Here is a 111,342-nt window from a genome sequence, read left to right as displayed (position 1 = left end):
GATCAGCGAAAGGAACACCAACCGGACCGCGACCGACGCCGGCTTGCCGCCGAGAAAGCGCTCGAACCCGCCCGGGTCGGGGCGATTCGCGTCGGCTATGTCGGCGGGGCGGGGCTCGAAGGGATGGCGCGCCGGGGTGTCTTGTTCGGTCATGGTCCAACTCCTCGTCGCCCAAGGCCTCGCTGTTCAAGTCCTCGTCGCAGGCGGGACGGCGCGGCGCTGGAGACCGCCGCCGCGCCCTCAAAATAAGCGGGGCCAGCCGCGGCGCCAGACCATGACCGAAAATTAATCGCCGAGCGCGCTCGCCGAGAGATCGCTCATCGCCTCGATCCGCGCCGCCGCGATCACGGCCTGGGTCCGGCTTTCGACCCCGAGCTTCTGCAGAATGGCCGAGACATGGGCCTTGACGGTCGCCTCGGACACCGAAAGCTCATAGGCGATCTGCTTGTTGAGCAGCCCCTCGGACAGCATCATCAGAACCCGCACCTGCTGCGGGGTGAGCGAGGCGAGCCGGCGCACGCTCTCGGCGGTCTCGCGATCGATCGGGCCATTGAGATCGACCTCCGGCGGCGCCCAGACGTCGCCGGCGAGCACGGAGCGGATCGCGGCCTGCATCGTCTCTATGTCGGTGCTTTTCGGAATGAAGCCGGAGGCGCCGAAATCGATGCACAGGCGGATGACATTGCGGTCCTCGCGGCCGGAGACGACCACCACCGGCGCGCCAGGATATTGCGCGCGCAGCATGATCAGCCCCGAATAACCGCGCACGTCGGGCATGGCGAGATCGAGCAGGATGAGATCGATTTCGGAATTGGCTTCGAGCGCTTTGGTCACGTCATCCAGGCTGCCGCATTCCACGATTTCCGCGCCGGCGACCGCATTGGCGACGGCTTGCCGCAAAGCTCCGCGAACAAGCGGGTGGTCATCGGCGATCAAAATGCGGGATTTCTGATGTTCCACTCTCTCCACCCCGGGGCCTAGACATGAAGACCAACCAACGCGGCAGGCGTCGGTCGCAGAAAACTTGTCAATCCTACTTCTTTCTGTCACATACTCAAGTCGAATAGCTAAGACAAGCGGCATTTGTAGCGGTGCAACATGCGGAGTTATTCGCTGTTGCAGCAATCGTGCGGCGCCGCAAAATGACCATCGCGGCGGAATCCGTCATGATCTCGCGGCGCGGCGGGGCTGACGAAAGGCTAGAGAGCCCCGCAGGTCCGCTTCCCGCTCGGCGATATAGTCGCGGGTGATGGGAAGGACGTTGGGCTTTTTCGTCAGCTGGAGTTGGAAGACGACAAAGCCGAGATGGCGGAACGCGGATTGCGAGGCCGCGAGATAGAATTCCCAGATTCGGCAAAAACGTTCGCCGTAAATCGCTTTGGCTTCGTCGCGCCGCGCGGCGAAACGCGCCCGCCAATGCTCCAGCGTCAGAGCATAATGCTCGCGCAGGATTTCGAGGTCGGCCACCAGTAGCCCCGCGCGGGCGACCGCCCGCGCGATTTCGGCCAGCGAGGGAATATAGCCGTCCGGGAAAATATATTTGCGCATCCACGGGCTCGTCGGGACGGGCAGGCCGCAATGGCCTATGGTGTGGATCAGCGCCACGCCATCCTCCGCGAGCAGGTCGGCGACGGCTTTGAAGAAGGCGTCGTATTTGCGCGGGCCGACATGTTCGAACATGGCGACGGACACGATTCGGTCGAAGCGTCCGTGCGTCTCGCGATAATCTTCCAGGGCGAACTCCACCCGGCCGGCGAGTCCCGCCGCCGCCGCGCGCCGCCTGGCGACGCCGAGTTGCTCGTCCGCCAATGTGACGCCTTTCACCGCGACGCCGCACCGCGAGGCCAGATAGAGCGCCAGGCCGCCCCAGCCGCAGCCGATCTCGAGCGCCGTCATGCCGGGCGACACTGCGAGCTTGGCGGCGATGTGGCGCTTTTTCGCCAGTTGCGCGGCCTCCAGGCTGTCGGACGGCGTCTCGAAAAAGGCGCAGGAATATTGGAGGTCGTCATCGAGAAAGAGGCGGTAAAGCCCCGTGTCCAGGTCATAATGATACGCGGCGTTGGCGCGGGCGCGCCGGGGAGCGACGGCCGCCGCGCGCTGCCGCAACCGCCGTACCGCCTGCCACGCGGCGATCGGGCGCGCCTTTCCGGGCGCGGCGACGTTCCGCGCGCCGATCGCGAGCAGGTCGGCGAGGCCGCCGCGCGTCAATTCCATACGTCCTGCGGCGTAAAGTTCGCCAAGCGCCATTTCCGGGTCGAACAGCAGCTCAAGCTCGGCGCGGACGTCGGCGAGGCGGATGCCGCAGGACGGCGGGCTCCCGTCGCCGACAATGAAACTTTCGCCGTTCGATGTCTGAATCTCGAGCGATCCTTCGCGCACGAAACGGCGCATGGAATGGCGAAACAGAACCATGAAACAACCCGGTGGTCCGCGCCCCCGTCAAACCATATGGGGTGGCGGGCGGCGTTGCGCGAGACGCCTCCCGTATGGCGCTTTTTTGAGCGCGGGCTGGCAGGGCTGCGCGCGCGGTCGCCGCGCTTTTGATCTTAATGTCTTGCAAATGCCGAAAAACGCGCCAACAATGATTTGGCTCAAGGAAAAGCGCCCCTTCCTGTGATGTCGTGACCAAATCCCGGACCCGGGGCGCGCGCATGCGACAGCATGCGACAACTAACCGCTCGCGGCAGCTTGAAAAAGGCTGTATAGCTGGCGGCCTCGGGGGGAAACGGTCGGGCCGCAGCAGAACAAATCGCGCGGCGCGAGGGGCCAAAGGACGGAAAAAATGCAGTATCGGCAGATTTTCGAGGACGCAATCGGCAATCTCAAGACCGAAAAACGTTACCGCGTCTTCGCCGATGTCGAACGCAACGCCGAACGCTTTCCGCATGCGGTATGGCGCGACGAGCAGGGGACCGAGCACGACATTACGATCTGGTGTTCGAACGATTATCTCGGCATGGGCGTGAACCCGGAGGTGATCGCGGCGATGAAAAGCGCGGCGGCCCGGCACGGCGCCGGGGCAGGCGGCACCCGCAACATTTCCGGCACCAGCCATCCTTTGGTGAAGCTCGAAGCCGAACTGGCCGACCTTCACGCCAAGGAATCCGCCCTCGTCTTCACTTCGGGCTGGATTTCAAATCTCGCGGCGATCTCGACCGTCGCCGACCTCCTGCCCAATTGCCTGATCCTGTCCGACGCCCTCAACCACAATTCGATGATCGAGGGCATTCGCCGCTCCAAGGCCGAGCGCCAGATCTGGCGCCACAATGACGTCGCCCATCTGGAAGAACTGCTCGCCGCCCAGCCGCGCGAACGCGCCAAGCTGATCGTCTTCGAGAGCCTCTATTCGATGGACGGCGACATTTCCCCGATCAAGGAAATCTGCGACCTCGCCGAAAAATACAATGCCATGACCTATATCGACGAGGTCCATGCGGTCGCCATGTATGGCGCGCGCGGCGGCGGCGTCGCCGAGCGCGAAGGCCAGATGCACCGCCTCGACATCATCGAAGGCACTCTGGCGAAGGGCTTTGGGGTCATCGGCGGTTATATCGCCGCCAGCGCCGCGATCTGCGACGCGGTGCGCTCCTATGCGCCGTCTTTCATCTTCACCACCGCGCTGCCGCCGGCCGTCGCCGACGCCGCGGCCCAGTCCGTTCGCCTCGCCAAGAGCCGCCCGGACCTGCGCATGGCCCATCAGCGCCAGGCCTGGCTCACCAAGCACGCCTTGATGAAGGCCGGCCTGCCGGTCCTGCCCAATCCGTCGCATATCGTGCCGGTGATGGTCCGCGACGCCCAATTGTGCAAGGCCGCCAGCGACATGCTGATGACCCGCCACGGGATCTATATCCAGCCGATCAATTATCCGACCGTGTCGCGCGGCGCGGAGCGTCTGCGCATCACCCCGACCCCCTATCACGGCGACGCCCATATCGCCCATCTGGTCGAATCTTTGGTCGATGTCTGGACGACCCTGGGCATTCCCTTCGTCGAACAGCAGGACGTCGAGGCGCCCTTCGCCAATGACGCGCAGTGCACCTATCCCGCCCTCGCCACGAGGCGCGCCGCCGAATAGAGGCGTCGCATCCGGCGATCAAACGCGCGGCCCCTCCTAGGCATGAATTCGCCGACTCGCCAGCGAATTCATGCCTAGGAGGGGCCGCGTTTTCATTGCGCTTTCAACAAAGCCAGAACCGCGCGCGACGGATAGCCGTCGGCTTTGGCCACGCCTGCCTTCCTTTGCAGGGCGTGGATGGCCAGGCGCGTCACCGGCCCGAAACGGCCGTCGATCTTGCCGTCGTAAAGGCCTCGGGCCGCAAGGCCGCGTTGAATCGCCTCGCGATCGGAGAGCGTCAGCGGATGCGTCTCCTTCGGCCATTTCTCGCGCAAAATCGGGCGCCCGGCGATGCGATCGGCCAGGACCGAGGCTGCGAAGGCGTAAGAATCGGAAAAATTATAGGCCTTGAGCACGAAGAAATTTCCCGACAGCAGGAAAGCGGGGCTTGGCGCGCCCGCGGGGAAAAACAGCATGGCCTCACCGCCCCGGGGCAGGGCGCCGCCCTCGCGGGGCGCGACGCCGGCGCGGGCGAAATCCGCGAAATCGCCGCGCAGGCTCGCATAGCCGAAATTGGGTGGAATTCTTGCCTCGATCAGCGGCGGCAGGCCCGGAGTCCAGCCTGACTGTTTCAGGAAATTGCCGATCGAGGCGAGCGAATCGGGCGCGCTGGTCCAGATGTCCGGGGCGCCGGCGCGATCGAAGCTGCGGGCGTATTTGATATAGGCCGAGGGCATGAATTGTGGATCGCCCATTGCCCCCGCCCAGGAGCCGCGCAGCTTTTCGCGTGGAATTCCGCGTTGCAGCAGGACCAGTCCGGCAACGAATTCTTGCCCATAGACGGGATTGTCGGGGTTGAGAAAGGCAAGGGTGGCGAGCGAGCGGAAAATGTCGCGGTCGCCGCGCGCCGCGCCATAATCGCTCTCCATGCCCCAGAGCGCGACGATCATCGCGGGCGGCGCGCCGTAGCGGGCGGAAATTTCGCGCAAAGGAGCGGCGTATCTTGCGGCCATCGCCCGGCCCTTGGCCACGCGCGCCGGGGAGGCGGCGGCCTCGACATAGGATTTCAGCGGCCGCGCGAACTCGCCTTGCGCCGCGCGTTTTCCCGTCAGCGACGGATCGAGGGCCAATCCGGAGGCGACGGCGTCGAAAGTCGCCGCCGACACGCCCGCCGCTAGCGCGGGCGCGCGAAAAGTCTGGACGAAGGCGGGAAATTGGCCGGCGTCCCGCGCAAGGACGGGGGACGCCACAAGAAATGCCGCGGCGGCGAGCAATTCACGACGGTTCATGCGGGGGCGATCCTTTGCCGTTTGGCGGATTCCGCCAGGGCGATGCCGACAAGGCCCAGCGCCATGGCGCCGGCATGATAGAGGTGAAAGGGCTCGCCGAGCAAAAGAATCGCGAAAAGAGCGCCGAACAGGGGGGTGAGATTGGTGAAGATCCCAGCGCGGCCGGGACCGATCAACTCCACCGCGCGCATGAAGAAAAGCTGGCTCGTCAGCGAAGGCGCGACCGCGACGAAGACCACCAAGGCGAAACCCTTGGTCGAAGGCCAGAAGAAATGGCCAAGCGCGACCTCCGCCGCGAAAAAGGGCAGAGAGGCGACGAGCGCGGCGACGGCCATGCCGGCGAAGAACACCAGAGGCGGCAGACGAGGCCGTCCGCGCAAGGCGATCGTATAGCCGGCGTAAAGCGCGCAGGCGGCCAGCATCAGCATGTCGCCGAAATTGACGGAAAGGCCGGCGATATGGGTGAGATCGCCGCGCGTGGCGATCAGGCCGACGCCGAGAAAGGAAACAGCCATGCCCAGGATCTGGCGCAAAAAGACCTTTTCGCCTTTGAACAGGGCCGCGCCGGCGAGCACCATTGGCGGGATGGCGCCCTGCAAAAGGGTGATGTTCACCGCCGTGGTCCAATGGCCGGCGAGATAGAACAGCACGTTGAAGCCGGTATAGCCGCAAAGCGCCATGGCGGCGAGAAAGCGCCAATGGCGCCGCAATTCCGGGAGATGGCGGACGAATGGTTCGCGGACGAGCGGCAGCAGAATGGCGCAGACGATCAGCCAGCGCAAAGCGACCAGGGTCATAGGCGGGATGGCGCCGACCGCCGCGCGGCTGACGACGCCATTCGCGCCCCACATGGCTGAGGTCAGAATCAGCAGAAGGCCCGCGCGCTCGTTGAGGCTCCGCGTGGCGCGTCCGAAATAAGCGCGCAAATCGCAAACTCTTGGGAAGGGATTGGCGCGAACCTTGGCCAAGATTTGCGTTCCGGTCCAGCGAAAGCGCCTTGCATTCGCGGAAACGCGAATTGGCGCCGAAAAAAATTCGCTTTTCCGCGTCCTTATAGCGCCTCCTTTCCGTTCGCCCGAGGCCTCATGCGCCAAATCTTGCCGTTCGCTCTGTCCCTTTCCGCCCTTTGCGCCGCCGTCCCGGCGATGGCGGCCGAGGTTGACGTCGCTTCGCATTTAGACGCCGTGACCCTTTATCCCGACGGGGCGAGCGTCACCCGCGTCGCGGAAATCGACCTGCCGGCGGGCGACAGCCGGCTGATCTTTCGAAATCTTCCGGCGGGGATCGATCCCGCGGCTTTGCGCGTGCGGGGGCAGGGCGACACGCGCTTCACGCTCGGCGCGGTCGATTTGCGCAAGGCCCCGGCGGCGCGCGGCGAAAGCGATTTCGACAAGGAGATGAAAAGCCTGCGCAACGAGCGCGCGGCGGCTCAGGTCAAGATCGACGCGCTCGCCGCCAAGCTCGACATGATCCGGCTCTATGGCCAGACCGGCCCGGACAAGATCGGCGACGAAGGCCTGAAGCCCGAGAACTGGAGCGCGGCCTGGGACGCTCTTGGCGCGGCGATGGCCAAAACCGGCGAGGACCTGCGCGCGGAGCGCGCGGCCGCCGAGGCGGTCGACCTGAAGATCGAGGCGCTCGCGGCCGCGCGGCCCGCCCCCGCGCCGGGCGGCGCCGCCCGCGACGTCGCTGTCGGACTGACCGCGGGTTCGGCGGGCAAAGTCCGCCTGGCCGTGACCTATCGCGTCGCCAGCGCGCGCTGGACGCCGGCCTATGAGGCTCGTCTCACCACCGCCGGCAAGGATGGCGGCCCGCGCCTCGAACTCACCCGCCGCGCGATCGTGTCGCAAGCCACCGGCGAGGATTGGAACGGCGTGACCCTGACAATCGCCGCGTTCCGGGCGACCGGCGCGGCGTCGGCGCCCGAGGTGGTTCCCCGGATCATCGCCTTTTATGAGCCGCCGGTACCAGTCGCCGCCATGGCCAAGGCCAGAGACGCCATGCGTCAGGCGCCGACGGCGCCGGCGCCGATGCGCGTCGAGGCCGAAACCGCCCAGGCGCGAATGAACGCCGGGGCCTATCAGACGACGTTCGTCGCGCCCGGCCGGGTGACGGTTCCGTCCGGCGTCTCAACCGCCAATATCGCGCTTTCGACGGCGACGCCGCAGGCGGATCTGTCGTGGCGGATATCGCCGGCGCTCGACCCGCGCGCCTTTCTCTCGGTCCATTATGTGAATGGCGAGGAGGCGCCTTTGCTGCCCGGTTCCGCCGCGCTTTACCGCGATGGCGAACTGATCGGGCAGGCGCGCCTGCCGCTCGTCGCGCCGCATGAGGGCGGCGATCTCGGCTTCGGCGTGGATGAGCGCGTCACGGTGCGGCGCCAGCCCGTCAATCGCAAGGAGAACGAGCCGAGTTGGTTCGGCCGGACCAAGACCGAAACCCGCGAGTTCAGGACCGTCCTGCGCAATCTCCACGATTTTCCCGTTCACGCCATCGTCACCGACCAGACGCCTTATTCGGAAGACGCCGCGATCAGCGTCGAAACCCTGGCCCGGACCACGCCGCCGAGCGAGAAGGATCCGGATGGCAAGCGCGGCCTGCTGCGTTGGCGGATCGACCTCGCGCCGGGCCAGGACAAGGACATCGTCCTCGCCTATCGCATGAAATGGCCGGCCGACCGCGAGGTGATCGTCCCGGGGCCATGAAACAAAAACCCCGCCGGCGATGGGCCGGCGGGGTTCGAAGCGTCCGGAATGTCGGGCTCAGACTTCCGTCATCACCTTGGCGATGCATTCGCTGACATAATCGATGTTGTTTTCATTCAGCGCCGCGACGCAGATGCGGCCGCTGTCCAAGGCGTAGACCGCGTATTTTTCGCGCAGCGCAATGGCTTGCGGCTTGGTCAGGCGCGAATAGGAAAACATGCCGTTCTGGCGCACGATATAGGAGAAGTCGCGGTCCTGAAGACGCTGCGACAGCTTGTCGGCCAGAAGCTTGCGCATTTTCTTGATGCGCTCGCGCATGGCGCCCAGTTCGTCGTCCCATTGCTGGCGCAGGGCCGGGTCGGTCAGCACCATGGCCGCCGCCGCGCCGCCGTGGCCGGGCGGCGAGGAATAGGTGACGCGGGCGATGCGCTTGATCTGGCTCAGCACCCGGGCGCGTTCTTCGGCGCTCGCGGTGAGCACGCAAAGGGCGCCGACGCGCTCGCCATAGAGCGACAGCGACTTGGAGAACGAGAAGGACACGAACAAAGGCCCGCCGTCGGCGGCGAACAGTCGCACGGAAAAAGCGTCGGCCTCCAGCCCTTCGGCAAAGCCCATATAGGCGGTGTCGAGGAAGGGGACGAGGCCGCGCGCCCGCACGATCTTCGCGATTTCGCGCCATTGGTCGTGGGTGAGATCGAGCCCGGTCGGATTGTGGCAGCAGGCGTGAAGCAGCACGACGTCGCCGGCGGGGATCGACGACAGGGTTTCGATCAGCCCGGCGTAATCCAGCTCGCCGTCGGCGCCGTAATAGGGATAGGTTTCGACCGTGAAACCGGCGGCGCTGAAGAGGGCGCGATGGTTTTCCCAGCTCGGGTCGCTGATCCACACTTTGGCTTGCGGCGAGATGACGCGAATGAGCTCCGCGCCGAGCTTGAGAGCGCCGGTGCCGCCGAGCGCCTGGACCGCCGCGACCTTGGCGAGGTCCGCCGTATCGGCGAACACCATCCGCGCGACCGCCGAATCATAGGCCGCGAGACCGTCGATCGGCACGTAGCTGTGCGGCGCGCCTTTGGCGAGCAGGGCCTCCTCGGCCTTCTTCACGCAGGCGAGCAAGGGCGTCTTGCCGGTTTCGTCCTGATAGACGCCGACGCCGAGATTGACGCGGTCGGGCGAGGCGTCGGCGAGGAAGGCCTCGGTCAGGCCCAGGATCGGATCGCGGGGAAGCTCATCGACACCGGCGAAAAGGCTGCTTTGCATGAATGCGCTCGATTTGGTTTGATATCGCGCGTTTGTTAGCGCATTTTTCCTGTCGGGCGCCAGTTGGAATCGCGCCGCGGCAGCGACGGAACCAGAGGGCCCGCCCCGGGTTACTCTATTGTTCCGGGTTACTCGATTATGCCGGGTTACTCAATTGTAATTGAGCGTTAAGGGCTCCGCCCTCTTTCGGCCATTGTTTATGGTCCCTATATGTTCACGTTGGCGGCCGGCTAATGCGGCCGTTTCGGGCGCGCCGCTCACGGGCGTCCGGTTCAAGGAGGGTATGATGGCTGCTGCGCTTCCCATTCTCGCAGGCGATAACGGCCTGACGCGCTACCTCGAGGAAATCCGTCGTTTCCCGATGCTCCAGCCCAATGAGGAATATGTCCTCGCCAAAAGGTGGCGCGAACATTCCGACACCGACGCCGCGCATCGGCTGGTCACCTCCCACCTCCGGCTCGTGGCGAAGATCGCCATGGGATATCGCGGTTACGGCCTGCCCATCGGCGAAGTGATCTCCGAGGGCAACATCGGCCTCATGCAGGCGGTGAAGCGGTTCGAACCGGAAAAAGGGTTCCGCCTGGCTACTTACGCCATGTGGTGGATCCGCGCGTCGATTCAAGAGTATATCTTGCGCTCGTGGAGCCTGGTGAAGCTCGGCACCACCGCCAATCAGAAGAAATTGTTCTTCAACCTGCGCAAGGCCAAGAGCCAGATCTCGGCTTTCGAGGAGGGCGACCTCAGACCTGAGAACGTCGCCGCCATCGCCACCAAGCTCGGCGTGAGCCAGCAGGAGGTGGTCGATATGAACCGACGGCTCTCCGGCGACGCCTCGCTGAACGCGCCCCTGCGCGAGGAAGGCGACGGCGAATGGCAGGACTGGCTGGTGGACGACGCTACGGACCAGGAAACCATCCTGGCGGAAAGCGAGGAATCCAACAACCGCCGCGCGGCTCTGGCCCAGGCGCTCGACGTGCTCAACGAGCGCGAGCGCCGGATTTTCGAGGCTCGCCGCCTGGCCGAAGACCCGATGACGCTGGAGGATCTTTCCACGGAATTCGGGATTTCGCGCGAGCGCGTGCGCCAGATCGAGGTGCGCGCCTTCGAAAAGGTCCAGCAGGCGGCCAAGGAGCGGGTCGTCCGGGTCGAGGCGGCGGCGCGGCCGTTGCGGCTCGCAGCCTCGGACCACGCGCGGGTCTGACCCCCGACGCCATCAAAAAAGCCGCCGTTTCCGGCGGCTTTTTCATGTCCTATTGCTGACTCTGGGCGGCAGGCGGGTTCTGCCAATCCTTGAAGACGTCGTTGATGATCTGCGAGCCAACGGCGCCCTTTTCGAACGTCACTTTGGCGATCTTGTCATTGGCGAGACTCATCGGAATGTCGAACCAGTTCAGGTTCCTGATCATGTCGACATTCTGGGCCTCGGCCGAGGAATAAAGGCCGACGAGGAAGACGTTCGGCGCGACATCGACCTGCATGCCCTGGAGCGGCGCGCCGCGCGGCGCGTCGTCGCGGCGCATTTCTGGAACATTGATCGCGCGGACGTCGCCCACCGCGGAATCCTTCGCCGGTTCGAACCGTATCGTCAGCGTGTGGCTCGCCGAGAGCGTCGGCTCATAATTCTTTTCGATGGTCATCGACGCCTTGAGTCCGGCGTCGGGGACATCGATCTCGGCGCGGATGGCGCTCGACAATTGCTGATTCGGTCCGCGATTGACCGAATCGCGCCGCCAAACGACGGTTCCGACATAGGTCTTCACGCCGCCCGGCTCGGAGGGCGCCTGGATCAGGACGGCCGCGCGATAGGCGATCGGGACATTCTGTTCCGGCGGCTGGGGCGCCGGTTTGGCCGGCGCGGACGACGGCGTCGGCGTGGGCTGCGGCGAGGGGGCGGCGGCGCCGACCCGCTGCTCGATCTTGCCGCCGACTTTCTGTTCTGTCGCCTGCGGCGCCGGGGTGCGCTTGGCGAGATCCTCGGGCCGGTCGCGCAGCTTCCAGGCGGCGACGGCGACCAGCGCGACCACCGCCGCCAGCGCGCCGGCGAGGATCGCGAAACGGCGCAGTCCGCCGCGCGAGCTTTGCTTCGGCGTCGGCGCCGCGGGCCGGAGATTTTCGCGCGCAACGGCGGCGTCCCTGGCCTCGTCCGCTTGCGTCTCGTCGGTTTGGGGCGCCTCCGTTTGAGGAACGTCGGCTGTTTTAGGAACGTCGACCATTTCAGGAATGTCGACTTGGGCCTCGGCCGGTTCGGCTGGGGCGGCGTCGGGCTGTTCCTCGCGCGCGGGCGAAGGGTCGGCTGCGGGCTCAGGCGGCGTCGGCCCGGGAGCGGCGGGCTTTTCCTCCAGCGCCTGAGCGCCGGCGAATTCCAGTTCGAGCCGCGCGATCGCCTCGTCCAGCGCGCGGGCCTCGCGCTCGATCGCGTTTTCGGGCGCGGGCGGCTGCATGTTGCGCAACTGGCCAAGGAGCGCCTTGCGCGCGCGCTCGTAGATCGCGGCGCGCGATTCCGACGTCGAGGTCTTGAGGCCGGATACGGCCTTGGCCAGCAGCGGATAATAATCAGCCATGTCGCGCCTTTTTCCCTGTCGTCAGGACGCGGGCCCGCGTCAGTCCTGAAACGGATTATGCATCAAAATAGTGTCTTCGCGCTCGGGACTTGTCGAGAGCAAGGCGACGGGCGCGCCGATCAATTCCTCGACGCGGCGCACATATTTGATCGCCTGCGCCGGCAATTGCGCCCAGGAGCGCGCGCCGCCGGTCGGTTCGCGCCAGCCTTCGATGGTCTCATAGATCGGCTCGACCCGCGCCTGCGCCGCCTGCGCGGCGGGAAGATAGTCGATGGTTTCGCCGTCGAGGCGGTAGCCTACACAGACTTTCACCGCATCGAAACCGTCGAGAATGTCGAGCTTGGTCAGAGCGATCCCGTCGATGCCGGAGGTTTTCACGGTCTGGCGCACCAGAACGGCGTCGAACCAGCCGCAGCGCCGCGCGCGCCCGGTGACGGTGCCGAACTCCCGGCCTCTTTCGCCGATCGTCCGTCCGGTTTCGTCAAGCAGTTCGGTCGGGAAGGGGCCTTCGCCCACCCGCGTCGTATACGCTTTGGCGATGCCCAGCACATAGCCGATCGCCTTGGGTCCAAGGCCCGCGCCGGTCGGGGCGTTGGCGGCGACGGTGTTGGACGAGGTGACATAGGGATAGGTGCCGTGATCGATGTCGAGCAGCGCGCCCTGGGCGCCCTCGAACAATATACGCTTGCCCTGGCGTCGCAGATCGTCGAGCAGGGACCAGGTCCGGTCCATGAAGGGGAGGATATGCGGCGCGACTTCCTCGAGCTCGGCGCGGATCGCTTCCGGCTTGATCTCTTCGAGGCCGAGGCCCCGCCGCAGGGCGTTGTGATGGGTGAGCAGGCGCGCGATCTTGGCGTCGAGGGTCGAGAGGTCGGCGAGATCCATGACGCGGATGGCGCGGCGCCCGACCTTGTCCTCGTAAGCCGGGCCGATGCCGCGCTTGGTGGTGCCGATTCGCGCGCCTTCGGCGGCGGAATTTTCGCGCAGGGCGTCGAGTTCGCCGTGAAGCGACAGAATGAGGGGGGCGTTTTCGGCGATGCGCAAATTGTCGCGGCTCACCGCCACGCCCTTGGCGCGCAGGTCGGCGATCTCCTTGATCAGGTGGCGCGGATCGACCACGACGCCATTGCCGATGATGGAAAGCTTGCCGGGACGCACAATGCCGGAGGGCAGCAGCGATAATTTATAGGTGACGCCGTCGATGACCAAAGTATGGCCGGCGTTGTGCCCGCCCTGATAGCGCACCACGACATCCGCCGAGACCGAGAGCCAATCGACGATCTTGCCCTTGCCTTCGTCGCCCCATTGGGCGCCGACCACCACCACATTCGCCATCGTTCGGCTCTTCGACTTTCTGAACGCTTCGTCGCGGATCGCGCCTTCGGCGCGGCGCAACGCAAAAACCCCGGCTCGCGCCGGGGGGGTACCAGGATCGCGTAACGGATCGAGACGATGAAGTAAAGCGGCAACGGCCGGAGCGGGCTCCAAATCAGGCCGCAACGATTAAAATTCGCGGTAAAATGTTAGGGTTAAGACCTATTTAAGCCTTTGCTGCCAAAAATCGCTGCGTGAAAACGAATTCGGGCCATGCGCGCCCCGCACACGAAGGGATTTTGTCATGGGCAGCTTGAAAGCCCTTACTGTCGCCAGCGCCGTCGCCATGTTCGCCTTGCCGGCGGCCATCGTCCCCGCCGCCCATGCGGCCGATCTGCTGCCGCCCCCGCCCCAATTGGAGCCGCCTCCGCTGCGCGGGCCGATCGAGGAAAGCGGCTTCTATTTGCGCGGCGACGTCGGCGTCGGAATCAACGAGGCGTCAAGCCTGAACTCGACTTTCGGCACGGGCGCGACCCTGGCGAGCCTGGGCGCCTGGGATGGGCCGGTCAATGTCGGCGACAGCGGCGTGATCGATTTCGGCGTCGGCTATCAGTTCAATCCGTGGTTCCGCGCCGATCTGACCGCATCCTATATTTCAGGAGCGAGCTATAATTCGAAGGTCTTCTATCAATATACCGGCGGCGGCAGCAATTGCCCGGTCGGGGGGGCGACCACTTGCGGCGACAATTACAATGGCCAGGTCCGCACCGCTTTGTTCCTGGCCAATGGCTATCTCGATGTCGGCACCTGGATGGGAGTCACGCCCTATGTCGGCGGCGGCATCGGTTTTGCCGCTTACGGCATGAACGGCGTGACGGACATCAGCATGAGCCAGCCCAATGGCTACGGACTGGCGCCGAACTACAGCGGGACCAATTTCGCCTGGGACCTGACCGCCGGCCTCGGCTTCCATGTCACGCCCAATATGCTGGTCGACATGAGCTACCGCTACGTCAATATGGGTAAGTACAGCACCGGCGCCATCGCCTGCAACGGCGGCGCGTCGACCGGCTGCGCTTACGAAACACAGCATTACAACATGGTCTCGAACCAGTTGCTGCTCGGCTTCCGCTATCTGCTCGTCGCGCCGGCCGCTCCGCCCATCGTGACCGCGAAATATTGAGCGGATCTTTCAGCCGCACGCTTGTCACGGGGGCGAAAGCGCAAGGCTTTCGCCCCTTTTTATTTTCGTAAAGTCATTTTGCGCCCGCGATAATCGCTTTCCATCGCACCCTTTCAGTCTAGCAAATTTTGTTGCGGTACTCATTAAGGTTAAGTCGCGATTAACCCTCTTCCTTCACACTCTTTCCATGTTCGGCGCAGCGTCGCGCCCCGGCAGGCGAAGAGGAAAGACATGCGTAAGACCATTCATGCGGCCGCCGCCGCGCTCATGGCCTGGTCAGCCGGCGGCTCGGCCGCCCGCGCAGCCGACCTGAACATGCCGCCCGCCTATCAGCAGGAGGATTCACCCCTCGTCGAACTGGGGAGCGGCTGGTATTTGCGCGCCGACGCCACTGGCTATGACATGACCTACAACACCGATGTCTTCGGTTCGCTGACCAACACCAATTTCGGCGCGACGCTCGGCGTCGGCTACCAGTTCAACAGCATGTTCCGCGTCGATCTGACGGCGGATTACATGACGCCCTTCACGAAAAACCGCTCCACTTATTATGCGGGGACGGGGACCGGCAGCAGCATCGCATGGTCGTCGATAAACCCCCTTACGCCCGTGGGAGGTTGTCCGGTCGACGCCGATACGAGCAATCCGGGCTATGTCTATACGGTGGGCTGCTCGGCCAATTCGTGGAGCAAGGTCAACGCCAGCGCCTATCTGATGAACGCTTATCTCGACCTTGGCCATTGGTACGGCGTGACGCCCTATATCGGCGCCGGCGCCGGCCTCGCCTATGTCCGCACGCAATCGAATGTCACCTTTGCCTTCTCCAACGGCCAGGCCTATGGCGACGGCAACACCTTCTGCGGCGGCTCGACCGGACTTGGCGGCGTGCCCTGCTATCATCTCGGCTACATCAACAACAGCGGCCCGCATACCACGGCCTACAATTTCGCCTATGCCTTGATGGCTGGTTTCTCCTACGACATTTCGCAGTTGCTCAAGGTCGATATCGGCTACCGCTATCTCAACCTCGGCCCCAACCTGAGCGCGCAGGAATTCCGCGCCGGCATCCGCATCACGCCCGACGGCTGATGGCGTCAGTCCTCGCCGTCGCCGCCTTCGGCTTCGGAGTCAATTTCGTCCTGGGCGTCGGCGACCCGCGCCCCAATGGCCGCCGCAAGGCGGCCTTCGCCTGATTCGCCCCGCTCCGAAAAGGTGAGCGCGGCGATGCTGGCGTTCAGCCCGGCCTCGCGGCGCCGGTAATCGGCGATTTCATCGGCGCGCGGCTTGGGCACGCGGGCGTCGTCGCAGTTGAAGGCGTCGAACCAGGCGATGTCGGCTTCGGTGAGGCCGGCCATCATCAGGCGCTCGCGCATTGCTGGCTCCATCGGTCTCCTCCTAACGCTGCCCGCCTCCCGCCGACGCCGCCTCCGCCGCGCCGGGCGCGAGCGGCAGGATGACCTCGACCAGCGTTCCCTCGTTCTTCCGGCTCTTGATCGAGAAGCCGGCGCCATTGGCCTCGGCCAAGGCCTTGGTCAGCGGCAGGCCGAGCCCGGTGCCGCCCCGTCCTGGCGCGACTTGCCGGAACGGCTCCAGCGCCGTGCGCAATTCGCTCTCGCTCATGCCGACGCCGGTGTCCTTGACGCGAAGGACGGCGTGGCCGGAATCGCCGAGCGCGGTCGAGACGATCACCTGTCCGCCCGGCTCGTTGTAGCGCACGGCGTTGGCGAGCAGATTGATGATGATCTGGCGCAGAGAGCGTTCGTCGGCATGGACGGGAGGAAGATTGGCGGCGAGCGCCAGCCGCGTGATGACCCGTTCCCGGTTGGCCTGGGGCTGCATCAGCGACACGCATTCCGAGACGACGCGATTGGCGTCCACCGCAGCGACATTTAGCTCCAGCTTGCCCGCCTCGATCTTGGACAGGTCGAGCAGATCGTTGACAAGACTCAGCACATGGGCGCCGGAGGCGTGAATGTCGCGCAAATAGTCCTTGTAGCGCTCGTTGCCGACGGGGCCGAAGCGCTCGTCCATGATGACTTCGGCGAAGCCGAGGATCGCATTCAGCGGCGTGCGGATCTCATGGCTCACCTTGGCCAGAAATTCCGACTTCGCCTGGCTGTCGCGCTCCGCCTGCTCGCGCGCCTGGTCCATCGCGCGCTCGGTCTGTTTCCAATGGCTCAGGTCGCGCAGGATCAGGCAATATTTGCCTTCGACCGCCTTGCCGAGCCTGCCGATGGTGAGATGGACCGGGATCGCCGCGCCCTGGCGCGCGCGCGCGAACGCCTCGCGTCCGTGCCGTTCCGCGCCCGCCTTGGCGCGGGTGAGATGTTCGAGCGCCGAGACCTGGGATTCGCGCGCAAACAGCAAAGTGAAATTTTCGCCGGCGATTCTGTTGCGGTCGTAATCGAGCAGAGCCTCCGCCTTGCGGTCGAGGCCGAGGATCACGCCGTCGGCGTTGATCAGGACGACGCCGTCGACGGCGGCGTCGAGCATGGACTGCATCTCGTCGCTTTCCATCTCGCGCTGACGCAGGCTCGCATCGAGCACGCCGACGCGCTGCTCCAGCGCCGCCGCGGAAGGCCGCGCGAGCGTCAAAAGCTCGGCCGGCTCGCCGCCCCAGACGAGGCGCGCGCAATGAACGTCGGTGGAGAAGGTCTCGCCGCCGGCGGGGCGCGCCAACAGGGTCTTTTTCTGGTCGGGCGCGAGATCGTCGGCCGCGAAGCGGAACGCCGCGCGCAAGCCTCCGGCTTCGGCGAGGGCGGGGAGATCGGCATAGCCGAGCCAGTCGAGCGCCAGCCGGTTGATGAAGAGCAGGTCGGCGCCGCGCTTCACGATCAGACCGATCGGGAGAGCCTCGGCGAGGCCGGAGTCGAATGCGCCGCCGCCCGCTTCGACCGGCGTCGACGGAGGGGCGTCCGCGCCGAGCCCGGCGTCCAAGGTCTTGCGCTCGGCGTCCAAGGTCTTGCGCTCGGCGTCCAAGTTTTTGCGCTCGGCGTCGAGCGCGTCGGCCTTTGGCCCGCGCGCGCCGAGCGCCCGCGCGATTTCGCGAAAGGCGGAGCGTTCATGCGGCGCCAGCGCGACCAAAGCCAAGTCGTCCTCGCCCTCCTCGCGCGCCGGATTTCCGGAATCGGGCGGCAAGTCAGGCGCCAGGTCTGATTCGGCCGGGCCCGACCGCGCCGTGTTGAGCGGGCGCAGAGGAACGACGACGCCGGAAACGCCGGGCGGCGGGGCGGGCGGCGCCGTCGCTGGCGGCGCTTCGTCCGCGGGCTCGCGGAAAGGCTCGGCGACGACGGGCGCCTCGCGCAGGCGATCGAGATGAACCACGCCGAAGCCGCGCCAGCCCTCAAAATCCCCGCGATGGTCGAAAACCGGCAGCCCGCCGACGGTCACGGGCGCAGCCGCGCCCTCCCGCTCCACCGGCCAATCGACGTCGACCCTGCTGAAGGTGATCCGCGCCCGCAAAGCCTCGGCCAATTCGCCGCGCGGGTCGAACCCGAGAACTTCCGCCGCCTCCGCAAAATCGCGGCCGACGAGATCGGCGCAACCGGGGCCGACGATTTCGGCGAGCGGCGGCGTGATCTGGATGACGACATTGCGGGAGTCGGTCCGCCAGAGGAAACGCGCCGGCGGGAGGCCGGGGAAGCGCGCGTCGAGCCGCGCCCGCAGCGCCGAAAGCGCGGAGCGGGGCCCCGGAACGAAAGCGTCCGCGTGAGGCGCGGCGGCGCGGGGCGGGGCGGCGGCGCGCGGCGGCGGCCGGCTGGCGCGCAGGCCGAGGCCGGCGATGACGAACAAGGGATTTTCGCCCGCCGTGCGACGGCACAGCAAAGTGACGGCGCCGGGCCCCCCAAATGGCGCGCGCTCCAGCCGGGCGGCGCCGGGCGGCGCGATCCGCGCCAGTTCGGCAAGGCGCCGCGCGCCGGGGGAATCGGCGTGGAAAAGCTGAACGGTCAGGTCGTCCGCCGCGTGGGCGCCGAAAAGCGCCAAAGCGGGTCCATTGGCGTGGACGACCCGCGGCGGCTCGCCTGCGGCGACGACGATAGGCGCCCCGGCGCGCGCGAGCGAGGCCAGCGCCGGTTCGGCCAGCGCCGCCGCCACATCGGCGGCAATGGCGCCGCTCTTGCGGCCTTTTTCGTTTTCGTCAGCCATGGATAGCTTCGGCCATGGAAATCTGGACTCCCCGGGACGCCGTCCCCTGGCCGCGACTCGGCGGGGCGGGGGCGGCGCGCCTTAACCAAATCTTAAACACGTCCGGGGCCGCGAATCCACATTTGATCCATTTCATTCCCTGCTACATGCGCTTATGCTTAATTGCCTGCGGCTCTCGGGCGCCAGAAAGTTTGCTGCGGCGCACAATGAACATTGCAGCGCAGCAATTTCCCCGTTATAAGGCAAATCGCAATGCTGGATGAGGCGCGGACGGGGAATTTCCATACAAACCCGCCCGCCAAAACGAGGAAAATCCTATGAGCAATCTCAATCTCGAAATTCCTGCCGAGGTCCGCGAATTCGCCGAGAAGACCGTCGATCAGGCGCGCAAAGCTTTTGACAGTTTTGTCGCCGCCGCCCAGAAGGCGACCAGCCAGTCCGAGGCCGCCGCCGAATCCATGGCCACCAACGCCAAGGAAGTCAGCTCCAAGGCCATCGGTTTCGCCGAAGCCAATGTGAAGGCGGCCTTCGACCTCGCCGACAAGCTTGTCCATGCCAAGGATCCCAAGGAAATCCTCACGATCCAGTCCGAATTTCTGAAGGCGCAGGTCGCGAGCGTCCAGGAGCAGGCCAAGGAACTGGGCGAAGCCGTGAAGAAAGTCGTCTCCTCATCGACGGAAACGAAATAATGGCGACCGGTCCGCGCAAAACCAAGACGGCGGCGCCCGCGGGTGAAACGCCTGCGGCGGAGACGCCCGTCGAGGCCGTCGCCGAGACGGTCGCGGAGGCGGCCGCTCCTTTGGCGGCCGAAACCGCCAAGGTTCAGAAGGCGGCCAAACAGGCCGCCGCGGAAACCGCCGGTGCGATGGAAAATTCCTTCCTCGCCGCGAGCAAGAGCCTGCAGGCCTTTTCCGCCAAGGCGATGGAAGCCTATCAGGCCAACACCGCCGCGTCGGTGCAATATGTCCAGGCGCTGGCCGGTGTTCGCAGCGTCAGCGAGGCGATCGCGCTGCAGAGCGAACATATGCGCAAGCAATATGAGGCCCTGACCTCTCAGGCCAAGGAACTCACCGCTCTCGCCCAGCAGGTCGCCGCCGACGCCGCAGCTCCGCTCAAGGAGCAGATGGACAAGACGTTCAAGTCGCGCTGACCGGGCCGGCGAAGCCCTTCGCTTCGCCGCCCCATTCCCGGACGCGAACTTGTCCAGGGCGAACGTCTTCAAGCGTGAAAAATGGGCGCGCGATGCTCTTGCATTCGCGCGCACGCCGCTTTAGGTTCCGCCGAAATTCCAGCCGCCATAGCTCAGTTGGTTAGAGCGCTAGATTGTGGATCTAGAGGTCCCCCGTTCGAGCCGGGGTGGCGGTACCATCTCAAATCATCCGCCCGGCCGCCCGCGTCGCTCGTCAGGGCGGCGTTTTTGCGAAAGCGCGCCGCCCGCTTTTCGGCGCGACCGCTGGGACCAAGCGACATTCATGATTCACAAATTGCTTGAGCGGCGCCTCATATCGATCCGGATTTTATGATTCGGGTCCGCGCGCTGATCAAGGATCAGGACAACCAATATCTGATGCTCGACAGCGCTATCGTGTGCGCCCACCGCAGGCGGCGACCGGAAAAAGGGGGCGTCAGAACCAGGCTCCGGGGCGTTCCCGAGACGGACTGATCACCAGGATCACATGCTCGCCGACAATGTCCGTGGCAGTAACGCCTTGCGCGAACAGATCGCTGGCATGGGCGCGGAAGCGGTCATCTCCGCCAGCAGTCGTCGAAAGGTCCTGATCCCTCATGACGCAACCGATTACAAACACCGAAACCGGATCGAGCGGCGCTTCAATCGAACGAAGCACTTTCGACGCTTCGCAACACGCTTCGACCGTCCTACCGTCCGCTTCGCGCGATTCGTCCGTTTCGCCGCAGCCATGATCTGGCTCGGATGAATGTCGGCCGGTCCGGGGACGATCGGCTGAAACGTTTCCAAAGGCGCGGATTCATTGGACGAGAAGGTTCGGCTGAGCCTATAAATATTGCATCAAGCTTTGCGCAACCCATAGTTTCAGAACCAAGCTCATGGATTCGGAAGTCAAGTCCCCCCTCTCGCCGAATTCCGCGCAGCCGACGGGGGATGCCGGGCTGACGGGTCTGGCGCTGATTTCGGGCTATTACCGCATCGCCGCCGAGCCTGCGCAATTGCGCCATCAGCTTGCGCTGACGGGCCGCCTGGCCGAGGCCGACGATCTTGTGCGCGCCGCTCATATCCTGGGGCTGAAATCCCGCGTGGTGCGCAACGCGAAGGCGGAGCGTTTCGCGGCCCTGCCGCTGCCGGCGATCATCGGCCTCAAGGACGGCGGCTTCGCCGTGCTCGCGGCAGGCTCCAGCAAGGAGCGGCTGCGGCTGATCGACCCGATCGATCACAAGGCGCGCGAGGGAAGCGCGGAAGAGATCGCGGCGCTTTCGTCCGGCGAGATCGTCCTCGTCACCCGCCGCCTCGGCGGCGCCGGCGTCGATCCCAGCACCTTCGGCTTCAAATGGTTCCTGCCGTCAATCCTGCGCTATCGCCGGCCTTTGGCGCAGGTGGTGGCGGCCTCGCTGTTTGTGCAGCTCTTCGCTCTGGCGACGCCGATCTTCTTCCAGCTCGTCGTCGACAAGGTGCTGGTGCACAAGGGCCTGTCCACCCTGATCGTCCTCATCGTCGGCATGGTCACGCTCGGCCTGTTCGAGTCGATCCTGCAATTCCTGCGCGCCTATACCCTGAGCCACACCACCAACCGGATAGATGTGGAGCTGGGGCGGCGCCTCTTCCATCATTTGTTCCGGCTGCCGCTCGCCTATTTCGAGACCCGCGCCGCCGGCCAGACGGTGGCGCGCGTGCGCGAGCTCGAAACCGTGCGCGCTTTTCTCACAGGGCAGGGCCTGACCTCGCTGCTCGACCTCGTGTTCACGGTGATCTTCTTCGTCGTGATGTTCATCTATTCGGTCGAGCTTTCGCTGGTCGTCCTGGCGACGATCCCGATCTATCTGATCATCGCGACTGTCCTGCGGCCCTTCCTGCGCGAGCAGATCAACGAGAAATTCAATCGCGGCGCGCGGTCGCAGCAATTTCTGGTCGAATCGATCGTCGGCGCCCAGACCCTGAAGGCGGCGAGCGTCGAGCCGATGATGCAGGCGCAATGGGAGGAGCGCCTCGCGGCCTATGTCCGCACCTCCTTCGACGTCGGCGTGCTCGGCTCGCTCGGGCAGAACATGATCCAATATGTCAGCAAGGTCACGACCGCGCTGATCCTGTTCTTCGGCGCCAAGGCGGTGATCGCCGGCTCCCTGACCGTCGGCGAACTGATCGCCTTCAACATGATCGCAAGCCAGGTGGTGCAGCCGATCCTGCGCCTCTCGCAATTGTGGCAGGATTTCCAGCAGGTCCAGGTTTCCGTGGCGCGGCTCGGCGACATTCTCAACGCCCCGCCGGAGCCGACGCCGCAGAGCTTCCTCACTCTGCCGCCTTTGCGCGGCGCGGTGGAATTTCGCGGCGTGACCATGCGCTACCGGCCGGACGCGCCGGAAGCCCTGCGCAATGTCAGCCTGTCGATCGCGCCGGGCGAGGTCATCGGCGTCGTCGGCCAGTCGGGCTCGGGAAAATCGACCCTGACCAAGCTGGTCCAGCGCCTCTACAGTCCGCAGGTCGGCCAGGTCATGATCGACGGCGTCGACGCCGCCCAGCTCGATCCGGGCTGGCTGCGCCGCCAGATTGGCGTCGTGCTTCAGGAAAATTTGCTGTTCAACCGCACCATCCACGAGAATATCGCGCTCGGCGATCCGGCCATGCCCCGCGCTCTGGTGATGCAGGCCGCCCGCCTCGCCGGCGCCGACGCATTCATCGCCCAGCTTCCGCAGGGCTATGACACCATCATCGAGGAGCGCGGCGCCAATCTCTCGGGCGGCCAGCGGCAGCGCGTCGCCATCGCCCGCGCCCTCGTCACCAACCCGCGCATTCTCATTCTGGACGAGGCGACCTCGGCGCTCGATTACGAGAGCGAGCGCACCATCCAGAACAATATGAGCGCCATCACCCGAGGCCGCACCACCATCATCATCGCCCACCGGCTCGCCGCCTTGCGCCCCTGCACCCGGATCGTCGGCATGGCCGCCGGCGAGATCGTCGAAATCGGCGCGCATGCCGAGCTTCTGGCCCGTGGCGGCCTCTATGCCAAGCTCTGGCAATTGCAGTCTGACCAGTCGAGGGTTGGCGTATGAACGAGCGAGCCGAGCCACCGAAAACGCCGGAAGAGCCGCGCTCCGGGAAGGGCAAGCCCGCGCCGTTGCCGACCTCCGGCGTTCGGGGGCCGGACCGCGAGTTTCTGCCCGCCGCGCTGGAAATTTTGGAGACGCCGCCGCCGCCCGCGCCGGTCGCCTTCATGCTGACGATCTGCGCCGTCTTCTTGCTGGCGCTGGCATGGTCCTTTTTCGGGCGGCTCGACGTTTACGCCGTCGCGCCGGGCAAGGTCGAGGTGGTCGGCCACGCCAAGGTGATCGAGCCGCTCGATGCCGGCCGCGTGATCGCCATCCATGTCGCGGAGGGCGCGCGGGTCAAGGCCGGCGAACTTTTGATCGAGCTCGATCCGACTGAGGCGCTGGCCGATGAAAAGGCGGCGAGCGACGCCATGTACGCCAATCTGGCGGAGGTCGAGCGCCGCCATTTCGCCGTCGCCGCCGTGCGCTCCGTCAAGCAGAAGCTCGACGCGAAACCGGAGGAAGACGCGACGGCGAGCGAAATTTCGGCGCTTGAGTCGATCGCCGCCGACGCCGACGAGACCATCCACTGGGCCGCTTCGATTCCGGAATTCATCCGGGGACGCGAACTCGCGGTGCTGCGCGCCGATCTCGACCAGCTCTCCGACAATCTCGCCGATCTCGACAAGCAGATGGCGCAGAAACGGGCGACGCGGAAGCGCCTCGACATGAGCATCGGCTTCCAGGAATCGCTGATCCAGACCTTGACCCAGCTGGTCAAGACGCGCCAGGACGCGATCAACCTGCACGTCGGGACCAAGATCAATCTTTACGACGCCACCGAGCAATTGCAGAGATCGCAATCGACGCTCGCCTCCGACCAGGGCCAGCTGATCGAGACCGCCGCCGCGCTTAGCGAGCTGCAGGGCCAGAAGTCCAAGGTCGTGGCCCAATTCATCGCCGACAACATGAACAGGGCCCTGGAAGCGGCGCGCAAGGCCGACGAGGCGCGCCAGAGCGGCGCCAAGGCGGCGGCGCGGCTGGCGCGAACGAAGCTTTACGCGCCGATCGACGGCGTCGTCCAGCAATTGGCGGTCACGACCGTCGGGCAGGTCGTCACCACCGGCCAGCAGCTCATGACCATCTCGCCCCGCGGCGGACATCTTCAGGTCGAAGCTTTGGTTCCCAATATCGACATCGGCTTCGTCAGGCTTGGCCAGGAGGCGTCGGTGAAGGTGGACGCCTTCCCCTTCACCCGCTTCGGCGTCCTTCACGGCAAGGTGTCGGCGATCGCGCCGCAAGCCGTGGACGAACAGGCGGCCAAGCGCGCTTTGGCCAATGTGACCGCCGACGCCAATGCCGCCAATGCGCCGGCGTCAAGCGCGCCGGGCCAGCCCGACGTCTTCGTCTTTCCCGTCACCATTGCGCTCGACGAAACCACGATCAAGATCGGCGACGCCCATATCCCGATCGCGCCGGGCATGACCGCGACCGTCGAGATCAAGACGCAACAGCGCCGGGTGATCGATTATCTGCTGTCGCCTTTGGCGAAGCTCTCCTCCGAGGCCTTCCGCGAACGCTGACCGCGCGCCGCCAGAGAAGGCCCCTACGGCTTGAGAAAGCGGCGCGCGAAGCGCGCGAGGGCCGGCGTGAGCGTGGGGCGCAGGAGCCGTTTGTCGTAGCCCGCCATGCGGCGGTCGTTCTCGGCGAGGCAGAGATCGATCAATTCCGCCGGCGACAGGTCCACGCCGATCGCGCTCGATCCCTGCATGGCGAAATTGGCGTCCTGCATCTCGCCCGCCTCGTCGAGGCCGCGCGCAATGCCGATCCGTTCATAGATGAGAAAAGCCCAGACCGCGATTTCGGTGAGGCGGAAGGTCAGGCGCCTCCACACGGGCAGGTTGCGCCGCCGCCACGCCACCCAATTGACGAAGAACAGGATATGGCGCGCCTCCTCCTGGATCACCGGCTCGAAGGTCTCGATCAGTTCTTCGGGGAAAAAACCCGAGCGGCGCGCGGTCTCGAACAGGCCGAAGGCGAAGAAACTATCGATGCATTCGCTGTAGCCGGTCACGAGCCAGGCCCAAACGGCATGTTTAGGCGCGGGATAGTCGGGCTCCGGAGCGAGCTTGACGCCATAGGCCTCGACCAGCTTGGACAGGACGACCTTGTGGCGCGCCTCCTCGTCGGCGTCGAGCTCCAGCGCCTGGCGCAGCAGCGGCTCCTCGACGCTCGCGGCGAAGGTCTTGACCCGGATCGAGGCGCGGCCCTCGGTCTGGACCGCAATGTCCCAGATCGGCAGCGAGGTCACCCGCGCCAGCGCGTCCGGCTCGAGCTTCGGCCAGTCGATGACCGCGGGCTTGTATGGATTATGGGTGTCGAGCAGCATTTGCGCGAACATGCGCAAATGTTCGGGCGAGCCGATCCGGACCGGGCCGGTTTCGCCCGCCGTCCAGTTACGCATGACGAAATCGCTGGCCTCGATCGCCGCAACGGTCCCGGTCATCTGGTCAGGTCTCCAAAGCGAGCCATTCGCTCGCGCTTCGGGATCATCCATAAACCAGGACGATGCGGGCGTCAGCCCTCGCGTATCAGGCGGTCGCGCGTGGCGCCTTGACCGGACCGATATCGACGCGAATCTCGTCGTCCGCGACCTCCAGTTCGTAAGCATGAAGGGCGTTGCGGACCATATGGGTCACGCATTTGCCGTCGGCGGCGTCGAACCCCCATTGATGGATGGGGCAGGTGACCTTCTTGCCATCGAAAACGGCGTCGGTCAGGGGCATGTCGGCGTGCGGGCAGCGGCCGCGATAGGCCTTGAGTGCGCCACCCTCGGGCCAGACCAGCAGCACGCTCTTCTTGCCGACCTGGAATAGGCCCATGCCGCCTTCGGGAACGGCGTTCGTGTTGCAGACGAAGGTGAAAGCCATCGGAATCGCCTCGCGAGATGAAAGACCGTCGCGAGGCTCGCAAATTGCGGGCCATGAAAACGGGCGGCGAATGTCGCGAAGCCGACGCCCGCTCAGCGAGGATGATCCGCGCGCCACTGGCGCACGACCGCCAGCGTGTTGGAAATATGCTTGTGGGGCGAGGAATCCTGAAAAGCGTAGATGATCCGGTCGTCCGGCGCGATCACATAGGAGACGCGGCTCGCCATCATTGGGCCCAGGCCGCCGAGCTTCAGCATCTGCGAATCATAGGCGCGGATGACCTTGCCGTCGGCATCGGCGCCGACGGGGAATTTGTCGCGACATTCGCGCGAGGAAAATTCGATCTGGGTCGCGATCGTATCGTTCGAGACGCCGATCAAAGTCGCGCCGACGGCGGCGAAACTCGCGGCGTTCTCGGCGAATTCATGCGCCTCGATGGTGCAGCCGGGGGTGAAGGATTTCGGGTAGAAATAGAGGACGACAGGGCCTTTCTTGAGCGCTTCGGCCAGATTGAAGGTGAAGGTCTTGCCGCCGAGTGCCGCCTCAAGGGTGAAAACCGGCGCAATATCGCCGACCTTCATCGCCGCCCAGCTCGCGGTCGAACAGATGAAGACGAAAAGTATTCCCGCGGCCAGCCGTTTCATCGCGCTCCCTCCGAACCGATACGCTCTTGCGGAATCGTCGGTTCATCTCAAAAGGGGAGGCGGCGTTTCAAGCCGACTTGAAACGCCGCCCCTTTGGCAAAGATGTTTCGTCCGCTCAGGCGGCGAGGTCGAAGCGGTCGGCGTTCATCACCTTGGCCCAGGCCGCCGCGAAGTCACGGACGAGCTTTCCGGCCCCGTCCTTCGAGGCGTAGACCTCCGCGATCGCACGCAATTGCGCGTTCGAGCCGAAGATCAGATCGACGCGGGTCGCGGTCCATTTCACCGCCCCGGTCTTGCGGTCGCGGCCCTCGAAAACATCCTCGGCGACGGACATGGCCTTCCATACCGTGCCCATGTCGAGGAGATTGACGAAGAAGTCGTTCGTCAGGGTCCCCGGACGCGTGGTGAAGACGCCGTGCCGGGATGGGTCGGCATTGGCGTTCAGGGCGCGCATGCCGCCGACCAGGACCGTCATTTCGGGCGCGGTCAGGTTCAGCAATTGCGCCTTGTCGACCAGCAGCTCTTCGGCCGCGACATTGTAGTTGCTGTTGAGATAGTTGCGGAAGCCGTCGGCGATCGGCTCCAGCACCGCGAAGGAATCGACATCCGTCTGCTCCTGCGAGGCGTCGGTGCGGCCGGGCGCGAAGGGAACCTCTATCGGGTGTCCGGCGTCCTTCGCCGCCTTTTCGATCGCGGCGCAGCCGCCAAGCACGATCACGTCGGCGAGCGACACTCTCTTCTTGCCGGATTGCGCCGAATTGAACGCCTTCTGGACGCCTTCAAGGGCTTGAAGCGCCTTGGCGAGCTGGGCGGGCTGGTTGACTTCCCAGTCCTTCTGGGGAGCAAGACGAATGCGCGCGCCATTGGCGCCGCCGCGCTTGTCGGAGCCGCGGAAGGTGAAGGCCGAGGCCCAGGCGGTCGTCACCAGTTCGGGGATGGTGAGGCCCGAGGCCAGGATTTTCGCCTTGAGGTCGGCGATGTCGGCGGCGCCGATCAATTCGTGATCGACGGCGGGGACCGGATCCTGCCAGATCAGCTCCTCGGCCGGAACTTCCGGGCCGAGATAGCGCGCGCGCGGTCCCATGTCGCGGTGGACGAGCTTGAACCAGGCGCGGGCGAAGGCGTCGGCGAACTGATCCGGATTCTCGTAGAAGCGCCGCGAGATTTTCTCATAGGCCGGGTCGAGCCGCAGCGAGAGATCCGTCGTCAGCATGGTCGGCTTGTGTTTCTTCGCCGGGTCGAACGCATCCGGAATGCTGGCGTCGGCGTTTTTCGCCACCCATTGATAGGCGCCGGCCGGGCTCTTGGTCAGCTCCCATTCGTTTTCGAACAGGTTCTGGAAGAAATGATTGCTCCATTTGGTCGGCGTCTGGGTCCAGGTCACTTCCGGGCCGCCGGTGATGGCGTCGGGGCCCTTGCCTGTGCCGTAACGGCTCTGCCACCCGAACCCCTGCTCCTCAAGCCCGGCGGCTTCCGGCGCGGGACCGACCAAAGCGGCGTCGCCGGCGCCATGGGTCTTGCCGAAACTGTGGCCGCCGGCGATGAGGGCGACGGTTTCCTCGTCGTTCATGGCCATGCGGGCGAAGGTCTCGCGGATGTCCACGGCCGCGGCGACCGGATCGGGATTGCCGTTCGGACCTTCCGGATTCACATAGATCAAGCCCATTTGCACCGCGGCGAGCGGGTTTTCGAGGTCACGCGCGCCGGAATAGCGCTTGTCCCCGAGCCAGGTGTCCTCCTTGCCCCAATAGGTGTCGTCCGGCTCCCACGCGTCCACGCGGCCGCCGCCGAAGCCGAAGGTCTTGAAGCCCATCGATTCCAGCGCGCAATTGCCAGCCAGGATCATCAGGTCGCCCCAGGAGATCGCGTCACCATATTTCTGCTTGATCGGCCACAGCAGGCGGCGGGCCTTGTCGAGATTTGCGTTGTCCGGCCAGCTGCTGAGAGGCGCGAAGCGCTGCTGGGCGGAGCCGGCGCCGCCCCGCCCGTCATGGATGCGATAGGTGCCCGCGGCGTGCCAGGCCATGCGGATGAACAGGCCGCCGTAATGGCCGAAATCGGCCGGCCACCATTCCTGCGAATCGGTCATCAGGGCGAAGAGGTCGTTCTTCACCGCCTGCAGGTCGAGCTTTTCGAACTCCTTGGCGTAGTTGAAGTCCCTGGCCATCGGGCTGGACAGGGGCGAATTCTGGTTGAGGATCTTGAGATTAAGCTGGCTCGGCCACCAGTCGCGGTTGGATCGGCCCTCGAAAGTCGCATTGGGACGGATGCCGTGCATCACCGGACATTTGCTGATGTCGTCCATAACTTGCCTCCGTTCGTGGCTTGGTTTCGCCATTTGCGCACGCGAAGGCACGGTATCCGACCCGCCAGACCGGGTGAAATTGATTTTCGCTATGTCTCTGACAAGAAAAATTGATCGAGGCGAAGCGGTTCGGCCGGGTTTTCGGCCTTGAAGCGCAAGCGCGACAATCGGCCGCGCCGTTGCGCAATGTGGCGCTGCGCGCGCCCTGTTTTCACAGCGGCGCCACGCTGACCGGCCAGGAAGAGCGCGCCGCCACGCCGCCGGCCAAATGAGGCCACGCGGTGCGACCGGTTGATTCCCGGTGCGGAAAGGGCCAGATTCGTCCCGGCCTCGCGGCGCATGGCGCCGCGAGGCCGGGAGCGGGCGAGGCGCGGCGGCTCCCATTGAAGACCTTCATCGCCGGGAGTTTGTCATGGCCGCCAGTCCAACCGACATTGTTCTCGATCTTCCCGCGCCGGATTTTTCCCTGCCCGGCGTCGACGGCCGGACTTATTCCTTCGCCGATATCGCCGGCGCGAAGGGGACAGTCCTCGTCTTCATCTGCAATCATTGCCCCTATGTCCTCGCCGTCATCGACCGGCTCGCGGCTGACGCACGGAAGCTGATGGCCGAGGGAATCGGCTTCGCCGCGATCTGCTCCAATGACGCGGCGACCTATCCAGACGATTCCTTCCCCAAAATGAAGGTCTTCGCCAAGGATCACGATCTGCCCTTCCCCTATCTCCACGACGAATCGCAGGCGGTCGCGCGGGCCTATGGCGCGGTCTGCACGCCGGACTTTTTCGGCTATGGCGCCGACGGCAAGCTGAAATATCGCGGCCGCCTGGACGAGGGCCGCACCAGCCCGCCGCCGCCAGGGGCGCGGCGCGAATTGCTCGAAGCCATGCGCGCCATCGCCGCGACCAACGAAATTCCTGCCGACCAGACGCCCTCGATCGGCTGCTCGATCAAATGGAAGGCGACGCGGACAGCCTGACACAAGTCACGGGCGTTTTTCTGCCGTTCAGGGACGGCCCATCCATCGCGGCGCGTCGCGATGGAAACGGCGGCCATGATACTCACGGCGTCTCAAGCGAATGCGCAATGCGGCGCGCCGGGCGTGGGCGGCGCCGGTCTTGCCGCCGCCCTGCTTTCCGGCGGCGACGAGCGCATCGCCGTCGATCCCATGAGCGGGCGCAATCGCTATGGGCTGACCGCCCGGCCTGCGCCGGACGAGATTTTTTTCTCCTCTTCGACCGCTTCGGCGATCAGCCCACTCGGCTGGGCGGCCGCCGTGACGGCCTGGCGCCGCCTGGCTTGCGAAACGGCGGGCGAAAGGCTCGCCCTCCCGGCCTGGTTCGACGCCATCCGCCGCCGCATCGCGGCTCATGCCGGCGGCGGCGAAGCGATATTGGCCGCCTCCGGCACGGACGCCGAGCTTCTCGCGCTCGCGCTCGCGGCGCATATCGTCAAACGGCCGATCACCAATATCGTGGTCGGCCCGGGCGAGACCGGGCGCGGCGTCGCCTTGGCCGCGGCCGGGCTCCATTTCCAGCCTTCGGCCCGGCGCCGCCGCGTCGCCGGCTGGGAGAGCCTGGACGTCGCGGTCGAAACCGTCGAAATCCGCGCGCCGGACGGTTCTCCGCGCCCGCCGGGCGAAGTGGACGCCGAGGTCCTCGCCAAGGCCGAGGCCGCGCTGGCCAGGGGGCGCGGGGTGATCGCCCATCTGCTCGACGTCTCCAAGACCGGCCTTGCCGGCTTCAGCCGCGCCGCCGCGCTGGCATTGCGCGCCCGCGCGCCGGAGCGGGTCGTCGTGCTGGCGGATTGCTGCCAGATGCGGGGTGCGGCGCCGCTCCTGCGCGACCTGCTCGACTGCGGCTTTCTCGTCTCGGCGACCGGCTCCAAATTCTTTGGTGGGCCGCCCTTTTCCGGCGCTTTGCTCGTGCCCGACGCGCTGCATGCCCGGTTGCGCGATCTGCGCCTTCCCGAGGGACTGGCGGCGCATTCGGCGCTCTATGACTGGCCGGCGCCTTTGCGCGGGGCGGCGGCGGGGTTCGGAAGCCACGCCAATATCGGGCTCGGCCTGCGCTGGGAGGCGGCGCTCGCGGAAATGGACCGTTTTCGCGCCGTTCCTCCGGGACTCGCCCAGGCGATCACGGCAGGATTTCGCGACCTCGTCGAGGCGGATGCGCGCGAGGCCGGCCTGACGGTCCTGGGCGAGGCGGGCGAAAGCATGGATTGGGCGCGCACGATCGTTCCCATCGCCGCGCGCCGCGCCGACGGCCTGCCCCTGTCGCCGGAACAAGCGGAGGCGCTTCAGCGCGCCCTGCGGCGGCCGGCCGAAGCGCGGGGATATGCGGCAAAAGTCTTCCATCTCGGCCAGGCCGTGGCGGTCGGGTCCGATCAGGCCCTGCGCGTCTGTCTCGGCGCGCCGATGCTCAGCGACATCGCGCAACGATGCGCGACAGGCGTGCGGCTCGACCGCGCCCTCGCGCCGCTTGCCGAAGACATCGCCGCCCTGTTCGCGAAATGGCGGCGCCTGTTGAGATAAAGCCATATCAAAGGAGAGCTCCTTGCGTTTTTCGATCTCAAACGCCCGCGCCGGGACGGCGGCGACGCCCCTCATCGGGCTCGCGACCATCACCCGCCTCGCCATGCAAGGCGCCGATCTTGCACCCCTGATGTCCGACCTCATTGCGCGTATCGAACGCGACGGCGGCGACGCGGCGGCGTGGCTCGATCTTTCGACCATCCAACAGGTCATGGGCCATCGCGCCAATCGCATGGCGCTGCAGGCGGACGCATTGAGACGGGCGCGCCATTTCACCCATGCGCCATCCGGAGCTGCGCCTTTGCGGCTTCTGGCCTTGATGGCGCCGGGTGATTTCATGGCCAATACCCCGCTCGAATTCCTGCTCGAAGGCGGCGCCGTCGCGCTCGACGCGCTTTATCTCGCGCCTGACGGCTCCCTGCCTGAGGCGCTGCCCGACCATGACGTCGCTTTCGTCGCGGCAGCGGAGGCCGACGGCAATCTCCCCATTCTGGAGAGGCTCGCGGCGGCGGAAAGGTTCTGGCCGCGTCCGATCGTCAATCCGCCGGCGCGGATCGCCGCCGTGACCCGCGACGGCTTCGCCAAGCTGATGCAGGATGCGCCCGGCGTCGTCGTCCCGCCGGCGCGGCGCATGAATCGCGCGGCGCTCGGCGCAGGCGGCGGCCTGGAACATCCCTTCATCGTCCGTCCGGTCGGCTCCCACGCCGGGGAGGGATTGCGCAAGATCGAAAGCCGCCAGGACCTCGACGCCTATCTGGCCGAAACGGCGGACACGGATCATTATATCGCGCCCTTCGTCGATTATCGTGGCGCCGACGGTCTGTTCCGGAAATATCGCATCGCCCTGATCGAGGGCGCGCCCTTCGCCGTCCATATGGCGATCTCGCCGCGCTGGATGGTCCATTATCTCAACGCCGATATGATGGACAATGCCGCCAACCGCGACGAGGAGGCCCGGTTCATGGCGAATTTCGACAAGGATTTCGCTTGCGCCCATGCCGAAGCCTTCCGCGCCGTTCATGCGCGCACGGGCCTTGATTATGTCCTGCTCGACTGCGCCGAGACGCGGGAGGGTGAACTGCTGATCTTCGAGGCCGGCACGGCGATGATCGTCCATGCGCTCGATCCGGCGGAACTTTTCCCCTACAAGCCGCCGCAGATGCAAAAGATCTTCGCCGCCTTCGAGGCCATGATTCGGCGCAAAGGCGCGCCGCGCGTCCGGGCGGCGTCGTGATTTGCGGCTCGCGGCTCGACCCCGCCGATTGGGAGGCGTTCCGCGCCGAGGCCCACGGCGCGCTCGATCGTATGATCGACCATATAAGCACTGTGCGCGATCGGCCGGTCTGGAAAGTCGCGCCGCCGGAAATCCGCGCCCGTTTCATGAGCGATCTGCCGGGGGAGGGCTCGTCCCTTGCCGAGGCGCTCGACATTTTCGAGACGGCGATAAAGCCCTACGCCACCGGCAATCTCCATCCCACCTTCATGGGCTGGGTGCATGGCGCCGGCACGCCGGTCGGCATGGTCGCCGAAATGCTCGCCGCCGGCCTCAACGCCAATTGCGGCGGCCGCGACCATATCGGCGTCGAGGTCGAACGCCAGATCACGCGCTGGATGCGCCAGGCCTTCGGCTTTCCTGAAGATGCGGCGGGGCTTTTCGTCACCGGAACCTCGATCGCCAATTTCCTCGCGCTGCTCATCGCGCGCTATGCCCTGCTCGGCGACGGCTTGCGGCGCTCCGGCCAGCCCGCGTCCGTCGCCTTGCGCGCCTATGCCTCGGAAGCCGCCCATGGCTGCATCGCCCGGGCGATGGAAATGGCCGGGCTCGGCTCGGACAATCTGCGCCGCGCGCCCTGCGGCCCCGACGGCGCGGTCCGGGTCGAGGCTTTGCGCGCGATGATTGCGGCAGATCGCGCGCGCGGCGCGACGCCTTTCCTGCTGGTCGGCTCAGTGGGCACGGTCAATCTCGGCGCGGTCGATCCCCTGGACGAGCTGGCCGATCTCGCGGCGGAAGAGGGGATCTGGTTCCATGTGGACGGCGCCTTTGGCGCGCTCGCCGCCTTCTCGCCGCGCCTCGCGCCGCTGCTCAAGGGGTTGGAGCGGGCCGATTCCGTCGCCTTCGATTTCCGCAAATGGGGCCAGGTTCCCTATGCGGCGGGATTTCTCCTCACCCGCGACGGCGACGTCCAGCGGCGAGCGTTTATGGGCGCCGACAGCTATCTGACAAGGGCTGCACGCGGCCTTGCGGCGGGCGAGGCCTGGCCGTGCGATTATGGGCCGGACCTGTCACGAGGCTTCCAGGCGCTCAAGACATGGTTCACGATCAAGGTCTTCGGCGCCGATGCGCTCGGCCGCTGCATCGAGGAAAGTTGCGACCTCGCGCGATATCTGGCGCGACGCCTGACACAGGGCGGGCTTTTCGAGGTCAAGGCGCCGGTGACGCTCAACATCGTCTGCTTTGGCGTGCGCGGCCGGGAGGCCGGGCCGCGCAACCGCGCCATCGTCGAATATGTTCACGCCTCGGGCGCGGCGGCGCCCTCGGTGACGATTCTTGACGGCGAGGCGGTCATTCGCTGCGCCATCGTCAACCATCGGACCCGGCGCGAGGATATCGACGCCGTGGCCGCCGCCCTGGAAGGGGCCGCGCGGACCGTCGCGGCGGAGAACGCGCCGCTTGCATGACCTTGGCGCCTGCGACAAAAAGCGCCGGCAAAGGGTGCGGAGTCAAAGCTGAAATCGAACGGTCACTTGATTGTCGTTTGGCTGTAAACAGGCCGCAATGTGGCAACATTAAGGAAGCCATGGCTAAACTCTGGTGGGGATTGGCAAATGGCGAATGGATTCAAGAAATGGCTGGCTTCGGGCGTTGCGCTCGTCGCCCTGTTGACTCCGGCTTTGGCGGATTCGACCAGCAATATGTGGCGCGGCGAGTTCTCGGGCAAACAGACGCAAAAGCTGGCGCATATGCAGCCGAATGCGACACCCGACGTCGAGCCCTATACGCGCAATCACGATCCCGACATGGATTACAGCGCCGAGAAGCAGGATCGCTTCATCCGCGCGCTGCAGAAGCGGGTGAAGTTCGTTTTCGTGATTTTCAACGAAAACCAGTCCTTCGATGCCGAATTCGGCACTTTTCCGGGCGTCAACGGCCTCTATTCCGACGGCGAAAATCCGCGCTCGGCGGCGAAAACCCCCGGCTTCACGCAGACCTACACCGATCAGGCCACCGGCCTCACGGTGAGCGTGCAGCCCTTCCTGATCGGTCCGCAGCAGAATGCGACCTTCGCCGACAGTGTCGATCATTCGCACACCGGCCTCGCCAAGAAGATCGACGTCGGAACGGATGGCGTCGCCAGGATGGACGGCTTCGCGGCCGACGAATATGGCCGCTACGCCAACGGCTCGGCCGCCGGCCAGGCCAAGGGCAAGCAGTTCGCGCGGCTCGTCATGTCGCATGTCAATTGCGAGACGATTCCCTTCTTCTGGTATTGGGCGTCGCGCTTCACCATTTTCGACAATATTTTCGCGACCGAAGACACGCCTTCGACGCCGAATGCGGTGGCGATGATCGCCGGCCAGTCTGGAGAGAGCCAATGGGTCCTGCACGGCTCCAATGGCGCGGCTTATTTGGCGGCGTCCCCGGTGTGCGGCAACACCTATTCCGGCGGAACGACCCAGGGCGTGCCGCTCGTCAACGATCCGCAGCCCTTCTACGGCTCGGAATTCGACGGTACGACGACCAATCGCGAGCCGGCGGGCTGCGGTGAATATTACGGCTCGACCAATATCGCGACCAACCTGACCTTCGCCAGCCTGCCGCTCAGCTTCCTCGGCGGCCAGGCCAAAGCGGCGTCCAATTTCGACCGCAACAAGAAGTTCGATCTCATCGACGTGGTGCAGGACATCAAATTCCTGACCAAGAGCGGCAGGAATCCGGTTCCGTGGCGCTGGTACCAGGAAGGATATGATCTCGAGCCGACCGACACGACCTCGACCGCGAGCCATCTCAGCTATGTGAGCCATCACAATGGCGCGCAATATTTCGGCTATATCGCCAACAATCCGAAGTTGAGCGGCAAGATGCGCGGCCTCGGCGATTTCTTCAGCGACATCGCCAATGGCAAGATGCCAAATGGCGGCGTCATCTATATCCGCGGCGGCTTCAACAATATCCAGAGGCTGACGCCGCCGATCCAGAACAAGAACTTTCCGGCGGCGCTCACCGCGTCCGATATCTCGACGATCCAGGCGTCGAAGGCGGGCGACGACGACCATCCGTCCTATTCCGACCACCAGATCAGCGAGGCCATGGCCGCGCGCGTGGTCAATGCGGTCGCGAGCAACGAGAAGCTGTGGAAAGAGAGCGCGATCGTCATCACCTATGACGAATCCGACGGTCATTACGACCACGTTCCGCCGCGCATCCTGTCCTATGGACCGGACAGGCTGCCGCTGTCGCGCGGCATTCGCGTCCCGCTGATCCTGATCTCCCCCTTCGCCCGGGCCCACGCGGTTTCGAGCGCGGAAGGCGATCACAACGCGATCATCGAGACGATCAACGCGATCTTCGGCCTTGCGCCGCTCGCGACCCTGCCCGACGAGGCGAATGCGCTCGCCGCCGGCAACTCGCTCGCCTTCAACCAGTACGGTCCCGCGGGCTTCCAGCAGAAATATCTGGGACCGCGCGATCTGCCGGCTTCGGTCTCCCAAAGCCTGCTTTCCGGTTTCGACCTCGCCCGTCTCGAAGGCCGCAAGCCGCTGCTGCCGGCTTCGCTGGCGATGATCCCGGATTCGGTGGTCAACACCCTGCCGCATCTCGGCAACGGGCCCGGCGGCGCCTGCAAGGCGATCGGCGTGGTCCCGGAAGACCAGCGCCAGCGCATCACCAACGTTGTTCCGGCCGGCTTCAACACCCTGCCGTCAACCTTGTCGAAATATAATTGACCGGCGCGTTTCGCCGGCCTCGACGATCGACTTCGGCCCGCGCGTCCAGCGCGGGCCTTTCCTATCCGGCGGCTTCGCCGCGACCTTCGACTCCGTGGACAAGATGCTCTCCAGACTTTCCGCTCTGTTCCTCCTCGCCGGCGCCCTTGCGGCGCCTTCCGTTTGCGCCCAATCGCGTCTCGCCGACATCAAGGCCCGCGGCCATCTGACCTGCGCCGCTTTCGCGCGTCCCGGTCTGGCGTGGCAGGCCGGGTCCGGCTGGAAGGGTCTTTATCCAGACATCTGTCAGGCCATTGCGGTCGCCGCTTTCGGTTCGGATGCGAAGATCGAATTCGAGGCGATCGACCTGCCCAAGGATAACACGGCCCTGAATTCCGGCTCCTTTGACGTGCTTTTCCTGACCGAACCGGAAATCGCCGAGACCTCCCTCGCCCGCAAGGTCGCGCCGGGGCCGGCCGCTTTTTTCGAGACCTACGCCGTCATGGTTGAGGATGATTCGACGGCGAAGACGCCCGAGGACCTTGCCGGCGCGCCGGTTTGTTTCCATGAGGCGGACGCCGCGTCGCAGGCCTTCGAGGAACGCCTCGACCGGAACGGCAAGAGCTTCGTCGCCATGCCTTTCCAGGAGGACGTCGAACTGCTCGACGCTTATAATTCGCGCCATTGCAAAGCGGTGGCGTCGGAGGCGACCGACCTGATCGGCCTGCGCCGGAGGAAGGGCGTCAACCATTTCGATAGCAAGATCCTCGCCGAACCGCTGGCCGTTTTTCCCATCCTCACGGCGACGCCGATCGGCGACCCGCAATGGACGGCGGCCGTCTCATGGGTCGTTCATTTTCTTCACGCCGCCGAGCGGCCCCAGACCAGATTGCGGCCGGGCGGGGCGAAGGCGATCAGCCTCGACCTGACGGCGCTGGGTCTCGAAAAGTCGTGGCGAGAAAATATACTGGCGACGGTCGGCGATTACGGCGCGATCTATGCGCGCAATCTCGGCGACAAATCGCCATTCAAACTGCCGCGCGGCGTCAATGCGTCCTGGAGCGGCGGCGGCCTGTTCGCCCCGCCCACGGCGGAATGATCGTCCCGGCGCAATTCGGGCGAAAGCCCTGAACCCAGGCCCGCGACCCGCCTGATGAACGTTCCCGCCGATCGCCCCGCGATCGGCTTGTTCGGTCGCCTTCCGCGGTCCCATGCCGGATCCCGAAAAATACGCCCCGCCATTCGGCGGGGCGCAATTTTGATTCTACCGGCTGGCGCGAGCGAAAACCTCAGTTCTTGCCGTAACCATAACCATAGCCGCCGAAGCGGTCGTGATCTTCACCATGGCCATCGTGACGAGCGAACTGGAACATGTCCATCATGTCGCCGATCGCCGGCGAATTGACCGGCACATAGGGATTTTCCTCGGTGCGCGGGTTCGGCAGGTTGTCGCGGCTGCGCGAGGTGATCGGCGGCAGGTCCCAGTTCGCCTCGATGAACTTCACCACCGACGCGTGGTCGGTATAGCTGTGGTTGATGTGGCCGCCCGTCGAATATTTCGACACGATGATCATCGGAACGCGCGTGCCGTCGCCGAAGAAATCGACCGGCTGGACATAGCCCGAATCCCAATAGCCGCCGCCCTCGTCGAAGGTGACGAGGATCGCGGTGTCGTCCCACAGCTTCGGATTGGCCTTCACCATGTTGACGATCTTCTTGGTGAAGCCCTCGAAGAGGTTGAGCTTCGAGGAAGCCGGATGGCCGTCGACCAGGCCGCTCGGCTTGACATAGGACACAGCCGGGAGGTCGCCGCTCTTGATTGCGGCGTAGAGGTCGGTCGTATCCTTGATATGGGCCGCGCGCTGGCCGGCGTCGGTCATGATCGAGGTGGAATATTGCGCCCAGTTACAGATATTGCAGTACTCGTCGCCGTTATTCCACTTCAGCTGATATTTGTCGGTCAGATAGATGTTGTACTGGTCGCCATAATAGGCCCAGCCGATTTTGTGATCGTTGAGTTCGTCGCCGATGCTGCGGACGCTGGTCGGCGGAACCGTGAACACATAATTGTCCGGGTTTTTATCGGCATAGGCGTTGGAGCCGTCGCCGAAATAACCCGGGTTGTAGTTGTTCATGAGATAATAATGGCCGTTCTGGCAGCGTGACGGAACCGGCCGGCGCAGGGCGCCGAGATAGTTGAGGATCGGGCCGACGCCGGGCTCGGTCGCGTCGGCGCAAGCGACATAGGAGCCGCCGCCGTAGCTGGCCTTGGGCGAAACCGCGGTCGGCGAGCCCGAGCCGCCGCCATAGCCGTCCTGAATGTAATAATTATTCGTGCCGGGCTGCGGATTGGGATTTTCGATCTCGCTCAGCGCCGAGCCGCCGGGGCCGGTCGCGCCGGGCGCGGACGGGTTCACCGTGTTGTGCGGCGGAACCGCGGCATGGCCGGCGCCGTCGGAGAACCAGATCGCGTCGGCATAGCCGAGCATGACGTGGTTGGCGCCGGTGCCGCCGGCGACGCCCTGATGATAATTGTCGCTCATCGTATAGTCGTCGGCGAGCTTTTTCAGATAGGGCGCGTCGCCATTCTCGACGTTGAAGAAGCCCATCGAGGTCGAGCCTTCGCCGGTCGTGGAATCGTTGAAGCCCGACGGCTGCGCCGCGCCATTGGAGCCGGCGCCGACGGTGGCCTCGACCCAGGGATACAGATCGTTGCGGCAGCCGAAACCCTTGGCGCCGTGGCCGCGGTCGGCCTTGCAGTCGAGCTGCTGCCACATCTGGAAGAAGCGATGGACCGGGCTCGCCGCATAGGCGTCATAGGGATATTTGGCGTTGGTCAGCTGATAGGGGCCGTTCGGCAGGTGGCTGGCGTCCTTGCCGGCATAGAACACGCGCGCGTCGGGAACGTGGCTTGCCTGCCCAGTGCCGCCGGTCAGCAGATATTTGTAATAATTGTCGGGCAGGCCGTTTTCGATTGTCTTGGCGAAAGCGATATTGGCGTCCGCGACGCAGGAGGTTGCGTTGACGCCGAGCGCTTTGCAGAAATAGGGCGCTGCGGGGCCGCCGGTCAGCGCCGGAGGCAGGACGGCATAGGGGCCGGTCTGCGTCGGGGCGTTCTGATAAGTCGTGGTGTCGCTGGCTTGTTCTTGAGCGGCTTTGCTGTAGTCCGGGCCGGGCGAGCCGTCGGCCTTGACAATGCCTTCGGAGAGCAGGTTCAGCACTTTCTCGTTTTTGTTGACCGGCTTATAGGTCGCGAAAATATGGTCGAAGCTGCGGTTCTCGCCGATGATGACGATGACGTGCTTGATCGGCGTGCGGGTCTTGATCGCCTCCGCCGTGGCGGCGAAAACGAGGCTCGGCGTCATGGCGTTGGCCATGACGGCGCCGAGCGCGACGAAGGAGCAAAGATGACGTTTGAGTCTGGTCGTGTTGAACGCATGATCGCGCATGGATTTTGACCTTTTCCCTGCGATGAAAGGGGGTGCAAAATTGCGCGTGCACCATGACGGAGCTTGATGATTGTTTGATGAGTTTTAAGAGACAGATCAATGACATAAAGAAAGCATAAAATAGTCGCTTTTTGGCAAATCGGTACTTTTGCTCAATGTTCGCCCCTTTTCGCCGCCCTCATGCCGTCGAAGGCCTTCGGCGAAACGATTTTGGCCGGCGGCGGGCGTTCATCGCCCTCTTTTCCGCGCGGCGGGGGGGCCGGCGGCGGCTCCGGCGCGGCGCGCGCCGCATCGTCGTAATCGAGGCCGAAATGGAGCAGGCTGGCGTTCAGGCGCAGGGAGATGTCCTGGCGCGAGATGCCGGCGACCGTCCAGCTTTCGAAGGTCTCGCCGACGCGCAGCCATCGCCCTTGCGCATCGGCGTCGGAGGTGACGAAGGCGCGCGTCGAGCGATCGAAGGCGATGATGGCGTGCAGCTTCAGTCCGGCGGGCGGCGGCGAGCCATCCCCGTCGCTCGCCGCGTCCTGCGCGCCGCGCCAGGGCCGCCGCGATTTGGTGAACAGAGGCCGCGCCAGGGTTTCCGGGTCGTCTCCGGGCGCGGCGACAGGCTCGTCCGATGGCGCGGCCGGCATGATCGCGGCGGACGCTCGCCGCGGAAGATCGACGACGGCGGCGTCGCCGGCGACACTGCGCCAGGCGAAACCCGCGGCCGCGACATCGATGACGGCCAAAACGGCGAGCGTAATTGTCTTGAGCCTGTTCAACGCCTCCCTCCGGGCCGGCTGCGCGGAAAATGCCGCAAATTTCTGACAGCGACGCGACAGTCCGGCAAAGCGCCTATCGCTGGCGCAAATCCACAATCGCCGATGTTTCGATGACGCCGTTCGGGCCGTTGAGGCCGATGCGGGCCCTGACCAGCAGGGGCGGCAGGGCGGCGCGGCGCCAGTCGTCGCGCCAGCGCGGCTTTTGCGACGAATCCGCCGCGCCGTAATAGGAAAAGCGCAGGAAGGCGAGACGGTCGATGAGCCGGGTTTCGCGCATGGCGTCGCGGCCGTTCGCGAAGTCGTCCTCGCGGAACACTTGCGTCCAGGCGTCGAGGCTCCGCCCGGGGCCTGCGCCGTCGATCCCGATTTCCGTGGCGATGAGCCCGCCCCATTGGGCGTCGCCCTCGCTCAGCGCGACGAAACGGCAGTTGTCGGGGCCGCCGTCGAAGGCGACCACGGGCGGGCCGTTGGCGCGGCGCAGGGTCGCGGGGAAGGCGCGCTCCAGCTGGCCCGCGATCGCGCGGGCGGCGAGCTCCGCCTCGTCGATCGAGACGCCGGCGCGGCCGCTCTGCCAGGCGCGCGTCCCGATCCTCAGGCCCCCGGCGAGGGCGACGATCATCAGGCTGACCAGGCTCAGCGCGACCAGAAGCTCCAGCAGGGTGAAGCCGTCGGGGGGCCGCCGTTTCATGGAAGGTCGCCCTCGGGCTTGGGGACCGACAGCTTTTCGGCGACGAAGGTCAGATGCTCGCCGCCGCCCGCGAACGAGCGGACGTCGAGACGCAGGCGGTAGGCGGTCATGAGCGGAGCGCCTCCCGGCGAGGCGACGACGCGGTCGCGAGCGACGTCGAGCGTCCATGAAAGGCCGTCGTCATAGCGGCTGGAGGTTTCTCCCGGCGCGAGCGGCTCGGAGACGCCGAGTTCGGCGAGTTGCGACCGGGCGTCCGCCGTCGCGCGCAGCAGGAAATCGGCGCGGCGCTCGCTTTGCGCGCCGACGCCGATGGCGCGCAGCAATTGGCCGAGCGCGAGCGCCATGATGGCGAAGGCTGCCAAAGTCTCGATCAGAGTGAAGCCGCGACGCCGCCCGAGACCAGCGCGCATGTCGTTCCTCCCGTGAGCCAGTTGACCGAAATCTTCGCCTGCGAACCGCCAAGGGCGAGAAGAATGTCGCCGCCGGTCGCGCCGCCATCGGGGAAGAAGCGGATGGCGCCGGCGCCGCCGCGCGCCTCGTCATGGGCGACGTTCACTTTGATCGCGACCTCTTTCGGCAGGCGGCCGAGGCCGGCGACCGGCGACGAATAGGTCTTGGCGACGAGGTCGATGGCGACGATCGCCGGGGCGTCGGCGGCGATCGCCCGCGAACGCGCGGCGCGCAAGGTCGCGCACAAGGCCCGCGTCGCCGCTTCGAGCCGCAGGCGCGGCGAGCGCGGCCGCAGCAATTGCGAGGCGAGCGCCCCGGCCATTGCCAGAACGGCGAGGGCGACCAGCATTTCCAGCATGGTGAAGCCGGCGCGGGGGATCTTTCTATTGGCCCTTACATTCGTAAGCGCACCCGTCGGGGTCAGCCGACGCCGCGCCGGTCGGCGCGGACGCCATCGGACCTTTGCAAGGACCGATAGCGTTGTTCGTTGGGCCGGTCGGCGCGTCATTTCATCGCCAGATCGTTGATGCTGAGCACGGCGTCCATCACGGTCAGGATCAGCCCGCCGACGACGCTGGCGATGGTCACCGTCAGCAGCGGCGTGAGCAGGCTCATCACCCGTTCGATTGCGGCCTGCGTGTCGCGCTCGAACATGGCGGCGAGCCGCAGCAGCATGGCGGGGGTCTGGCCGGTCTCCTCGCCTATGGCGATCATTTGCGCCGCCGCCGGAGGGAAGAAATCAATGGCGCGCAGGCTGGCGCTGAGGCGCGCGCCGCCGCGCACCTCCTCGATGGTGTGGGCGAAGCGCTCGCGCAGATAATGGTTGCTCACCGAAAGGCGCGCGCTGTCGAGCGCCTGAAGCATGGGCGCGCCGGCCTTCAGCATCGAACCGAGCGAGCGCGCGAAGCGCGCGGTCGCGAGCTTTCGCAACAGGCCTCCGACCGCCGGCAGGCGCAGCAGGAAACGGTCTAGGCCTGAGCGCCAGGCGGGCCGCGCGGCCGTCACGCGCAGGGCGAAAAAAATCGCGGCGCCAAGGAGCGCGGCGGCGAGCGCGATCTCGCCGCCATGGGCCTCAAGGCCAAGGATGAATTGCAGCCCGGCTGGCATGGGCTTGCCATTGTCGGTGAAAATGGGCGCGATATTGGGAATGAGCGTGCCGAGCACCACCGCCGTCGAGCCGATCGCCATGACAACGAGCAATGCGGGATAGACCAGGGCGCTCTGGACGCGGCCGCGCAATTCCTGGCGCCGCTCCAGCATGTCGGCGAGTTCGCTCAAGGCCTCGCCCACACGCCCGACGCTTTCGCCCTCGCGCACCACCTGGACGTAATCCTGGCCGAACACGTCGGGCCGCGCGGCGAGGGCCTGCGACAAAGAGGCGCCGTCCACCACTTGTTTGAGAATGTCGTCGGCGATCCTGCGCAGGGCGGGCGAGGCGTTTTGCGCCGCGAGCAGGCGCAGGCTCTGGTCGAGCGGAATATCGGCCTGTTCGAGGGTCGCGAATTCGCGGGTGAAGCCGGCGAGCCGCGCCGCGCTGGGCTTGGGCTCGCGGACGAGAAAGGAGAGCAGGCTCAGCCTGGGCGACGCGGCGCCGTCGCGCCATTCGAAGGGCGTCAGACCGAGCCGCCAGACCGCCTCTTCCGCCGCCTCACGGGAGGCGGCCTCGACCTGGCCTTCGCGCAGGTCGCCGCCGTCGGAGAGGGCGCGGTAGGAAAAGCTCGGCATGTCAGCTCATCCTGGTGACGCGCAGAACCTCGTCCACGCTGGTCTCGCCGCGCCAGGCCTTGGCCATGCCGCATTGATACATGGTGGTCATGCCGGCTTCGCGCGCTGCCTGCTCCAGTTCGGCGTCGGCGACGCTGCGGCAGACGAGCCGTTCGAGCCTGTCGTTCATCGTCAGCAATTCGACGATGGTCGAGCGTCCCGCATAGCCGAGATCGCGGCATTGCGGGCAGCCTCTCGGCCGCATCAGGCGCTCCGGCTCTTCGGCTTCGATGTCGCCGATGAGGCGCTCGCGCCATTCGTCGCGCCCGTCGAGCGGCTCGGCGCAGGCCGGGCACAGCTTGCGCACGAGGCGCTGGGCCAGCACCGCCTTGACAGTCGAGGCGATCAAATAGTTCTCGACGCCCATGTCGATCAGGCGGGTGATCGAGGAGGCGGCGCTGTTGGTGTGAAGCGTGGAAAAGACGAGATGGCCGGTGAGCGAGGCCTGAATCGCGATCCGCGCCGTCTCGGCGTCGCGGATTTCGCCGATCATCACGATGTCGGGGTCCTGGCGCAGGATCGCCCGAAGCGTAGCGGGAAAATCGAGACCGATCGCCGGTTGGACCTGAACCTGATTGATCCCGGCGAGCTGATATTCGACCGGGTCCTCGACGGTGAACACCTTGACGTCCGGCCGCGCCAGCTCACGCAAAGCGGTGTAAAGCGTGGTGGTCTTGCCGCTGCCGGTCGGCCCGGTGACCAGCACGATGCCATTGGGCAGGCGCATGACCTGGCGCAAGGCGGCGATGGTCTCGGGCTCGAAGCCCAGCGCCTGGAAGTCGAGCGCGATGCGGCTGCGGTCGAGAATGCGCAGCACGATGCTCTCGCCGTGGACTGTGGGCAAAGTCGAGACGCGGAAGTCGATATCGACGCCGCGCACCGCGAGTTTTATGCGGCCATCCTGGGGGATGCGGCGTTCGGCGATGTCGAGCCGCGCCATGATTTTTATGCGCGAGGCGATTGCCGCCTTCAGGCCCGGCGGCAGGACATTGACGGTGCGCAAGGCGCCGTCGATACGGTAGCGGATTTGCACCCCCTCGGGGGTCGGCTCGATATGGATGTCGGAGGCGCGGGCCTCGATCGCCTCGGCGACGATCTCATTGACCCGCCGCACCACCGGCGCCTCATTGGCGATGTCGCGCAGGCGCTGGAGGTCGAATTCGCTGGCCTCATGGGCGCGCTGGTCGCTGTCGAGCGCTTTCGTATTTTCCCGTCCGGCGGCGTAAAGCGCGGCCCAGGTCTTTTCGAACAAGGCGGGGCTCGCGAGCCGGCGCTCGATCTCGAAGCCGGTGGCATAGGCCAGCGCTTCGGCGGCCTCGTCGTCGAAGGGATCGAGCACGGCGACGACGAGCCGCCCGCTCTCGACGCGCAAGGGAATCACGCCATTGGCGCGCAAAAATTTTTCCGGCGCGAGATCGGTCAGGACGGCTTCGAGCGGGGCGTCGGCCGGTTTGAATTCGGCCAGGCCGAGAAAGCCGGCGAGATGGGCGCATAAATCGGCCTCGGCGACGAGGCCGAGCTTGGTCAGGACGCGGTCAAAGCGCTCGCCGCTCTGGCGCGCCGCGCGCTGCGACCTTTGCAGCGCCAGCTCGTCGAGCGCCTCGCGCCGCAGCAGAAAGGCGCCGAAATCCTCGGCGAGGCCGGCGAGCCGCGCCGGCGTGATCCTGTGCGCTTCCATGTTCCGCGCTTCCCGTTTCGAACCGGCTGAATAAACGATCTTGTGTCGCGGCGGAAGGAGATGTTAAATAAATTATGTAGTGTAAATGGTTGTGTCACTGAAATGGCGATGCTTTCATTCCGAATTCCGAGCGATAGATTTTGGCTGAAGGCGTTTAGGCGTCGATTTGTGACGGATTTATTGCGTTTATATATTTGTTTCATGACGGCCAGCGCGCTGTCGTCCGGCGCCGAAGCCGGAAAGTTTTATTTGCCGCCCGCTCCGGTCGTGACCGGCCAGCCCTATTTCTTCGCCTCGCGCCGCGCCTGCGCCAGTTCCGGCGCCTTTTCGGCCCGCCAATGCGCCGAGGCCTTCGACCGGGTGGACGATTTGATGCGCGAGCGCGCGCCGAAATTTCCCGACCGGGTCGATTGCGTTCTGCAATTCAAGCTGTGCGAAAAAGAGTCGGGCTCCTATCGGCCGCAGGCTTTGGGCGTGGAGATCGACCCCGCGCCGCGGGGCCTTGTCGCGACGCCGATGCTGGCGGTCGAAACGCCGGCCGCCATGCTGCACGATCCCGAACCGGCGCCGCCCGCTTCCGCGCCGCCGCCCCAGGGCGAGCGCAGCGCCGCGATCTCGCCCTATGGCCTGCTCTCGCTCGAACCGGCGAGGTTCGCGCCCGCGCCGTCGCCTTCGCTCGCGGGCTACCATCGTTTCGTCGAGGAGGTCGAGCTTCGCCGGGCGGTCTTCGCGCAGAACGCGGAAGCCAATCCGGGGCGGCCAGCCGATCGCTAGCCTTCCCCCCCATCGAGCAGGAGCTGATTTTGGCGGCGACGAGCGGGCTTTTGAGCCGCGAAATAACTCTCGACTCGGTGAAGGCGGGGCTGCTGCGCTTTTTCGTCTGGGAGCGTGACCAGTTCCGGGCGCTCCTGCCGCCTGCGGCGCTGCGCTGGCTGCTCGGACGGGGCGCCCGCGAGGCGGTGGCGAGGGCGGGGGCGACGGAAATCGTGCTGGCCGCCGAGCCCGGCCATCGCGAAATCCGCGTCTCGGGCGCGGAAATCGCCGCGACCTCGCTCGACGCGGCGCTCGCCCGTCGCGGCCTGTCACGCAAATCGCTCGCCATCGTGCTCGAAATGCCGGCGGCGTCCTTCCTGACCCGGGGGTTCGAGGCGCCCGTCGCGGCCCTGGGCCAGCTGCCGCAGATCGTCGCGGCCGAGATCGAGCGCCGGACGCCGTTTGGCCGCGACGACGTGCTGGTCGGCCGCGAGGTCGCAAGCCCTGGCGCGACGGGCAAGGCGAGCGTGCGCCTGACCCTGCTGCGGCGAGACCGCGTTGAGCCCGCTTTGGCGTCCTGCGGCCTCGGTCTCGGCGACCTTGCCCTCATTCGCGCCGAAAAGGCGGCGGATTCATCAACTGAGCCGCCGTCGATCGCGGTCGGCGACGCCGGCGGGGCCGACCGCCGGTTCCGGCGCGCGGCCCTGGCGATGATCGCGCTCGCGGCGCTGCTGCTCCTTGCCGGCCTTGGCGCGATCTTCTGGCGGCAAGCCCGGGAGGCGGATGAATTGGACGCCCGGATCGCGCGCATGGCGGCGCGCGCCGCCCATGTCCGGCAGATCGCCGATCGCGCCGCGAAGGAAAGCAAGCTGGCCTCGCTGCTGCGCGACCTGCGCCGCGAAAATGCGCCGCTGACGGATCTGTGGGAGGAAATTTCCCGCGTCACGCCAGACGGCGCTTTTCTGACCGACTTCCACTTGAGCGAAAACAAGACCGGCGAGCGCGGCGTCGATCTGGCCGGCTTCGCCCAATCCGCCGTCGGCCTGCCTCTGCTGTTCGACCAGTCGAAATTCTTCGCCGACGCCGCCCTGACCGCGCCGATCACTTCCGATCCCCGGGAACAGCGGGAAAGCTTTTCGCTCCGCCTCAAGCTGCGGCCCCGCGCGGCGACGGAGGCGCGGCGATGAACTGGCGCGCCCTCATGTCAACCCGGCCTTCGGCCGCCGGGGCGCTCCGCCCGCCGGCGCTGAAATTCTGGCTGGCCAACGGACTGATTCTCGCCGCGCTTTATCTTCTGGTCGTGCAGCCGATCCGCGCCGCTATTGCGCGCGGCGAGGAGGCTTTGACCGAGCGGCGCGCGACGCTCGCACGTTATGAGGCGGTGGCCGCGCAGGCCGCAAGGATCGAAAATTACGCCAAGAGCGTCGCCGCCGGGAACGACCGCGGCCAGTTCATCGCCGGCGACAATGACGGCATCGTCGCCGCCAATCTCCAGACCCGGCTCAAGGCCGCCGCGGATGGCGCCAAAGTGTCGGTGCGCTCCCTGCAGGCGCTGCCGTCGAAGACATTGCGGGGCTCGACCCTGTTCGGGGCGCGGCTTGAAGTCGGCGGGACGATCGGCTCCGTGCGCGCCCTCGTGCGCGATCTGGAGGGCGGACAGCCTGTGCTCGTGATCGGCGGCGCCGACCTGCGCGGCCAGACCAGCGTCTGGGGCGCGCCGGAGGGCAAGGAGCCGGAAATCGAAGCCGCTTTCGACGTGTTCGGCGCTCCGGCGCCGCATCCTCCGCGCTGAGGCCGGGGCAGGGAAGGCGCCCGTGCCTCGATCTTGTGACAAATATGTTGCGTCACGCTGCTAGAGCTACCGCGCCTGTTGCGACCCGTGGGGAGAATGTGCGTTCCAACCTCCTAAAATTTATGGCGTTTTGCCTTGTTCTCGGTCTCATGGGCTGTCAGCCGAGCGGAAAGGATTTCGTCGCCGAATGGCATGTCGATCCGTCCCGGGCCGCCTCCTCGGCGAGCGACGGCCGGCCGCTGGCCTATGCGTCCGACACGGGCGCATCGCGCGGGACGCCGCTCTCCCGGGGCGCCGGGGGCCTGACACTCGTCGCCGAAGGCACGGGACGTCTGATCGGAACCGGCCGCACTCGCGATCGCGGCGCCCAAGCGGCGGGCGCGGGCGGCGTGACTCTCAATCTCGTCAATCTGCCGATGGCCGAAGCGGCCAAGATCGTCCTCGGCGACATCGAGGGGGCCGATTATGTCGTCGATCCCAGGCTCGACGGCAAGGTGACCGCGCATACGTCGCATCCGGTGTCGAAACAGGAGGCGCTCGACCTGTTCCAGTCGGCGCTGCGGGTGTCGGGCGCGGCGCTGGTGCGCTCGGGCGGCGTTTACAAGATCGTGCCCCTCGCCGAAGCCGCGACCGCCGGTGGCGACATTTCCGCCGGCGGCACCATCGGCCCGGGCGGCATGGCGGCGGGATTGGGGACCGGTTCAGTCGTCGTCCAGTTGCGCTATGTCTCGGCTTCCGAGATGAAGCGGGTGCTCGACCCGATCGCGGAAAAGGGCGGCATCGTGCGCGCCGACGACGCGCGCCATGCGATCACCCTTTCCGGGTCGCCGCAGGAGATCGCGGTGCTGCGCGACGCGATCAATCTGTTCGACATCGACACGATGCGCGGCATGTCCTTCGCGCTGGTTCCGGTGAGGAGCGCGGATCCCGACGCGCTGGCCGGCGACCTGCGCGCGGTGTTCGGCTCCGACAAGGAAGGGCCGATGAACGGCATGATCCAGTTCGTCGGCAATAAGGGCCTTTCCGCGATTCTGGTGATCTCGTCGCAGCCGCGCTATATCGCCCGCGCCCGCGCCTGGATACAGCGGCTCGACGCCCGCGCCGAGGGGTCGGAGAGGCAGATTTACACCTATCTCGTCCAGAACCGCCCGGCGAAGGAACTGCTTCAGGTGCTCACGTCGATGTTCGGCTCCGAGGGCGGCAAGGCGGGATCGTCCGTTTCGCCGCGCCAGTCGCAGACGACGCTGGCCTCGGCCAACGCCGGCTTCATCGGCCAGAACGGCAATCCGCCCGCCAGTCCGATCGGTGGCATTTCCTCGAACGGGCAGATGTCCACAACCGGACTGGGGGGCGCGAACGGCTCCGCGTCGGCCGACCCTTTCGCCGCCGCGGCCAGGGACAAATCGGCCTCCAGCGGCCCGCAGGCGGCGGCGCTCGGCGAGGACCAGCGCTTCCGCATCGCCGCCGACGAGGCCAAGAACGCGCTGGTGATCATGGCGACGCCCGACGATTATCGCCGCATCCGCCGGGTGATCGAAACCCTCGACGTTCTGCCCAACCAGGTTTTCATCGAGGCGACCATCGCGGAAGTCTCGCTCAACGACAATCTGCAGTTCGGCGTCGAATGGTTCTTGCAGCACGGCAAATCCGCGACGGCGCTCTCCAACGCGTCCGCGAACACGCCGAGCGGCTTCAACGACGTCACCGGCGCCTACAACCTGCTCGGCGCGAATGTCGCCTCCATCTTTCCCGGCTTCTCCTATGCCTTGCGCACCGCCAACGCCCAGGTCACCTTGAACGCGCTCGACGCCATCACCAAGGTCAACATCATCTCGACTCCGTCGCTCACCGTTCTCGACAACCATCAGGCGATGCTGCAGGTCGGCGACGAAGTGCCGGTGACGTCGCTGCAAAGCGCGACCGCGCTCGGCAATACTTTCACCTCGGTGTCCTACCAGAACACCGGCGTCATCCTGTCGATCACGCCCCATATCAGCGAGAGCGGCCGGGTGATGCTGCAATTGGTGCAGGAAGTGTCCAATGTCGCGCCCAATACGCCCTCCGGTTCGACGACGCCGACAATCCAGCAGCGCAAGGTGAGCACCCAGGTCATGGTGAGCGACGGCGCCTCGCTGATGCTCGGCGGCCTGATGCAGAACAGCCGCAGCGGCCTCGCCAATCAGGTGCCGGTGCTGGGCGACATTCCCATCGTCGGCAACGCCTTCAAGAACAACAACGACACCGTCGCCAAGACCGAACTGCTCATCATGATCACGCCGCATGTCGTGCGCTCGCTCGGCGAAGCTCAGGAGATCACCCAGGAATACAAGCGCCAGATCCAGGAAATTGCGCGCAACGCCATCAGGCGCCCGCACTCGCTCCGCCAGACTTTTGATCGAGCCATATTGGATCGGTGAAAAATTTCGATCGGCTCATGGGCGCGTTGACGCTGAGGCCGGAGCCTCATGCGTGGGACGTGAAATTTCGGCTCAAGCGCGCGGGTCGAGTTCGTCGTGCTGCTGTCGCCCTCCACGACGCCCGCGCCAGATCCGACATATTCGGTCGTATTGAGTGTTCCGCTCATTGCTCCCCCGGCGCCGAGGCGCCGGCGGGCCGACCCGATTGCGATCACGCGCCCCGCCGCCGTGCGCAGCCGGGGCGTAGTCCCTCGTGCCGGCCGGCCCGCTTATCCGCGGAAACCGGGGATGCGTGTTATGGCCTGCTTCACCTGTTCCGCGGTGATCAGGCTGGTGCATTCGAACTGGCGCGCCGTGCCCGCGTGGCGGGGGCACCAGAGAAAGTCGCGGTGGTTGAAGCGCAAAGTCGGGTCGTTCCAGCAGCCTACGCAGGCGTGGTAATTGATCACCCGCCAGGGCGTTTCGAATTCCGTGTTCGGAAGGGTGAAGCCGCTGATCATCACAATAGGCGCGCCCGCGGCCCAGGCCAGCCAGGACAGGCCGCTGCTGAGACCTACGAAAAATTCGGCGTGGCGAATCCAACGTACGCATTCCTCGATCGGCATGTCGCCGGTCATGTCCTCGGCGCCGGCGGGAACATGGTTCCACACGATGCCTGCGCCGTTCACCGCCTTCTGGTCGATGCAGATGACGCGATAGCCCGCCGCCTTGAGGAAATGGATGATCTCGCGCCAGCCGTAGGGATTGTTCCAATATTTACATTGCGACGTCGCCTGGGTGGCGATGACGACATATTTTTCGGCGATTGGTCTCCCCGCATCCTGCACCGCCAGACGCGGCGGCGCCTCGGCTAGATCGAGGCCGAGAATATGGGCCGCCGCGCGATGCAGCCCGACATGGCGGAAATCGATGGGCTGATGAATGCGCTCGACGTCGTCGAAGAAGAGCCCGACGCGATAGGTCGCATAATAGTATTCGGGCCTGGAGGCCTTGACGTCGATAAATTGGATTTCGGGATAGGCCCCCGCGAAGAGCGGGATCAGCCGCTCGGCCATGGCGATGGTCAATCTGCATTTGTGCTTGTCGGCGAAGCGGACCGCATAGGAGAGCCAGGCGATGGTGTCGCCCAAAGTGCCGACCGGAAAGGCGATCAGCACCTCCCGGCCCGAGGCGTCGTAATCATGGGCGAAAACGAGCTTTTCGCCCTTCCAGGCCTCGATCCGGAAGCGGACGTAATATTTCTTGGCGCTGCGCACCGACCCGCCGTAAAATTCCGGGGTGGTTTGAAACAATATGTTTCCGGTGTCGAGATCGAACAGACGGATGCGCCAGACGTCCGCTCCCAGGGGGGCCTGCGCGCGGCAGCCGTCGTTGAAGTCGAAGCGGATTCCGCAGGCGTCGAGCTGGGTGGGAATTTCCGGCGGCGCCGGAAAGTGGGACACGGAAGCGGAATCGCTCGCGGCGCTCGCGTCGCCGGAAGAGGGCCTGGCGGCCGCTTGCGCCGAAGCGGCGGGGATGGCGCCGTCCCCGTTCACGGCCGCATCGCCATCGGCGAGATTATCAACTTTGGCGACGGCGCCAATGTTCGTGTCGTCCATGGCGGATGCGCCTCAGATGCTGTTGCATGAGAACAAAGAACGCTCGCGATGCAGGCGCCGATGCGTGAAACAACGCTAACAGAGTGATTTTTTCTCTTCAAGCCATGGCGTAACCTCTCGACCCCGCGCCTCGGTCAGCACGGACCGAGCGTTTCCCGCGCGCCGCGCATGGCGCGCAGGGCGTCGAGGAAGCGCGGGGGGCCGTGGCGGATTTCGCGGATGGCGTAGGGCCCGCCGTCGCTCGGGTCGGTTTCGACCAGCGCCTCCCACACCGCGGCAGGTCCGTTGGCGAGGACCGCTTCGGCATGGATCAGGAAAGCGTTATTGCCGCCGGTCTGGCGGAACTGCACCGGGAAGCGCGGGTCGTCGCGGTTGAGATTGTTGGGATAAGGCGCGGCCGCCAGCTCCGCGACCCGGTCCGGCGCCATGCCGAGCAGGGCGGCGAGCAAAGCGGGCGGCGCGACCTTGGGGTCGATCCCGTCGGCGCGGGAATGGACGGTCACGAAAGGTTTGAGCGCGCGAAATGTCGCCTGGTCGATCGGGGCGACCTGATCGAACTCCATCACGGTCTGAAAGGCGGCGCGCTTCGGCGCGAAGGGCTTGTCGCTGGAATTGCTCGCCGGCGGCGCCTCGTCCGGGGGCGGGGTACGGAATTCGGCGATCGCCCCGGCGATGGCGTCGGCCCGAGCCGGACCGAGGCCAAGCAGCCCGGCCAGCGCCTGGCGCAAAAAACCCTCGGACGCCGCATTGAGGTCGATCTTGCCGCTCTCGTCCTCGATGGCGAGGGCGACCGCCGCGTCGCCGAGGGCGCAGAAGCGCGGCGCGCCGTCATGGGGCGCGGGCGCCTGCGGGCCGCTGCGCGCATCCTTTTCCGCGACCAGCGACAGGATGGCGAGATTGGCGGCGGCCTCGGCGATCGATTGCGCCTGCGCCGCGCCGGCGAGGTTGAAGGCGGTCTGCAGGCGCAGCCGGCCGGTGGTCAGAAAGGATAGAACGAGGAGCGCGATCGCGCCCAGGCCCCAGATGACGATGAGAAGGGCAAAGCCTTTTCGCGACAGCGACTTGCTCCCGCCGGGCTTCGCCATCGGCTGCTAGCGGTTGGCGGCGGCGCGGGTCAGGCCGGCGGCGTCGCCCTTGCCGTCGGGCCCCAAAGAGTCGATCTCATAAGGTCCGGTTCGGCCGGGGGCGCGATAGACGAAATCATGCCCCCAGGGGTCCTTGGGCGCCGTCGCGGATTTGATATAGGGGCCGTTCCAGGCGGAGGCGTCGGCGGGCGCGCGCACCAGCGCCGCGAGACCCTCCTCGGTCGTGGGATAGCGGCCGGCGTCGAGATAGAACAGATCGAGCGCGCTGGCGATGTTTTCCATCTGGATCTGCGCCGTCTTGACCTTGGACTGGGAGAGATAATTGAGCACGCGAGGGCCAACCAGGCCGACGATCATGCCGATGATCGCGAGCACCACCAGCATTTCGACCAGAGTGAAGCCCGCGCGCCCTCCCTTGGGGCGCCGCGCCCGTCCGGGGCGGACAATCCGGCGGATCGGCGGCAAGGCATAGGCGCGAACGGGCTGCAAGGACGGTTCTCCTCTCGAACAGGCGACAATTAAGCCCAGTTTTGTGATGGCTGGATGACGCGGGGACGCCGCCCGGCGTCAAAAAGCGACATAGATGTCGCAGCCCCAGAACGAAACCGGCTGGCGAAGCTCGTTTTCGATCTTGTGCCAGCAGAAGCCGACGTCCCGGATCGCGCGCAGATCATAGACGCCGGTGGCGTTGCGCTCGATCCGATCGACCGCGCGCCGGCGCTGCCGTCCGAGATCGTTGAAATAGGCGACGGCGACTTCATCGCGGCAGCGATAGGCGATTCCGCGCTGGCCCTGGAAGACGAAGCCATATTGCTGCGCCTGCTCGATGCAATAGGCGTAATGGGTCAGCGCCTGAGGCGAAATGTCCTGAGCGCGCGCCGGGCCGCATCCGAGCGCGACGAGGATAGGGGCGGCAAGGCGAAGCAATCTGGAGGCGGACACTTTTTCTCCTCGAAACTTGCGATCGTCGCGCTCGCGCAGGGGAGTGCGCGATGGAGCTCCATTCTCGGAATCCGAAGTTTCAAATTAATGACACCGCCGCGTCACGGGCTTGTGTTTCCTTCCTCGCCGTCATTCAGACCGCGGGGTTACAGTGGCGAATTCGAAAAGCCTTGCCAATCTCTTAGCCAGCACCGCTGTCGCGTCCAGCCTCGCGATTCCCTTCGCGACGCTGTCGCCCGCCGCCGCCAGGCAGGATCGTGACAAACACGTTCTCATCCTGAGCATCGACGGTTTCCACCAGGCCGACCTCAACTATTTCGTCGCCCACCGGACCTGTCCGAATATTGCGGCTCTGGTCAAATCGGGGGTGACCTACACGTCCGCCTCGACCACCAAGCCGTCGGATTCGTTCCTAGGCACGATCGCCCAGGTTTCGGGCGCTACGCCCAAATCGGCTGGCGTCTTTTATGACGACAGCTACGACCGCACGCTTTATTCGCCCAATTGCGCTTCCGGTCCCGGCGCCGAAACGACCTTTGCGGAAAACGTCGACACTGACAGTTCCCGCATCGACGGCGGCGTTCCCAACAGCCTGCTCAGCGCCAATGGCGCTGTGGCGATCTCGGCCGCCCACCTGCCCGGCAAGATGGTCAACGGCAAATGCCAGCCGGTGTGGCCGCACAATTTTCTGCGCGTCAACACCATTTTCAGCATCCTCCACGCCCGTGGCTATCGCACCGCCTGGTCCGACAAGCACCCAGCCTATGACATCCTCAACGGTCCCGACGCCTTTACCCTGAATGGTCCGGGCCGCAATATCGACGACTTCTTCGCGCCGGAAATCGATTCCGACCTGAGCGCGGCGAATATCGCCCTTGTCGCGTCGCTCGGCCTGAAGTCCACGGCGCCCAATCCGACTCCGATCGCCGGAGGCAGCTTCACCAGCTCGATCGGCGGCGTCGAATGTTACGATGGCCTCAAGGTGCAGGCGATCCTGAACGAGATCGCCGGCCGCGATCACACCGGCATGAAAAAGGTCGGCGTTCCGGCGGTGTTCGGTCTGAACTTCCAGTCCGTCAGCGTCGGCCAGAAGCTGAAGGGCAACGGCTATTCCGATCCGCAGGCGACGCCGAGCGCCGGCTTGCAGAGCGCGATCACCTTCGCCGACAATTCGATCGGCCAGATGGTCGAGACGCTGGCGCGCAACAATCTTGACCGGAACACCACGATCATCGTCAGCGCGAAGCACGGTCAATCGCCGATCGACGTGAGCAAGCGCGTGACCCTTAAAGACAGCACGGTCATCGCCGGCCCGCCCGGCTCGAATTACGCCTTCGATATGGCCGACGACGTCACGCTGATCTGGCTGAAGGACAATAGCGGAACCAAGACCGCTGACGCCGTCAAGGCTCTCAACGCCTATGGCGACACCGGGATCATGGAATGGCTTTCCGGGCCGCTGCTGGCGTCGAATTACCAGGATCCGCAAAAGGATTCGCGCACGCCCGACATTATCGGGGTCACCCGTGTCGGCGTGATCTATACCGGCGGCTCGAAGCTTGCCGAGCATGGCGGCTTCAACGAGGACGACACCCACGTCGCTCTGATCGTCTCCAATCCCCAACTGATCCATGCGTCGATCAACGCCCCGGTGGAGACCACCCAGATCGCGCCGACGGTCCTGAAGCTTTTCGGCCTCGACCCCGACGAACTCGACGGCGTGAAGCTTGAGGGCACGACGCCTCTGCCCGGCCTGCAATTTCGCTGGAATTGATCCAGCGAGGCCAGACTGAAGGAGCGCGCGCCGCGCGCTCCGACCTTTTTGCGCAAAGCGCGCGGCCGCCATGGCTCGCGCGCTTTTTCCGCCGCGCGCGTCTGCTGGCGGCTTTGGCGCTGGCGATCCTGTCCTGCCGCAAGGGGTTTCGCGGTCTCGCGCCGGCGGCGTGGGGATTCATCGCCGGGCTGTTGTGGCTCGCGGCCCAACCGGATCAGCTTGGCTGGTATGCGGCGCCGAGCCTCGTTCTTTTCGTGGCCTTAAGCGTCGCGGCGCTGATCGACGCCCGCTATTTCATCCTGCCCGATGGGCCGCTTCTCGTTCTGGCGCTCGCCGGCGTCGCTCTGCGGCTGGCGGCGCCGGTCGAAAATTTTGCCTTCTTTCTGTCGGCGGCTGCTTTCGCCTTTGCGGTCTTTCGCGCCGCCGCCTGGGCCTTTGAAAAGGCGCGCGGCTATCCCGGCCTGGGGCAGGGCGACGCGCGGCTTTTCGCTTTGGCCGGGCTCTGGCTCGGCTGGGACGGCTTGGCGTCCTGCCTGCTGATCGCGGCGCTTTCCGGCGCGCTTGCCGCGACGATCGCCTTGCGCGACCGCGCGCTCGCCCATCCGCGCGAACCCTTGGCCTTCGGCCCGCATCTCGCCTTGGGCTTTTGGCTCGTCTGGGCGGTCGGGCCCCTTATCCCGGCCTGAAGGCGAGCCTGCCCGGATCAGCGGAATCGGCCGCCGGGCGGTCCCGTGAAGCCGCCGGGCCCGCCGGGGAAGGGGCCGGACCCGCCTGGGAAGGCCCCGGGTCCGCTGGGGAACGCTCCGGGCCCGCCGGGGAAGGCCCCGGGTCCGCCCGGGAAGGCTCCGGGGCCGCCGAATGGCGAGCCGCCTGTCGGCGGAAGCCCGCCGCTTGGATTTCCGCCGCCCGGGGTTCCGCCGCTTGGCAATCCGATCCCTGGCGTTCCGGTTCCTGGCGCGTCCGGAAAAGCGCCGCCGCCGGGCGCGCCAAATCTCCGCTGGTCAAGCCCCCCTCGTTCGGGACCGTGTTGCAAGAATCCGCCGGGGCGGCCGCCGGGGGCGCCGCCGGAGCCTCCGGGGTCGCCCATTCCTCCGGGACCTCTTCCGCCAGATCCTCTTCCGCCCTGACCTCCTCCGGGGCCGCCGTTCGGACCGCCGCCGGGCGCATCGAAGCCGCGCCGCGGATCGACCCGTTCGATTTGCCGCGCGACCAGAGAACCGTCGGCGCCGAATGCGCCATTGATGACGACCAGACGGGCGCCCGCCGGGGCGCCGCCGCCGCGATCCTCGACCCGGACGCCGCCTGCGGTCTCCAGCCCGCCGGCGCGGCGGCTCACCCAGGTTTCGACGGAGACGTTGCGCGCGCCGCCAATGCCGATCTCGGCCTCGTTTTGCGCCTCGCGGACGACGAAGACCCCATTGTCGAGAGCGCCGCGCGCAACGATGCGGGACCCGGCCAGCGCGTCGGAGACGCCGGCGATCTTCTGGCCGCCGATCCTCAATCCGCCCGAGGCGTGGCGCTGGACGAGGCCCGCGATCTGGTCGAGCCCGCCCGGAACGCGTTCGACTGAGGAGGCGACAATGGTCTGGTCCGGACGGCGCAGGCCGCCGACCGCGATGCGATCCCCGACTTTCAGCGCGCGCGCGATCCTTGCGCTGGGCAGAAGTATGCGCTGCCCGAGAATGTCGAGCTTTTTGCCCCTGATCCGTTCGACCGAGCCGATCGCTTCGCTGACGATGACGATGCGATGGGTCGTCCAGACATTGTCGGCGCGCTCCGCGACGAGGCGCGCGACCTGGCCGAGGCGCATGTCGGCGGGCGTGGCGCGCGAACCGTCGATTTCGATGATCGCATCGGCCGGATAAGCGATGCGCTCGCCATTGACATAGACGCTGCCGAATTTGCGGATCGAGCCAATGAAGCCTGTGCCGCCGAGGCCATTGTCGCCCGGACGGAAGCCGGTCCCGCCAATGCCATTGTCGCCGCCTTTTTTGCTGTCATCCCCGGCAAAGGCCTTCACGCTTCCCATGAGGGCGGCGAACAGCAGAAACCGGCGGCGGCTCAGGGATTTCGGGGCGCTCATTCCGACTTTCCCCCGTCGTCTTCCGCCGGGGCCTCGCGCCGCAGGGATTCGTCCTCGCCATAAAGATAAAGGCCGAAATTCCAGCGCCAGGTCCCGCCTGGATCCTCGCGCATCGCGCCCTGCGCTTCGCGGTTCACGCCCTTGAGCGCCTCCAAGGCGACGCGGCGCGACAGGGCCAGCATGTTTTCGGCCATGGCCTGCGATACGCCTTCGTAATGCACCGCGCGCTCGAAAAAGGGCGGCTCGGCGGCGAGAATGTTTTCCACTGCCGCCGCGACATGGTCGTGGAGGTTGCGGCCGAAATAATAGAGCTGGCGGTCGTCGCCGGCGCGCGGCGCGAAGGCCGCCTCCTCAAGCCGGACGCGCCCCTCGGAATCGATCGTAACCATGCCGCGATCGAGCCATTCGTCGAGCACCGCGCGTGGGCGCACGTCGCGGGTTACCGATTCCACCAGTTCGTCATAGGTCGGGCCGTCACCGGGATCTCCAGCGCGGCGCAGGGGCAGCGGCGCGCCCTTGTCGTCGGTGAATTGTGGCGCGGCGACCCAGCGGGCAATGATCATGCTCGATCGTGACACGCTCGCGGGAACGAGCCGCACCGGCGCGCCGGCGCCCCGCAGCCGGCGCACTTCCTTGCGATGGATCCCAGTCAGCAGGCTGACGCGGCTGTCGGTCTGCTCCTTGCCCCTGAGCGCGAAATCATATTCGGCCACATTCACGTAAAGCTCGCGCAACAGGTCGCACAAGGCGGGAAAGGTCATCCCGCAGCGGATGAAAAGGCGGACGAGCGGACGCAGGATTCGCGCGATCGGCGTCTGCAGGCGAGCGGCGTCAGGCGGCGGGGCGGCTTCGGTCATGGCGCCAGCATAGATGATTTTCCATGGGAATAAATCCCACGGAATCGCTTTGCGGCGTTGACGTGGGAAAAGTTCTCACGTAATTTGCCCTATCGCCATCCTTTGGAGTGCGCCGCCTTGAGCTTCGTCGCCATTCTGGCCTCCGCGCCGTCCAGCTTTTCCATCCGCCTCCACGCCGCGATTCTGCGGCGTTTCGTCCGCAGCCTCGCCGCGATCGCCCTTATCGGCGCCGGCCTCGCCTGCGCACGGCCGTCGTCTTGCGGCGAGCGGCCGCACGCCGCCCCGACGCAGCTTTCGCGGACAGATGGAAGCGGCGCCAACGCCTCCCTGAAACCGGGCGGCTCCATTTCCGCCCCGGTCGCCTGGAGCGGCGGCTTATGAGGGCGCGGCCTTGCCCGTCGGCCCGCGCCAGTCCATGAGGGACGAAATCGGCGGCCAAGGCGCTCCTGATTAAAAAATCAAACTGAAACAGAGCTTTGTACGACATCCGGGCGCCACATGGCGGCCCGGCCGCGGAATCGCGCGCGTGAAAGCTTCGGAGCCATTACGCCATGATCCTGCGTGAAGAACTGGCGACGCCGATTCCCGGCGCGCGCGCTGACCAATCTTGTCCTGTGAACGACAATCCCGCGGCGGCGTCCTCCCGAACCGCCGGATCGCCCCGCGGCGCCGGATCGCCCCGCGTCGCCGTTCTGGCCTTCGTCGGCGTGTTCCTGCTCATTCTCGCCAGCAAGTTCCTGCTGATCCATTTCGCGTCGAGCCAGGTTCCCTTTTCCGACGAATGGGACGGGGACGCGGTCAGCACGATCAAGCCCTTTCTTGAAGGTCATTTCGGCTTTTGGAGTCTTTTTCAGCGCGACAACGAGCATCTGATCGTCCCCACAAGGCTCGTGACGATCCTGAACCTCAAAATCTCCGGCTATTGGGACGTCGTGCTGCCGATGATCTTCAACGCCCTGCTGCATTCCGCGACCCTGGCCTTGTTGCTGGCGGCGCTGACGCGCGCGCTGGACGGGCCGAAGCTCATGGTCGCGGCCATTGTCGGCTGCGGCCTGGCGCTATTGCCTTTCGGCCATGAAAACACGCTGCTTGGCTTCAACACCCATTTCTATACCGTGATGGCCTTTTCCTTCGCCGCCATCTGGTTGTTCGCCGACGCCGAGGCGTGGTCGCTGCGATGGTTTTCGGCGGTCCTGCTTGCCTCGGGCGCCTTTCTTTCCATGGCGAGCGGCGCCCTGGCGCCCGCGATCGGCGCGGGCCTTGCTTTGCTCCAGATTGCCCGCCGGGCGCGCTCGGGCGCGGCGGAATGGCTCGCCGCCGCCGCCTTGCTGGCCCTGAGCGCGCTGTTCGTCGCGCTCACGCCGCATATCCCCGAAAACGACGTCTATCACGCGCATTCGATTTCGGCTTTCCTGCTTGGCTTCGCCGATTTGCTCGCCTGGCCTTTGCACAATCCGATCGGCGCCTTGCTCTATGCGCCGGGACTGGCCTTCGCCTTCGTCTTGCTGCGCGACGCGCCCGCGCGCGACGATCCGCGCTGGTTCAATCTTGGCGTTCTCGCCTGGTCGCTCGTCCAATGCGCGGCACTAGCCTTCGGTCGCAACGGCATGGTGGTTTCCCGTTATCTCGATTTCTCCGTGGTCGGCCTGCTCGTCAATCTCGTCGCCGCGCTCTGGCTTGCGCCGAGGCTCGACATTTTCGCCGATCCGCGCCATCTCGCCCGTCTGGCTTTGGCGGTCGCGGCGATTATCGCGGCGCTTCTCGTCATCAATCATGGCCGGGTCGGCAAGGTCGCCGCAATTCTGCAACGCCACGACGACGCGCGGATCGAGGAAGCCAATCTGCGCGCTTTTGTAACCACGGGCGACGCCGCGGCGCTGGCGGGGAAAACGATCCCGCAAATTCCCTATCCGTCCGCCGAACGGCTGAAGTCCCTGCTCGACGATCCGACAATTCGCGCGACCCTGCCGCCGGACGTCAATCCGGATCAACGGATTCGTCCGGCGGTCGAAGCGATCAAGGCGCTGCTGCTGGACGCCTGGCCGTTTTTCTTCGCGGCGGGACTGTTCTGCTGGGCCGTCGCCATTCGCGAGGCGCCGGGACACAGGCCAGGCGAGACGCCGCTGCTGCGCGAGATTCCGCGCGAGGCGTCCTGAAACGGCCCGATCCCTATTTCCCGGCGCCGGAATTTTTCCCCGTCACGACGGTCACCCGCTCGCCATTGGCGATGGAATCCGGCGGATTGAGGATGATTTGATCCTTGGTCGTGACGCCTTCGGCGATTTCGAGGGTCGCGCCGAGGTCGCGGGCGATGGTCACAGGCTGGAGGCGGACCAGACCCGATGAATCCACCAACGCGACATTCGGGCCTTCGGCGCGAAACAGCAGGGTGTTGGCGGGAATTGAGACCTGGCCCGCCGGCCTCAGCGGCAAGGCGATCTGGACATAGGCGCCGGGCTTGAGCCGGCCCTGCGGATTGGGCAGCATCAGTTCGACCCGCAAGGTGCGCGTCGCAACGGCGATGGCGCCGGCGACATAGGTTACCGTCGCCTTGAACGTCTGGCCGGGCAGTTCGGGCTGGGTGACGGCGACTTCGGTTCCGACATGGATCGCCGTCATATAGGCTTGCGGCACGTCCACGAAGACGCGCAATGGGTCGGTGACCGCCATGGAAAACAGCGCCACGCCGCTGCTGCCGGAATTGACGAGATTGCCGATATCGACGTTGCGCGCGGTGATGACGCCATCGAACGGCGCGACGACGTTCTTGAAGGCGGTGGTCGCCTGCAACTGCTTGAGATTGGCTTGCGCCCCGGCCTCGGCCGCGACGGCGGTGTCATAGGCGTTCTGTTTGGTGTCGAGGTCCTGCCGCGCGACGGAATCCTGCGAATAGAGCTTCTTCCAGCGATCGAGCGCGACCTTGCCCAGAACCACATTGGCTTTGGCCTGTTCGACCTGGGCGGCGGCCTGCCGGACCTGCTGGTCGAGTTCCGGCGTTTCGAGTTCGGCCAGCGTCTCGCCCTTGGTCACGCGGTCGCCGATCTCGACGTTGAACTTGCGGACATAGCCGTTGACGCGCGCATAGATCGCGGTTTCGTTGTCGCCGCGCAGGGTCGCGGGCAGGGTCAGCACGCCGCCGGACATGCTCGGCTTGGGCGTGATCGTCGTCACGAAGACGCGCTGGCTTTCGAGCGACTGGGCCTCAAGCTCCGTCCTGCTCGCCGCGCGCTCGACCAACACTCGGGCGGCGCCGACGCCGAGCAGCGCGGCAAGGACCAGAATGGCGCGCATCGCGCCGCGCCAGACTTTCTCGCGGCGCGGTAGGTGGAGATGGCCGTCGTCGCTGTGCAGCGCGAGATTTTCGTGGGACTTTCTGGTCACGGCGCGGGAGTCGCCTCTTGATCGCCCCCCCGGCCGGCCGCCCTGGCATGGCGGCTGTGGGCTCCGGCGAAGACCAGCGGCACGAAGAGAAGGGTGGAAAAAGTGGCGAAGAGCAGGCCGCCGATCACCGCGCGTCCGAGCGGGGCGTTCTGCTCTGCGCCTTCGCCCAGGCCGAGCGCCATCGGGATCATGCCGACGATCATGGCGAAGGCGGTCATCAGCACCGGCCTTATGCGGGTCGCCCCGGCTTCGAGCGCGGCCGAAAGCGGCGCGGCGCCCTGGCGCAGCCTTTCGCGGGCGAAAGAGACGAGTAGGATGGAATTGGCGGTGGCGACGCCGGTGGTCATGATCGCGCCGGTCAGCGCCGGGACGGAAAGCCGCGTGCCGGTCAGGAACAGCATCCACACGATGCCGGCAAGCGCCGCGGGCAGCGCGCTGATGATGATGAGCGGATCGAGCAGCGACTGGAAATTGACGACGATCAGCAGATAGACCAGCACGATGGCGACGAGCACGCCGAGGCCCAGTCCGAAATAGGAGCTTTTCATCGTGACCGCCTGGCCGCGCAAGGCGATTTCGGAGCCGCGCGGCAGATCGGCCCGCGCCGCGTCGACGATTTTCGCGACGTCGCCCGCGACGCCGCCAAGCGCGCGTCCCTCGACGCTGACATAAATATCGACGGCCGGGCGCAGATTGTAATGCGACACCAAAGCCTCCAGGACGCCCGGCTCGACGCGGACGAGATTGCCGAGCAATTGCGGCGCGTCGCCGGTTCCGGAGTTCACCGGCATGGCCAGCAGGTCGTTGACCGAGCCGATGCGATATTGCGGCGTCTGGGCGGTGATATTGTAGGAAACGCCGTTGCGCGGATTGAGCCAGAAGGTCGGGGACGTCTGGCTGCTGCCGGAAAGCGAGATCAGAACGTTCTGGCCCACGGATATGGCGTTGATCCCCACCTGCTGCAACCGGGTGCGGTCCATGGCGAGGAGCAGATTGGGCTGGTCGAGCCTTTGCAGGATATGGACGTCCACCGCGCCGGGAATCTTCTTGATCTCATTCGCGATTTTCGTCGCGCGGGCAAAGTTGTCGCGGACATTGGCGCCGACGATCTGGACATTGATCGCCGCCGGCTGGCCGAAATTGAGGATCTGGGTGACGATGTCGGCGGGCTGGAAGAAAAATTCCACGCCGGGAAATTTTTCCGGCAGTTTCCGGCGCAGGTCGTCGATATAGCTCTGCGACGGGCGATGCTCGGGGGTCAGGGCGATCATGATTTCCGCGTCGAGCGTCCCGATGGTTCCGGCGTTGCTGTAGGAGAGATTGATGCCCGAATAGGGCAGGCCGATATTGTCGACGATGGTCTGCAATTCGTTCGGCGGAATCTGGGTGCGGATGAAGCGGTCGACTTCGTCGGCGAGCCGCGCCGTCTCCTCGATGCGCAGGCCGGTCGGCGCGCGCACGTGCAGCCTGATAGCGTTGGCGTTGACGGTGGGGAAGAAATCCTTGCCGAGCGTGAAGAACAGGCCGAGCGAGGCGAGACAGAACAGCAGGAAGGCTGAGCCCGCGATCCGCCGCCGCGTCAGCAGCATGCTCAGAAGAACGACATAGACGCCGCGCATTTTCTCGAAGGCGGCGTCGAAATTGTGGTGGAGGCGCTGAAAGAAATTCCGGCGTCCCTCCTGCGCGCCGGGCGCGCGCAACAGCAGCAGCGCCAAAGTGGGAACAAGCGTGCGCGACAGGATGTAGGAGGCGAGCATGGCGAAAACCACCGCCTCCGCCAGGGGCACGAACAGGAATTTCGAGACGCCGGCGAGGAAGAACATCGGCGTGAACACGATGCAGATGCAAAGCGTCGAAACCAGCGCCGGAAGCGCGATTTCGCCTGCGCCTTCGTAAATCGAATCGTAAAGGCCCGTTCCCAGATGGAGATGGCGCTCGATGTTCTCGATCGTCACCGTGGCGTCGTCCACCAAAATGCCCACGGCCAGCGCCAGGCCGCCCAGCGTCATGATGTTGATGGTTTCGCCGATGAGATCGAGAACCAGCAGCGACGACAGAATCGACAGCGGGATCGAAATGGCGATGATGACGGTGGCGCGCCAGTTGCCGAGAAACAGCAGGATCAGCGCGGCGGTGAGGCCGGCCGCGATCAAAGCCTCGCGCAGCACGCCGGAAATGGCGGCGCGGACATAGACCGACTGATCGAACAGGGCGCGGACCGTGATCCCCGGCGGCAGCAGCTTTTCCGCCCCGGGCAGGGTCTGCTTCAGGGTCTCGACGATGCGCAAGGTCGAGGCCGAGCCGTTCTTGATGATCGACATCAGCACGCCGCGCACGCCGTCGAGCCGGACAATATTGGTTTGCGGCAGGAAACCGTCGCGCACATGGGCGACTTCACGCAGATAGGTCACCGCGCCATTGACGGTGCGGACGGGCAGATTGTTGAGGCCTTCGATCGTTTCCGGCGCGCCGTTGAGGCTGACGCCGAATTCCGTCGGCCCCATTTTCGCCGTGCCGGACGGCAGGATCAGGTTTTGCGCGCTGATCGCATTGACCACGTCGAGCGGCGTCAGGCCCTTGGCGAGCAGCGCGGAATTGTCGATATCGACCGAAATGATGCGCTGCTTGCCGCCATAGGGGAAGGGAATGGCGACGCCGGGGATGGTGACGAGCTGCGGGCGAAGGGCGTTGAAGGCGGCGTCGAAAACCTTTTGTTCCGGCAGGGTAGGGCTGGAGAGGGCGAGCTGGGTCACCGGAATGGCGGAAGCCGAATAAGTGATGATCAGCGGCGACGTCGTGCCGGTTGGCAAGGTTCTGAGCATGACCTGTTCGCTCGCCAAGGTCTGGGCGATGGCCGTGGCGATATTCGCGCCGGGCTGGAAGAAGATTTTTATGATCCCGATGCTGTTGTAGGACTGCGATTCGATATGCTCGATGTCGTTGACGGTCGTGGTCAGGATACGTTCGGCCGGCGCCGTGATCCGATAGCCCATCTCCTGCGCCGACAAGCCCGAATAGTTCCAGATGATGCTGATGACCGGGATATTGATGTCCGGCAGGATGTCCGTCGCCATGGTCAGCAGCATATAGGGCGTGGCCAGCACGATGGTCAGCGCCATGACCAGGAACGTATAGGGGCGCTGCAGCGCTATTCTGACGATCCACATGGAAAGGCGCGATTTCCTTTGCTGCCGAATGGGAGGCCGCGGGGCTTATAGCATTTTGCCGCGGCCTCGCGAGCCTTCCGGCCGATTCCGGCTTTTGCGATAAGGCATGAACGCGCTTGCGCGCAAGCCTGCTCAGCGCGACATCATGAAGCGGATCGTGGCCGCGAAAAGGCGCCCGTAGGGCGGACGCAGGAGCTTTTTGGTATCCAGGGACCCCTGGATCATCACGCCCTTGCGGTGCGAGAAGGCGCGGAAGCCGTCTTCGCCGTGATAGGCGCCGAGGCCCGACGGTCCGACGCCGCCGAAGGGCAGGTTTTCCACGGCGATATGCGACAGGGTGTCGTTGACCGTGACGCCGCCGGAATGGGCGCCGGCCAGCACCTTGTCGCGGTCTCGCGCGCTCGCGCCGAAATAATAAAGCGCCAGGGGACGCGGCCGGGCGTTGACGAAGGCGATGGCCGCGTCGAGCCTGTCATAGGCCTTGACCGGCAGGATCGGGCCGAAAATCTCATCGCGCATCAGGGTGAGGCCGTCGTCTGGCTCTATGACCAGCGTGGGCGCGATCTTGCGCACTTCCGCCATGTCGCCCTCGTCGGCCGGGTCGACTGCGACGATTCGGGCGCCCGCCGCGCGGGCCTCGTCCAGCGCGGCCGCGAGTCGCGCATAATTCTGCCCGTTGATGATGGCGGTGTAATCCGGATTGGCGCGCAACTTCGGATAGAGTTTTTTGGCCGCCGCGGCAAAAGCCGTGACGAAGCCTTCCAATTTTTCCCGCGGGACGAGAGCGTAATCGGGCGCGATACAGGTCTGCCCGGCGTTGAGCAATTTGCCATGGGCGACGCGCAGGGCGGCTTCGGCGAGATCCGCGTCGGGGCCGAGAATACAGGGCGACTTGCCGCCAAGCTCCAGCGTAACGGGCGTGAGATTCTTCGCCGCGGCCTGCATCACCCGTCGACCGACCGCAGTCGAGCCGGTGAAGAACAGATGGTCGAAGGGCATGCTGGCGAAGGCCGCGCCTGTCTCGGAGCCGCCGAGGACGACGGCGACCTGTTCCTCCGGGAACGATTCCCCGAGCATTTTCGCCAGCAGTTCGGACGTGCGCGGCGTCAGCTCGGAGGGTTTCAGCATGACGCGATTCCCGGCGGCGAGCGCCGCGATCATCGGCGAGAGCGCGAGCTGGACCGGATAGTTCCCGGGCGCGATGATTCCGACCGCGCCGAGCGGTTGCGGCAGGATCCGGGCGCGGCCCGGCATGAGCTCCAGGGGGACCGCGACGCTCTTGGCTTTCATCCATTGCGGCAGATGCCGCAGGGCGTGGCGCGCGGCGGCGACGACCGGCCAGACGTCCGCGAGCAGGCTTTCCTGCCTTGCGCGGCCGCCGAAATCCTCCGAGATGGCGGCGGCGATCGCTTCCGCCTCGCGTTTCACCGCGTCGCGCAGGCGGGAAATGTCGGCGCGGCGCTCCTCCAGGCTTGGCGCGCCATGAGCGGCGAAGGCCCGGCGCTGCCGTTGCAGAAGTTCGGCCGCTGGTTTGGCGAGGCTTGCCGCCGCGATAGGATCCGTAGGCATGCGCGTCGCTCCCGACCAATGGGCGCGACTATAGCAGACCGACGGTCCTTGGCGAGCGCGGCGGCGTCAACCGAATTTGAAGAGAATGCCGTAGCCGCCGCGCGGATAATCCCAGGTGATGTCGCCGGATTCCTCACACAAAACGCGGCACGTGCCGCATTCGAGGCAGCCGTCGGCGGTGATTTCCACCTGACCGGTTTCCGCCTGCGAATAGCAGCCGGCCGGGCACAGATGGGTCATCGCCAGCAGGTTTTTCGACGGCTTTTCATGCGGCGCGACGCGGATATGCGGCTGGCCGGAATCGACCAAATAGCGGTTCTGGAAAAGTTTTTCCTCGACCTTCTGGAACTGGCCTTCGAGTGACATCGACATCTCCCTTAGCAAAGAGGAAATTCATTAACGCCAGGCGCGGGCGAGGCGGAACGCGTCGCCGAGCAGCCCGAATGTTCCGCGCGCCTTGCGGAAACGGGTGAAAGTGTCCTTTTCCTTGTCGATCTTCGGCTTGCCGTCGACGCGAACGAAATTCTCCATCGCCCTGGAGACAAGCTGCGGATAGGTCAGGAACAGGTTCTGCGCCTGGGTGTGAAGAAGCTCGGGCATGTCCTTGTACTTCTTCAGATCCTTGAGGACGAAGCTCTCCTCCAGCATCTTCTTGTAGAGCGAGAGATTGGCGGCGGTCATCGGCTCGCGCCGCGACTTGATCTGGAAGATCGCCTCGCCGGCGATGCGCCCAGAGGTCATGGCGAGGTTCGAGCCTTCGCGATGGATGGCGTTGTTGAGCTGGCCGGCGTCGCCGCAGATCACCCAGCCGTCGCCGAACAATTGCGGTATCGCCTTGTAGCCGCCTTCCGGAATGAGATGGGCGGCATATTCCTTGACCTCGGCGCCGGCGATGAGCGGCGCGACCGAGGGATGCTTCTTGAAGGTGTCAAGCAGCTGGGAAGGCGAGGTTTCGCTTTCGGCGAAATCCGAAACCAGGCAGCCGATGCCGATCGAGATGCTTTCCTTGTTGGTGTAGATGAAGCCCATGCCGGCCATGCCGTTGGAGATCGTGCCGGCGGCCTCGATCACGGCGCCTTCGCTTTCCTTGATGTTGAAGCGCTGCTCGATGACTTCGGTCGGCAGGAAGTGCATTTCCTTGACGGCGAGCGCGACCTGGCTGGCCGAGGGACGCGGCCGCAGTTCCGAACGCGTGCCCAGCAGGCCGTTGACGCCTTCCGCCAGCACCACGACATCGGCGTGGATGGGGCCGCCGGAGCGGTCGGTGCGCACGCCGATCACCTTGCCGTAGGCGTCGCGGATCAGCTCGATCGCAGTGGTCTCGCACAGCAGGATCGCGCCCTTTTCCTGGGCCTGTTTGGCGAACCAGCGGTCGAACTGCGAACGGATGATGGTGTAGCGGTTCGGCTTCTCCTCGTTGAAGTCTTCCGACCGATAATGCATGCCGGTATGCGCCTTGTCGGTCATGAACCAGAAGCGCTGTTCGATCAGGCGACGTTCGAGCGGCGCCTCGTTGCGGAACTCCGGAATGATCTTTTCCAGCATGTCGGCATAGAGAATGCCGCCCTGCACGTTCTTCGAACCCGGATATTCGCCGCGTTCGAGCTGAAGCACCTTGAGGCCGCGCGAGGCCATGGTGAAGGCTGCGGCATTGCCGGCCATGCCGGCGCCGATGACGATCGCGTCGAATTTTTCCTCGATCATTTTTCGACTCCTGCGAATCAGCCGGCGAGCCGGTCATTGGAATGGGGCGAAAGCCTCTTGCGGAACGCTTCCGTCAGCGCGGGCAGGAAGCGGATCGCGTCGGTGACGATTCCGAGATGGGCGAAATCCATGATCGGCGCGTTCTTGTCGGTGTTGATCGCGACAATCAGGTCGGCGCCTTCGACGCCGACGCGATGCTGGATCGCGCCCGAAATGCCGGCGGCGATATAGAGTTTGGGGCGGATGGTCTTGCCGGTCTGGCCGATCTGGCGATCCGACGTGATCCAGCCCTTCTGGATCAGCGGGCGCGAGGCGCCGAATTCCGCGCCGAGCACCGACGCCAGATTTTTCACCAATTGATAATTTTCCGGGCTCTGCAGGCCCATGCCGCCGGCGACCACGATATCGGCGAAGGCGAGATTCGACTTGCTGGAGTCGCGGTCCGGGACGAAGCTCAGGATTTTGGTAATGATGTCCGATTCCGTCAGGTCGATCTGGAACGACACGACGCGGCCGGCGCGGCCTTCCTGACGCTCGGGCATGGCCATGACGCGCGGACGGACGGTGGCCATCTGCGGGCGATAGTTCAGTGTGTAGATCGTGCACAGTAGCGAGCCGCCGAAGGTCGGGCGGGTCGCGGCGAGCGACTTGTCGTCGTCGACGTTCAGCTCGGTGCAGTCGGCGGTGAGGCCGGTGAGCAGGGTGGTGGCGACCGAGCCGGCGAGGTCGCGGCCGAGCGTGGTCGCGCCGAGCAGCAGGATTTCCGGCTTGTGGGTGTTCACGAGCTGGGTCAGGCCCTTGGAATAGGGCTCGTTGCGATAGTCCGCCAGCACCGGATTTTCGACGATGTAGCAGAGGTCGGCGCCATAGGCGAAAGCCTCTTGCGCGGCGTGTTTCACGTCTTCGCCGGGGGGGCCCATCACCACGCCGGCAAGCTCCACGCCGAGCTTGTCGGCGAGCTTGCGGCCTTCGCCGAGCAATTCGAACGAGACCGGATGCACGATTCCGCGCTCCATCTCCATGAAGACCCAGACATGCTTGTGGTCGCGATATTTTTCCGGCAGCTCCTTCTTCATCGAAGCGCGGCTGCTTGCCGCCTGCGGCGCGGGTTTCTGGTCGCTCATGTTCCCATCCTCAAAACGGCGGCGTCAAAATCCTGAAGCGAGCTTGGTCATGTCGGCCTCGAGCGTGGGGGCCTTGGCGAAGATCGCTTCGATGAAAGCTTCGGCGGTGTCGGCAGGGGTTGCCCCGACTTCGACCAAAGCGGCCTTTTCCGCGCGGGCCTGCGGCGCGAACACGCGCTTCACCACGGTCGGCGAGCCGCGCAAGCCACAGAGCTGCAGATCCTCGATGCCGGCGTCCTTGGCGTTCCAGGTGACGATTTCGGCCCGGGCGGCGCGCAAGGCGTCGTCGATCTTGCCGCGACGCACGATATTCGAGCCTTCGAGCATGGTGATGAGGCAGGGGAGCTGCGATTTCAGCACCTGCGTGCCGCCCTCGGAGCGGCGCTCGAGCGTGATCGAGCCGTTTTCCTGATCGAGTTCGGTGATTGCCGAAACATAGGTGAGCTGCAGCATGTCGAGACGCTTGGCGATGCCGGGGCCGACCTGGGCGGTGTCGCCGTCGATGGTCTGCTTGCCGGCGAAGACGATGTCCGGCTTGCCGAAAGTTTCGCCGATCTTGCGGATCGCCTGGGCGAGCGCATAAGTGGTGGCGAGCGTGTCCGAGCCGGCGAAGAAGCGGTCGGTCAGCAGCACCGCGCGGTCGGCGCCGATGGTGAGCGCCTTGCGCAGGGAATCGGCGGCCATGGGCGGGCCCATGGTCAGGACAGTTACTTCGCCGCCGACCTTGTCGCGGAGCCGCAGGGCCTCTTCGAGCGAGAACAGGTCGTAAGGATTGATGATCGTGGGCACGCCTTGCCGCATGATCGTGTTGGTGACCGGATGGACGCGGATCTGCGCCGAATCCGGAACCTGTTTGATGCAGACGACAAAATGCATATGAGCCTCCGGCGGCTTCAGCCGCGATGTGCAAAACGGGAGCGCCTGGTTTCGCAGCAGACGTCGCAAGCTCCATACCAACCGGCTTTTGATCATCAACATATTGAAAAATATATATTAATATTGGGGGATCGTTTCATTGCGCGTGCGCCCCAGGACGAACCTGTCGGCATTGCTACAGAAGTGTTGGGCGCGATTTCCGAAAGGCTTCCAGATTGTCCGGCGTTCGTCCTGTCGGCGCGAGCCTGGCCTCGGCCATGCCACCGCGCGACGCGCTCGTGATCTGCTCGGGGCGCCGCGTCAGCGGCTTGACGCACGATTCTTCGCGCCTTTCCAGCGCGAGAGTTTCACGCAGAAGGGCCTTCGCGCAGCCTTTCGCGCGCGCGCCGCGCGACTTCCTCATCCTCGTCGTCAATCAATTTGAGCGCGATCTCGCGCGGCGCGCGGTCGGCGACCATGAAGCGCACGCGCAGATCGGGGTCGCGGACGAGTTGGCCCAGGGCGTCGGGCGAAATACGCTCGGCCGCCTCGCGCCGCACCAAAGCGTCCGGGTCATGCAGCATGGTGTAAAGGCGTTCGGGCGGCAGGCGCCCGACGATATAGCGGCGCACCGTCGCTGAAGGATCGTCGAACATGATAGGGAGCACGGCGGGATCGAGCCGACGCGCCACGGTGAGGCGGACATGCTCGTCCTCGTCATGGGCCATGGCGACGAGATCGGCGCCATCGAGACGCAGGGCGCAGGCGATGCGCACGGCGCGGTCCTTGTCGATCCGCATCTCGCGCACTTTTGCGATCGGCAGGCGCAGAGCGGCCATGGCGCGCACTTCCGGCTCGCGGTCCTTCATCAGCCGCGCGATCTGGAAAGGATTGGCGTATTTGGCGGCGAGCGCGCGCACCTCGAAATAGAGATGGTTGAGATAATCTCCGGCGAGTTCCTGATTTTGCGCGAAGAAGCGATCGATGCGCTTGGAGCGTTTGTCGCGTACGCAAATGCGGCCGAGCACACAGCGCCCGCCCGCGCGCAAATCCTTGTGGGGGCAGTCCTGGCAGGAGAAGGGCCGGCCCGTCCAATCGGTCGCGGCCTCCGTCTCTTCCGTCGTCGCCATGCTCCGCCTCTTGACTGTCGCGTCGCGCGACACGGGTGCAAGGCATGCGCCAATTTTCACGACAAAAACTCACGGGCTTGCGCCCGTGAGCCAAGTCGCTCGGGAGAAACAGGGGAAATCAGAATTTCTTGATGTCGATGTTCTGCTTGCGCAAGGCGTAGCCGATCTGGCGCGGCGTCAGGCCGAGCAGGCGCGCGGCCTTGGCCTGAACCCAGCCGGTTTTGTCCAGCGCCTCGATCAGCCGCTCGCGCTCGCTTTTGACGGGGTGAACGACCGGACAGTTGTCGGGAGCCGGACATTCGTGCGGCAGGCCGCGCTCCATGGCTTCGAGCGCATGATCGGCGCAGACATTCGCGGCCGCCGCGATCTCCGCCGGCAGTTCGCTTTCATTCACGGGCGGCGGCGCGGGCGGCGGCGCCTTCGATTTGGCCGTCACGGTCGGCATGGTCGGCTGAGCTTGCGGATGGGGATGGAGGCCGACAAGATTGTTATGGCCCTTCCACAAGGTCGCGGAAAGACAGCAGCCCTGCCAGCAGGCGAGGTCGGATTCGAGAATCTCTTCGCCGATCGCCAGCGTCGCGGTGCGGCGGACGCAATTTTCCAATTCGCGCACGTTGCCCGGAAAGGCGCAATTGGCCAGTATGTCGAGCGCGCGCGTGGAAAATTCGTGATCGACGCCATTCTCCTGCGTGAATTGTTCGAGGAATTTCTTTGCGAGGATCACGATATCGCCGGGCCTTTCGCGCAAGGGCGGCGTGAGCAGCGTGACGACATTGATGCGGTAATAGAGGTCAGCGCGGAAGTCGCCTTTCGCGACGGCCTCTTCGAGATTGCGATTGGTGGCGCAGACGATGCGCACGTCCACCTTGAGGGTCTTGGTTCCGCCGACGCGCTCGAATTCGCCTTCCTGCAGAACGCGCAGCAGCTTGGCCTGGAACGAGGCGGAAATCTCGCCGATTTCGTCCAGAAACAGGGTGCCGCCATTGGCAAGCTCGAAACGGCCGATGCGCTGGTTGACCGCGCCGGTGAACGAACCCTTCTCGTGGCCGAACAATTCCGATTCGATCACGCTTTCCGGCAGAGCGGCGCAATTGACCTTGACGAAAGCCCCCTTCGCACGCGGAGAATTCTCATGGATCGCGCGTGCGAAAAGTTCCTTGCCGGTGCCGGTCTCGCCGCGCAGCAGCACGGTGGCGTTGGAGCGCGCGGCGATTTCGATGTGTTGGAGCAAGGTCCTGATCGCCGGGCTCTCGCCGAGAATGAAATCGGATTTTCCGCGCGGCGATGGTTTCGGCGCCATGGAGCGGACGTCGGTGAGCTGTTTTTCGAGCCGGTGCTGCTCCTTGATGAGGCGGTCGCGGTCGCGCGCGATCAGGAAATGCATGCGCATCGCCTGGCCGACCAGATTGGCCACCATGGCCAGCATGCGAACGTCGTCTTCGAGGCGGAAGTCGAGCTTGTTGTTCCATTCGCGATCGACGGTGAGCGTGCCCTTGGCGACGCCGTCCACCTTGATCGGCACGCCGAGGAACGAGACCTTGGTCATCGGCGGCAGCAGATGGCGATAGGCCGTGCCGGTGAAATAGGAATGGGTCGAAATGTCCTCGATCACCAGCGGCACGCCGGTCGCGACAATATGGTCGATGACTTTTTGCGGCAGTAGCGTCTTGGCGCCGTTCGGCTTCGGCGAAGCGTCGGAAGAGGCGGTGATTTCCGGCTCGCCGTCGTCGTCGAGCGCGAGGATGAAGCCGCGACGCATCTGCATGAAGGACGAGAGCACGGCGATCACCGCGCCGAGCGTGCGCTCCAGCGATTGGGCTCCGGTCAGGATTTTGGAGATTTCGTAAATCCCCGCCAAAGCCACGTCCTTATAGGCGGGGGTATAGAGTACTTTATCTGCTGAGGCCATCATGCGGCTCCCGATCAATTGGCGCAGCCCGAAAGATCGTCTTCTCCACGCAAACGGCACACATTACGCGAACGGAAGGCGCCACGTTCGCGTCGCGCAGGTCCAGCCACCTGCTTTGCCTTTGTCGATTCAAAATAAGCCTGCGATGTCGCCTTTGAAACATCAAAAAACAAGCAGGTCCAGACGCTACCGCCCATATTTGTCGCAAACTGAACAAAAGGCGCGCTTTGTTTGAAGCGTTCCAGAAACATGTTTAACACAAGCGAAAGCCAGGCTTCATTCGGCCGATATCCGCACCGAAACGTCGCGGGGCGGCGCATGATAGGGAGCCGACGTCACCAGCAGTCGCGCGCCGGCCAGCACATAGTCGCGCGCATTGTCGGCCTTGACGCCCCCGGCGGCGGCGATCACCGGAGGACGCGCGAGATCGCGCGTCGCCGCCGCGAGTTCGGCGATTTGCATGGGCGAGAATTTCTCCGCCTGGATCACGTCGAAGCCGGCCTGCGCGGCCGCTGCGCCTTCCGAAGCGTTCCTGACCTCGATGACGAGCTTTTTCTCTGGCGCCGACGCCCGCATCCGCGCGACCAGATCGGCAAGCGATTCGTTTTGCAGGAAGGCGCGATGTTCGGGAAAAACGAGGATTGTTTCGGACAGTCCGAGCCGGTGCATCACGGCGCCGCCGGCCTTGACCGCGGCGATGGCGAAATTCTTCACGCCGGGAATGTTTTTGCGGGTGCAGGCGACGCAGACGCCGGGCGAGACGGCGCCGGCGGCCTCGACGATGGCGCGCGCCGACGTCGCGACGCCGGCCCAGATTTCGATCAGCGTTTGCGCGACCTTCCAGCCGCGCAGCAGCGCGCCCGCCGGGCCGCGCGCGCATAGGATTTCAGCGCCGCTTTCAAGGCTCTGTCCGTCCGCGACGCAAAGCTCGACCCGCGCGCCCGCGAGTTCGAGAATTGTCGCCGCCTCCGCCGTCAACGCCGCCACCATTTTTTCGCGCGCGGCGAAGCGCATGACGCCCGGCCGGTCGGCGAGACCAAGCGTTTCCGTGGTCAGATCGCCATGCGGGGCGTCGTCGAAAAGCAGGCGCTCCAGTTCGGCGCGCGGAATGCTGGAAGCCATGGGAAAGTTGTTCAGGCCGGCCGGGTCGTCTCGGCGACTGCCTCGAACCCTTCGAACTGCGGGGGCCCGAGATAAATTCCCTTGGTTTTCGGCGCGCCGGAATGGGCGCGGCGGAAGGCCTCCGAACGGGTCCAGTCTTCGAAATGTTTCTGCGTCTCCCAGATGGTGTGGGAGACGAAAAGCGTCGCCTGCTCGTCGCTCGGCCCCCGCAGAAGGTGGAAGACGACAAAGCCGGGCATGGCGGGCAAGTCGGTCTGACGGTTCCGCCAGACCTCCTCAAAATCCGCCTCACGGCCGCGCGCGACGCGAAAACGGTTCATGGCGATGAAAGTCATGGGAACTCCAGAAGTCGGTCCGCTGGACGGCCGGTCAGCCGCGTCGCGCCAATGACTTGAGGAAGCCCTGAGCTTCGTCATTGAGTTCGCGATCGACGGCCGGGGCCATTTTCAACAGAATATTGGCGATAAATGGCTCGTCATTACGGGGCTCGTCAAGCGCCTCGCGCAGCACCGGCACATTGTCCTCGATGTGATGCAGGAAAGCGACGCCTTTTTCCAGCGTCTCGCTCCATTTTCCCCGGGTCCACAAAGCCAGCGGATAGATGATCTCCTGCGGGAAATTGGACTTGCGCGCCTTTTCCAGGAAACGCAGGCCCGTTGTCCAGTTCTCCGCCGCCCGCATCGGCGGCGGCGGCGGTTCGTCGTTCAGCATTTTCTGCGCGGCCTGGCCGACATGGTCTTCGAGCGACATCGGTTCGGCGATCGGCGAGCGGAAGCTCCACAAAGCGACGGCGCCGGGGAAATCGTCGCCATAAAGCTGTTTGAGTCCCGCATCGACCTTGTCGATCGCCGCCTTGTCGCCTTTGAGCGAGGCGGTCATGCAGAATGAAAACAAGGCGTCCCTGGCGACATGGAGCACGCCACCGCTCTTGAGTTGCTGCGGGGTCAATTTCGGCGTAACGCCGTCGGCCGGTGGTTCGGCCGTTCCCGCGCGCAAGGCGCTGATGAAGGCGGTGATTTCCAGCCATCCCGGAAAAGCGGCGACGAAGGCCTCCGCGTCGGTATGGACCACGGCGAGATTGATCGCCTGTTTGCGCCGGATGAGTTCCGCGTTGTCGGTCATGGCGTTCGGCTCCGGAACGGATTGGATGGGATGAGGCCCGCGTCGTCATTGCGAGGAGGATCCGGCCGATGACCGGATTGGTTCGCTTCGCTCGCCATGACGCCTCCGGGCTGGCGGAATTCAGTCGCCGGTGATCACGACTTCGGGCATGTCGGAATCAGGCAGGTCGAGGCCATCCTCTTCGGCGAGTTCGACGCCGGTGATGCAAACGTCGCCGTCGTCCACGACGATCGCAATCGGCGTCAGCTCCTTGCCCTGGCAGGGGCCGGAAAAACATTTGCCGCTGTCGATATCGAATTGCGCGCCATGATGGCGGCAGACCAGGAAATTGCCCTCGTCGTCCATCACTTCGGCGCCGCCGGCGCCGAGTTGCAGGCCCTGATGGGGGCATGCGTTTTCGAAGCCGTAATAATTGTTTCCCTTGCGGGAGATGATGATCGGCCAAGCGACGCCTTCGCCATCCTCGCCGCCCGCCTTTTTCAGAACGAAACTTCTGGCGTCATTGTCGTCAATTTCGAAGGTCTGGCAGATCGCGTAGAGCTCGTCCATGGCGGACTCCTGTCAAGATTTCAGAACATGCCAAGTTCGAGCTTGGCCTCGTCGGACATTCTCTGGGCGTCCCAGGGCGGATCGAACACCAGATTGACCTTGGCCGCCTTGGTTCCGGGCGCGAGGAGCACGGCCTTGCGCACTTGGTTCAGCATTTCGCCGGCGACCGGGCAGCCAGGCGCGGTGAGGGTCATGTCGACCTCGATCAGTTCCGGGTTCGAAAGATCGAGGCGGTAGATCAGGCCGAGGTCATAGACATTGACCGGGATTTCCGGATCGAACACCGTGCGGATCGCGGCGATCACGTCGGATTCGAGATCGCCGGTCCATTCGGGCAGTTCGACCGGCTCTGGCGCCATGGCGGGCGTATGGCCGTCGATCATGCAAACAGCTCCAATACGCGGCGGATGCCCTTGACCAGGGCCTCGACCTCTTCATGGGTGTTGTAGAGCGCGAAGGAGGCGCGGGCGGAAGCCGTCAGGCCCAGCTTGGTCATCAGGGGCTGGGCGCAATGCGAGCCGGCGCGCACCGCGACGCCGGCGCGGTCGAGGATCATCGACACATCCTGGGGATGAGCGCCTTCGACGTCGAAGGTCACGATCGCGCCCTTGTTGGGCGCGCGGCCGAAAATGCGGACCTTGCCGATCCTGTCGATTTCTTCGGTCGCATGAGCGAGCAGGGCCGCCTCATGAGCGGCGATTCCCGCGCGGTCGAGGTTTTGGAGATAATCCAGCGCGACGCCGAGGCCGATCGCTTCGACGATCGGCGGCGTGCCGGCCTCGAAACGATGCGGCGGCGCGGCGTAAGTGACGACGTCGCGGAACACGTCGGCGATCATTTCGCCGCCGCCCTGGTAGGGCTGCATCGCCTCCAGCAATTCGTATTTGCCGTAGAGGAAGCCTATGCCCGAAGGCCCGTAAAGCTTGTGGCCGGTGGTGACATAGAAATCGACGTCGAGCGCCTGCACGTCGACGATTTCATGGACCGAGCCCTGGCAGCCGTCGATCAGGACCTTGGCGCCGGCGGCATGGGCGAGGCGGATGATATCCGCGATCGGCGTGACCGTGCCGAGCACATTCGACATATGGGTAATCGCGACGATCCTGGTCTTCTTCGTCAGCAGTTTGGCGAAGGCTTCCAGATCGAAACTGTCGTCCGCGGCAAGAGGCGCCCAGATCAGCTTCGCGCCTTTGCGTTCGCGCAGAAAATTCCACGGCACGATATTGGAGTGATGCTCCATTTCGGAGATCACGATTTCATCGCCTTCGCCGATTTCCGCGCCGAGGCTCGACGCGACCAGATTGATCGCCTCGGTTCCGCCCTTGGTGAAGACGATTTCCTCGACGCGTTCGGCGTTCACGAAGCAGCGGCAGGATTCGCGCGCCTTTTCGAACAGGTTGGTCGATTCGTTGGAGAGGAAATGGGCGCCGCGATGGACATTGGCATAGGTGTCGGAATAGCCGGACAGGATGGCGTCCAGAACCACTTTCGGCTTCTGCGCTGAGGCGCCATTGTCGAGATAGACCAGCGGCTTGTTATGGACGAGGCGCGAAAGGATGGGGAAATCCATCCTCGCGGCGTTGACGTCGAAAGCCGGCGCGGCCGGGTTCAGCGCAAGGGCTTTATTCGACATGCGAGGCCTCGCCCGCGTGGCGCTTCATCCACAGCCGCGCGCAATTCGTGACAAGTTCGCGCATCGTCTCGCTCTCGATCGTGTCCATCGCCTCGACCAGAAAGGCCTCGACCAGCATGGCCCGCGCCTCCGCCTCGGGGATGCCGCGCGCGCGCAGGAAGAACAAGGCGTTGGCGTCGAGTTCGCCGGCCGTGGCGCCGTGGCTGCATTTCACGTCGTCGGCAAAGATTTCAAGCTCGGGCTTGGTGACGATCTCGGAGCGATGGGAAAGCAGCATGGCGCGGGAGAGTTGGCGCGCATCCGTCTTTTGCGCGCCCTGCGCGACCTTCACGCAGCCCTGATAGACGCCCCGCGAGGAGCCAGTGAGCACGCCGCGGAACACCTGGTTCGACGTGGTGTTCGGAACCGCGTGGTCGAACACGGTGGTATTGTCGCAATGGCGCCTGTCGGCGACCATATAGGCGGCGTCGATGCCGGCATGGGCCTCCTCGCCTGCGAGCTTCAACAGCGCCTCGTGGCGGGCGAAATGGCCGCCCTGTGTGAAATAGAAACCGCGATAAAGCGCCTTTTCGCCGATCTCGCCGACGGTCGCCGCCGTCTGGCGGGCGGTCGCGGCAAAATTTTCCAGCCGGACATGAGTGAGCTTGGCGTTGGTGGCGAGGCTTACTTCGGTCACCACGGTCGCGAAACTCGGGGCGCCGTCATGGGATTCGAACAAAGTCGCCTGCGCGCCGTCCTCCAGCACGATCAGGATGCGCAGATGGCGGCCGTCCTCCGACTGCGGGTCCGCGCCGGTCCAGTTGAAACGCAGACGGAGCGGGGTCGCGAGGATGACGCCGGCGGGCACGCGCAGCACGAGCCCTTCCTCCATGAGTGCGGTATTGAGATTGATGATCGGATGATCGGCCTGGGGATTGACGCGGCCGATGATCGCGGCGAAGGGGGAATCCTTCTCGCCCAGGATCTTGCGCAGGCTCTGCGCGCCCATGGCGCCATAGGAGGATTTGGCCTCGTCCAGCACGCCATCCTCGAAGGCGGCTACGCAGGCTTCCGCCAGCGCGGGCGGGGCGTCGAAGCCGGACTCGAGCTTCACCGTCTCGTGCAACGCCTTGGCGAGGTCCGAATAACGCCAGGCCTCGTTGCGGCGGTTCGGCAGACCGGCATGGGCGAATTTTTCCGTCGCCTCGTCGATCAGGGCGCCGAGCCAGGGCGCGGCTTCGCTGCGCCTTGCGGCCGCGCTGGCGAGGAGATTGTCGAGCGAAACCACCTTTGCCATTTCGCCCTCACGCGGCCTTGTTGATGACGGCGTCGTAGCCATTTTCTTCGAGCTGCAGCGCCAGGCTTTTGTCGCCCGACAGCACGATCTTTCCGCCCGAGAGAATGTGAATGACGTCGGGCACGATATAATCGAGCAGGCGCTGGTAATGGGTGATGACTAGGAAGGAGCGGTCCGGCGCGCGCAGCTTGTTGACGCCTTCCGCGACCAGCTTCAGCGCGTCGATGTCGAGGCCGGAATCCATTTCGTCGAGAATCGCCAGCTTCGGCTTCAGCAAAGCCATCTGCAGGGTCTCGTTGCGCTTCTTCTCGCCGCCGGAAAAGCCGACGTTGAGCGGGCGTTTGAGCATGTCTTCCGAAATGTTCAGCTCCTTCGCCGCCGCGCGCACGGTGCGCAGGAATTGCGCCGCGTCGAGTTCAGGCTCGCCGCGTAATTTGGCCTGGCTGTTCATCGCGGTCTTGAGGAAATTCATGCTCGAGACGCCGGGAATTTCCATCGGATATTGGAAGGCGAGAAAGATGCCTTTCGCCGCGCGCTCTTCGGGCGAAAGCGCCGTGACGTCCTCGCCGAAAAAGTCGATTTCGCCGCCGGTCACCTCATAGCCGGCGCGGCCGGCGAGCGTATAGGAGGTCGTGGACTTGCCGGCGCCGTTCGGGCCCATGATCGCATGGACTTCGCCCGGCGGGACCTTCAGCGAAAGGCCCTTCAAGATTTCCTTGCCGTGAACGTTGACGTGAAGGTTCTTGATCTCAAGCATTATCCAACGCTCCCTTCGAGGCTGATGCCGACGAGCTTTTGCGCCTCGACAGCGAATTCCATGGGCAATTGCTGCAACACTTCGCGGCAGAAGCCATTGACGATCAGAGCCACCGCTTCCTCCGTGGGGATGCCGCGGGAAAGGCAGTAGAAAAGCTGGTCGTCGGAGATTTTCGACGTGGTCGCTTCGTGCTCCAGAATGGCCTTTGGATTTTTCGACTGGATGTAGGGCACGGTATGGGCGCCGCACTGGTCGCCGAGCAGCAGCGAGTCGCATTGGGTGAAATTGCGCGCGCCGTCCGCCTTGGCATGGATGCTGACGAGGCCGCGATAGGTGTTCTGCGCCTTGCCGGCCGAAATGCCCTTGGAGATGATGCGGCTGGTCGTGTTCTTGCCGAGATGCAGCATCTTGGTGCCGGTGTCGGCCTGCTGGTAATTGTTGGCGATGGCGATCGAATAGAATTCGCCGACCGAATTGTCGCCGCGCAGAATGCAGGACGGATATTTCCAGGTGATGGCCGAGCCGGTCTCGACCTGGGTCCAGGAAATTTTGGAATTCGCCCCGCGGCAGTCGCCGCGCTTGGTGACGAAATTATAGATGCCGCCCTTGCCGTTTTCGTCGCCGGGAAACCAGTTCTGCACAGTGGAATATTTGATCTCGGCGTCTTCCATCGCGACCAGTTCGACCACCGCCGCATGGAGCTGGTTTTCGTCGCGCTGGGGCGCGGTGCAGCCTTCGAGATAGGAGACGTAGGAGCCCTTGTCGGCGATGATGAGCGTGCGCTCGAACTGGCCGGATTTGGCGGCGTTGATGCGGAAATAGGTGGACAATTCCATCGGGCAGCGCACGCCCGGCGGGATGTAGACGAAGGAGCCTTCGGAAAAGACCGCGGCATTCAGCGTGGCGTAGAAATTGTCGGTCGCCGGCACCACCGAACCGAGATATTGCTTGACCAGATCGGGATGGGTTTTGAGCGCCTCGGAGATCGGGCAGAAAATCACGCCGACCTTGGCGAGCTCTTCCTTGAAGGTGGTGACGACGGAGACGGAATCGAACACCGCGTCCACCGCGACCTTGCGCACCTGAACGCCAGCGAGAACCTCCTGCTCGTGGAGGGGAATGCCGAGCTTTTCATAGGTGCGCAGCAATTCCGGATCGACTTCGTCGATGGTTTTCGGGCCTTCCTTCTCGCTCTTGGGCGCCGCGTAATAATAGGCGTCCTGGAAGTCGATCTTGGGATAATGCAGCTTGGCCCAGTGCGGCTCTTCGAGCGCCTGCCAGCGGCGGAACGCGTCGAGCCGATATTGGAGGAGCCAGTCCGGCTCTTCCTTTTTCGCCGAGATGAAGCGGATAACCTCTTCACTCAGGCCCTTCGGCGCGAGATCGGACTCGATATCGGACACGAAGCCGTATTTGTATTTACGGTCTGCGAGATCCTGAAGGGTATCCGTTTCTTCGCTCATGTCACACTTCCGACCTACGAAAATATTTGCCGATCAGAGGCTTGCCTCGGCTCGTGCCGCAGCTTTCATTGTGCGGCGCGGCGCCCTGCAGGAGGAATGCAAGCGAGGCGCCATCTTGTTCAGCGCGCTTTTTCAGCGCGCGACTCCCGCCGCGAGTTCTGCGACGACCGGCCAGCCGACTGCGCCGGTCGGGTCGAGCTTGCGCAAGGCGTCGAGGATTTCCTCCGCCGCCGCCCTCTCGTCGCGGCGCAAATGGATGAAAGCCAGGGCCTTCAAGGTATAAAGCGCGAAACGCGCGGGTCCGTCGGAGATCTCGGGCTGCGGGACCCATTCGCGAAAATCGTCCGGCCAGCCGGCCTGACGCACGGCTTTCAGCATGCCGGCGAGGGCCACGGCGCGCGCCTCGTCGAGATTGCCATGATAGGTGTGGATTTTATAGAGACAGAAGAAAGTCGGCAGTTCGTCCGGGCCGGCCGCGAGCGCCTCGCGGAAAAATTTTTCCGCCAAAGCGAAATCGCGCCGATAGGCGATCACACCCTTCTGCAGCAGGTCGTCGATGGCGGGGGGAAGGTCGCCGAAATTGATGGGGTCGCTCTCGGGAGCGGGAAAGGGAACGATCATTGCGCTTTTTCCAGACGGGAGGTTTCGGCTCGCAGGCCTGCAAAAGCGGGGCCGGGGCGGCGCGTCGCGTTTCGGACAAAGGCTCTGTCGCACAAGCGACGCGCCCTTTCCCGGCCTTTCGCCGCGGCGCGGGGCTTTGTCATGGTCCCGCTTTTGCATCGCATGATGCGAGCGGGCAATGAAGTCCGCGCATAATTCGCTTCGCCCGGATGGGCGAGCCAATGGAAAGGTCGCTCCGATGACGGAAAAAACTGGAGAACGCATCAAGTCGATTATCGACGGCGCCGATGTGGTTCTGTTCATGAAAGGCGTTCCGGCCCAGCCGCAATGCGGCTTCTCCGCCGCCGTGGTTCAGGTGCTGGGCGCTTTCGGGGTGAAATATCAGGCGGTGAATGTTCTCGCCGATCCTTTCGTCCGCGAAGGCATCAAAGAGTTTTCGAACTGGCCGACCATTCCGCAGCTCTATGTGAAAGGCGAATTCGTCGGCGGTTGCGACATTGTGCGCGAAATGGCCGCGTCCGGCGAACTCACGCAGCTCTTCGCCGACAAGGGCGTGGAGAAGGTCGAGGCATGAGCACGGAAACCGCGACTTTCGCCGACGTCCCGCAACTCTATAAACGTCATGTCTTCGCCTGTTTCACCCAGCGTCCGTCGGGACATCCGCGCGGCTCCTGCGGCGCGCAGGGCGCCCAGCCTTTATGGGATCGCCTGGGGCGTCAGATCGAGGCCGGAGGCCTCGCCGACGTCGGCTTTACGCCATCTGGCTGCCTCGGCTTCTGCCGCGCCGGCCCGCTGATGGTGGTCTATCCCGAAGGCGTCTGGTATGCGCCCAAGACGCCGGAAGACGTCGACGAAATCGTCGAAACCCATCTCAAGGGCGGCCAGTTGGTCGAGCGCCTGGTGGTGGTGCTGCAACGCTGAAAAAGCTTGACGTCCGGCGCATGTCGCCGGACGAGCGGGAAGCGCCGGGGACCGCAAGCCCTTCCGGATCGCTTCCCGCTTTTTTATGCGCTGGCGCTTTGCGCCCGCGCCTTCTTATGCGCCGCGCGCAGCACGTTCAGGATTTCGATATTGCTGGCCATGTCCATGGCGGAAAAGCCGTCCAGCGTCTCGGGCCTGATGTCGGCGCCGCGCGCCAGCAGATGGGCGACGACTTCGGTGCGGCCGGAGGAAGAAGCATACATCAGCGCTGTCGTTGCGATTGTCGATGTCGATCCCGGCTTCGATCAGCAGGTCGATCATGTCGAGATGACGTTCGACGCAGGCGAGCCATAAAGCGTTGTTGCCGTCGGCGTTGCACAGGGTGGGGTCGGCGCCGTTCCCGAGAATTTTCTTCGCCATGTCGCAGTCGCCTTTCAGCGCGGCGCGCATCAGCGGCGTTGTCGCATTGGCGACGCGGGCGTTGATGTCGTCGCTTGAAAAGCCTTCGTGCCGAAGCCAGGCGAGCAGAGCGGAATCGTCGATCATGGGGCGAAAGCTTTCGGGCGCTGTTTCTGCGGATAGGCGGGCTCGGTCGCGATGCGCGTATCGTTGAGCGGCGCGCCGATCGTGAAATGATAGATCGTTTGCAGCTGCGTCGATTTCATGCCGAGGAAGGCGTGGGTTTCGTCGTCGAAGAAACAACCGACGCCGGTGCCGCGCAAGCCGAAACCCTCGGCTTCGAGATAAAGGGCCTGGCCGATCAGGCCGGCCTCCCAATGGAGGCGGCGATAGGTCCAGGGATCTCGTTCGACCGCGTCGAATTCAGCCAGCATCGCCATGCCGAAACAGCAGTCCGAGGCGATCGCCTGGTTACAGAACAGGCGCCGCGCCGCGCCGCGCGCGTCGCCGGCCCGGAGTTGAAACAGCGGCAGCTCATCCGGGGCGCCGGCGACGCGCGACCAGACGAATTCGGGATCGAGCAATTGTCGCAAAAGCGCCAAGGCCTGCGAATGGCGCGGCAGGGCGTAGAGGCCCGGTTCGACCTCGCCGACGCGATGGACGAACAGGATGGGATGGACGGCCGGGGGAAAATCCCAGACGGTCCAGGGCGCGCGCTCCTGCGGCAGGAGGCTTTGGAGGATGGAAAAAAAATCCTCCGCCGGCATGATGTGGCGCGCGTCGAAATGTTGCGCGCTGCGCCGCTGCAGGATCAGATCGGCGCCGGACCAGGGTTTTTCGCCCTCGCCGGCGGTCTCTCGGCGGGCTATCGGAAGAGAGTTCGGGCGACTAGCCTCGATATTGCCGCCAGCAGCGCTGTCCCTCGCCGTCTCCTCGCTTGTGGGGAGAGGGGAACGAAGCGTCGCTTGCGAAACCTCGTCGATCACCGGCCAGCGATACATCGGCCGGCGGTCGAGCAGATTGGCCTTGCCCGCCCAGACGCCGGCTTTCGGTTTGGGCGTGGCGGGCGCCGAGTCTGGCTCCAGACAAATCTGCAACAAGGCGTCGGGGTCCTCGCGCTCGGCGCGGCCGAAATCCTCGTCGCGGTCGAGGCCGAGGCGGGCGGCGATGAAGGCGCTGTCGAGATTTTCGATCGCGCGCGCCCGCCAGCCGAGCGCCTGGGCCGCATAAGCGAAGGCGCCGAGCGCATGGCCGAGGTCGAGCTGGCAATAACGAAAGGCGCGCTCGCCATATTTCCACGCCTCGCGCCAATGGATCGAGGACAGGCCGATCCACAGGCGCGGATTGTCGGAATTTTGTCCAGAATCGTCGCGCCGCCTTTGTTCGAGGACGTGATCGCGCGAAACATAATGGTAGAGCCCGTCGTCGAGGCCGGCGATTCCCTCCGCCAGAACATAAGCTTCGGTCGGATGGAGGTTTCCGCTCGACGGATTGCAGCGCAAAGCCCAACGGTCGGGGCCGAATTCCTTCCAGGCCGAGAGGCCCATGGCGAGATGCAGCAGGGCGCCGATGGAATTCACATTCAGCGCAGGCGCGAAAATGTTCTCCGGGGCCAAGGGTAGCTCGACTTGCGCGGCGCCGTCAAAGGTGCGGAATGGATTGGGCTGCATTTCCCAATCCAGAGTGTCCGGCCCCTTGGCGTAGCCGGCAAAGCGATGTTTGGTTCGCTCGTGATAGAGCAGCGCCTTATTCGACATCATTCGACTTGCGCTTTTGCGCCGGGCGCGGGGCAGGGCGGGCCGGCGGGACGGGAGCAGCCCTGCGCCGCTTCAAGGCCTTCGTTTTGTCCGAGTAGCGACAGGACCGGCTCCTTGTCGAAACCGGCGCAGCGCTGTCCGCCCGCCTCGATCAGCGGCCGGCGGATCAGCAGCGGCTCTTTGATCATCAAAGCGAGCGCCTCGGCCGCCGTGGCGGCCGCGGGGTCGATCTCGCCCGTTTTCACCCGCGGCGCCGCCGGGTTGAACCAGGCCGAGACCGGCATGTCGCCGAGAAAGCCGAGCAGACGCTCTTCGGTCCAGGGCTCGGTCAGGAGATTGCGTTCGTCAACCGCGTGGCCGGCGGCGGCGAGCATCGCCTTCTGCTTGCGGTTCGTGCCACAGCCTGGCTTTTCATAGAAAATCACGCGGGTCATCGGCTTCCAGGCATTCAGATGATATTGAGCTGGACGAGCGGCGCGGCCCCGCCGCGGCCAAGCACGGTGTCGACCTTCTTGCGCACGGCCTCGATGGTCAAAGGCTTGACGATGGCGCCGTGGGCGCCCGCCTGCATCGCCTCGACCGCGAGCTTTTCTTCATCCTTGCCGCAAACGATCAGGATGCGGACGCCAGGATAGGCTTTATTAAAGGCGCTCAGGACGCCCACGCCGTTCTTTTGAATCCAGGAGATTCCGAGGAGGACCAGATCGGGCTTAAGCCAGTCTTGACCTTTTTCGAAAGCCTCGTCCGGCGAGACGAGTTCGTGGGTCTCGATCTCGTCATGAAGCATGAATTGCAACACCGCTCGGGTGACTTCGTCCTCGTCGACGACAAACACCCGCCGCTGGTCGACCGCTTTGGAAGTCTCAACGCCAATCTGCATCGCCGCCTCTCTGATAAAAAACACTGATGGCCGGAACATACCGCTGCGCCGACCCATGGCGAAAAAGCAAATTTCGTTCCGGCTGGGGCGCAAGGCCCTGAATTTGCGACAATCGTGTCTTGTTTGCCGCAGCCGTGACGGCGTTGTCGTGTTCTTTCCCGACAAAATAGTTAGGTACCTGTGTCAGTAACGCATTTAAAAACAACAAAGTGGAAATAAAAATTTTCTGGCACGCCCGTTGCAGTCCTAGTCGGCGGAACGGCGAGTGAGGGCTGAACGCACGTAGACGCGAGACGAGCGCTGCGTTCCTTCCCGTCAAAGCGGGTCCGTTTCTAGCAAACGAGAAACAGTCTCCGCGCAGTACGCGCGAAGTTAACGCCACACGGTCACAATTTTAAGGAGCTATCAATGTCTAGCTTGAGACAGATCGCCTTCTACGGCAAGGGCGGCATCGGCAAGTCCACCACCTCCCAGAACACCCTCGCCGCTCTCGCGGAAATGGGTCAGAAGATCCTCATCGTCGGCTGCGACCCCAAGGCTGACTCGACCCGCCTGATCCTGCATGCCAAGGCCCAGGACACCATCCTGTCGCTCGCCGCCGCCGCAGGTTCGGTCGAGGATCTCGAACTCGAAGACGTGATGAAGGTCGGCTTCCGCGACATCCGTTGCGTCGAGTCCGGTGGTCCGGAGCCCGGCGTCGGCTGCGCTGGCCGCGGCGTCATCACCTCGATCAACTTCCTCGAGGAAAACGGCGCTTATGACGACGCTGACTACGTCTCCTATGACGTCCTCGGCGACGTGGTCTGCGGCGGTTTCGCGATGCCGATCCGTGAGAACAAGGCTCAGGAAATCTACATCGTCATGTCCGGCGAGATGATGGCCATGTATGCGGCCAACAACATCTCCAAGGGCATTCTGAAATACGCCAATTCCGGCGGCGTGCGCCTGGGCGGGCTGGTCTGCAACGAGCGCCAGACCGACAAGGAACTCGAACTGGCGGAATCGCTGGCTGCGAAGCTCGGCACCTCGCTGATCTACTTCGTGCCCCGCGACAATATCGTGCAGCACGCCGAACTGCGCCGCATGACGGTCGTGGAATATGCTCCCGACTCCCAGCAGGCCCAGCACTATCGCAACCTGGCGACCAAGGTCCACGGCAATGCCGGCAACGGCACGATCCCGACCCCGATCACCATGGACGAGCTGGAAGACCTGCTCATGGAGCACGGCATCATGAAGGCTGTCGACGAAAGCCAGGTCGGCAAGACCGCCGCGGAACTGACGGCCTAATTCGCCTGAAATGGTCCGGCCCCCATTCCGGGGGCCGGATTCCCGAACGGCGCAACGGATTGCGAGAGGTGGCGACATGAGTGTTGCGAACAATGAGAGCGTTGCCGAGATCAAGGCGCGCAACAAGGAATTGATCAAAGAGGTGCTCGCGGTTTATCCCGAAAAGACCGCCAAGCGCCGTGCCAAACATCTTAACGTTCACGAAGCCGGCAAGTCCGATTGCGGCGTTAAGTCCAACATCAAGTCGATCCCCGGCGTGATGACCATTCGCGGCTGCGCTTACGCCGGCTCGAAGGGCGTCGTCTGGGGTCCGATCAAGGACATGATCCACATCAGCCACGGCCCCGTCGGCTGCGGCCAGTATTCTTGGGCTGCGCGTCGTAACTACTACATCGGCACGACCGGCATCGACACCTTCGTGACCATGCAGTTCACGTCGGACTTCCAGGAAAAGGACATCGTGTTCGGCGGCGACAAGAAGCTCGCCAAGATCATGGACGAGATCCAGGAGCTGTTCCCGCTCAACAACGGCATCACTGTTCAGTCGGAATGCCCGATCGGCCTGATCGGCGACGACATCGAGGCGGTGTCGAAGGCGAAGTCGAAGGAATATGCCGGCAAGACCATCGTTCCGGTCCGCTGCGAAGGCTTCCGTGGCGTCTCCCAGTCGCTTGGCCACCATATCGCCAACGACGCGGTGCGCGACTATGTCTTCGACAAGCTCGACCCGAACAAGGCCCCGCTGTTCGAGCCGACGCCCTATGACGTCGCGATCATCGGCGACTACAACATCGGCGGCGACGCCTGGTCCTCGCGCATCCTGCTCGAAGAGATGGGTCTGCGCGTGATCGCTCAGTGGTCTGGCGACGGCTCGCTGGCGGAGCTCGAGAACACCCCCAAGGCGAAGCTCAACGTTCTGCACTGCTACCGCTCGATGAACTATATCTCCCGCCACATGGAAGAGAAGTTCGGTATTCCGTGGTGCGAATATAACTTCTTCGGCCCGTCGAAGATCGCCGAATCGCTGCGCAAGATCGCCAGCTTCTTCGACGACAAGATCAAGGAAGGCGCCGAGCGCGTCATCGCCAAGTACCAGCCTCTGATGGACGCGGTCATCGCCAAATACCGTCCGCGCCTCGAAGGCAAGAAGGTCATGCTCTATGTCGGCGGCCTGCGTCCGCGCCACGTCATCGGCGCCTACGAAGACCTCGGTATGGAAGTTGTCGGCACGGGCTATGAATTCGGCCACAACGACGACTATCAGCGCACCGCCCAGCACTATGTCAAGGACGGCACGCTGATCTATGACGACGTCACCGGCTACGAATTCGAGAAATTCGTGGAAAAGATCCAGCCGGATCTGGTCGGCTCGGGCATCAAGGAAAAGTACGTCTTCCAGAAGATGGGCGTGCCGTTCCGCCAGATGCACTCCTGGGACTATTCCGGCCCGTACCACGGCTATGACGGTTTCGCGATCTTCGCGCGGGACATGGACATGGCCATCAACGCCCCGGTCTGGAAAATGGCCAAGGCGCCCTGGAAGAAAGACGAAAATTCCAACCTCCTCGCGGCCGAATGACCGCGCGTGGTTGGCGCCCGTCGAAAGACGGGCGCCGACCGCGACCCACCGACAGCAGAGGGCATTATCATGACGCAGAACGCCGATCACGTCCTAGACCATTTTGACCTGTTCCGCGGTCCCGAATACCAGGAAATGCTGGCGAACAAGCGGGCCTTGTTCGAAAACGCTCGTGACCCGGCGGAAGTCGAACGCATTCGCGAATGGGCCAAGACTGAAGAATACAAGGAAAAGAACTTCGCCCGCGAAGCTCTGACGGTCAACCCGGCCAAGGCCTGCCAGCCGCTCGGCGCCGTGTTCGTCGCGGTCGGCTTCGAAAAGACCGTTCCCTTCGTCCATGGCTCGCAGGGTTGCGTCGCGTATTATCGCTCGCACTTCTCGCGTCACTTCAAGGAGCCGACCTCCTGCGTCTCCTCCTCGATGACCGAAGACGCGGCGGTGTTCGGCGGCCTGAACAACATGATCGACGGCCTGGCCAACACCTATAACATGTACAAGCCGAAGATGATCGCCGTCTCCACCACCTGCATGGCGGAAGTGATCGGCGACGACCTGAACGCCTTCATCAAGACCTCGAAGGAAAAGGGTTCGGTTCCTGCCGAGTACGACGTTCCCTTCGCCCATACCCCGGCCTTCGTCGGCAGCCACATCACCGGCTACGACAACGCCATGAAGGGAATTCTGTGGCATTTCTGGGACGGCAAGGCCGGCACGGCCGAGAAGCTCGAGCGCAAGCCGAACAACTCGATCAATTTCCTCGGCGGCTTCGACGGCTACACTGTTGGCAACCTCCGCGAAATCAAGCGCATCTTCAACGAGATGGGCATCGAATACACCATCCTCGGCGACAATTCGGACGTGTGGGACACCCCGACCGACGGCGAGTTCCGCATGTATGACGGCGGCACGACGCTCGAAGAGGCGGCCAACGCGATCAACGCCAAGGCGACGATTTCGATGCAGCAATATTGCACCGAAAAGACCCTGCCGTTCATCGCCGAGCACGGCCAGGAAGTGGTGGCCTTCAACCACCCGATCTCCGTCAAGGCGACCGACAATTTCCTGATGGAAATCGCGCGGATCGCCGGCGTCGAAATTCCGGAATCGCTTGCCAAGGAGCGCGGCCGCCTGGTTGACGCCATCGCCGACTCCAGCGCCCACATCCACGGCAAGAAGTTCGCGATCTATGGCGATCCGGACCTCTGCTACGGCCTCGCCGAATTCCTGCTCGAACTCGGCGCCGAGCCGACCACCGTGCTCGCCACCAATGGCGGCAAGGAATGGGAAAAGAAGATGCACGCGCTGTTCGACAGCTCGCCCTTCGGCAAGAACTGCAAGGTCTATCCCGGCAAGGACCTGTGGCACATGCGCTCGCTGCTGTTCACCGATCCGGTCGACTTCATCATCGGCAACACCTACGGCAAATATCTGGAGCGCGACACCGGCACCCCGCTGATCCGCATCGGCTTCCCGATCTTCGACCGTCACCACAAGCACCGCTATCCGGTGTGGGGCTATCAGGGCGGCATGAACGTTCTCGTGACGATCCTCGACAAGATCTTCGACACGATCGATCTCGCCACCATTATGCCGGCCAAGACCGACTATTCGTTCGACATCATCCGCTGATCCTGTTCATTGTCGGTTTGGCGACAAACCGACAATCCTCCTCCAAGGGCCCGGAGCGCATCTGCCGCTCCGGGCTTTTTTCTTTGCGTCCCGGGCCTTTGCAGATGCGGCGCGAAACTTGCTCAAACCCTGGCCAGCAAAACGATTCCTTTCCCGCATGGCCTGTTCGCGCCGAGCGTCCAGGGCGAGAAGAAATCCGGACAGGAGATCTCCATGGCTTCTCTTTCGGCAACCATTCAGGATGTTTTCAACGAGCCGGGCTGCGCGAAAAACGCCAATAAATCGGCGGCTGAAAAGAAGAAAGGCTGCACAAAGCAATTGCAGCCCGGGGGAGCCGCCGGCGGTTGCGCTTTCGACGGCGCCAAGATCGCGCTCCAGCCCTTCACCGACGTCGCCCATCTGGTCCATGGCCCCATCGCCTGCGAAGGCAATTCCTGGGACAATCGCGGCGCGGCTTCGTCCGGTTCGAACCTGTGGCGCACCAGTTTCACCACCGACATGAACGAGACCGACGTCGTGTTCGGCGGCGAGAAGCGCCTGTTCAAATCGTGCAAGGAAATCATCGACAAATATGATCCGCCCGCGATCTTCGTCTATCAGACCTGCGTCCCGGCGATGATCGGCGACGACATCAATGCGGTATGCAAGGCGGCGACGGAAAAATTCGGCAAGCCGGTGATTCCGGTCAACGCGCCGGGTTTCGTCGGTCCGAAAAACCTCGGCAACAAGCTCGCCGGCGAGGCGCTTCTCGACCATGTGATCGGCACGGTCGAGCCGGAATACACCACGCCCTATGACGTCAACATCATTGGCGAGTTCAACCTGTCGGGAGAATTGTGGCAGGTGAAGCCATTGCTCGATGAACTCGGCATCCGCATCCTGTCCTGCATTTCCGGCGACGGCCGTTACAATGAGGTGGCGTCGTCGCATCGCGCGCGCGCCTCGATGATGGTGTGCTCCAAGGCGATGATCAATGTCGCCCGCAAGATGGAGGAGCGCTACGGCATTCCCTTCTTCGAAGGCTCGTTCTACGGCATCGAGGACACCAGCGACTCCCTGCGCGAACTCGCGGGCCTTCTGGTCCAGCAGGGCGCGCCCGCCGAATTGATGGAGCGGACGGAAAAGCTGATCGCCCGGGAGGAAAAGAACGCCTATGCGGCGATCGCCGCCTACAAGGAGCGCTTCAAGAACAAAAAAGTTCTGCTCATCACCGGCGGTGTCAAATCCTGGTCCGTGGTCGCGGCGCTGCAGGAGGCCGGTCTCGAACTCGTCGGCACCAGCGTCAAGAAGTCGACCCGCGAGGACAAGGAGCGCATCAAGGAGTTGATGGGCCAGGACGCCCATATGATCGAGGACATGACCCCGCGCGAAATGTACAAAATGCTGAAGGACGCCAGGGCGGACATCATGCTGTCGGGCGGGCGTTCGCAATTCATCGCGCTGAAAGCGACCATGCCCTGGCTCGACATCAACCAGGAGCGCCACCACGCCTATATGGGCTATGTCGGCATGGTGAAACTGGTCAAGGAGATCGAGAAGACGCTTTACAATCCGGTGTGGCAGGAGGTGCGCCGACCCGCGCCGTGGGCCCGCGCCGGCGAAAGCTGGCAGGAAAGAGCGCTCGCGCAGATCGAGGCCGAGGCGGCCGAACTTGCCGCAGATCCGGTCAAGGCGGAAGACGCGCGCCGCGCCAAGGCGATCTGCATGTGCAAAAGCGTCACGCTGGGAACCATTGAGGATGCGATCCGCGACTTCGGCCTGACCACTGTCGAAGGCGTCAAGGAAAAGACCAACGCCTCCGGTGGCTGCGGCGCCTGCGCGGTCCGCATCGAGGAAATCCTGGAGGCTCAGGCCGATGTCGGACAACCGACACAGGTCCAGAACGTGGCGGCGGAGTAAGCGCCATGGCCAAGGTCGTCATTCCGAAAAAATCCTGCTCCGTCAATCCGCTGAAGATGAGCCAGCCGATCGGCGCGGCTCTGGCCTTCATGGGCCTGCGCGGTTCGATGCCGCTGCTGCATGGCTCGCAAGGCTGCACCTCCTTCGGACTGGTGTTGTTCGTGCGCCATTTCAAGGAAGCCATACCGCTGCAGACCACGGCGATGAGCGAAGTCGCAACCGTGCTCGGCGGCTATGAGAATGTCGAACAGGCGGTGCTCAACATCATCAAGCGCACCAAGCCGGAGCTCATCGGCATAGCATCGACCGGCGTCACGGAAACCAAGGGCGACGACGTCATCGGCTATATCGGGCTGATCCGCCAGAACCATCCCGAGCTGAAAGATTTCCCGATCGTCTATGTCTCGACGCCGGATTTCAAGGACGCGTTTCAGGACGGCTGGGAAAAGGCGGTGACCCGTCTGGTCGAGGAACTGGTGGAGCCGCCGGTCAATCCGGCGCGCCGCGATTTTTCGCGCGTCAATGTGTTGCCCGGCAGCCATCTCACGCCCGGCGACATCGATGAATTGCGCACGATCATCGAGGATTTCGGCCTGGAGCCGACCTTCCTGCCCGACCTCGGCGGCTCGCTCGACGGCCATATCCCCGATGATTTCACGCCGACCACAATCGGCGGCGTCGGGGTGGACGAGGTGGCGACCATGGGCGACGCGGGCTGGACGATCGCCGTCGGCGCCCAGATGCTTGCCGCCGCCGAAGCGATGCAGAAAAAGACCGGCGTTCCCTATCGCCTGTTCGAACGTCTGTGCGGCCTTGCGGCGAACGATGAACTGATCGGTTTCCTTAGCGAAATTTCCGGCCGTCCGGCGCCGATGAAATATCGCCGCCAGCGCGGGCAATTGGTGGACGCCATGCTCGATGGACATTTCCATCTCGGCGGGCGCAAGCTCGCGATCGGCGCCGAGCCGGACCTGCTCTACGATGTCGGCTCTTGCCTCAACGAAATGGGCGCGCAAATCGTGGCTGCGGTCACGACGACGCAATCGCCGGTGCTGGAAAAGATCCCGGCGGAGGAAGTGTGGATCGGCGATCTCGAAGATCTCGAGACATTGGCGCGCGAAAAAGCCTGCGACCTGCTCGTTACCCATTCGCACGGCCGGCAGGCGGCGGGACGTCTGAAAATCCCGTTTCATCGCATCGGCATTCCGATGTTCGACCGGTTGGGCGCGGGCCATAAATTGTCGGTCGGCTATCGCGGAAGCCGCGACCTCATCTTCCAGGTCGCCAATCTGCTGATCGAAGACCGCGAAGAAAATCATGAGGTTACGCCGGATAAGTGGCGCAATCCCTGGGGCCTCGACGCCAGTGACGCGGATGGCGCCGCGATTGCAACGATAGCCGCGAGCTGAGTTTTCGGGAGAAAGGGCAGGCCGATGAAAGTCGCATTTGCTACACAGGACTTGAAGCGGGTCGACGCGCATTTCGGCTGGGCCAAGAACGTCGCGGTCTACGAGCTCGACGAAAATGGCTATAGCTTCCTGGAGGCCTTTACTTTCGACGGCGATCTCCAGGAAGACGGCAACGAGGACAAGCTCGCGCCGAAGATCGAGGCGGTGAAGGATTGCGCCATTCTTTACGTGGCGGCGATCGGCGGTTCGGGCGCCGCGCGCGTGGTCGCGCAGAATATCCACCCGATCAAGGTTACGCAGCCCGAGAATATCGAAGACCTGCTCAAGAAATTGCAGGACGTGCTCAAGGGCAATCCGCCGCCCTTCCTGCGCAAGGCCATGGGCAAGGGCAAGGAGCGCGTCTTCGACCTCGAAGACTGATTTTCGCACTTGGCCCACGCCGGCCAGCACAATGAGGATTGAGATGACTGAAGCCGCCACACTCGACGACGCCGCGATCATTGCGGAATCGCCCTTCCTGAAGCAACTCGTCAAAGTCTGGCGGGCGCAGGATTCGCATGGGACCTGGGAGAACAAGAGCGACGCGCAACTCATCGCCGATTACATCGTCACCAAGGAGCAGCGCAAGGCGATCCCGATCATCGCCGATCCCGATCCGGAGACGATCTGGCGGCTCGAACTGTTCTACAATGCGATCGGCCTCGCCATCGAACATGCGTCGAAGGTCATGATCACGCCGATGCTGAAAATGAGCCACGAGGGCTTTGGCCGCATGGTGCTGATCGGCGGCCGTCTCATTGTCGTCAACAAGCAATTGCGCGACGTGCACCGCTTCGGTTTCGAGACTTTCGCCAAACTCGCCGAGGAGGGCGAGAAGCAAATCAAGGGCGGTCTCGAAATGATCGAGAAATTCCCCGAAGCGGCGAAATATTGAGGTCCCATCATGAGCGACGTTGAAACCTTGAAAGCTGAAATCAAAAAGCTTTCGGCGCGCGCAATGAACGCGAAAATGAATCTGCACGACCTCTCCGAGGAACTGCCGTTGAACTGGCAGACGGTTCTCGATGTCGCGCAAAAAACCTATGACGCCTTCGCCGAGCTTGAGGCGAAGCGCGAGCAACTGAAGACACTCGAAACGGCGTGACGGGAAAGGCGATTTCAATGGCGATTGCGCGCGACGGGCGCGAGTGGGCGCCCGATTATCTTCTGGCCATCGATGCCGAGAAATGCATCGGCTGTGGCCGCTGCTACAAGGTCTGCGGCCGCGAGGTGATGACCCTCAAGGGCATCAATGAGGACGGCGATATTGTCGAACTCGACGATGACGAGGATGATGAAGTCGAGAAGAAGGTCATGGTGATGGCCGACGTCGGCGCCTGCGTCGGCTGCGGCGCCTGTGCGCGGGTCTGCCCGGCCAATTGCCAGACCCACGGCTCCGAATCCCTGGCCGCGTGATGAACGCCGATCGCGCCTATCGCTGGCTGATGGAGGCGGGTGACGCCTCCACCAGCGAGAGGTTCGATCTGCATGTCGTCGCCAGCATTCTGGCGGTGGCGATCGCGCAAGCCGACGAGGAGGGGGCGCCGCTCGCGCGAACCTCAGGCCTTGATTGCGCGACGCTGTCGCAAGTGGCGCACGAGTTGTTTCCGGCTGCGGCGCCGGCTCTTGCGGCGATGGCGGGCGCTGTCGGGCCGTCCCCGCAAATCGAGGAAAAATCGGTCATCGACATTTTGCTGATCTACGCGAATGGGCCGATTGATTTCCTGCGTCCCCTGGCGACGATGATCGCGCGCCGCTGTCAGGAGCCGCATCATCTGTGGCAGGATCTCGGCTTGAGAAATCGCGGAGAACTGTCTCAACTGATGGCGCGCCATTTTCCGCGCCTGATAGAGCGCAATTCCGGCGACATGAAGTGGAAGAAATTCCTCTATCGCATGGTGTGCGGCGCAGAAGGATTCACTTTGTGTCCGGCGCCGGTGTGCTCCGACTGCGACGATTTCGCTTCCTGTTTCGGGTCGGAGGAGGGCGTCGCGCAATTGAGCCACGCCTATCAGGAAGAACGCTTATAGCGCGATGCCGTCATTGTGAGCGGAGCGAAATTGTCCAACTGCCGAAAGACAGCTTCGCTCCGCTCGCAATGACGGCGCTGGCATGCTCATGAAAAAATCCCGCCGCGATGACGCCGCGGCGGGATTTTGCCGAACAAGCGCAGTCCTCACTCAATGCCGAGTTCCTGCTCGCGGCGGTTCGCGGCATAGCGAAAACGCTCTTCGATCGCTTTGGGGTTGGAAAGGAATTCCGCCTCGCCATTGGCCAAAGCTTCGAGCACGATCCGGCCTTCCTCTTCGGTCAGCGCGACGCGGCCGGCCATATAGGCCGCCTCGGGCATGACCTGGAAAATTTTGGCGCGGTTGGGATGGTCCTTCACCGGAATCAATTCGACCGCTTCGAGCTTGCCGCCCAGCGTGATCGCCTGGCCGGTCACCTCGACCTTGCGGCCATCCTGCGTTGTCTTCACCAGAGTCGCCATGGACGAAAACCTTCCTCCGAAAACCTTCCTCAATGAGGCGGACGGCGGGCGGGCGCGCCGCTCGGCCATCCGACGAAAATCAGTCCTGAGCCGCCAGCGCATAGCCCGGCTTCGGCTTGGAATTGTAGTAATCGGGACGCTCCGGCCAATCGCCGACGGTTCCGAATTTGAACGCCTTCACCACCACCGGCGCGCCGGGCGAAACCGAGACTTCGCCGAGCTTGACCTCGCGGCTTCCAGGGCCGACCGAGAAATCGGCGACCACCGTGCCGTCGGCCTTGCAGGCGCGGGCGAAGCCGGGGGTGCCGACATGGGCGGCGGCGACAGAGGCTTCGACGAAAGCCGGGGTTTCGAATTCGCCGTCGGCGGCGCCGAAGGCGGGAGTCGCGAAGGTGAAACTCACCAGAGCGCTCGAAAATTCGACCGGAATGTCGGCGCTGATCGGGCGCGCGACCGAATAGATTGTCAAAGTGCCGCCATCAAGCAAGGCCTTGATGTCGTCCGTGGACAGATCGGCGAAAGCGGAAGCGAGGTTCATTCCCATCTCCTGTTGTAACCCTCGTGCGACAGCATCAAAATCTGTGCCAATCTCGGTGTTACCGGACGCGGCCTGTCGGGAACAGCGGCGCGAGCGTCGGCATCGCGACTAAGTTGTCGCCTTTTGTCAGGGTGTCGGAAAATCTGCGCGAATCTTGCTTGGGACGCGCGGAGACCAGACGGAGGACGACATGGTGGAAACGGCGATCGTCGGCGGCGGCTTGTGCGGCTTGGCCCTTGCGGCGCAATTGGCGCGGCGGGGGCGGGATTTCGAACTGTTCGAGGCCCGTCAACGCTGGGGCGGGCGCATCCTGTCGGTCGATTGCAAATTGTCGGGCCACGCGGTCGATCTCGGCGCGTCATGGTTCTGGCCGGACCGCCAGCCGCTGCTGACGGCGCTGCTCGGCGAACTGGGCCTGGAGAGCTTCGCCCAGTTCGACGACGGCGCCGTGCTGCGGCTGAACGAGGCGGACGCCACGCCGGAACGGATCGATGTCGCGGGCGGCGTGCATGGCGGCGCCCGGCGCGTGGTCGGCGGCGCCCAGAAAATAGTCGAAGCCTTGCGCCGATTGCTGCCGCAGGAGCGGCTTCATCTCGATTGCCAGATCAGGGGCATCCGCGACGGCGACGATCATGTCGTGCTCACGATCAATGAAGCGGGCGCGACCCGCGTGGTCGAGGCGGATCGCGTCGTTTTGGCGTTGCCGCCGCGTCTTGCCGAGGAGCGCATCATCTTCGCGCCGGGTCTCGACGGGTCGATGCGCCAGGTCATGCGCGACGCGCCGACCTGGATGGCGGCGCAGGCCAAGGCGGTGACGACTTTCGCCGCGCCGGCATGGCGCGAGGCGGGGCATTCCGGGAACGCCTTCGTCAGCCACGAACAGGCGGTGTTCGACGAGATTTTCGACGCCAGCGATCCGCGCGGCGGCGAAGCCGCGCTTGGCGGCTTTTTGGCCATGGGCCCGGAATTGCGCGAGGCCTTTCGCGACGGCCTGCCCATGCTGATGCAAAGCCAGTTCGAACAGGTGTTCGGCGGCCTGCCCGATGGCCGCGAGCATTTCTATCAGGACTGGGCCAAGGATGCCGAAACCTGCAGTGCGCTCGACCGCGAGCGCGGCCGCGAGGAGCAGCGCTCAGCCGCCAATCCGCTGCTGCGGCGCGCGTTGTGGCAGGGGCGTCTACATCTTGGCGGCTCGGAGACGGGATCGATCCAGGCTGGCTATATGGAAGGCGCGCTGGAGGCGGCCCAGCGCATCGCGCGCGACATTTTTCGCGACACGGCCCCCGAGGACGATGCGGCGCTGCGCCAGGGCGAAAATGCGAATGACGCCAGCCTGCGCCGCTTTACGGCCTGGGTCGAGCGCAAGGCGCCAGGACTTCTGGACGACTACCGCCGCCGGCTCAACGCCAGTCTTGCGAACCAGGCGCGTGACCAATTGACCCAGCGCGCGATGCTCGGCTCTGTCGAGGCCTTTTTCGCCCAGGCTCTCGCCAGGGTCGAAAGTCTGCCCTTCGATGTGCGCGGCGTCGCGGTCGAGAAGGGCCGCAGCGCCTTGACGCCGCTGGCGCAAGAACCGTTCGGCGGCGTGCTGAAGCAGTTTTTCGACGATGTCGCGGCATTCAACGCCACGTCCTGCGCTTTGTCGAATTTTCCCGACGAACATAGGCTTGCGCGGGAATATGTTCAGGTGATCATGCGCGACGTCGCCGCCGCCTGGACCGAATTTTCACTGGCGCTGAACACCCGTTTCCTCGGCGAAGTCGAGGCGCAGGACGGCGCCGCCGCCTGAATCATGCAAGGAGTAGCGAAACTTATGTCCGATGTCGCTTATGTGATCTGCGCCCTCGACGATATTCAGAGCCAGCGCGCGCAGGGATTCGATCTCGCCGTCCTCGATGAGGCGGGCGAGGAGAAGAATTTCCCGATCGTGGTGGTGCGCTGGGGCAAGCAGGTTTTTGGCTATGTCAATTCCTGCCCGCATCACGGCGCGCGCCTCGATTGGGAGCGCGAGCAGTTTCTCGATCCGACCGGCCTGCGCCTGATGTGCGGCAAGCACGGCGCGCTGTTCGAGCTGGGCACCGGACGCTGCTCGGCTGGTCCCTGCAAGAACGACCATCTCAAGCCGGTGGAATTGCAGGTGATCGACGGCGACATCTGCATCACTGGCGTCAGCCTGGCCGAGGAGGAGGACGAGGACGAGGACGAGGCGGACGCCAGCAGTGTCGAGGCGTGATTGGAAAGGTGTCGAGGTGCGATTGGAAAACGGCGCGCCGCCGCGCGCATGACTCCGAAAAGCGGGAACCGCTTTTCGGAAAAGATCACGCTCAGACAGAACAATAACGCGGGAGGCGTTTCCACGGAAACGCCTCCTCTTTCCGTGCGAACGGCGCGCCGCCATCCGCCGAAATCGCAGCAAATCAGACCGGGCGGTTTTCGTTGCGGTTCTTGACAGGCTCGGCGCGCGACAGCGCGTCGGAGAGGGAAAGCGTTTCAAAGGTTTCCTTGGCCTCGACCAGTTTGTCGAGCACGAATTGCAGCTTGCCCCCGGCGTCGAGCTTCTTGTAGTCGTTCTTATCGAGGCCGCAGAAGTCGTTGACTTCCTTCCAGACCGTGGATTCGTCGCAGGGCAGGATGGTGAAGGTCACGCCGTCGACCTCGACGGTATATTTGGCGAGCAGGTCGATGTTGTTGACGAAGATGAAATAGGTGCCTTCCGGCGCCAGCAGCGGCAGGACGACTTTCTTGAAGGCGTCGAAATAAGCGAAATCGTGCAGATAGCCGACCAGGATTTCGATTTTGCCCGCGCCTTCCTTGGCCACTGAGAGAATCTGTTCGAGCTTGAATTCCGGCGGGCGCGCCTCGTCGGCGAGCTGCTGCTGGAACTCCAGCGCGAAGTCGCCGCGGAAGCCGAAATAGCCGGGCTTGCCGGTCGGGCCCTTGAAGGTCGCGTTGAGCAGCCGCTTCTCCTTCTCCAGGCCGGCGAAGGCGGTGGATTCGATCGATGTCATTGTCATTCTCCGCTTGAAAAAACTGTTCGCGTCTCCGCGCGCCAACCCGTCATGCAAATGATCTGCCGCTTTTTGCGCCACAAATTGTCTGGCCTGAACCCTGCTTGTCGCAATCCATTGGCTCCAAGTAAACGGAAGGCGACAAGGGCATGAAGCTTCACATCGCGCGCCCTTATGTCGAGGCTCTGGCTGCGGATTTTCCCGAGCTCGAATCCCTCAAGGCGCAATTGCTGTTCGGCGACAAGGTCGAGATTCCTTTCCAGCAGCTGTCCGGCGCGCAGGTCGATCGCCTGCATGACCTCTATGGCGAGGCTGGCCCGCCGATGCAGAGCGCGCGCGCGCAGCTTGCGACCTTGCGCGACGCTTTCGAGGGAAGCGGAGCGCGTTTCGCCGCCGACGATCTCGAATCGGTGGTTCCGGCCATCGCGAGCTTCCTCATCGACGGCGCCCAGCGCGGCTGGCTGTTCGCCATGAATGTCGGCGGGCGGCCGTTGCCCTATGTCGTCGCGCGCATCGATTACACCCCGCCGTCCAACGACGAGACGGGGCGCATCTTCGTCGAGCTCAAGGCCAATTCCAAAGGCGAGCTGACGACCGTCCAGGTTCGCATCATGGCCGGCGATATCGCGGGCAGGACGGTGGCGGAAATTTTCGCGGGAAAAGGCTTTCTGCGCGAGACGCCGGAACTGATCGCGGCCTATGACGCCAACGCCGAGAATTATTTCGAATGGCGCGCGCATTATGGCGCGCAATTCGCCGGCAGCGGGCTCGGCTTTTTCGCCGAGGACCCCTCGTCCTCCCATCGCAGCAATGATTGGACGCGCAAGGACACGGTCATTCTGTCGTCAGGCGGCAATCCGGCGCGGCTCGTCAATGACGAGAGTCTGCTGGCCAATCGTGCGCTCACGCTCGAACTTACCGGCGACATTTTCGGCAATTATCTGCGCAAGGCGGCCAAGAGCAATCTCTACGCGGAGGAGGACGAGGTCGCGGCGGCCCGGGCCAATATCGGCAAGGATCTGTTCCGTCAGATCCCGGTCCATCCCTTCATCCTGATGTTCCATCTCGACCTCCATCATTACGTCTGGGCTCATGTCGAGGACATCGAACCCTATGTTTATCAGCCGGACCTCAAGCAGAAGCTGGTTCTGCCCGAGGAGCAGACCGATCTGATCGACATTCTCACCGCTGAGATGGATGTGCTGATGGACGATATCGTCGCCGGCAAGTCCGGCGGCACGACCGTGCTCTGCGCCGGCCCGCCGGGGGTCGGCAAGACTTTGACGGCCGAAGTCTATTCCGAGATCGTCAAGCGCCCGCTCTATCGCGTTCATTCCGGCCAACTCGGCCTCAATGTCGCGGCGATGGAGACCTCGCTGAAAGAGGCTCTGCTGCGCGCCCAGCGCTGGGGCGCGGTGATGCTGATCGACGAGGCCGACGTCTATATCAAGCGTCGCCAGGACGACATGACCATGAATGCGGTCGTCGGCGTGTTCCTGCGCGTGCTGGAATATTTCAACGGCCTGCTCTTCCTCACCACAAACCGGATCGACGACATCGACGAGGCGATCGTGTCGCGCTGCATCGCCCTGATCCGCTTTCATTCCCCGGACGCCGAGGCGCGTACGCGCATCTGGAAGGTGATGTCGGAGCAATTCGCCTTGAGCCTCGACGAAAAGCTGATCTCGACGCTGGTCGAGTTCTACCCGCAGACCAGCGGACGCGACATCAAGGGGCTGGCCAAGCTCGTTTCGAAATATTGTCGCCATCGCGACACGCCGCCGGACCTCGGCGTGTTCAAGCGTTGCGCGATCTTTCGCGGCCTCGACCAAGCGGCTGCATCATGACCATGCGCCATTGTCGGCTTGCCGACAATGGCGCGCCGCCGCCATTAGGAGTTCGAATAAAAACAAGATCGAAAGCGGCGTCAGGCCATTGGCGCGGGTCTTGCTAATCCTTTGAGCGAAACGTCTTGCATTCTGGAGGACCAGCAATGATCCAACTCACCGACAGCGCCATCAACGCTGTCCGCAACGCCATCAAGGGGGCGTCGGAGCCTGTCCAGGGCTTGCGTCTCAAAGTCGAGACGGGCGGCTGTGCGGGCAACAAATATATGATGGGTCTGGTGAAGACTCCGGAAGAGAATGACGAGGTCGTCGAGCGCGACGGCGTCAAGGTTTTCGTCGAGAGCGCCAGCCGCGAGCTTCTTGCCGGCGTCACCATCGACTTCGTCGTCGCCATCGAGGGCGCCGGCTTCACATTCGAAAATCCCAACGCCACGCATTCTTGCTCCTGCGGCAAGAGTTTTGGCTGATCTTTGCCGCAAGGAGAGGGTAGATGACGATGCAGACCGATGTTTCTGTGGCCAAGTCCTCCACGGCGCCCGAGAGCGAACGCATCCGGTTGATCCGCGAGGCGATCGAGGAAGTTCGTCCCGCCTTGAAGCGCGATGGCGGCGACTGCGAGCTGATCTCCGTCGAAGGCAATAAGGTCAATGTCAGGCTGACCGGCGCCTGCGTGTTCTGCAAGCTGGCCAGCGCGACGCTCGAAGGGATTCAGGCGAAAGTGGTCGAGGCGCTTGGTGAGTTCGTCCGTGTCGTGCCCGTTCCGATGGGCTTCCGCCCGGGTCATTGAGCGCGATCATGTCCTTGGCCGCCACATCACTTGATAGAGGCGCTGAAGTGGGATCTTCCGCCAGCCTGTGGAAAATGTGGCGCGAGGATCTCGGCTGCGTCAAGGCGCGCGATCCGGCCGCCCGCAACACCCTTGAAGTGGCGCTCACCTATCCGGGTGTTCACGCCATCATCTGGCACCGCCTTGCCCATCGCCTGTGGCGGTCGGACTTCAAATTCCCCGCGCGGTTCATTTCCTGGTTCGCGCGGGTCGTGACCAATGTCGATATTCATCCCGGCGCAACCATTGGCCACGGATTCTTCATCGACCATGGCGCCGGTGTGGTGATCGGCGAAACCGCCGAGATCGGCGACAATGTGACAATGTATCATGGCGTGACGCTGGGCGGCGTGAGTTGGTCGCAGGGCAAGCGCCATCCTACGATCGAGGATGGCGTGCTGATCGGGGCGGGCGCGAAAATTCTGGGGCCGATCAAAGTCGGCGCCGGCGCGCGGATCGGCGCCAATTCGGTGGTGGTCGAGGAAGTGCCGCCCGGCGTGACGGCGGTCGGAATCCCGGCGAAGGTGGTGAAGGCCGCGTTGCCGCGGAACGCCGCCGGCGCCCGGGTCAATCTCGACCATCATCTCATCGCCGATCCGGTCGGCGAAATCTTGTCGCTCCTGCTCGACCGCGTCGATTTTCTGGAGGCGCGGCTCAATCACACGCAGCGCCGTCTGAAAAAGACGGGCGCCCGAAGCGACGAGCGAGTGGAGGGATAGATTATGAGCGTATTGCAGGATCTGGGCAGACTGTCTTCGGCCGAAGACTTCTTCAACTATCTCGACGTGCCGTTCGAGCCCACCGTCGTCCATGTTTCGCGTCTGCACATTCTGCGGCGCATGGGCCAATATCTCAAGGGCAGCGAGGTCGATGGGGCTTTCGACGGTCTCGGCGACGACGAGATCAAGGCTCAGTGCCGCGCGCATCTCGAACAGGCCTATCAGGACTTCATTGCTTCGACGCCGATTCAGGAGCGCCTGTTCAAGGTGCACAAGGAGGCTATCGAGCCGAAGCTGGAACCGGCTGGCAATTTCGTGCCGTTGGATTCCCTCAAGGTGATCTGACGATCCGGTCGGCGACGCGACAGGGCGATATCCGCCGGCCCCGACAACGGGTCTTGGAGGAGAAGATGACTTCCGTCCTTTGTTCGATGCGGAATGGAATGAGCGGCGCTCATGGAGCGGCGTCCAGGACCGGCCTGCGTGACGGAGGCCGGGGCGATCCGGAGCGTCGCCGCAATGGCTAGGGCGGACGCGACGATTCTTCCCCCCATGCCCGCTCTGTCGTGCCGGGCGGATGTCGCCTTGCGCGGCATTTACGAGATTTCCAAAGTTTTGGGGGCGCCTGGGCGGCTTGACGAGGTGCTGGCGCAGGTTCTCGACCTGCTCGCAAGTTTCGTCGATCTGCGCCGTGGGGTCATCGCCTTGATCGACTCTTTCGGCGAGGTCAGGCCGGTGGTCGGCCTGGGCGGATTCTCGGCGCGGCCGGGCGGCGCCCGCCTGCCGGAGCGCGCCATCGGCCGCGTCGTCACCACGCGGGCGCCGGTGATTGTGGAAAACGTCGACGGCGACGCCGATTTCGCAGCCTGGCCGGCCGGTCCTTCAGGCGCGCGCCAGGCGGTGATCGCGGCCCCGATCTTCGATCGCGGCGAGGTCATCGGGCTCCTCGCGATCGACCGCCCTTCGACGGCAAGCTATCGCGTGGCGACCGACGACGACGCGCGCTTCCTCGGCATGATCGCCAATATGATCGGTCAGACCCTGCATCTCTATGATGTCGTCACGCGCGATCGCGAGCGGCTGATGGAGGACCAGCGCCGGCTCGAAAAGGAATCGCCGCGCCACGCGGAAATAAGCGGCGAGCAGGCCTTGATCGGCATTGTCGGCGCGAGCCGGGCCATCCGCGCGGTGTTCGACCAGATCAATGTCGTGGCGCGCACCCATACGACCATTCTGCTGCGCGGGGAATCCGGCACGGGCAAGGAATTGTTCGCCCGCGCCGCCCACGACCTCTCGCCGCGCAAGGATGGCCCCTTCATCCGTTTGAACTGCGCGGCGCTGCCCGAATCCATGCTGGAATCCGAGTTGTTCGGACATGAGAAAGGTTCGTTCACCGGCGCTGTCGGCCAGCGCAAGGGCCGGTTCGAACTGGCCGACAAGGGCACGCTTTTTCTTGACGAGATCGGCGAAATCTCGCCCGCCTTCCAGGCCAAATTGCTGCGCGTGCTGCAGGAGGGCGAATTCGAGCGGGTCGGGGGAACGCGGACGGTCAAGGTCGATGTCCGTTTCGTCTTCGCGACCAACAAGAATCTCGAGGCGGCCGTCGAGCGCGGCGATTTCCGCGCCGATCTTTATTATCGCATCAATGTCGTGCCAATTCTGCTGCCGGCCTTGCGTGAGCGGCCCGAGGACGTGTCGCTGCTGGCGCAGGAATTCCTCCGCCGGTTCAACGAGGAAAACGGCGCCCGCAAGCGCCTGACCCCGGCGGCGGTGCAGTTGCTGCAGGGTTGCAACTTCCCCGGCAACGTCCGCGAGCTGGAAAACTGTGTGCGCCGCACAGCGACCTTGTCGCATGGCGACGCCCTGGTCGAGGGCGATTTCGCCTGCACCGTCGGCGCCTGCCTGTCCTCGACCCTTTGGAAGGATTTTTCCGCGCCCAAGCCCCAGGACGCGTTCGGGGAGCGCCATGCGCCGCCGGCCGCGGTCGATTCCGCCCCGTTCGATGAGGGCGTGGCGCGGCGCGCGGCGATTGCGGCGGCCTCGCGCGCCGACGCCTTGCGGTCACGCGCGAGCGCGCGCGCCGCGCTTTCGAAAACGCCGGATCGCGACAGTCTGATCGATGCAATGGAAAAGGCCGGCTGGGTGCAGGCGAAGGCGGCGCGCCTCCTCAATCTGACGCCGCGCCAGATCGCTTACGCGCTCGCCAAACACAACATCCCGATCAAGAAATTCTGAAGCGTCGTGCGATTTGGCGGCCGGGCGCCCGGCCCCTTGTCGCATTGCCAACGCGGACGTTGCGAAACCTCCAAAGCGTCGCGGCGCGGCCCGAAAACCCTCGATTATAGGCTGGCACGCGCCTTGCTCGACTGGATGCGACGTTCGTCCGCGAGCCGGTTCGTCCCCAGGGCTCCCGACGCCGGTTGCGAACGCGCCAGGATTGAGGAGAGTTTTCGATGAGCTACAAGATCATCGCTTCGCAGTGCACGGGCTGCAGCCTTTGCGAATTCGAATGCCCCAACGCCGCGATCTCGATGAAGGGCGACACTTTCGTGATCGACCCCAAGAAATGCACCGAATGCGAAGGTCATTTCGACCATGCGAAGTGCGACGAGGTCTGCCCGGTTCCCGGGACCTGCGTGAAAGCCTGATTGCGCTCGGACGCCGGGCCGTTTGGTCCGGCTCCGGCAAATCGCGCCGGCTTTCTCGCCGGCGCGTTGTTTGAGAAACCGTCGCCGCCAAAGGAAGACATTATGAAGGTCATGATCCGACGCTCCGAGGATACCGGGCTCTCGATCTATGTTCCGAAGAAGGACCTCGAAGAGCCGATCGTCGAGTCGGAGTTCGAGACCCTCTGGGGCGGCTGGATCAAAATCGCCAACGGCTGGGTGCTCGAACTTCCCGAAATGGCGGCGGACACCCGCCTGCCGATCACCGTCAACGCCAAGAAGCGCGGCGAGGAGGATTGAACATGAACGCGGCGATCCTCGATCAGGACCTGATGCCGCCGCAGGAAGCGGAAAAGCTCGTCGCGACCCTTTCGGGCCGCCTGCGCGCCGGCGAAATCATTCCCTATGTCGGACCGGGCCTTGCGGCTTTGTCGACGCCTTCCGTCCCGCTGACGCCGGAGGATCTCGCCGCCTTCTTCGGAACCAAGGTGGCGCTGCCGCGCCGCGCCAAGGGCAACGCCTGGGCCGCCGGCCAGCATATCGAAAGTTTCAAGCATCGCTCGACCGTGACCGCGCTCATGGCGGAGGCTTTTTCCGCGCCGGTCGCGCCGACTCCCTTGCATGCTTTTCTCGCTTCGCTGCCGCTGCCGCTGATCGTGGATACATGGTATGATGGCGCTTTCCGCGCGGCGTTGGAAACGCGAGACGACTGGGGCGAAATCCAGGGCAATACCCGCGCCGGCGTCGGCGAGGATCGCTGGTATCGCTTCTATGACGCCAAGGAAAACGAGGCGAGCCGCGACGACGCCGAGGGCTGGAAGACAATCCTCTACAAGCCGCATGGCGGCGTTCAGCCGGCAAAGAATTTTTTGATCTCCGACGCCGATTATGTCGAGGTTCTCACCGAAATCGACATTCAGACCCCCATCCCGGACGTGGTCAAGAACCGCCGCGCCGAGCGCAGTTTCCTGTTCCTGGGCTGTCGGTTCCACGACCAGATGCTGCGCACCTACGCGCGCCAGATCAGCAAACGTTCCGCGGCGCCGCATTACGCCGTGGTCGATCGCGACCAGATGACGGCGAACGAGCGCCGCTTCTTCGCTTCGGAAGGCATCGTGCCGATCGCGCTGCCTCTGGCCCGCGTCTGCGATCTTCTCGTCACGGCGTGAATTCGCGCGCAATCCGCGTCACGCGAAGGGAGCCGCTTGCGGCTCCCTTCGCTTTTCCCGCCGCTCGGAAAAATACCTTGTCGGCTTTGCAACAGGTAGAAAAGTCCCCGAAAACGCTGTGCGCAAACCGACATGTGGCCACGTTGGATGTGCATAAGTTATTGAATAAATGGTGATAATTGACAGGAGCCGGTTCTGGCACATGCGTTGCTAATTTCAGGGCAGGGCAAAGCTTTAATGGCTTGAGCTGGAAGTTGAGAGAGGGTCGGACATGGATTCCACGGGACATCTTGAAACGGGCGCGTCCGCGACTGACGTCGATATGGACGCTGTCATGCAGCAGGTTGCCGAGCACAAGGGCTGCGGCACTTCGGGCGGCAGCGGCAAGGCGAGCTGCGGCTCGGGCGCGGGCGAGAACGACCTGCCTCCGGAAATCTGGGACAAGGTCAAGAACCATCCCTGCTACAGCGAAGAAGCGCATCACCATTACGCGCGCATGCATGTCGCGGTCGCGCCGGCCTGCAACATCCAGTGCAACTATTGCAACCGCAAATACGATTGCGCCAATGAATCGCGTCCGGGCGTCGTTTCCGAGAAGCTGTCGCCGGAACAGGCCGCGAAGAAGGTCCTGGCGGTCGCCTCGACCATTCCGCAGATGACGGTGCTCGGCATCGCCGGCCCGGGCGACCCGCTCGCCAATCCGGCCAAGACCTTCAAGACCTTCGAGCTGATCTCGAAGACGGCGCCGGACATCAAGCTGTGCCTCTCGACCAATGGTCTGGCGCTGCCCGATCACGTCGACACCATCGCGAAATATAACGTCGATCACGTCACGATCACCATCAACATGGTCGATCCGGAAGTCGGCGCGAAGATCTATCCGTGGATCTTCTGGAAACACAAGCGGGTCGAGGGCATCGAGGCGGCCCGCATACTCACCGAGCGCCAGATGCAAGGGCTCGAAATGCTGACCGAGCGCGGCATTCTGTGCAAGGTCAATTCGGTGATGATCCCCGGCGTCAACGACAAGCATCTTGTCGAGGTCAACAAGGCGGTCAAATCCCGCGGCGCCTTCCTGCACAACATCATGCCGCTGATCTCGGCGCCTGAGCATGGCACGGTGTTCGGCCTCACTGGTCAACGCGGCCCGTCCGCCCAGGAACTGAAGGCGCTGCAGGACTCCTGCGAAGGCGAAATGAACATGATGCGGCATTGCCGCCAGTGTCGCGCCGACGCCGTGGGTCTGCTGGGCGAGGATCGGTCGGAGGAATTCACCACCGACAAGATCATGGCGATGGAGGTCAATTACGATCTCGAAAGCCGCAAGGCCTATCAGGCTGCGGTCGAACTGGAGCGCGTCGCCAAGGTCGAGGCCAAGAAGGAAGAGCTTGAGACGCTCGCCGGCGTCGCCAGCGACATCAAGATCCTGACCGCCGTCGCGACCAAGGGCTCGGGCCTCATCAACGAGCATTTCGGCCACGCCAAGGAGTTCCAGATCTACGAACTCTCGACCTCGGGCGCGAAATTCGTCGGGCATCGCCGCGTCGACCTCTATTGCCAGGGCGGTTTCGGCGACGAGGACTCGCTCGAAACCGTGATCCGCGCGATCAACGATTGCCATGCGGTGTTTGTCGCCAAGATCGGCGGCTGCCCGAAGGGCGATCTCGCCAAGGCCGGCATCGAGGCCGTGGACGAATATGCCCACGAGTTCATCGAGAAATCGGCGATCGCCTGGTTCAAGGCCTATCTGGAAAAGGTCAAGAGCGGCGAAATCGTCCATGAGGAGCGCGGCGACGCCGTGATCCGTCAGGGCGCGCTGATCGCGACCGCCGCCGCCGCCGAGTGATGATGCGGCGCCCGCGGATCGTGCGGCGATCCGCGGGCGCGCCATCGCGCCGAATCCAGCGCAAGCGCGGAGAAAGGCGTTCCCGCCAGAGGCGTGGGGGCCCGATATGATTTCCGAACAACGAGGAATGAACCATGGCGTATAGAATCGTCTCGTCGCAATGCACGAGTTGCTCGGCCTGCGAGGCGGAATGTCCGAACGAGGCCATTTCGGAGAAGGGTGGAACCTTCATCATCGATCCGGCGAAATGCACCGAATGCATCGGCCATTTCGACACGCCGCAATGTGTCGCGGTTTGTCCGGTCGATGAAACCTGCGTCGTCGACAAGAATTATCCCCGTTATCAGGCTCCGTGAGGACGACGGCATGAATTTCGAAATTACCCCCAAGGCCGCGAAATTCATGCGGATGATGGTGATGGCGGATGGTGGTCAGGGAGCTGGCTTCCGGCTCTCTGTCAGTCCTGGCGGATGTTCGGGACTCGCAGCGGATATTTCCGTGAAGCCCGAGCCCGAGCCCGGCGACGCGGTGGTCGCGCATTCCGGCCTGAAGCTCTTCCTGCCGGCGGAAAGCCGCCTGCTGCTGCAAGGCGTCACGATCGACTTCGCCGAGACTCCGACCAGCACCGGCCTGGTGTTTTACGACCCCAAGGCCCCGGCGACCTGCGGCAGCAATGCGGGCTAGAGCATATTCCCAAAAAGTTGCAGACTTTTTGGATAAGAATATGCGTCAAAACAATGAACTAGAGCATTCTTCCGATTCGGAACGAACGGAAAATGCTCTAACGCGACTCGGTTGAACCAATGGCTGCGGCGCAACAACTGAGCAGGGAGTCTTCGTCCTTCGATGACGCCCTGCTTTCACATCCCCTGTTCGGCGGCGGTCTGCCGCCGCTGGCGGACCAGCATCTCGTTGAAGCCGGGCTGAATTATTCCGCCGACGGACTCGCCGAATATCATCTGAGCGAAGCGCAAAAAATCGCGCCCGATCATTTCGCTGTCTTGATCGGCTTCTATCGCTATTATTTCTACAAGGGGCGCCTGAACGAGGCGCTGGCCATTTCCAACATTTGCATGGCCAAGGCGGCGCGGGAGAAAAATTTCGCGACCGATTGGCGCGCGGTGCGCGCGAGCGACGCGCGCTTCGGCGATTACGACGACGTCATCGCCCGCTTTTTCATGTTCTGTCTCAAGGGCTACGCCTATTTGAACCTGCGGCTCGGCGACCTGGCGGAGGGCTGCGCGGCCGCCGAAAAATGTCTTGAGCTGGACGCCGGCGACAAGATCAACGCCGGTCTGCTTCTGGATATCGTCGCGCGTCAGGAGGCTGACGATGAATGACGACATCGAAGAGACCATCGACTGGCAGGGCAGTGAGGTCGATTGTGCGTCCTGTGCGCATTGCGACATGCTGGCGAGCGGCAAATGTCGGCTTTCGCACGCCTGCGTGAACGACCGTTACGCGCGGCGCATCGACCGTTTCTTCAACTGGAATCCCGGTCTCGCCAATCAATATGTGAGCCATCCCCATTTCGAGGTGCGCGCGATCGCGGCCAAGCACGCCGCGGTTTTCCTGCTGCCGCCTTTGCTCGACGATCCCGAAGAAACGGTGCGTTGGAACGCCGCGCGCCGGTTGCCGAAAAAGCACATTTTGAAATTGCGCGACGATCCGCATCGCGAAGTGCGAATCCGCATCGTCACTTTGCTCGACGATTCCGATCTGGTCCCGATGTTGCAGGACCGCGATTATTACGTCCGCCTTTCGGTGGCGCGGCGACTGGCGCCGGAGCTTCTGGAATGGATGCTGCATGACGAGGAGGCGGAAGTCCGGCGCGTGGTCGCCCAACGCATCCCGCCGGACTGGCTGATGCGCATGGCTGGCGATCCGGAGCCGCGGGTGCGGTTGGAAATCGTCCAGCGGCTTCCGGCCGAGAAGCTCGGCGAGATGCGCGGCGATTCCGACTGGCGCATCCGGCACGAAGTGGCGAGCCGGATCGCGCCGGAGGAGATCGGATCGCTGATCGCGGACGAGGACGAATTGGTGCGTGAGACCGCCTGCGCGCGGGCGTCGGGTGGCGAGAGGCGAAGGAAGGAGGGGCCATTATGAGCAATATCGTTCGCGACAGCGAAGTGGTCGAGCTGGATAAGCCAGCCTATTTCACCTTCGGCGACAAGGTTCTGGCCAAGCGCACGGTCCGCAACGACGGCACTTATGCGGGCAAGGAAATCGGCGAGATTCTTTGCCGCAAAGGCGAGGTCGGCTACGTCGTCAGCATCGGCACGTTCCTGCAGCAATTCTATATCTATGGCGTCGAATTCACGGACACCGGCCATCGCGTCGGCATGAAGCGCAAGGAACTGGAGCTGGCCGTTCCGCGCGACGAAATCGGCGATATCCCCTTGCCAGCGGAGTTGCCCGCATGATCGACCCGCGTGTGCCGAAATATCAATGGGGCCAGCGCGTGCGCTGCCTGATCGATCTAGTGAACGACGGCTCCTATCCCAACGCGCCCGAGGACGCTCTTCTGGCGGCCGCCGGCGCCGTCGGCGAGATCGTCCAGGTCGGCTCGCATGTCGATTCCAACACGCCCGTATATATTGTTGAATTTGAAGAGAAATATGTGATCGGCTGCGTCGAGGAAGAAATCGAGCTGGCGTGACGCGTGATGAGGCAGAGGGCGAAACATGGCGATCCAGGCGGAAGAATTGCAGGAAATCGAAACGCTGCTGACTGGCGCGGAAGCCGACGGTTCGGTTCTCGCCGCGCTGCGGCTGAAATTCCCGCATCTCAAATGGTCGCGCTGCGACGCCTCCGACGTGCTCGAGGAGCCCTATCGCTCCTTTCCCGCCTATGACCTTCATCTGATGGACGCGAGCAATCATTGCGTGGCGG

At 64.3% G+C, this 111,342-nt stretch carries 110 protein-coding genes, 1 tRNA gene and 1 pseudogene (2 of these 112 cut by a window edge); 57 read left to right on the top strand and 55 right to left on the bottom strand.

Annotated elements, in window-relative coordinates; all coding sequences use genetic code 11:
• The 3 genes from K2U94_RS17515 to K2U94_RS17505 form a co-directional block, all read right to left on the bottom strand.
• Window positions 1-153, bottom strand: the 5' portion of a protein-coding gene (locus K2U94_RS17515) for a DUF6460 domain-containing protein (protein WP_243068441.1). Its footprint begins 195 nt before the window's first position; only the first 153 of its 348 coding nucleotides appear in the window; the start codon lies at window positions 151-153; the stop codon falls past the left edge of the window.
• 132 nt (window positions 154-285) lie between these two features.
• Window positions 286-960, bottom strand: a complete 675-nt coding sequence (locus K2U94_RS17510) for a response regulator (RefSeq protein ID WP_243068440.1) — start codon at window positions 958-960, stop codon at window positions 286-288.
• A gap of 204 nt (window positions 961-1,164) precedes the next feature.
• A complete protein-coding gene (locus K2U94_RS17505) occupies window positions 1,165-2,412 on the bottom strand; it encodes an SAM-dependent methyltransferase (RefSeq protein ID WP_243068439.1) in 1,248 nt (415 codons plus the stop codon).
• Window positions 2,413-2,782: 370 nt separating this feature from the next.
• Between K2U94_RS17505 and hemA the strand changes: the two genes are divergently transcribed.
• Complete coding sequence (hemA, locus tag K2U94_RS17500; RefSeq protein WP_243068438.1) at window positions 2,783-4,075, top strand: 5-aminolevulinate synthase; 1,293 nt, start codon at window positions 2,783-2,785, stop codon at window positions 4,073-4,075.
• Between the two features lie 92 nt (window positions 4,076-4,167).
• Here the strand turns inward: hemA and K2U94_RS17495 are convergent, their stop codons facing one another.
• Window positions 4,168-5,343 carry a lytic murein transglycosylase gene (locus K2U94_RS17495; protein WP_243068437.1) on the bottom strand — a complete coding sequence of 392 codons (1,176 nt, stop codon included), beginning with the start codon at window positions 5,341-5,343 and terminating at the stop codon, window positions 4,168-4,170.
• Window positions 5,340-6,311 (bottom strand): DMT family transporter, encoded by a 972-nt coding sequence (locus K2U94_RS17490; protein WP_243068436.1) that lies wholly within the window; start codon window positions 6,309-6,311, stop codon window positions 5,340-5,342. The genes K2U94_RS17495 and K2U94_RS17490 overlap by 4 nt, the downstream gene beginning before the upstream one ends.
• Window positions 6,312-6,428: 117 nt before the next feature.
• Here K2U94_RS17490 and K2U94_RS17485 point away from each other — a divergent pair, with 117 nt between their 5' ends.
• A complete protein-coding gene (locus K2U94_RS17485) occupies window positions 6,429-8,048 on the top strand; it encodes a mucoidy inhibitor MuiA family protein (RefSeq protein WP_243068435.1) in 1,620 nt (539 codons plus the stop codon).
• Between the two features lie 57 nt (window positions 8,049-8,105).
• Here the strand turns inward: K2U94_RS17485 and K2U94_RS17480 are convergent, their stop codons facing one another.
• Window positions 8,106-9,305 carry an amino acid aminotransferase gene (locus tag K2U94_RS17480; protein ID WP_243068434.1) on the bottom strand — a complete coding sequence of 400 codons (1,200 nt, stop codon included), beginning with the start codon at window positions 9,303-9,305 and terminating at the stop codon, window positions 8,106-8,108.
• Window positions 9,306-9,591: 286 nt separating this feature from the next.
• Between K2U94_RS17480 and rpoH the strand changes: the two genes are divergently transcribed.
• A complete protein-coding gene (gene rpoH, locus K2U94_RS17475) occupies window positions 9,592-10,506 on the top strand; it encodes an RNA polymerase sigma factor RpoH (RefSeq protein WP_243068433.1) in 915 nt (304 codons plus the stop codon).
• A gap of 49 nt (window positions 10,507-10,555) precedes the next feature.
• Here rpoH and K2U94_RS17470 read toward each other — a convergent pair whose 3' ends face one another.
• Window positions 10,556-11,866 carry a hypothetical protein gene (locus tag K2U94_RS17470; protein ID WP_243068432.1) on the bottom strand — a complete coding sequence of 437 codons (1,311 nt, stop codon included), beginning with the start codon at window positions 11,864-11,866 and terminating at the stop codon, window positions 10,556-10,558.
• A 39-nt stretch (window positions 11,867-11,905) separates the two neighbouring features.
• Window positions 11,906-13,201, bottom strand: a complete 1,296-nt coding sequence (locus K2U94_RS17465; RefSeq protein ID WP_243068431.1) for an adenylosuccinate synthase — start codon at window positions 13,199-13,201, stop codon at window positions 11,906-11,908.
• 283 nt (window positions 13,202-13,484) lie between these two features.
• Here K2U94_RS17465 and K2U94_RS17460 point away from each other — a divergent pair, with 283 nt between their 5' ends.
• The gene (locus tag K2U94_RS17460) at window positions 13,485-14,363 is read left to right on the top strand and encodes an outer membrane protein (RefSeq protein ID WP_243068430.1); all 879 of its coding nucleotides are present in this window, start codon (window positions 13,485-13,487) and stop codon (window positions 14,361-14,363) included.
• A gap of 231 nt (window positions 14,364-14,594) precedes the next feature.
• The gene (locus K2U94_RS17455) at window positions 14,595-15,452 is read left to right on the top strand and encodes an outer membrane protein (protein WP_243068429.1); all 858 of its coding nucleotides are present in this window, start codon (window positions 14,595-14,597) and stop codon (window positions 15,450-15,452) included.
• Between the two features lie 5 nt (window positions 15,453-15,457).
• Here K2U94_RS17455 and K2U94_RS17450 read toward each other — a convergent pair whose 3' ends face one another.
• On the bottom strand, window positions 15,458-15,748 hold the full coding sequence (locus K2U94_RS17450) for a hypothetical protein (protein ID WP_243068428.1): 291 nt from the start codon (window positions 15,746-15,748) through the stop codon (window positions 15,458-15,460).
• 10 nt (window positions 15,749-15,758) lie between these two features.
• A complete protein-coding gene (locus tag K2U94_RS17445; RefSeq protein ID WP_243068427.1) occupies window positions 15,759-18,509 on the bottom strand; it encodes a PAS domain-containing sensor histidine kinase in 2,751 nt (916 codons plus the stop codon).
• A gap of 317 nt (window positions 18,510-18,826) precedes the next feature.
• On the opposite strand from K2U94_RS17445, the gene K2U94_RS17440 reads away from it, so the two are divergent.
• The 6 genes from K2U94_RS17440 (at window position 18,827) to K2U94_RS17415 (ending at window position 24,313) form a co-directional block, all read left to right on the top strand.
• On the top strand, window positions 18,827-19,198 hold the full coding sequence (locus K2U94_RS17440) for a phasin (protein ID WP_243068426.1): 372 nt from the start codon (window positions 18,827-18,829) through the stop codon (window positions 19,196-19,198).
• On the top strand, window positions 19,198-19,659 hold the full coding sequence (locus tag K2U94_RS17435) for a phasin family protein (protein ID WP_243068425.1): 462 nt from the start codon (window positions 19,198-19,200) through the stop codon (window positions 19,657-19,659). The genes K2U94_RS17440 and K2U94_RS17435 overlap by 1 nt, the downstream gene beginning before the upstream one ends.
• Window positions 19,660-19,800: 141 nt before the next feature.
• Window positions 19,801-19,877 (top strand) — tRNA-His (locus K2U94_RS17430).
• Between the two features lie 308 nt (window positions 19,878-20,185).
• Window positions 20,186-20,446 carry a hypothetical protein gene (locus tag K2U94_RS17425; protein ID WP_243068424.1) on the top strand — a complete coding sequence of 87 codons (261 nt, stop codon included), beginning with the start codon at window positions 20,186-20,188 and terminating at the stop codon, window positions 20,444-20,446.
• 130 nt (window positions 20,447-20,576) lie between these two features.
• The gene (locus tag K2U94_RS17420) at window positions 20,577-22,754 is read left to right on the top strand and encodes a type I secretion system permease/ATPase (protein WP_243068423.1); all 2,178 of its coding nucleotides are present in this window, start codon (window positions 20,577-20,579) and stop codon (window positions 22,752-22,754) included.
• Window positions 22,751-24,313, top strand: a complete 1,563-nt coding sequence (locus K2U94_RS17415) for an HlyD family type I secretion periplasmic adaptor subunit (protein WP_243068422.1) — start codon at window positions 22,751-22,753, stop codon at window positions 24,311-24,313. Before K2U94_RS17420 ends, K2U94_RS17415 begins: the two co-directional genes overlap by 4 nt.
• A 23-nt stretch (window positions 24,314-24,336) precedes the next feature.
• Here K2U94_RS17415 and K2U94_RS17410 read toward each other — a convergent pair whose 3' ends face one another.
• From K2U94_RS17410 to katG, 4 genes are all read right to left on the bottom strand, one after another.
• A complete protein-coding gene (locus tag K2U94_RS17410; RefSeq protein ID WP_243068421.1) occupies window positions 24,337-25,236 on the bottom strand; it encodes a hypothetical protein in 900 nt (299 codons plus the stop codon).
• An 85-nt stretch (window positions 25,237-25,321) separates the two neighbouring features.
• Window positions 25,322-25,660 carry a Rieske (2Fe-2S) protein gene (locus K2U94_RS17405; RefSeq protein WP_243068420.1) on the bottom strand — a complete coding sequence of 113 codons (339 nt, stop codon included), beginning with the start codon at window positions 25,658-25,660 and terminating at the stop codon, window positions 25,322-25,324.
• Between the two features lie 92 nt (window positions 25,661-25,752).
• Window positions 25,753-26,304, bottom strand: coding sequence for a peroxiredoxin (locus tag K2U94_RS17400; protein WP_243068419.1), 552 nt, complete (start codon window positions 26,302-26,304; stop codon window positions 25,753-25,755).
• Window positions 26,305-26,419: 115 nt separating this feature from the next.
• Complete coding sequence (gene katG, locus K2U94_RS17395) at window positions 26,420-28,609, bottom strand: catalase/peroxidase HPI (RefSeq protein ID WP_272884879.1); 2,190 nt, start codon at window positions 28,607-28,609, stop codon at window positions 26,420-26,422.
• Between the two features lie 110 nt (window positions 28,610-28,719).
• Between katG and K2U94_RS17390 the strand changes: the two genes are divergently transcribed.
• From K2U94_RS17390 to K2U94_RS17360, 7 genes are all read left to right on the top strand, one after another.
• Window positions 28,720-28,881, top strand: coding sequence for a hypothetical protein (locus tag K2U94_RS17390; RefSeq protein ID WP_243068418.1), 162 nt, complete (start codon window positions 28,720-28,722; stop codon window positions 28,879-28,881).
• A 140-nt stretch (window positions 28,882-29,021) separates the two neighbouring features.
• Window positions 29,022-29,585 (top strand): thioredoxin family protein, encoded by a 564-nt coding sequence (locus K2U94_RS17385; protein ID WP_243068417.1) that lies wholly within the window; start codon window positions 29,022-29,024, stop codon window positions 29,583-29,585.
• 75 nt (window positions 29,586-29,660) lie between these two features.
• On the top strand, window positions 29,661-31,139 hold the full coding sequence (locus K2U94_RS17380) for a hypothetical protein (RefSeq protein WP_243068416.1): 1,479 nt from the start codon (window positions 29,661-29,663) through the stop codon (window positions 31,137-31,139).
• Between the two features lie 22 nt (window positions 31,140-31,161).
• Entirely contained in the window at window positions 31,162-32,373 is a 1,212-nt protein-coding gene (locus K2U94_RS17375; protein ID WP_243068415.1) for an ATP-grasp domain-containing protein, read from the top strand.
• Window positions 32,370-33,818, top strand: a complete 1,449-nt coding sequence (locus K2U94_RS17370; RefSeq protein WP_243068414.1) for a pyridoxal phosphate-dependent decarboxylase family protein — start codon at window positions 32,370-32,372, stop codon at window positions 33,816-33,818. Before K2U94_RS17375 ends, K2U94_RS17370 begins: the two co-directional genes overlap by 4 nt.
• A 147-nt stretch (window positions 33,819-33,965) precedes the next feature.
• Window positions 33,966-36,083, top strand: coding sequence for an alkaline phosphatase family protein (locus K2U94_RS17365; RefSeq protein WP_243068413.1), 2,118 nt, complete (start codon window positions 33,966-33,968; stop codon window positions 36,081-36,083).
• A gap of 94 nt (window positions 36,084-36,177) precedes the next feature.
• Window positions 36,178-37,161, top strand: a complete 984-nt coding sequence (locus K2U94_RS17360) for a type 2 periplasmic-binding domain-containing protein (protein WP_243068412.1) — start codon at window positions 36,178-36,180, stop codon at window positions 37,159-37,161.
• Between the two features lie 190 nt (window positions 37,162-37,351).
• Here K2U94_RS17360 and K2U94_RS17355 read toward each other — a convergent pair whose 3' ends face one another.
• From K2U94_RS17355 to K2U94_RS17325, 7 genes are all read right to left on the bottom strand, one after another.
• A complete protein-coding gene (locus K2U94_RS17355; RefSeq protein WP_243068411.1) occupies window positions 37,352-39,511 on the bottom strand; it encodes an alkaline phosphatase family protein in 2,160 nt (719 codons plus the stop codon).
• Window positions 39,512-39,663: 152 nt separating this feature from the next.
• Window positions 39,664-40,275, bottom strand: a complete 612-nt coding sequence (locus K2U94_RS17350) for a hypothetical protein (RefSeq protein WP_243068410.1) — start codon at window positions 40,273-40,275, stop codon at window positions 39,664-39,666.
• Window positions 40,276-40,348: 73 nt separating this feature from the next.
• A complete protein-coding gene (locus K2U94_RS17345; protein WP_243068409.1) occupies window positions 40,349-40,963 on the bottom strand; it encodes a prepilin-type N-terminal cleavage/methylation domain-containing protein in 615 nt (204 codons plus the stop codon).
• Complete coding sequence (locus K2U94_RS17340) at window positions 40,960-41,373, bottom strand: type IV pilus modification PilV family protein (RefSeq protein WP_243068408.1); 414 nt, start codon at window positions 41,371-41,373, stop codon at window positions 40,960-40,962. The genes K2U94_RS17345 and K2U94_RS17340 overlap by 4 nt, the downstream gene beginning before the upstream one ends.
• Entirely contained in the window at window positions 41,334-41,921 is a 588-nt protein-coding gene (locus tag K2U94_RS17335) for a GspH/FimT family pseudopilin (RefSeq protein ID WP_425332533.1), read from the bottom strand. The genes K2U94_RS17340 and K2U94_RS17335 overlap by 40 nt, the downstream gene beginning before the upstream one ends.
• Complete coding sequence (locus K2U94_RS17330) at window positions 41,918-43,138, bottom strand: type II secretion system F family protein (RefSeq protein WP_243068406.1); 1,221 nt, start codon at window positions 43,136-43,138, stop codon at window positions 41,918-41,920. The genes K2U94_RS17335 and K2U94_RS17330 overlap by 4 nt, the downstream gene beginning before the upstream one ends.
• 1 nt (window position 43,139) lies before the next feature.
• Window positions 43,140-44,855 (bottom strand): GspE/PulE family protein, encoded by a 1,716-nt coding sequence (locus K2U94_RS17325; RefSeq protein WP_243068405.1) that lies wholly within the window; start codon window positions 44,853-44,855, stop codon window positions 43,140-43,142.
• Window positions 44,856-45,104: 249 nt separating this feature from the next.
• On the opposite strand from K2U94_RS17325, the gene K2U94_RS17320 reads away from it, so the two are divergent.
• The 4 genes from K2U94_RS17320 to gspD all read left to right on the top strand — a co-directional run bounded on the left by K2U94_RS17320 (window position 45,105) and on the right by gspD (window position 49,817).
• Window positions 45,105-45,629 carry a DUF1190 domain-containing protein gene (locus tag K2U94_RS17320; RefSeq protein ID WP_243068404.1) on the top strand — a complete coding sequence of 175 codons (525 nt, stop codon included), beginning with the start codon at window positions 45,105-45,107 and terminating at the stop codon, window positions 45,627-45,629.
• Between the two features lie 50 nt (window positions 45,630-45,679).
• Complete coding sequence (locus K2U94_RS17315) at window positions 45,680-46,795, top strand: PilN domain-containing protein (protein WP_243068403.1); 1,116 nt, start codon at window positions 45,680-45,682, stop codon at window positions 46,793-46,795.
• Entirely contained in the window at window positions 46,792-47,400 is a 609-nt protein-coding gene (gspM, locus tag K2U94_RS17310; protein ID WP_243068402.1) for a type II secretion system protein GspM, read from the top strand. The genes K2U94_RS17315 and gspM overlap by 4 nt, the downstream gene beginning before the upstream one ends.
• Window positions 47,401-47,522: 122 nt before the next feature.
• Complete coding sequence (gene gspD, locus K2U94_RS17305; protein ID WP_243068401.1) at window positions 47,523-49,817, top strand: type II secretion system secretin GspD; 2,295 nt, start codon at window positions 47,523-47,525, stop codon at window positions 49,815-49,817.
• A 269-nt stretch (window positions 49,818-50,086) separates the two neighbouring features.
• Here the strand turns inward: gspD and K2U94_RS17300 are convergent, their stop codons facing one another.
• The 4 genes from K2U94_RS17300 to K2U94_RS17285 form a co-directional block, all read right to left on the bottom strand.
• The gene (locus K2U94_RS17300; protein WP_243068400.1) at window positions 50,087-51,415 is read right to left on the bottom strand and encodes an autotransporter strand-loop-strand O-heptosyltransferase; all 1,329 of its coding nucleotides are present in this window, start codon (window positions 51,413-51,415) and stop codon (window positions 50,087-50,089) included.
• A gap of 134 nt (window positions 51,416-51,549) precedes the next feature.
• The gene (locus K2U94_RS17295) at window positions 51,550-52,500 is read right to left on the bottom strand and encodes a type II secretion system minor pseudopilin (protein ID WP_243068399.1); all 951 of its coding nucleotides are present in this window, start codon (window positions 52,498-52,500) and stop codon (window positions 51,550-51,552) included.
• Window positions 52,501-52,506: 6 nt separating this feature from the next.
• Window positions 52,507-52,989, bottom strand: coding sequence for a type II secretion system major pseudopilin GspG (gene gspG / locus K2U94_RS17290; protein WP_425332532.1), 483 nt, complete (start codon window positions 52,987-52,989; stop codon window positions 52,507-52,509).
• 78 nt (window positions 52,990-53,067) lie between these two features.
• Window positions 53,068-53,442 (bottom strand): hypothetical protein, encoded by a 375-nt coding sequence (locus tag K2U94_RS17285; protein WP_243068398.1) that lies wholly within the window; start codon window positions 53,440-53,442, stop codon window positions 53,068-53,070.
• Between the two features lie 151 nt (window positions 53,443-53,593).
• On the opposite strand from K2U94_RS17285, the gene K2U94_RS17280 reads away from it, so the two are divergent.
• On the top strand, window positions 53,594-55,216 hold the full coding sequence (locus tag K2U94_RS17280; protein WP_243068397.1) for an alkaline phosphatase family protein: 1,623 nt from the start codon (window positions 53,594-53,596) through the stop codon (window positions 55,214-55,216).
• Complete coding sequence (locus K2U94_RS17275; RefSeq protein WP_243068396.1) at window positions 55,213-55,902, top strand: prepilin peptidase; 690 nt, start codon at window positions 55,213-55,215, stop codon at window positions 55,900-55,902. The genes K2U94_RS17280 and K2U94_RS17275 overlap by 4 nt, the downstream gene beginning before the upstream one ends.
• A 17-nt stretch (window positions 55,903-55,919) precedes the next feature.
• Here K2U94_RS17275 and K2U94_RS17270 read toward each other — a convergent pair whose 3' ends face one another.
• Together K2U94_RS17270 and K2U94_RS17265 are read right to left on the bottom strand one after the other, a co-directional pair.
• The gene (locus tag K2U94_RS17270) at window positions 55,920-57,299 is read right to left on the bottom strand and encodes a DUF5666 domain-containing protein (RefSeq protein WP_243068395.1); all 1,380 of its coding nucleotides are present in this window, start codon (window positions 57,297-57,299) and stop codon (window positions 55,920-55,922) included.
• The gene (locus K2U94_RS17265; RefSeq protein WP_243068394.1) at window positions 57,296-58,156 is read right to left on the bottom strand and encodes a DUF6502 family protein; all 861 of its coding nucleotides are present in this window, start codon (window positions 58,154-58,156) and stop codon (window positions 57,296-57,298) included. The genes K2U94_RS17270 and K2U94_RS17265 overlap by 4 nt, the downstream gene beginning before the upstream one ends.
• Before the next feature lie 117 nt (window positions 58,157-58,273).
• On the opposite strand from K2U94_RS17265, the gene K2U94_RS17260 reads away from it, so the two are divergent.
• Window positions 58,274-58,537: a hypothetical protein gene (locus K2U94_RS17260; protein ID WP_243068393.1), complete on the top strand. Its 264-nt coding sequence runs from the start codon at window positions 58,274-58,276 to the stop codon at window positions 58,535-58,537.
• Window positions 58,538-58,707: 170 nt separating this feature from the next.
• A complete protein-coding gene (locus K2U94_RS17255; protein WP_243068392.1) occupies window positions 58,708-60,312 on the top strand; it encodes a hypothetical protein in 1,605 nt (534 codons plus the stop codon).
• Window positions 60,313-60,325: 13 nt separating this feature from the next.
• On the opposite strand, the gene K2U94_RS17250 is transcribed toward K2U94_RS17255, so the two are convergent.
• The 20 genes from K2U94_RS17250 to K2U94_RS17155 form a co-directional block, all read right to left on the bottom strand.
• Window positions 60,326-61,537 carry an efflux RND transporter periplasmic adaptor subunit gene (locus K2U94_RS17250; RefSeq protein WP_243068391.1) on the bottom strand — a complete coding sequence of 404 codons (1,212 nt, stop codon included), beginning with the start codon at window positions 61,535-61,537 and terminating at the stop codon, window positions 60,326-60,328.
• Window positions 61,534-64,704, bottom strand: a complete 3,171-nt coding sequence (locus tag K2U94_RS17245; RefSeq protein ID WP_243068390.1) for an efflux RND transporter permease subunit — start codon at window positions 64,702-64,704, stop codon at window positions 61,534-61,536. Before K2U94_RS17245 ends, K2U94_RS17250 begins: the two co-directional genes overlap by 4 nt.
• A gap of 132 nt (window positions 64,705-64,836) precedes the next feature.
• Window positions 64,837-66,273: a coniferyl aldehyde dehydrogenase gene (locus K2U94_RS17240; protein ID WP_243068389.1), complete on the bottom strand. Its 1,437-nt coding sequence runs from the start codon at window positions 66,271-66,273 to the stop codon at window positions 64,837-64,839.
• A 66-nt stretch (window positions 66,274-66,339) separates the two neighbouring features.
• Window positions 66,340-66,639 (bottom strand): ferredoxin family protein, encoded by a 300-nt coding sequence (locus K2U94_RS17235; RefSeq protein ID WP_425332531.1) that lies wholly within the window; start codon window positions 66,637-66,639, stop codon window positions 66,340-66,342.
• Between the two features lie 30 nt (window positions 66,640-66,669).
• Window positions 66,670-67,977: an FAD-binding protein gene (locus tag K2U94_RS17230; protein ID WP_243068387.1), complete on the bottom strand. Its 1,308-nt coding sequence runs from the start codon at window positions 67,975-67,977 to the stop codon at window positions 66,670-66,672.
• 17 nt (window positions 67,978-67,994) lie between these two features.
• Window positions 67,995-69,101, bottom strand: a complete 1,107-nt coding sequence (locus K2U94_RS17225; RefSeq protein ID WP_243068386.1) for an electron transfer flavoprotein subunit alpha/FixB family protein — start codon at window positions 69,099-69,101, stop codon at window positions 67,995-67,997.
• Between the two features lie 24 nt (window positions 69,102-69,125).
• Window positions 69,126-69,977 carry an electron transfer flavoprotein subunit beta/FixA family protein gene (locus K2U94_RS17220; RefSeq protein ID WP_243068385.1) on the bottom strand — a complete coding sequence of 284 codons (852 nt, stop codon included), beginning with the start codon at window positions 69,975-69,977 and terminating at the stop codon, window positions 69,126-69,128.
• 347 nt (window positions 69,978-70,324) lie between these two features.
• Window positions 70,325-71,086 carry a 4Fe4S-binding leucine-rich repeat protein gene (locus K2U94_RS17215; RefSeq protein WP_243068384.1) on the bottom strand — a complete coding sequence of 254 codons (762 nt, stop codon included), beginning with the start codon at window positions 71,084-71,086 and terminating at the stop codon, window positions 70,325-70,327.
• Between the two features lie 118 nt (window positions 71,087-71,204).
• Window positions 71,205-72,995, bottom strand: a complete 1,791-nt coding sequence (gene nifA, locus K2U94_RS17210) for a nif-specific transcriptional activator NifA (RefSeq protein WP_243068383.1) — start codon at window positions 72,993-72,995, stop codon at window positions 71,205-71,207.
• Window positions 72,996-73,009: 14 nt separating this feature from the next.
• A complete protein-coding gene (locus K2U94_RS17205) occupies window positions 73,010-73,246 on the bottom strand; it encodes a hypothetical protein (protein WP_243068382.1) in 237 nt (78 codons plus the stop codon).
• Between the two features lie 25 nt (window positions 73,247-73,271).
• Window positions 73,272-74,117 carry a ModD protein gene (gene modD / locus K2U94_RS17200; RefSeq protein WP_243068381.1) on the bottom strand — a complete coding sequence of 282 codons (846 nt, stop codon included), beginning with the start codon at window positions 74,115-74,117 and terminating at the stop codon, window positions 73,272-73,274.
• Window positions 74,118-74,128: 11 nt separating this feature from the next.
• Window positions 74,129-74,452 carry a heme-degrading protein HmuQ gene (gene hmuQ, locus K2U94_RS17195; protein ID WP_243068380.1) on the bottom strand — a complete coding sequence of 108 codons (324 nt, stop codon included), beginning with the start codon at window positions 74,450-74,452 and terminating at the stop codon, window positions 74,129-74,131.
• Between the two features lie 34 nt (window positions 74,453-74,486).
• Window positions 74,487-75,239 (bottom strand): hypothetical protein, encoded by a 753-nt coding sequence (locus K2U94_RS17190; protein ID WP_243068379.1) that lies wholly within the window; start codon window positions 75,237-75,239, stop codon window positions 74,487-74,489.
• Window positions 75,240-75,359: 120 nt separating this feature from the next.
• Complete coding sequence (locus tag K2U94_RS17185; RefSeq protein WP_243068378.1) at window positions 75,360-75,788, bottom strand: Rieske (2Fe-2S) protein; 429 nt, start codon at window positions 75,786-75,788, stop codon at window positions 75,360-75,362.
• A gap of 20 nt (window positions 75,789-75,808) precedes the next feature.
• Window positions 75,809-76,171: an iron-sulfur cluster assembly protein gene (locus tag K2U94_RS17180; RefSeq protein ID WP_336606174.1), complete on the bottom strand. Its 363-nt coding sequence runs from the start codon at window positions 76,169-76,171 to the stop codon at window positions 75,809-75,811.
• Window positions 76,168-77,421 (bottom strand): SufS family cysteine desulfurase, encoded by a 1,254-nt coding sequence (locus K2U94_RS17175; protein ID WP_243068377.1) that lies wholly within the window; start codon window positions 77,419-77,421, stop codon window positions 76,168-76,170. Before K2U94_RS17175 ends, K2U94_RS17180 begins: the two co-directional genes overlap by 4 nt.
• Window positions 77,411-78,697, bottom strand: coding sequence for a Fe-S cluster assembly protein SufD (sufD, locus tag K2U94_RS17170; RefSeq protein WP_243068376.1), 1,287 nt, complete (start codon window positions 78,695-78,697; stop codon window positions 77,411-77,413). Before sufD ends, K2U94_RS17175 begins: the two co-directional genes overlap by 11 nt.
• A 7-nt stretch (window positions 78,698-78,704) precedes the next feature.
• The gene (gene sufC / locus K2U94_RS17165) at window positions 78,705-79,454 is read right to left on the bottom strand and encodes a Fe-S cluster assembly ATPase SufC (protein ID WP_243068375.1); all 750 of its coding nucleotides are present in this window, start codon (window positions 79,452-79,454) and stop codon (window positions 78,705-78,707) included.
• Window positions 79,454-80,917, bottom strand: coding sequence for a Fe-S cluster assembly protein SufB (sufB, locus tag K2U94_RS17160; protein WP_243068374.1), 1,464 nt, complete (start codon window positions 80,915-80,917; stop codon window positions 79,454-79,456). The genes sufC and sufB overlap by 1 nt, the downstream gene beginning before the upstream one ends.
• Before the next feature lie 132 nt (window positions 80,918-81,049).
• Window positions 81,050-81,538 (bottom strand): tetratricopeptide repeat protein, encoded by a 489-nt coding sequence (locus K2U94_RS17155; protein WP_243068373.1) that lies wholly within the window; start codon window positions 81,536-81,538, stop codon window positions 81,050-81,052.
• A 238-nt stretch (window positions 81,539-81,776) separates the two neighbouring features.
• On the opposite strand from K2U94_RS17155, the gene grxD reads away from it, so the two are divergent.
• Window positions 81,777-82,112, top strand: a complete 336-nt coding sequence (gene grxD / locus K2U94_RS17150; protein ID WP_243068372.1) for a Grx4 family monothiol glutaredoxin — start codon at window positions 81,777-81,779, stop codon at window positions 82,110-82,112.
• A complete protein-coding gene (locus K2U94_RS17145) occupies window positions 82,109-82,459 on the top strand; it encodes a (2Fe-2S) ferredoxin domain-containing protein (protein ID WP_243068371.1) in 351 nt (116 codons plus the stop codon). Before grxD ends, K2U94_RS17145 begins: the two co-directional genes overlap by 4 nt.
• 83 nt (window positions 82,460-82,542) lie before the next feature.
• Here the strand turns inward: K2U94_RS17145 and K2U94_RS17140 are convergent, their stop codons facing one another.
• The 5 genes and pseudogenes from K2U94_RS17140 to K2U94_RS17120 form a co-directional block, all read right to left on the bottom strand.
• Window positions 82,543-82,722, bottom strand: coding sequence for a hypothetical protein (locus K2U94_RS17140; RefSeq protein ID WP_243068370.1), 180 nt, complete (start codon window positions 82,720-82,722; stop codon window positions 82,543-82,545).
• A gap of 52 nt (window positions 82,723-82,774) precedes the next feature.
• Window positions 82,775-82,909 (bottom strand): annotated as a pseudogene (locus tag K2U94_RS17135) (ankyrin repeat domain-containing protein); the annotation flags it as partial.
• Between the two features lie 92 nt (window positions 82,910-83,001).
• Window positions 83,002-84,618 (bottom strand): SagB/ThcOx family dehydrogenase, encoded by a 1,617-nt coding sequence (locus K2U94_RS17130; protein WP_243068369.1) that lies wholly within the window; start codon window positions 84,616-84,618, stop codon window positions 83,002-83,004.
• Window positions 84,615-85,049 (bottom strand): ArsC/Spx/MgsR family protein, encoded by a 435-nt coding sequence (locus K2U94_RS17125; RefSeq protein ID WP_243068368.1) that lies wholly within the window; start codon window positions 85,047-85,049, stop codon window positions 84,615-84,617. Before K2U94_RS17125 ends, K2U94_RS17130 begins: the two co-directional genes overlap by 4 nt.
• 14 nt (window positions 85,050-85,063) lie before the next feature.
• A complete protein-coding gene (locus K2U94_RS17120) occupies window positions 85,064-85,495 on the bottom strand; it encodes a response regulator (RefSeq protein ID WP_243068367.1) in 432 nt (143 codons plus the stop codon).
• 408 nt (window positions 85,496-85,903) lie between these two features.
• On the opposite strand from K2U94_RS17120, the gene nifH reads away from it, so the two are divergent.
• The 10 genes from nifH to K2U94_RS17070 all read left to right on the top strand — a co-directional run bounded on the left by nifH (window position 85,904) and on the right by K2U94_RS17070 (window position 95,370).
• Window positions 85,904-86,785 carry a nitrogenase iron protein gene (nifH, locus tag K2U94_RS17115; RefSeq protein ID WP_243068366.1) on the top strand — a complete coding sequence of 294 codons (882 nt, stop codon included), beginning with the start codon at window positions 85,904-85,906 and terminating at the stop codon, window positions 86,783-86,785.
• Window positions 86,786-86,861: 76 nt separating this feature from the next.
• Complete coding sequence (nifD, locus tag K2U94_RS17110; protein ID WP_243068365.1) at window positions 86,862-88,364, top strand: nitrogenase molybdenum-iron protein alpha chain; 1,503 nt, start codon at window positions 86,862-86,864, stop codon at window positions 88,362-88,364.
• A 69-nt stretch (window positions 88,365-88,433) separates the two neighbouring features.
• Window positions 88,434-89,993, top strand: coding sequence for a nitrogenase molybdenum-iron protein subunit beta (gene nifK / locus K2U94_RS17105; RefSeq protein ID WP_243068364.1), 1,560 nt, complete (start codon window positions 88,434-88,436; stop codon window positions 89,991-89,993).
• A gap of 213 nt (window positions 89,994-90,206) precedes the next feature.
• Window positions 90,207-91,892 carry a nitrogenase iron-molybdenum cofactor biosynthesis protein NifE gene (gene nifE / locus K2U94_RS17100; RefSeq protein WP_243068363.1) on the top strand — a complete coding sequence of 562 codons (1,686 nt, stop codon included), beginning with the start codon at window positions 90,207-90,209 and terminating at the stop codon, window positions 91,890-91,892.
• Between the two features lie 5 nt (window positions 91,893-91,897).
• Window positions 91,898-93,301, top strand: a complete 1,404-nt coding sequence (gene nifN, locus K2U94_RS17095) for a nitrogenase iron-molybdenum cofactor biosynthesis protein NifN (RefSeq protein ID WP_243068362.1) — start codon at window positions 91,898-91,900, stop codon at window positions 93,299-93,301.
• A 24-nt stretch (window positions 93,302-93,325) separates the two neighbouring features.
• Window positions 93,326-93,721: a nitrogen fixation protein NifX gene (gene nifX, locus K2U94_RS17090; RefSeq protein WP_243068361.1), complete on the top strand. Its 396-nt coding sequence runs from the start codon at window positions 93,326-93,328 to the stop codon at window positions 93,719-93,721.
• 43 nt (window positions 93,722-93,764) lie between these two features.
• A complete protein-coding gene (locus tag K2U94_RS17085) occupies window positions 93,765-94,235 on the top strand; it encodes a NifX-associated nitrogen fixation protein (RefSeq protein WP_243068360.1) in 471 nt (156 codons plus the stop codon).
• A gap of 9 nt (window positions 94,236-94,244) precedes the next feature.
• Window positions 94,245-94,445 (top strand): CCE_0567 family metalloprotein, encoded by a 201-nt coding sequence (locus K2U94_RS17080; protein WP_243068359.1) that lies wholly within the window; start codon window positions 94,245-94,247, stop codon window positions 94,443-94,445.
• A 17-nt stretch (window positions 94,446-94,462) separates the two neighbouring features.
• Window positions 94,463-94,756 (top strand): ferredoxin III, nif-specific, encoded by a 294-nt coding sequence (gene fdxB, locus K2U94_RS17075; protein WP_243068358.1) that lies wholly within the window; start codon window positions 94,463-94,465, stop codon window positions 94,754-94,756.
• On the top strand, window positions 94,756-95,370 hold the full coding sequence (locus K2U94_RS17070) for a nitrogen fixation protein NifQ (protein ID WP_243068357.1): 615 nt from the start codon (window positions 94,756-94,758) through the stop codon (window positions 95,368-95,370). The genes fdxB and K2U94_RS17070 overlap by 1 nt, the downstream gene beginning before the upstream one ends.
• Window positions 95,371-95,516: 146 nt before the next feature.
• Here the strand turns inward: K2U94_RS17070 and K2U94_RS17065 are convergent, their stop codons facing one another.
• Window positions 95,517-95,831 carry a hypothetical protein gene (locus K2U94_RS17065; RefSeq protein ID WP_243068356.1) on the bottom strand — a complete coding sequence of 105 codons (315 nt, stop codon included), beginning with the start codon at window positions 95,829-95,831 and terminating at the stop codon, window positions 95,517-95,519.
• Between the two features lie 79 nt (window positions 95,832-95,910).
• Window positions 95,911-96,369 (bottom strand): hypothetical protein, encoded by a 459-nt coding sequence (locus K2U94_RS17060; RefSeq protein WP_243068355.1) that lies wholly within the window; start codon window positions 96,367-96,369, stop codon window positions 95,911-95,913.
• 190 nt (window positions 96,370-96,559) lie between these two features.
• On the opposite strand from K2U94_RS17060, the gene K2U94_RS17055 reads away from it, so the two are divergent.
• Together K2U94_RS17055 and K2U94_RS17050 are read left to right on the top strand one after the other, a co-directional pair.
• Window positions 96,560-98,158, top strand: a complete 1,599-nt coding sequence (locus K2U94_RS17055; protein ID WP_243068354.1) for a flavin monoamine oxidase family protein — start codon at window positions 96,560-96,562, stop codon at window positions 98,156-98,158.
• Between the two features lie 24 nt (window positions 98,159-98,182).
• Complete coding sequence (locus tag K2U94_RS17050; RefSeq protein ID WP_243068353.1) at window positions 98,183-98,602, top strand: Rieske (2Fe-2S) protein; 420 nt, start codon at window positions 98,183-98,185, stop codon at window positions 98,600-98,602.
• Window positions 98,603-98,786: 184 nt separating this feature from the next.
• On the opposite strand, the gene K2U94_RS17045 is transcribed toward K2U94_RS17050, so the two are convergent.
• Complete coding sequence (locus K2U94_RS17045; RefSeq protein WP_243068352.1) at window positions 98,787-99,377, bottom strand: hypothetical protein; 591 nt, start codon at window positions 99,375-99,377, stop codon at window positions 98,787-98,789.
• Window positions 99,378-99,526: 149 nt separating this feature from the next.
• Here K2U94_RS17045 and K2U94_RS17040 point away from each other — a divergent pair, with 149 nt between their 5' ends.
• The 17 genes from K2U94_RS17040 to K2U94_RS16960 all read left to right on the top strand — a co-directional run.
• Window positions 99,527-101,224: an AAA family ATPase gene (locus K2U94_RS17040; protein ID WP_243068351.1), complete on the top strand. Its 1,698-nt coding sequence runs from the start codon at window positions 99,527-99,529 to the stop codon at window positions 101,222-101,224.
• A 146-nt stretch (window positions 101,225-101,370) separates the two neighbouring features.
• The gene (locus K2U94_RS17035) at window positions 101,371-101,691 is read left to right on the top strand and encodes a HesB/IscA family protein (protein ID WP_243068350.1); all 321 of its coding nucleotides are present in this window, start codon (window positions 101,371-101,373) and stop codon (window positions 101,689-101,691) included.
• A 29-nt stretch (window positions 101,692-101,720) separates the two neighbouring features.
• Window positions 101,721-102,011, top strand: a complete 291-nt coding sequence (locus tag K2U94_RS17030; RefSeq protein ID WP_243068904.1) for a NifU family protein — start codon at window positions 101,721-101,723, stop codon at window positions 102,009-102,011.
• 8 nt (window positions 102,012-102,019) lie between these two features.
• Window positions 102,020-102,769, top strand: coding sequence for a serine O-acetyltransferase (gene cysE / locus K2U94_RS17025; RefSeq protein WP_243068349.1), 750 nt, complete (start codon window positions 102,020-102,022; stop codon window positions 102,767-102,769).
• A gap of 3 nt (window positions 102,770-102,772) precedes the next feature.
• Entirely contained in the window at window positions 102,773-103,114 is a 342-nt protein-coding gene (nifW, locus tag K2U94_RS17020) for a nitrogenase stabilizing/protective protein NifW (RefSeq protein ID WP_243068348.1), read from the top strand.
• 174 nt (window positions 103,115-103,288) lie between these two features.
• On the top strand, window positions 103,289-105,004 hold the full coding sequence (gene nifA / locus K2U94_RS17015; protein WP_243068347.1) for a nif-specific transcriptional activator NifA: 1,716 nt from the start codon (window positions 103,289-103,291) through the stop codon (window positions 105,002-105,004).
• 218 nt (window positions 105,005-105,222) lie between these two features.
• Window positions 105,223-105,417, top strand: a complete 195-nt coding sequence (locus tag K2U94_RS17010; protein WP_243068346.1) for a 4Fe-4S dicluster domain-containing protein — start codon at window positions 105,223-105,225, stop codon at window positions 105,415-105,417.
• Between the two features lie 102 nt (window positions 105,418-105,519).
• Window positions 105,520-105,735 carry a putative nitrogen fixation protein NifT gene (gene nifT, locus K2U94_RS17005; protein WP_243068345.1) on the top strand — a complete coding sequence of 72 codons (216 nt, stop codon included), beginning with the start codon at window positions 105,520-105,522 and terminating at the stop codon, window positions 105,733-105,735.
• Window positions 105,736-105,737: 2 nt separating this feature from the next.
• Window positions 105,738-106,604 (top strand): SIR2 family NAD-dependent protein deacylase, encoded by an 867-nt coding sequence (locus K2U94_RS17000; RefSeq protein ID WP_243068344.1) that lies wholly within the window; start codon window positions 105,738-105,740, stop codon window positions 106,602-106,604.
• A gap of 322 nt (window positions 106,605-106,926) precedes the next feature.
• Window positions 106,927-108,450, top strand: a complete 1,524-nt coding sequence (gene nifB, locus K2U94_RS16995) for a nitrogenase cofactor biosynthesis protein NifB (protein ID WP_425332556.1) — start codon at window positions 106,927-106,929, stop codon at window positions 108,448-108,450.
• A gap of 134 nt (window positions 108,451-108,584) precedes the next feature.
• Entirely contained in the window at window positions 108,585-108,806 is a 222-nt protein-coding gene (locus K2U94_RS16990; RefSeq protein WP_243068342.1) for a 4Fe-4S binding protein, read from the top strand.
• 10 nt (window positions 108,807-108,816) lie between these two features.
• Window positions 108,817-109,134: a HesB/IscA family protein gene (locus K2U94_RS16985; protein WP_243068341.1), complete on the top strand. Its 318-nt coding sequence runs from the start codon at window positions 108,817-108,819 to the stop codon at window positions 109,132-109,134.
• 119 nt (window positions 109,135-109,253) lie between these two features.
• A complete protein-coding gene (locus tag K2U94_RS16980) occupies window positions 109,254-109,790 on the top strand; it encodes a tetratricopeptide repeat protein (protein WP_243068340.1) in 537 nt (178 codons plus the stop codon).
• Window positions 109,783-110,556: a 4Fe4S-binding leucine-rich repeat protein gene (locus K2U94_RS16975; RefSeq protein WP_243068339.1), complete on the top strand. Its 774-nt coding sequence runs from the start codon at window positions 109,783-109,785 to the stop codon at window positions 110,554-110,556. Before K2U94_RS16980 ends, K2U94_RS16975 begins: the two co-directional genes overlap by 8 nt.
• Window positions 110,553-110,873 (top strand): nitrogen fixation protein NifZ, encoded by a 321-nt coding sequence (locus tag K2U94_RS16970; protein ID WP_243068338.1) that lies wholly within the window; start codon window positions 110,553-110,555, stop codon window positions 110,871-110,873. Before K2U94_RS16975 ends, K2U94_RS16970 begins: the two co-directional genes overlap by 4 nt.
• Window positions 110,870-111,109 (top strand): nitrogen fixation protein NifZ, encoded by a 240-nt coding sequence (locus K2U94_RS16965; protein WP_243068337.1) that lies wholly within the window; start codon window positions 110,870-110,872, stop codon window positions 111,107-111,109. The genes K2U94_RS16970 and K2U94_RS16965 overlap by 4 nt, the downstream gene beginning before the upstream one ends.
• Window positions 111,110-111,134: 25 nt before the next feature.
• Window positions 111,135-111,342, top strand: the 5' portion of a protein-coding gene (locus K2U94_RS16960) for a DUF6129 family protein (protein ID WP_243068336.1). 62 nt of this gene lie beyond the right edge of the window; 208 of the gene's 270 nt are visible here — the first part of the coding sequence; the start codon lies at window positions 111,135-111,137; its stop codon lies off the right edge, out of view.

It is taken from the genome of Candidatus Rhodoblastus alkanivorans, assembly GCF_022760755.1.
In the GTDB taxonomy this organism is placed as follows: domain Bacteria; phylum Pseudomonadota; class Alphaproteobacteria; order Rhizobiales; family Beijerinckiaceae; genus Rhodoblastus; species Rhodoblastus alkanivorans.
This window is presented reverse-complemented; position numbering and strand designations above follow the sequence as displayed.

What these genes read in the sequence shown, in the direction of transcription:
- K2U94_RS17505 (WP_243068439.1), bottom strand. Translation starts at nt 2,412, where the DNA reads ATGGTTCTGTTTCGCCATTCCATGCGCCGTTTCGTGCGCGAAGGATCG.
- hemA (WP_243068438.1), top strand. Translation starts at nt 2,783, where the DNA reads ATGCAGTATCGGCAGATTTTCGAGGACGCAATCGGCAATCTCAAGACC.
- K2U94_RS17495 (WP_243068437.1), bottom strand. Translation starts at nt 5,343, where the DNA reads ATGAACCGTCGTGAATTGCTCGCCGCCGCGGCATTTCTTGTGGCGTCC.
- K2U94_RS17485 (WP_243068435.1), top strand. Translation starts at nt 6,429, where the DNA reads ATGCGCCAAATCTTGCCGTTCGCTCTGTCCCTTTCCGCCCTTTGCGCC.
- K2U94_RS17480 (WP_243068434.1), bottom strand. Translation starts at nt 9,305, where the DNA reads ATGCAAAGCAGCCTTTTCGCCGGTGTCGATGAGCTTCCCCGCGATCCG.
- rpoH (WP_243068433.1), top strand. Translation starts at nt 9,592, where the DNA reads ATGGCTGCTGCGCTTCCCATTCTCGCAGGCGATAACGGCCTGACGCGC.
- K2U94_RS17470 (WP_243068432.1), bottom strand. Translation starts at nt 11,866, where the DNA reads ATGGCTGATTATTATCCGCTGCTGGCCAAGGCCGTATCCGGCCTCAAG.
- K2U94_RS17465 (WP_243068431.1), bottom strand. Translation starts at nt 13,201, where the DNA reads ATGGCGAATGTGGTGGTGGTCGGCGCCCAATGGGGCGACGAAGGCAAG.
- K2U94_RS17460 (WP_243068430.1), top strand. Translation starts at nt 13,485, where the DNA reads ATGGGCAGCTTGAAAGCCCTTACTGTCGCCAGCGCCGTCGCCATGTTC.
- K2U94_RS17455 (WP_243068429.1), top strand. Translation starts at nt 14,595, where the DNA reads ATGCGTAAGACCATTCATGCGGCCGCCGCCGCGCTCATGGCCTGGTCA.
- K2U94_RS17450 (WP_243068428.1), bottom strand. Translation starts at nt 15,748, where the DNA reads ATGGAGCCAGCAATGCGCGAGCGCCTGATGATGGCCGGCCTCACCGAA.
- K2U94_RS17445 (WP_243068427.1), bottom strand. Translation starts at nt 18,509, where the DNA reads ATGGCTGACGAAAACGAAAAAGGCCGCAAGAGCGGCGCCATTGCCGCC.
- K2U94_RS17440 (WP_243068426.1), top strand. Translation starts at nt 18,827, where the DNA reads ATGAGCAATCTCAATCTCGAAATTCCTGCCGAGGTCCGCGAATTCGCC.
- K2U94_RS17435 (WP_243068425.1), top strand. Translation starts at nt 19,198, where the DNA reads ATGGCGACCGGTCCGCGCAAAACCAAGACGGCGGCGCCCGCGGGTGAA.
- K2U94_RS17425 (WP_243068424.1), top strand. Translation starts at nt 20,186, where the DNA reads ATGCTCGCCGACAATGTCCGTGGCAGTAACGCCTTGCGCGAACAGATC.
- K2U94_RS17420 (WP_243068423.1), top strand. Translation starts at nt 20,577, where the DNA reads ATGGATTCGGAAGTCAAGTCCCCCCTCTCGCCGAATTCCGCGCAGCCG.
- K2U94_RS17415 (WP_243068422.1), top strand. Translation starts at nt 22,751, where the DNA reads ATGAACGAGCGAGCCGAGCCACCGAAAACGCCGGAAGAGCCGCGCTCC.
- K2U94_RS17410 (WP_243068421.1), bottom strand. Translation starts at nt 25,236, where the DNA reads ATGACCGGGACCGTTGCGGCGATCGAGGCCAGCGATTTCGTCATGCGT.
- K2U94_RS17405 (WP_243068420.1), bottom strand. Translation starts at nt 25,660, where the DNA reads ATGGCTTTCACCTTCGTCTGCAACACGAACGCCGTTCCCGAAGGCGGC.
- K2U94_RS17400 (WP_243068419.1), bottom strand. Translation starts at nt 26,304, where the DNA reads ATGAAACGGCTGGCCGCGGGAATACTTTTCGTCTTCATCTGTTCGACC.
- katG (WP_272884879.1), bottom strand. Translation starts at nt 28,609, where the DNA reads ATGGACGACATCAGCAAATGTCCGGTGATGCACGGCATCCGTCCCAAT.
- K2U94_RS17385 (WP_243068417.1), top strand. Translation starts at nt 29,022, where the DNA reads ATGGCCGCCAGTCCAACCGACATTGTTCTCGATCTTCCCGCGCCGGAT.
- K2U94_RS17380 (WP_243068416.1), top strand. Translation starts at nt 29,661, where the DNA reads ATGATACTCACGGCGTCTCAAGCGAATGCGCAATGCGGCGCGCCGGGC.
- K2U94_RS17365 (WP_243068413.1), top strand. Translation starts at nt 33,966, where the DNA reads ATGGCGAATGGATTCAAGAAATGGCTGGCTTCGGGCGTTGCGCTCGTC.
- K2U94_RS17355 (WP_243068411.1), bottom strand. Translation starts at nt 39,511, where the DNA reads ATGCGCGATCATGCGTTCAACACGACCAGACTCAAACGTCATCTTTGC.
- K2U94_RS17345 (WP_243068409.1), bottom strand. Translation starts at nt 40,963, where the DNA reads ATGAAACGGCGGCCCCCCGACGGCTTCACCCTGCTGGAGCTTCTGGTC.
- K2U94_RS17340 (WP_243068408.1), bottom strand. Translation starts at nt 41,373, where the DNA reads ATGCGCGCTGGTCTCGGGCGGCGTCGCGGCTTCACTCTGATCGAGACT.
- K2U94_RS17335 (WP_425332533.1), bottom strand. Translation starts at nt 41,921, where the DNA reads ATGACGCGCCGACCGGCCCAACGAACAACGCTATCGGTCCTTGCAAAG.
- K2U94_RS17330 (WP_243068406.1), bottom strand. Translation starts at nt 43,138, where the DNA reads ATGCCGAGCTTTTCCTACCGCGCCCTCTCCGACGGCGGCGACCTGCGC.
- K2U94_RS17325 (WP_243068405.1), bottom strand. Translation starts at nt 44,855, where the DNA reads ATGGAAGCGCACAGGATCACGCCGGCGCGGCTCGCCGGCCTCGCCGAG.
- gspM (WP_243068402.1), top strand. Translation starts at nt 46,792, where the DNA reads ATGAACTGGCGCGCCCTCATGTCAACCCGGCCTTCGGCCGCCGGGGCG.
- gspD (WP_243068401.1), top strand. Translation starts at nt 47,523, where the DNA reads ATGGCGTTTTGCCTTGTTCTCGGTCTCATGGGCTGTCAGCCGAGCGGA.
- K2U94_RS17300 (WP_243068400.1), bottom strand. Translation starts at nt 51,415, where the DNA reads ATGGACGACACGAACATTGGCGCCGTCGCCAAAGTTGATAATCTCGCC.
- K2U94_RS17295 (WP_243068399.1), bottom strand. Translation starts at nt 52,500, where the DNA reads ATGGCGAAGCCCGGCGGGAGCAAGTCGCTGTCGCGAAAAGGCTTTGCC.
- K2U94_RS17270 (WP_243068395.1), bottom strand. Translation starts at nt 57,299, where the DNA reads ATGAGCGCCCCGAAATCCCTGAGCCGCCGCCGGTTTCTGCTGTTCGCC.
- K2U94_RS17265 (WP_243068394.1), bottom strand. Translation starts at nt 58,156, where the DNA reads ATGACCGAAGCCGCCCCGCCGCCTGACGCCGCTCGCCTGCAGACGCCG.
- K2U94_RS17255 (WP_243068392.1), top strand. Translation starts at nt 58,708, where the DNA reads ATGATCCTGCGTGAAGAACTGGCGACGCCGATTCCCGGCGCGCGCGCT.
- K2U94_RS17245 (WP_243068390.1), bottom strand. Translation starts at nt 64,704, where the DNA reads ATGTGGATCGTCAGAATAGCGCTGCAGCGCCCCTATACGTTCCTGGTC.
- K2U94_RS17240 (WP_243068389.1), bottom strand. Translation starts at nt 66,273, where the DNA reads ATGCCTACGGATCCTATCGCGGCGGCAAGCCTCGCCAAACCAGCGGCC.
- K2U94_RS17235 (WP_425332531.1), bottom strand. Translation starts at nt 66,639, where the DNA reads ATGTCACTCGAAGGCCAGTTCCAGAAGGTCGAGGAAAAACTTTTCCAG.
- K2U94_RS17230 (WP_243068387.1), bottom strand. Translation starts at nt 67,977, where the DNA reads ATGATCGAGGAAAAATTCGACGCGATCGTCATCGGCGCCGGCATGGCC.
- K2U94_RS17225 (WP_243068386.1), bottom strand. Translation starts at nt 69,101, where the DNA reads ATGAGCGACCAGAAACCCGCGCCGCAGGCGGCAAGCAGCCGCGCTTCG.
- K2U94_RS17220 (WP_243068385.1), bottom strand. Translation starts at nt 69,977, where the DNA reads ATGCATTTTGTCGTCTGCATCAAACAGGTTCCGGATTCGGCGCAGATC.
- K2U94_RS17215 (WP_243068384.1), bottom strand. Translation starts at nt 71,086, where the DNA reads ATGGCGACGACGGAAGAGACGGAGGCCGCGACCGATTGGACGGGCCGG.
- nifA (WP_243068383.1), bottom strand. Translation starts at nt 72,995, where the DNA reads ATGGCCTCAGCAGATAAAGTACTCTATACCCCCGCCTATAAGGACGTG.
- K2U94_RS17205 (WP_243068382.1), bottom strand. Translation starts at nt 73,246, where the DNA reads ATGTTTCTGGAACGCTTCAAACAAAGCGCGCCTTTTGTTCAGTTTGCG.
- modD (WP_243068381.1), bottom strand. Translation starts at nt 74,117, where the DNA reads ATGGCTTCCAGCATTCCGCGCGCCGAACTGGAGCGCCTGCTTTTCGAC.
- hmuQ (WP_243068380.1), bottom strand. Translation starts at nt 74,452, where the DNA reads ATGACTTTCATCGCCATGAACCGTTTTCGCGTCGCGCGCGGCCGTGAG.
- K2U94_RS17190 (WP_243068379.1), bottom strand. Translation starts at nt 75,239, where the DNA reads ATGACCGACAACGCGGAACTCATCCGGCGCAAACAGGCGATCAATCTC.
- K2U94_RS17185 (WP_243068378.1), bottom strand. Translation starts at nt 75,788, where the DNA reads ATGGACGAGCTCTACGCGATCTGCCAGACCTTCGAAATTGACGACAAT.
- K2U94_RS17180 (WP_336606174.1), bottom strand. Translation starts at nt 76,171, where the DNA reads ATGATCGACGGCCATACGCCCGCCATGGCGCCAGAGCCGGTCGAACTG.
- K2U94_RS17175 (WP_243068377.1), bottom strand. Translation starts at nt 77,421, where the DNA reads ATGTCGAATAAAGCCCTTGCGCTGAACCCGGCCGCGCCGGCTTTCGAC.
- sufD (WP_243068376.1), bottom strand. Translation starts at nt 78,697, where the DNA reads ATGGCAAAGGTGGTTTCGCTCGACAATCTCCTCGCCAGCGCGGCCGCA.
- sufC (WP_243068375.1), bottom strand. Translation starts at nt 79,454, where the DNA reads ATGCTTGAGATCAAGAACCTTCACGTCAACGTTCACGGCAAGGAAATC.
- sufB (WP_243068374.1), bottom strand. Translation starts at nt 80,917, where the DNA reads ATGAGCGAAGAAACGGATACCCTTCAGGATCTCGCAGACCGTAAATAC.
- K2U94_RS17155 (WP_243068373.1), bottom strand. Translation starts at nt 81,538, where the DNA reads ATGATCGTTCCCTTTCCCGCTCCCGAGAGCGACCCCATCAATTTCGGC.
- grxD (WP_243068372.1), top strand. Translation starts at nt 81,777, where the DNA reads ATGACGGAAAAAACTGGAGAACGCATCAAGTCGATTATCGACGGCGCC.
- K2U94_RS17145 (WP_243068371.1), top strand. Translation starts at nt 82,109, where the DNA reads ATGAGCACGGAAACCGCGACTTTCGCCGACGTCCCGCAACTCTATAAA.
- K2U94_RS17140 (WP_243068370.1), bottom strand. Translation starts at nt 82,722, where the DNA reads ATGTATGCTTCTTCCTCCGGCCGCACCGAAGTCGTCGCCCATCTGCTG.
- K2U94_RS17130 (WP_243068369.1), bottom strand. Translation starts at nt 84,618, where the DNA reads ATGATGTCGAATAAGGCGCTGCTCTATCACGAGCGAACCAAACATCGC.
- K2U94_RS17125 (WP_243068368.1), bottom strand. Translation starts at nt 85,049, where the DNA reads ATGACCCGCGTGATTTTCTATGAAAAGCCAGGCTGTGGCACGAACCGC.
- K2U94_RS17120 (WP_243068367.1), bottom strand. Translation starts at nt 85,495, where the DNA reads ATGCAGATTGGCGTTGAGACTTCCAAAGCGGTCGACCAGCGGCGGGTG.
- nifH (WP_243068366.1), top strand. Translation starts at nt 85,904, where the DNA reads ATGTCTAGCTTGAGACAGATCGCCTTCTACGGCAAGGGCGGCATCGGC.
- nifD (WP_243068365.1), top strand. Translation starts at nt 86,862, where the DNA reads ATGAGTGTTGCGAACAATGAGAGCGTTGCCGAGATCAAGGCGCGCAAC.
- nifK (WP_243068364.1), top strand. Translation starts at nt 88,434, where the DNA reads ATGACGCAGAACGCCGATCACGTCCTAGACCATTTTGACCTGTTCCGC.
- nifE (WP_243068363.1), top strand. Translation starts at nt 90,207, where the DNA reads ATGGCTTCTCTTTCGGCAACCATTCAGGATGTTTTCAACGAGCCGGGC.
- nifN (WP_243068362.1), top strand. Translation starts at nt 91,898, where the DNA reads ATGGCCAAGGTCGTCATTCCGAAAAAATCCTGCTCCGTCAATCCGCTG.
- nifX (WP_243068361.1), top strand. Translation starts at nt 93,326, where the DNA reads ATGAAAGTCGCATTTGCTACACAGGACTTGAAGCGGGTCGACGCGCAT.
- K2U94_RS17085 (WP_243068360.1), top strand. Translation starts at nt 93,765, where the DNA reads ATGACTGAAGCCGCCACACTCGACGACGCCGCGATCATTGCGGAATCG.
- K2U94_RS17080 (WP_243068359.1), top strand. Translation starts at nt 94,245, where the DNA reads ATGAGCGACGTTGAAACCTTGAAAGCTGAAATCAAAAAGCTTTCGGCG.
- fdxB (WP_243068358.1), top strand. Translation starts at nt 94,463, where the DNA reads ATGGCGATTGCGCGCGACGGGCGCGAGTGGGCGCCCGATTATCTTCTG.
- K2U94_RS17070 (WP_243068357.1), top strand. Translation starts at nt 94,756, where the DNA reads ATGAACGCCGATCGCGCCTATCGCTGGCTGATGGAGGCGGGTGACGCC.
- K2U94_RS17065 (WP_243068356.1), bottom strand. Translation starts at nt 95,831, where the DNA reads ATGGCGACTCTGGTGAAGACAACGCAGGATGGCCGCAAGGTCGAGGTG.
- K2U94_RS17060 (WP_243068355.1), bottom strand. Translation starts at nt 96,369, where the DNA reads ATGAACCTCGCTTCCGCTTTCGCCGATCTGTCCACGGACGACATCAAG.
- K2U94_RS17055 (WP_243068354.1), top strand. Translation starts at nt 96,560, where the DNA reads ATGGTGGAAACGGCGATCGTCGGCGGCGGCTTGTGCGGCTTGGCCCTT.
- K2U94_RS17050 (WP_243068353.1), top strand. Translation starts at nt 98,183, where the DNA reads ATGTCCGATGTCGCTTATGTGATCTGCGCCCTCGACGATATTCAGAGC.
- K2U94_RS17045 (WP_243068352.1), bottom strand. Translation starts at nt 99,377, where the DNA reads ATGACATCGATCGAATCCACCGCCTTCGCCGGCCTGGAGAAGGAGAAG.
- K2U94_RS17040 (WP_243068351.1), top strand. Translation starts at nt 99,527, where the DNA reads ATGAAGCTTCACATCGCGCGCCCTTATGTCGAGGCTCTGGCTGCGGAT.
- K2U94_RS17035 (WP_243068350.1), top strand. Translation starts at nt 101,371, where the DNA reads ATGATCCAACTCACCGACAGCGCCATCAACGCTGTCCGCAACGCCATC.
- K2U94_RS17030 (WP_243068904.1), top strand. Translation starts at nt 101,721, where the DNA reads ATGCAGACCGATGTTTCTGTGGCCAAGTCCTCCACGGCGCCCGAGAGC.
- cysE (WP_243068349.1), top strand. Translation starts at nt 102,020, where the DNA reads ATGTCCTTGGCCGCCACATCACTTGATAGAGGCGCTGAAGTGGGATCT.
- nifW (WP_243068348.1), top strand. Translation starts at nt 102,773, where the DNA reads ATGAGCGTATTGCAGGATCTGGGCAGACTGTCTTCGGCCGAAGACTTC.
- nifA (WP_243068347.1), top strand. Translation starts at nt 103,289, where the DNA reads ATGGCTAGGGCGGACGCGACGATTCTTCCCCCCATGCCCGCTCTGTCG.
- K2U94_RS17010 (WP_243068346.1), top strand. Translation starts at nt 105,223, where the DNA reads ATGAGCTACAAGATCATCGCTTCGCAGTGCACGGGCTGCAGCCTTTGC.
- nifT (WP_243068345.1), top strand. Translation starts at nt 105,520, where the DNA reads ATGAAGGTCATGATCCGACGCTCCGAGGATACCGGGCTCTCGATCTAT.
- K2U94_RS17000 (WP_243068344.1), top strand. Translation starts at nt 105,738, where the DNA reads ATGAACGCGGCGATCCTCGATCAGGACCTGATGCCGCCGCAGGAAGCG.
- nifB (WP_425332556.1), top strand. Translation starts at nt 106,927, where the DNA reads ATGGACGCTGTCATGCAGCAGGTTGCCGAGCACAAGGGCTGCGGCACT.
- K2U94_RS16990 (WP_243068342.1), top strand. Translation starts at nt 108,585, where the DNA reads ATGGCGTATAGAATCGTCTCGTCGCAATGCACGAGTTGCTCGGCCTGC.
- K2U94_RS16985 (WP_243068341.1), top strand. Translation starts at nt 108,817, where the DNA reads ATGAATTTCGAAATTACCCCCAAGGCCGCGAAATTCATGCGGATGATG.
- K2U94_RS16980 (WP_243068340.1), top strand. Translation starts at nt 109,254, where the DNA reads ATGGCTGCGGCGCAACAACTGAGCAGGGAGTCTTCGTCCTTCGATGAC.
- K2U94_RS16975 (WP_243068339.1), top strand. Translation starts at nt 109,783, where the DNA reads ATGAATGACGACATCGAAGAGACCATCGACTGGCAGGGCAGTGAGGTC.
- K2U94_RS16970 (WP_243068338.1), top strand. Translation starts at nt 110,553, where the DNA reads ATGAGCAATATCGTTCGCGACAGCGAAGTGGTCGAGCTGGATAAGCCA.
- K2U94_RS16965 (WP_243068337.1), top strand. Translation starts at nt 110,870, where the DNA reads ATGATCGACCCGCGTGTGCCGAAATATCAATGGGGCCAGCGCGTGCGC.